This window comes from Pseudomonas sp. B21-023, assembly GCF_024749165.1.
Lineage (GTDB): Bacteria > Pseudomonadota > Gammaproteobacteria > Pseudomonadales > Pseudomonadaceae > Aquipseudomonas.
Window position 1 is genome coordinate 4,525,242 of sequence record NZ_CP087190.1, and the last position, 114,460, is coordinate 4,639,701.

102 protein-coding genes, 3 tRNA genes and 1 pseudogene (1 of these 106 running past the window's edge) are annotated in these 114,460 nt (G+C 64.2%); 52 read left to right on the top strand and 54 right to left on the bottom strand.

Going from position 1 to position 114,460, the window contains the following annotated elements:
* Positions 1-29: 29 nt before the first annotated feature.
* The 5 genes from LOY42_RS20405 to LOY42_RS20425 all read right to left on the bottom strand — a co-directional run bounded on the left by LOY42_RS20405 (position 30) and on the right by LOY42_RS20425 (position 4,751).
* On the bottom strand, positions 30-578 hold the full coding sequence (locus LOY42_RS20405; RefSeq protein WP_408981064.1) for a hypothetical protein: 549 nt from the start codon (positions 576-578) through the stop codon (positions 30-32).
* Between the two features lie 325 nt (positions 579-903).
* Positions 904-3,654 carry a bifunctional DNA primase/polymerase gene (locus tag LOY42_RS20410; RefSeq protein ID WP_258599041.1) on the bottom strand — a complete coding sequence of 917 codons (2,751 nt, stop codon included), beginning with the start codon at positions 3,652-3,654 and terminating at the stop codon, positions 904-906.
* A complete protein-coding gene (locus LOY42_RS20415) occupies positions 3,651-3,854 on the bottom strand; it encodes a TraR/DksA C4-type zinc finger protein (RefSeq protein WP_258599043.1) in 204 nt (67 codons plus the stop codon). Before LOY42_RS20415 ends, LOY42_RS20410 begins: the two co-directional genes overlap by 4 nt.
* Entirely contained in the window at positions 3,847-4,335 is a 489-nt protein-coding gene (locus LOY42_RS20420) for a phage regulatory CII family protein (protein WP_258599045.1), read from the bottom strand. Before LOY42_RS20420 ends, LOY42_RS20415 begins: the two co-directional genes overlap by 8 nt.
* A gap of 221 nt (positions 4,336-4,556) precedes the next feature.
* On the bottom strand, positions 4,557-4,751 hold the full coding sequence (locus LOY42_RS20425) for a helix-turn-helix domain-containing protein (protein ID WP_309475687.1): 195 nt from the start codon (positions 4,749-4,751) through the stop codon (positions 4,557-4,559).
* A gap of 124 nt (positions 4,752-4,875) precedes the next feature.
* On the opposite strand from LOY42_RS20425, the pseudogene LOY42_RS26710 reads away from it, so the two are divergent.
* The 11 genes and pseudogenes from LOY42_RS26710 to LOY42_RS20475 all read left to right on the top strand — a co-directional run.
* Positions 4,876-4,971: pseudogene (locus tag LOY42_RS26710) on the top strand (helix-turn-helix domain-containing protein); the annotation flags it as partial.
* A gap of 180 nt (positions 4,972-5,151) precedes the next feature.
* Positions 5,152-5,508, top strand: coding sequence for a LexA family protein (locus tag LOY42_RS26715; protein ID WP_408981086.1), 357 nt, complete (start codon positions 5,152-5,154; stop codon positions 5,506-5,508).
* Between the two features lie 257 nt (positions 5,509-5,765).
* Positions 5,766-6,275 carry a hypothetical protein gene (locus tag LOY42_RS20435; protein ID WP_258599049.1) on the top strand — a complete coding sequence of 170 codons (510 nt, stop codon included), beginning with the start codon at positions 5,766-5,768 and terminating at the stop codon, positions 6,273-6,275.
* Complete coding sequence (locus LOY42_RS20440; RefSeq protein ID WP_258599051.1) at positions 6,272-6,517, top strand: pyocin activator PrtN family protein; 246 nt, start codon at positions 6,272-6,274, stop codon at positions 6,515-6,517. Before LOY42_RS20435 ends, LOY42_RS20440 begins: the two co-directional genes overlap by 4 nt.
* A gap of 83 nt (positions 6,518-6,600) precedes the next feature.
* On the top strand, positions 6,601-7,092 hold the full coding sequence (locus LOY42_RS20445) for a hypothetical protein (RefSeq protein WP_258599053.1): 492 nt from the start codon (positions 6,601-6,603) through the stop codon (positions 7,090-7,092).
* On the top strand, positions 7,089-7,334 hold the full coding sequence (locus LOY42_RS20450) for an AAA family ATPase (RefSeq protein ID WP_258599055.1): 246 nt from the start codon (positions 7,089-7,091) through the stop codon (positions 7,332-7,334). The genes LOY42_RS20445 and LOY42_RS20450 overlap by 4 nt, the downstream gene beginning before the upstream one ends.
* Positions 7,331-8,374 carry a DHHA1 domain-containing protein gene (locus LOY42_RS20455; RefSeq protein WP_258599057.1) on the top strand — a complete coding sequence of 348 codons (1,044 nt, stop codon included), beginning with the start codon at positions 7,331-7,333 and terminating at the stop codon, positions 8,372-8,374. The genes LOY42_RS20450 and LOY42_RS20455 overlap by 4 nt, the downstream gene beginning before the upstream one ends.
* A gap of 189 nt (positions 8,375-8,563) precedes the next feature.
* A complete protein-coding gene (locus LOY42_RS20460; protein ID WP_258599059.1) occupies positions 8,564-8,749 on the top strand; it encodes a hypothetical protein in 186 nt (61 codons plus the stop codon).
* Positions 8,746-9,333 carry a hypothetical protein gene (locus LOY42_RS20465; protein ID WP_258599061.1) on the top strand — a complete coding sequence of 196 codons (588 nt, stop codon included), beginning with the start codon at positions 8,746-8,748 and terminating at the stop codon, positions 9,331-9,333. The genes LOY42_RS20460 and LOY42_RS20465 overlap by 4 nt, the downstream gene beginning before the upstream one ends.
* Positions 9,330-9,524 (top strand): excisionase, encoded by a 195-nt coding sequence (locus LOY42_RS20470; RefSeq protein ID WP_258599063.1) that lies wholly within the window; start codon positions 9,330-9,332, stop codon positions 9,522-9,524. The genes LOY42_RS20465 and LOY42_RS20470 overlap by 4 nt, the downstream gene beginning before the upstream one ends.
* Positions 9,494-10,747, top strand: a complete 1,254-nt coding sequence (locus tag LOY42_RS20475; RefSeq protein ID WP_258599065.1) for a site-specific integrase — start codon at positions 9,494-9,496, stop codon at positions 10,745-10,747. The genes LOY42_RS20470 and LOY42_RS20475 overlap by 31 nt, the downstream gene beginning before the upstream one ends.
* Here the strand turns inward: LOY42_RS20475 and LOY42_RS20480 are convergent.
* Positions 10,731-11,888 carry a PIN domain-containing protein gene (locus LOY42_RS20480; protein WP_258599067.1) on the bottom strand — a complete coding sequence of 386 codons (1,158 nt, stop codon included), beginning with the start codon at positions 11,886-11,888 and terminating at the stop codon, positions 10,731-10,733. The genes LOY42_RS20475 and LOY42_RS20480 overlap by 17 nt on opposite strands.
* A 179-nt stretch (positions 11,889-12,067) precedes the next feature.
* Here LOY42_RS20480 and mutS point away from each other — a divergent pair, with 179 nt between their 5' ends.
* Together mutS and fdxA are read left to right on the top strand one after the other, a co-directional pair.
* Positions 12,068-14,641, top strand: a complete 2,574-nt coding sequence (mutS, locus tag LOY42_RS20485; RefSeq protein WP_258601312.1) for a DNA mismatch repair protein MutS — start codon at positions 12,068-12,070, stop codon at positions 14,639-14,641.
* Positions 14,642-14,780: 139 nt separating this feature from the next.
* Complete coding sequence (gene fdxA, locus LOY42_RS20490) at positions 14,781-15,104, top strand: ferredoxin FdxA (protein WP_258599068.1); 324 nt, start codon at positions 14,781-14,783, stop codon at positions 15,102-15,104.
* 430 nt (positions 15,105-15,534) lie between these two features.
* Here the strand turns inward: fdxA and LOY42_RS20495 are convergent, their stop codons facing one another.
* Both LOY42_RS20495 and LOY42_RS20500 read right to left on the bottom strand, forming a co-directional pair.
* Complete coding sequence (locus LOY42_RS20495) at positions 15,535-16,161, bottom strand: Pr6Pr family membrane protein (RefSeq protein ID WP_102681625.1); 627 nt, start codon at positions 16,159-16,161, stop codon at positions 15,535-15,537.
* The gene (locus LOY42_RS20500; protein ID WP_102681624.1) at positions 16,161-16,382 is read right to left on the bottom strand and encodes a VF530 family DNA-binding protein; all 222 of its coding nucleotides are present in this window, start codon (positions 16,380-16,382) and stop codon (positions 16,161-16,163) included. The genes LOY42_RS20495 and LOY42_RS20500 overlap by 1 nt, the downstream gene beginning before the upstream one ends.
* Before the next feature lie 193 nt (positions 16,383-16,575).
* Here LOY42_RS20500 and LOY42_RS20505 point away from each other — a divergent pair, with 193 nt between their 5' ends.
* The 7 genes from LOY42_RS20505 (at position 16,576) to cmoB (ending at position 27,578) form a co-directional block, all read left to right on the top strand.
* Positions 16,576-18,618, top strand: coding sequence for a TonB-dependent receptor (locus LOY42_RS20505; RefSeq protein ID WP_258599069.1), 2,043 nt, complete (start codon positions 16,576-16,578; stop codon positions 18,616-18,618).
* Positions 18,619-18,866: 248 nt separating this feature from the next.
* The gene (locus LOY42_RS20510) at positions 18,867-20,213 is read left to right on the top strand and encodes a carbohydrate porin (RefSeq protein WP_258599070.1); all 1,347 of its coding nucleotides are present in this window, start codon (positions 18,867-18,869) and stop codon (positions 20,211-20,213) included.
* Between the two features lie 31 nt (positions 20,214-20,244).
* Complete coding sequence (locus tag LOY42_RS20515) at positions 20,245-22,656, top strand: glucose/quinate/shikimate family membrane-bound PQQ-dependent dehydrogenase (RefSeq protein WP_139669538.1); 2,412 nt, start codon at positions 20,245-20,247, stop codon at positions 22,654-22,656.
* Positions 22,657-22,810: 154 nt separating this feature from the next.
* On the top strand, positions 22,811-25,231 hold the full coding sequence (gene lon / locus LOY42_RS20520) for an endopeptidase La (protein WP_139669537.1): 2,421 nt from the start codon (positions 22,811-22,813) through the stop codon (positions 25,229-25,231).
* Positions 25,232-25,399: 168 nt separating this feature from the next.
* A complete protein-coding gene (locus tag LOY42_RS20525; protein WP_046856831.1) occupies positions 25,400-25,792 on the top strand; it encodes a protease inhibitor I42 family protein in 393 nt (130 codons plus the stop codon).
* Positions 25,793-25,881: 89 nt separating this feature from the next.
* On the top strand, positions 25,882-26,625 hold the full coding sequence (gene cmoA, locus LOY42_RS20530) for a carboxy-S-adenosyl-L-methionine synthase CmoA (protein WP_139669535.1): 744 nt from the start codon (positions 25,882-25,884) through the stop codon (positions 26,623-26,625).
* Positions 26,622-27,578, top strand: a complete 957-nt coding sequence (gene cmoB, locus LOY42_RS20535; protein WP_258599075.1) for a tRNA 5-methoxyuridine(34)/uridine 5-oxyacetic acid(34) synthase CmoB — start codon at positions 26,622-26,624, stop codon at positions 27,576-27,578. Before cmoA ends, cmoB begins: the two co-directional genes overlap by 4 nt.
* A gap of 70 nt (positions 27,579-27,648) precedes the next feature.
* Here cmoB and LOY42_RS20540 read toward each other — a convergent pair whose 3' ends face one another.
* Positions 27,649-27,852 (bottom strand): hypothetical protein, encoded by a 204-nt coding sequence (locus tag LOY42_RS20540; protein ID WP_258599077.1) that lies wholly within the window; start codon positions 27,850-27,852, stop codon positions 27,649-27,651.
* A 276-nt stretch (positions 27,853-28,128) separates the two neighbouring features.
* Between LOY42_RS20540 and LOY42_RS20545 the strand changes: the two genes are divergently transcribed.
* Positions 28,129-28,803 (top strand): heavy metal response regulator transcription factor, encoded by a 675-nt coding sequence (locus tag LOY42_RS20545; RefSeq protein WP_102681616.1) that lies wholly within the window; start codon positions 28,129-28,131, stop codon positions 28,801-28,803.
* On the top strand, positions 28,800-30,185 hold the full coding sequence (locus LOY42_RS20550; RefSeq protein WP_139669533.1) for a heavy metal sensor histidine kinase: 1,386 nt from the start codon (positions 28,800-28,802) through the stop codon (positions 30,183-30,185). Before LOY42_RS20545 ends, LOY42_RS20550 begins: the two co-directional genes overlap by 4 nt.
* 74 nt (positions 30,186-30,259) lie before the next feature.
* On the opposite strand, the gene pdxJ is transcribed toward LOY42_RS20550, so the two are convergent.
* The 11 genes from pdxJ to rpoE form a co-directional block, all read right to left on the bottom strand.
* Positions 30,260-30,982 carry a pyridoxine 5'-phosphate synthase gene (pdxJ, locus tag LOY42_RS20555; RefSeq protein WP_219730207.1) on the bottom strand — a complete coding sequence of 241 codons (723 nt, stop codon included), beginning with the start codon at positions 30,980-30,982 and terminating at the stop codon, positions 30,260-30,262.
* A gap of 61 nt (positions 30,983-31,043) precedes the next feature.
* Entirely contained in the window at positions 31,044-31,727 is a 684-nt protein-coding gene (recO, locus tag LOY42_RS20560; RefSeq protein WP_110697766.1) for a DNA repair protein RecO, read from the bottom strand.
* A 137-nt stretch (positions 31,728-31,864) separates the two neighbouring features.
* Entirely contained in the window at positions 31,865-32,767 is a 903-nt protein-coding gene (gene era / locus LOY42_RS20565; RefSeq protein WP_031315023.1) for a GTPase Era, read from the bottom strand.
* On the bottom strand, positions 32,760-33,449 hold the full coding sequence (rnc, locus tag LOY42_RS20570) for a ribonuclease III (RefSeq protein ID WP_023630413.1): 690 nt from the start codon (positions 33,447-33,449) through the stop codon (positions 32,760-32,762). The genes era and rnc overlap by 8 nt, the downstream gene beginning before the upstream one ends.
* 160 nt (positions 33,450-33,609) lie before the next feature.
* Complete coding sequence (gene lepB / locus LOY42_RS20575) at positions 33,610-34,464, bottom strand: signal peptidase I (RefSeq protein ID WP_110697764.1); 855 nt, start codon at positions 34,462-34,464, stop codon at positions 33,610-33,612.
* A 5-nt stretch (positions 34,465-34,469) separates the two neighbouring features.
* The gene (gene lepA, locus LOY42_RS20580) at positions 34,470-36,269 is read right to left on the bottom strand and encodes a translation elongation factor 4 (RefSeq protein ID WP_038705563.1); all 1,800 of its coding nucleotides are present in this window, start codon (positions 36,267-36,269) and stop codon (positions 34,470-34,472) included.
* A gap of 271 nt (positions 36,270-36,540) precedes the next feature.
* Positions 36,541-37,760 (bottom strand): IS3 family transposase gene (locus tag LOY42_RS20585; protein WP_258599081.1). Its coding sequence is split into 2 segments (ribosomal slippage): positions 36,541-37,412 and positions 37,412-37,760, totalling 1,221 coding nucleotides; the frame shifts between segments, so codons are not numbered across the junction.
* A 105-nt stretch (positions 37,761-37,865) separates the two neighbouring features.
* The gene (locus LOY42_RS20590; protein ID WP_408981087.1) at positions 37,866-39,272 is read right to left on the bottom strand and encodes a DegQ family serine endoprotease; all 1,407 of its coding nucleotides are present in this window, start codon (positions 39,270-39,272) and stop codon (positions 37,866-37,868) included.
* Positions 39,273-39,473: 201 nt separating this feature from the next.
* A complete protein-coding gene (locus LOY42_RS20595) occupies positions 39,474-40,439 on the bottom strand; it encodes a MucB/RseB C-terminal domain-containing protein (protein ID WP_139669527.1) in 966 nt (321 codons plus the stop codon).
* 12 nt (positions 40,440-40,451) lie between these two features.
* Positions 40,452-41,042: a sigma-E factor negative regulatory protein gene (locus LOY42_RS20600; protein ID WP_102681609.1), complete on the bottom strand. Its 591-nt coding sequence runs from the start codon at positions 41,040-41,042 to the stop codon at positions 40,452-40,454.
* Positions 41,043-41,073: 31 nt separating this feature from the next.
* Positions 41,074-41,655 carry an RNA polymerase sigma factor RpoE gene (rpoE, locus tag LOY42_RS20605; RefSeq protein ID WP_010220971.1) on the bottom strand — a complete coding sequence of 194 codons (582 nt, stop codon included), beginning with the start codon at positions 41,653-41,655 and terminating at the stop codon, positions 41,074-41,076.
* Positions 41,656-42,091: 436 nt separating this feature from the next.
* Here rpoE and nadB point away from each other — a divergent pair, with 436 nt between their 5' ends.
* Positions 42,092-43,705, top strand: a complete 1,614-nt coding sequence (gene nadB, locus LOY42_RS20610) for an L-aspartate oxidase (protein WP_046856844.1) — start codon at positions 42,092-42,094, stop codon at positions 43,703-43,705.
* A 93-nt stretch (positions 43,706-43,798) separates the two neighbouring features.
* On the opposite strand, the gene LOY42_RS20615 is transcribed toward nadB, so the two are convergent.
* On the bottom strand, positions 43,799-44,761 hold the full coding sequence (locus LOY42_RS20615) for an NAD(P)H-quinone oxidoreductase (protein WP_198754678.1): 963 nt from the start codon (positions 44,759-44,761) through the stop codon (positions 43,799-43,801).
* A gap of 144 nt (positions 44,762-44,905) precedes the next feature.
* Here LOY42_RS20615 and LOY42_RS20620 point away from each other — a divergent pair, with 144 nt between their 5' ends.
* Positions 44,906-46,987, top strand: coding sequence for a carboxy terminal-processing peptidase (locus tag LOY42_RS20620; protein ID WP_172670906.1), 2,082 nt, complete (start codon positions 44,906-44,908; stop codon positions 46,985-46,987).
* 108 nt (positions 46,988-47,095) lie between these two features.
* Positions 47,096-48,853, top strand: a complete 1,758-nt coding sequence (locus tag LOY42_RS20625; RefSeq protein ID WP_198754680.1) for a bifunctional diguanylate cyclase/phosphodiesterase — start codon at positions 47,096-47,098, stop codon at positions 48,851-48,853.
* A gap of 54 nt (positions 48,854-48,907) precedes the next feature.
* On the opposite strand, the gene LOY42_RS20630 is transcribed toward LOY42_RS20625, so the two are convergent.
* The 12 genes from LOY42_RS20630 to LOY42_RS20685 form a co-directional block, all read right to left on the bottom strand.
* Entirely contained in the window at positions 48,908-49,276 is a 369-nt protein-coding gene (locus LOY42_RS20630; protein ID WP_023629774.1) for a hypothetical protein, read from the bottom strand.
* Positions 49,273-49,617: a helix-turn-helix transcriptional regulator gene (locus LOY42_RS20635; protein WP_110697750.1), complete on the bottom strand. Its 345-nt coding sequence runs from the start codon at positions 49,615-49,617 to the stop codon at positions 49,273-49,275. Before LOY42_RS20635 ends, LOY42_RS20630 begins: the two co-directional genes overlap by 4 nt.
* Positions 49,618-49,707: 90 nt before the next feature.
* On the bottom strand, positions 49,708-50,148 hold the full coding sequence (locus LOY42_RS20640; protein ID WP_102681605.1) for a YkvA family protein: 441 nt from the start codon (positions 50,146-50,148) through the stop codon (positions 49,708-49,710).
* Between the two features lie 281 nt (positions 50,149-50,429).
* On the bottom strand, positions 50,430-51,152 hold the full coding sequence (locus tag LOY42_RS20645; RefSeq protein WP_038705560.1) for an FKBP-type peptidyl-prolyl cis-trans isomerase: 723 nt from the start codon (positions 51,150-51,152) through the stop codon (positions 50,430-50,432).
* A gap of 284 nt (positions 51,153-51,436) precedes the next feature.
* Entirely contained in the window at positions 51,437-52,441 is a 1,005-nt protein-coding gene (locus LOY42_RS20650) for a PleD family two-component system response regulator (RefSeq protein ID WP_102681604.1), read from the bottom strand.
* Between the two features lie 51 nt (positions 52,442-52,492).
* Entirely contained in the window at positions 52,493-53,506 is a 1,014-nt protein-coding gene (locus tag LOY42_RS20655) for a chemotaxis response regulator protein-glutamate methylesterase (protein ID WP_038705558.1), read from the bottom strand.
* On the bottom strand, positions 53,503-55,791 hold the full coding sequence (locus LOY42_RS20660) for a hybrid sensor histidine kinase/response regulator (RefSeq protein ID WP_198754681.1): 2,289 nt from the start codon (positions 55,789-55,791) through the stop codon (positions 53,503-53,505). Before LOY42_RS20660 ends, LOY42_RS20655 begins: the two co-directional genes overlap by 4 nt.
* Positions 55,788-56,453 (bottom strand): chemotaxis protein CheW, encoded by a 666-nt coding sequence (locus LOY42_RS20665; RefSeq protein WP_232968014.1) that lies wholly within the window; start codon positions 56,451-56,453, stop codon positions 55,788-55,790. Before LOY42_RS20665 ends, LOY42_RS20660 begins: the two co-directional genes overlap by 4 nt.
* The gene (locus LOY42_RS20670) at positions 56,450-57,694 is read right to left on the bottom strand and encodes a protein-glutamate O-methyltransferase CheR (protein WP_139669515.1); all 1,245 of its coding nucleotides are present in this window, start codon (positions 57,692-57,694) and stop codon (positions 56,450-56,452) included. Before LOY42_RS20670 ends, LOY42_RS20665 begins: the two co-directional genes overlap by 4 nt.
* Complete coding sequence (locus tag LOY42_RS20675; RefSeq protein ID WP_102681601.1) at positions 57,691-58,212, bottom strand: chemotaxis protein CheW; 522 nt, start codon at positions 58,210-58,212, stop codon at positions 57,691-57,693. The genes LOY42_RS20670 and LOY42_RS20675 overlap by 4 nt, the downstream gene beginning before the upstream one ends.
* A 5-nt stretch (positions 58,213-58,217) precedes the next feature.
* Positions 58,218-59,840 (bottom strand): methyl-accepting chemotaxis protein, encoded by a 1,623-nt coding sequence (locus LOY42_RS20680; protein WP_139669513.1) that lies wholly within the window; start codon positions 59,838-59,840, stop codon positions 58,218-58,220.
* 128 nt (positions 59,841-59,968) lie between these two features.
* Complete coding sequence (locus LOY42_RS20685; RefSeq protein WP_110697738.1) at positions 59,969-60,652, bottom strand: tellurite resistance TerB family protein; 684 nt, start codon at positions 60,650-60,652, stop codon at positions 59,969-59,971.
* 183 nt (positions 60,653-60,835) lie between these two features.
* Between LOY42_RS20685 and LOY42_RS20690 the strand changes: the two genes are divergently transcribed.
* Positions 60,836-62,260, top strand: a complete 1,425-nt coding sequence (locus tag LOY42_RS20690) for a gamma-aminobutyraldehyde dehydrogenase (protein WP_258599091.1) — start codon at positions 60,836-60,838, stop codon at positions 62,258-62,260.
* An 84-nt stretch (positions 62,261-62,344) separates the two neighbouring features.
* Here LOY42_RS20690 and LOY42_RS20695 read toward each other — a convergent pair whose 3' ends face one another.
* The 3 genes from LOY42_RS20695 to LOY42_RS20705 form a co-directional block, all read right to left on the bottom strand.
* Positions 62,345-63,451 (bottom strand): NADH:flavin oxidoreductase/NADH oxidase, encoded by a 1,107-nt coding sequence (locus tag LOY42_RS20695; protein ID WP_139669510.1) that lies wholly within the window; start codon positions 63,449-63,451, stop codon positions 62,345-62,347.
* A 79-nt stretch (positions 63,452-63,530) separates the two neighbouring features.
* Positions 63,531-64,343 carry a type I methionyl aminopeptidase gene (map, locus tag LOY42_RS20700; RefSeq protein WP_258599094.1) on the bottom strand — a complete coding sequence of 271 codons (813 nt, stop codon included), beginning with the start codon at positions 64,341-64,343 and terminating at the stop codon, positions 63,531-63,533.
* Positions 64,340-64,543 carry a ParD-like family protein gene (locus LOY42_RS20705; RefSeq protein ID WP_046856862.1) on the bottom strand — a complete coding sequence of 68 codons (204 nt, stop codon included), beginning with the start codon at positions 64,541-64,543 and terminating at the stop codon, positions 64,340-64,342. The genes map and LOY42_RS20705 overlap by 4 nt, the downstream gene beginning before the upstream one ends.
* A gap of 291 nt (positions 64,544-64,834) precedes the next feature.
* On the opposite strand from LOY42_RS20705, the gene LOY42_RS20710 reads away from it, so the two are divergent.
* From LOY42_RS20710 to nirD, 3 genes are all read left to right on the top strand, one after another.
* On the top strand, positions 64,835-68,812 hold the full coding sequence (locus LOY42_RS20710; protein WP_258599096.1) for a bifunctional nitrate reductase/sulfite reductase flavoprotein subunit alpha: 3,978 nt from the start codon (positions 64,835-64,837) through the stop codon (positions 68,810-68,812).
* A 307-nt stretch (positions 68,813-69,119) separates the two neighbouring features.
* Positions 69,120-71,672, top strand: coding sequence for a nitrite reductase large subunit NirB (nirB, locus tag LOY42_RS20715; protein ID WP_139669503.1), 2,553 nt, complete (start codon positions 69,120-69,122; stop codon positions 71,670-71,672).
* Entirely contained in the window at positions 71,672-72,040 is a 369-nt protein-coding gene (gene nirD, locus LOY42_RS20720; protein ID WP_139669501.1) for a nitrite reductase small subunit NirD, read from the top strand. The genes nirB and nirD overlap by 1 nt, the downstream gene beginning before the upstream one ends.
* A gap of 67 nt (positions 72,041-72,107) precedes the next feature.
* Here the strand turns inward: nirD and LOY42_RS20725 are convergent, their stop codons facing one another.
* A complete protein-coding gene (locus LOY42_RS20725; protein WP_102681592.1) occupies positions 72,108-72,533 on the bottom strand; it encodes a DcrB-related protein in 426 nt (141 codons plus the stop codon).
* Positions 72,534-72,664: 131 nt separating this feature from the next.
* On the opposite strand from LOY42_RS20725, the gene pcaQ reads away from it, so the two are divergent.
* The 3 genes from pcaQ to LOY42_RS20740 all read left to right on the top strand — a co-directional run bounded on the left by pcaQ (position 72,665) and on the right by LOY42_RS20740 (position 76,995).
* Positions 72,665-73,597, top strand: a complete 933-nt coding sequence (gene pcaQ / locus LOY42_RS20730) for a pca operon transcription factor PcaQ (protein WP_139669499.1) — start codon at positions 72,665-72,667, stop codon at positions 73,595-73,597.
* 63 nt (positions 73,598-73,660) lie between these two features.
* A complete protein-coding gene (locus LOY42_RS20735) occupies positions 73,661-74,353 on the top strand; it encodes a DUF1266 domain-containing protein (protein ID WP_102681590.1) in 693 nt (230 codons plus the stop codon).
* Positions 74,350-76,995, top strand: a complete 2,646-nt coding sequence (locus LOY42_RS20740) for a DUF805 domain-containing protein (RefSeq protein WP_139669498.1) — start codon at positions 74,350-74,352, stop codon at positions 76,993-76,995. Before LOY42_RS20735 ends, LOY42_RS20740 begins: the two co-directional genes overlap by 4 nt.
* On the opposite strand, the gene LOY42_RS20745 is transcribed toward LOY42_RS20740, so the two are convergent.
* From LOY42_RS20745 to LOY42_RS20755, 3 genes are all read right to left on the bottom strand, one after another.
* The gene (locus LOY42_RS20745) at positions 76,989-78,695 is read right to left on the bottom strand and encodes a molecular chaperone HscC (RefSeq protein WP_258599101.1); all 1,707 of its coding nucleotides are present in this window, start codon (positions 78,693-78,695) and stop codon (positions 76,989-76,991) included. The two genes, LOY42_RS20740 and LOY42_RS20745, sit on opposite strands and share 7 nt — an antisense overlap.
* Positions 78,696-78,851: 156 nt before the next feature.
* A tRNA-Asp gene (locus LOY42_RS20750) sits at positions 78,852-78,928 on the bottom strand.
* Positions 78,929-78,941: 13 nt separating this feature from the next.
* Positions 78,942-79,017: transfer RNA gene (locus LOY42_RS20755), tRNA-Val, on the bottom strand.
* A gap of 216 nt (positions 79,018-79,233) precedes the next feature.
* Between LOY42_RS20755 and rdgC the strand changes: the two genes are divergently transcribed.
* Entirely contained in the window at positions 79,234-80,154 is a 921-nt protein-coding gene (gene rdgC, locus LOY42_RS20760; protein ID WP_023631647.1) for a recombination-associated protein RdgC, read from the top strand.
* A 4-nt stretch (positions 80,155-80,158) separates the two neighbouring features.
* On the opposite strand, the gene LOY42_RS20765 is transcribed toward rdgC, so the two are convergent.
* Positions 80,159-80,611 (bottom strand): protein YgfX, encoded by a 453-nt coding sequence (locus LOY42_RS20765; RefSeq protein WP_139669494.1) that lies wholly within the window; start codon positions 80,609-80,611, stop codon positions 80,159-80,161.
* Positions 80,595-80,849, bottom strand: coding sequence for a succinate dehydrogenase assembly factor 2 (locus LOY42_RS20770; protein WP_028690159.1), 255 nt, complete (start codon positions 80,847-80,849; stop codon positions 80,595-80,597). Before LOY42_RS20770 ends, LOY42_RS20765 begins: the two co-directional genes overlap by 17 nt.
* Before the next feature lie 133 nt (positions 80,850-80,982).
* Here LOY42_RS20770 and LOY42_RS20775 point away from each other — a divergent pair, with 133 nt between their 5' ends.
* The gene (locus LOY42_RS20775; RefSeq protein WP_139669492.1) at positions 80,983-81,924 is read left to right on the top strand and encodes a folate-binding protein YgfZ; all 942 of its coding nucleotides are present in this window, start codon (positions 80,983-80,985) and stop codon (positions 81,922-81,924) included.
* Positions 81,925-81,979: 55 nt separating this feature from the next.
* A complete protein-coding gene (locus LOY42_RS20780) occupies positions 81,980-82,786 on the top strand; it encodes an HDOD domain-containing protein (RefSeq protein WP_102681585.1) in 807 nt (268 codons plus the stop codon).
* A gap of 43 nt (positions 82,787-82,829) precedes the next feature.
* Here the strand turns inward: LOY42_RS20780 and LOY42_RS20785 are convergent, their stop codons facing one another.
* Both LOY42_RS20785 and LOY42_RS20790 read right to left on the bottom strand, forming a co-directional pair.
* Positions 82,830-84,209: a sensor histidine kinase gene (locus LOY42_RS20785; protein ID WP_102681584.1), complete on the bottom strand. Its 1,380-nt coding sequence runs from the start codon at positions 84,207-84,209 to the stop codon at positions 82,830-82,832.
* Positions 84,202-84,873, bottom strand: a complete 672-nt coding sequence (locus LOY42_RS20790) for a response regulator (protein WP_139669491.1) — start codon at positions 84,871-84,873, stop codon at positions 84,202-84,204. The genes LOY42_RS20785 and LOY42_RS20790 overlap by 8 nt, the downstream gene beginning before the upstream one ends.
* 200 nt (positions 84,874-85,073) lie before the next feature.
* Between LOY42_RS20790 and LOY42_RS20795 the strand changes: the two genes are divergently transcribed.
* The 5 genes from LOY42_RS20795 (at position 85,074) to LOY42_RS20815 (ending at position 90,465) form a co-directional block, all read left to right on the top strand.
* Complete coding sequence (locus LOY42_RS20795; protein ID WP_139669489.1) at positions 85,074-86,363, top strand: OprD family porin; 1,290 nt, start codon at positions 85,074-85,076, stop codon at positions 86,361-86,363.
* 31 nt (positions 86,364-86,394) lie between these two features.
* Positions 86,395-87,375 carry a tripartite tricarboxylate transporter substrate binding protein gene (locus tag LOY42_RS20800; protein ID WP_139669487.1) on the top strand — a complete coding sequence of 327 codons (981 nt, stop codon included), beginning with the start codon at positions 86,395-86,397 and terminating at the stop codon, positions 87,373-87,375.
* Positions 87,376-87,470: 95 nt separating this feature from the next.
* Positions 87,471-87,929 carry a tripartite tricarboxylate transporter TctB family protein gene (locus tag LOY42_RS20805; protein ID WP_102681581.1) on the top strand — a complete coding sequence of 153 codons (459 nt, stop codon included), beginning with the start codon at positions 87,471-87,473 and terminating at the stop codon, positions 87,927-87,929.
* 3 nt (positions 87,930-87,932) lie between these two features.
* Positions 87,933-89,447, top strand: coding sequence for a tripartite tricarboxylate transporter permease (locus LOY42_RS20810; protein WP_110697710.1), 1,515 nt, complete (start codon positions 87,933-87,935; stop codon positions 89,445-89,447).
* Complete coding sequence (locus LOY42_RS20815) at positions 89,440-90,465, top strand: AbrB family transcriptional regulator (RefSeq protein ID WP_110697708.1); 1,026 nt, start codon at positions 89,440-89,442, stop codon at positions 90,463-90,465. The genes LOY42_RS20810 and LOY42_RS20815 overlap by 8 nt, the downstream gene beginning before the upstream one ends.
* 35 nt (positions 90,466-90,500) lie before the next feature.
* On the opposite strand, the gene ung is transcribed toward LOY42_RS20815, so the two are convergent.
* Positions 90,501-91,193 (bottom strand): uracil-DNA glycosylase, encoded by a 693-nt coding sequence (ung, locus tag LOY42_RS20820; protein WP_139669485.1) that lies wholly within the window; start codon positions 91,191-91,193, stop codon positions 90,501-90,503.
* Between the two features lie 128 nt (positions 91,194-91,321).
* Between ung and LOY42_RS20825 the strand changes: the two genes are divergently transcribed.
* Complete coding sequence (locus tag LOY42_RS20825; protein ID WP_139669483.1) at positions 91,322-92,428, top strand: enoyl-CoA hydratase/isomerase family protein; 1,107 nt, start codon at positions 91,322-91,324, stop codon at positions 92,426-92,428.
* Between the two features lie 27 nt (positions 92,429-92,455).
* Here LOY42_RS20825 and LOY42_RS20830 read toward each other — a convergent pair whose 3' ends face one another.
* Entirely contained in the window at positions 92,456-92,893 is a 438-nt protein-coding gene (locus tag LOY42_RS20830; RefSeq protein WP_139669481.1) for a hypothetical protein, read from the bottom strand.
* 212 nt (positions 92,894-93,105) lie between these two features.
* Here LOY42_RS20830 and LOY42_RS20835 point away from each other — a divergent pair, with 212 nt between their 5' ends.
* The 6 genes from LOY42_RS20835 (at position 93,106) to LOY42_RS20860 (ending at position 98,876) form a co-directional block, all read left to right on the top strand.
* Positions 93,106-94,596 carry a sensor domain-containing diguanylate cyclase gene (locus LOY42_RS20835; RefSeq protein WP_102681575.1) on the top strand — a complete coding sequence of 497 codons (1,491 nt, stop codon included), beginning with the start codon at positions 93,106-93,108 and terminating at the stop codon, positions 94,594-94,596.
* Positions 94,589-94,810 carry a cysteine-rich CWC family protein gene (locus LOY42_RS20840; protein ID WP_139669479.1) on the top strand — a complete coding sequence of 74 codons (222 nt, stop codon included), beginning with the start codon at positions 94,589-94,591 and terminating at the stop codon, positions 94,808-94,810. The genes LOY42_RS20835 and LOY42_RS20840 overlap by 8 nt, the downstream gene beginning before the upstream one ends.
* A 32-nt stretch (positions 94,811-94,842) precedes the next feature.
* A complete protein-coding gene (locus LOY42_RS20845) occupies positions 94,843-95,535 on the top strand; it encodes a pseudouridine synthase (protein WP_139669477.1) in 693 nt (230 codons plus the stop codon).
* 378 nt (positions 95,536-95,913) lie between these two features.
* Positions 95,914-96,798 carry an alpha/beta fold hydrolase gene (locus LOY42_RS20850; protein WP_258599105.1) on the top strand — a complete coding sequence of 295 codons (885 nt, stop codon included), beginning with the start codon at positions 95,914-95,916 and terminating at the stop codon, positions 96,796-96,798.
* A gap of 115 nt (positions 96,799-96,913) precedes the next feature.
* Positions 96,914-96,987, top strand: a tRNA-Gly gene (locus tag LOY42_RS20855).
* A gap of 188 nt (positions 96,988-97,175) precedes the next feature.
* Complete coding sequence (locus tag LOY42_RS20860; protein ID WP_139669473.1) at positions 97,176-98,876, top strand: SulP family inorganic anion transporter; 1,701 nt, start codon at positions 97,176-97,178, stop codon at positions 98,874-98,876.
* Positions 98,877-99,011: 135 nt separating this feature from the next.
* Here LOY42_RS20860 and LOY42_RS20865 read toward each other — a convergent pair whose 3' ends face one another.
* The 5 genes from LOY42_RS20865 to LOY42_RS20885 form a co-directional block, all read right to left on the bottom strand.
* Positions 99,012-100,607 (bottom strand): alpha/beta hydrolase-fold protein, encoded by a 1,596-nt coding sequence (locus LOY42_RS20865; RefSeq protein ID WP_139669471.1) that lies wholly within the window; start codon positions 100,605-100,607, stop codon positions 99,012-99,014.
* 7 nt (positions 100,608-100,614) lie between these two features.
* On the bottom strand, positions 100,615-102,978 hold the full coding sequence (locus LOY42_RS20870; RefSeq protein ID WP_258599108.1) for a TonB-dependent receptor: 2,364 nt from the start codon (positions 102,976-102,978) through the stop codon (positions 100,615-100,617).
* 78 nt (positions 102,979-103,056) lie between these two features.
* Positions 103,057-104,019 carry a FecR family protein gene (locus tag LOY42_RS20875; RefSeq protein WP_139669467.1) on the bottom strand — a complete coding sequence of 321 codons (963 nt, stop codon included), beginning with the start codon at positions 104,017-104,019 and terminating at the stop codon, positions 103,057-103,059.
* Positions 104,012-104,545 carry an RNA polymerase sigma factor gene (locus LOY42_RS20880; RefSeq protein WP_102682744.1) on the bottom strand — a complete coding sequence of 178 codons (534 nt, stop codon included), beginning with the start codon at positions 104,543-104,545 and terminating at the stop codon, positions 104,012-104,014. The genes LOY42_RS20875 and LOY42_RS20880 overlap by 8 nt, the downstream gene beginning before the upstream one ends.
* Before the next feature lie 83 nt (positions 104,546-104,628).
* Positions 104,629-105,687, bottom strand: coding sequence for a glycerophosphodiester phosphodiesterase family protein (locus LOY42_RS20885; protein WP_258599110.1), 1,059 nt, complete (start codon positions 105,685-105,687; stop codon positions 104,629-104,631).
* 142 nt (positions 105,688-105,829) lie between these two features.
* On the opposite strand from LOY42_RS20885, the gene LOY42_RS20890 reads away from it, so the two are divergent.
* The 4 genes from LOY42_RS20890 to LOY42_RS20905 all read left to right on the top strand — a co-directional run bounded on the left by LOY42_RS20890 (position 105,830) and on the right by LOY42_RS20905 (position 111,218).
* The gene (locus LOY42_RS20890; RefSeq protein WP_139669461.1) at positions 105,830-106,846 is read left to right on the top strand and encodes a DUF4917 family protein; all 1,017 of its coding nucleotides are present in this window, start codon (positions 105,830-105,832) and stop codon (positions 106,844-106,846) included.
* 77 nt (positions 106,847-106,923) lie between these two features.
* Complete coding sequence (locus LOY42_RS20895) at positions 106,924-107,445, top strand: RNA polymerase sigma factor (RefSeq protein ID WP_102682747.1); 522 nt, start codon at positions 106,924-106,926, stop codon at positions 107,443-107,445.
* Positions 107,442-108,389, top strand: coding sequence for a FecR domain-containing protein (locus tag LOY42_RS20900; protein WP_139669460.1), 948 nt, complete (start codon positions 107,442-107,444; stop codon positions 108,387-108,389). Before LOY42_RS20895 ends, LOY42_RS20900 begins: the two co-directional genes overlap by 4 nt.
* Positions 108,390-108,665: 276 nt before the next feature.
* Complete coding sequence (locus tag LOY42_RS20905) at positions 108,666-111,218, top strand: TonB-dependent receptor (protein ID WP_258599112.1); 2,553 nt, start codon at positions 108,666-108,668, stop codon at positions 111,216-111,218.
* A gap of 33 nt (positions 111,219-111,251) precedes the next feature.
* Here LOY42_RS20905 and LOY42_RS20910 read toward each other — a convergent pair whose 3' ends face one another.
* The 3 genes from LOY42_RS20910 to LOY42_RS20920 form a co-directional block, all read right to left on the bottom strand.
* Positions 111,252-111,746, bottom strand: coding sequence for an AlpA family transcriptional regulator (locus LOY42_RS20910; protein ID WP_139669458.1), 495 nt, complete (start codon positions 111,744-111,746; stop codon positions 111,252-111,254).
* A 528-nt stretch (positions 111,747-112,274) separates the two neighbouring features.
* Complete coding sequence (locus LOY42_RS20915; RefSeq protein WP_258599115.1) at positions 112,275-113,495, bottom strand: SAM-dependent methyltransferase; 1,221 nt, start codon at positions 113,493-113,495, stop codon at positions 112,275-112,277.
* A gap of 98 nt (positions 113,496-113,593) precedes the next feature.
* The gene (locus tag LOY42_RS20920; protein WP_102682753.1) at positions 113,594-114,202 is read right to left on the bottom strand and encodes a TPM domain-containing protein; all 609 of its coding nucleotides are present in this window, start codon (positions 114,200-114,202) and stop codon (positions 113,594-113,596) included.
* A 202-nt stretch (positions 114,203-114,404) separates the two neighbouring features.
* On the opposite strand from LOY42_RS20920, the gene bglX reads away from it, so the two are divergent.
* On the top strand, positions 114,405-114,460 hold the beginning of the coding sequence (bglX, locus tag LOY42_RS20925; RefSeq protein WP_258599117.1) for a beta-glucosidase BglX. Its footprint extends 2,236 nt past the window's final position; the window shows 56 of its 2,292 coding nt (coding positions 1-56); its start codon is at positions 114,405-114,407; its stop codon lies beyond the right edge, outside the window.

Here is a 114,460-nt window from a genome sequence, read left to right on the forward strand (position 1 = left end):
GCAATTATCGGTACGTCACAATGTGGTCGCTATGTAGCATCCATGTTGCACGCAAGTTGCATAGTGACCCGACGAACGGTAGGCAAGCGTACCCGCCCTGCCCTTGCCCCCAGAATGGCCAACACCTGCAAGTGCAGCGCTTTCACCCAGTTGCGATAAGTGCGATCCGCGTCCTCGGTCAGCCCGACTTCGCGCATTTGCTCACGTACCGTCGCGCCGTGCAGGTAGCGCAGCTCGGCCAGCTTGGCCAACGTGGCGCCACGAGCATCACGCCGCGCCAGTTCCGCCACCGCGGCGTCGACCTCGGCAGCGGCATGGTCGAGGCCTGCACCCGACACCAAAATGCGCGCCCCCGACGATCCTGTGCGCGGTGCCGCCCCCTTCCATTCCATGATCGTGCCCATCTGGCTGCCCAAGCTCGCTTCCAACCCTAGCTTCCCGCGCTGCTCTCCCCAGTGCCGCATCAGGTCCCCCACCAGGCGCAGGCGTTCGGCCTGATCAATCAGCTGAGCCATATCGACCTGATGCTGTGCAAGTCTCACCAGGAGCTGAAGGCGTAATCCGTGGTCCACCATCATTGCCCGCCCTCCAGAATCGCAACCCAACACAAAAAATGCCAACCCAACACAAACCCACCACAGATAAAACCCAATAAATTCAATAGATTATGGATAGGTGTGTTGAGTGTGTTGGGTTTGTTGGGTTTTTTAGTCCTCGCATAGGTTTTTTTACGGCACCGTATTAGCTTGAGAAATATTCCGTATGCGCGCGCACGCGCGCGCAAACCCAACACACCCAACACAGGGGCACTCGGGGCCTTGAAATACGGGGGTTCTATGTGTGTTGGGTTGCAGAAGTGGACCCAACACAAACCCAACACACCCAACACAGGGGCTCTTGGTTTCATGCTGCCAGCCCCTTCACGTGGTCCCAACCGTCCACGTTCCACCCTGCAAGTTTCGCCTTGCTGCGCCAGGTGAGAACTGCTTGCCCAAGCTCGGCCGCATTGAATGATGGGGGCAGGGAAGCATCGCCATCGCTCGGGAAGAAAAACGCCGCAAACCGCCGGTTATTGCGCTCCGTCCAAGGGATTGAGCGCGTCTTCTCGACTGTGGCGCTGAGCATGAGCGAAAACTTCGTCTGACTCATGGCGTGCTCTTTGTTCCGAGAGCACCATTCAATGAACAACGCATATAGGTCTGTTGCTAAGCAGCATGCCCACAGACCACGACCTAGCTCCTCGGTTCGCCACAAGTGCAAGAAAGTTTGCCATGCCGTGCGACTGAGCGCGACTAGACGTTGCCGTGCCTCTGTCTCGGGAGGACGAGTGCGCTGGTCGAAATCTCCCAACTCGACAGCCAGTAGCCAGCCGTACAAGGCCGCAACCCCACCGTTGGCCAACTCATGGCTGATCGCCTTTTGTCGCACAACAGGCAACGTCTCCATGGGCCACATCACCAGCATTCGTCGGTCGGCGTCACTGATCGGCCAGGGCATGATCTCGTTGCTCAGGAAGACGGCGTTCATGTGGTTGGCCTCTTCCCAACCGTTGATGAACTTGGACTCCATGCGCACCGTCTTGCCGGTGATCATGTGCTTGATCTTGCCGACCTGGTTGTATCGCTGATCCCTGCTGACAACTTCCTCGAACACCGCCCAGAGCTTACGGCTCTGCCAGGCGTTGAAACTGCCTTCCAGTTGCGTCTGCCCTACCGTCGCGGCGTATTGCCCGTAGAGCTGACCGAAGACGTCGGCAAACAGCAGACTCTTGCCCGAGCCTTCCATGATCGAGTGCATCAAAACAGCTGTGTCCATCTTCGCGCCCATATGCTGGAGCGGGTAAGCGAGCCATTTCACCAGCCATTCCAGCGCCTGTTCATCGTGGTTGCAAAGGAACGAGATCAGCCAGCGAAGGTTCTCGCATGCAGCATCATCCCGCACCGGTTCAAGTGGCAGCCCCTCAAAGGTGTTGATGTAGACATTCGGGTCCTTGGTCATCGTCGGGTCAAACACGATGTGATCGACGTCTACCACCCTACGCTCCCCGCAGTTCAGCCACCACTTGTACTCATCCCCCAGTGCCATCTTCACGGCACCCTCTGGGATCCGACGCTTCTTTTCCCGATCCCAGACATCCTTGGTCCCGTCGATGTAGACGTAGCGCTCGATGGGATCTAGCTTCAGCGCCCCGCCTTTCTTACTTGCCAGGCGCCGCGCCTCATCGAGCTCCTGCGCCTGCTCAGGGGCAATCAGCTTTCTGTCGGGCCGCTCCAGCCATACCTTGGCCAACGGCTTACCCACCAGCGCTTCGAAAGCCGACTTCTTCATCGGCTTCGCCTTGTCCATGTCCCAGACTTGCGTGGTGCCTTCTATCAGCGCGAACCGCCGCAGCGCGCCTTCAATATCCGGCGCGCTTCCCCCTTCCCCCCCGTCGGCCGAGGAGGCGGCCGGGCTGGCCTCGATTGGGTCGGGGGCAGATCCGTCAGTGTCAACGCCCGCAGCGCTTTGATCGGCCTGCTCGGCAACAGATGGGGTGCGGGGAAGCTCACCCAGCGGCGGGGGTACCGGCGGGCGCGATTTGGCATCGATACCCAGGATCTGCGCTGCCGCTCGGGTAGCTGCCCTCTGATCGCCGTCGTGCATCAGAATGCAGAACACGTCGAAGGCATCATTCTTGTGTCCGTTTGCCAGCGGGTCCGACGTGTGATGGGAAAAGAGCTTTCCGTCGGTGATAGTCACCCCAGGCATGCCAGAGCTGCTGTGCGGGCTCAGCCACTTCCCGTCGATGCGCTTGTAGCCATGCGCCTCGATCATCGTGGCGATGTCATGGATGCGGTTGAATTCCGGGATGACCTCGGGGAGCTTGTCACCAGATCGAGCAACAACTGGTGAGGGCCTTGGCGTTGGGCGAGCCGCGGGCATAGCCGGCTTCGGCCTCCACGGGCAAACGGCCTCCCCTTTGGGCTTGAACTCGTCCCAGCCCTGCCAGATCGCCAGCAGCTCGGGCGGGAGCTCCGGCAAGCCGCCGGCGTCTGGTGCAGTGCGCCATGTGTATGGCTTACCCGTGCCAGGGTGGATGGAAGGCGGCAGCACATCCTGCACCAGGCCGCCCCGCAGCTCAAAGACGGTCACTTTCTTGAAGGGCTCAGCAGCCAATCGGAAAGCCGCTTCGCGGTCGGCATCTTCCGCGTCTACAGCTGCTTGGACCTGCGCCATTAGCCCCTTGTAGATGGTGCCATCGGGGTCGTTCTTGTTGGGCCAAACCAGGGCGTGGCGACTCAGCTCCACGCCCTCGGGGACGCGGAACATCACACGGAAACGCTCAGGGTTACCCACGGAGGTCGGGTATGCGTCTGCAAGGGCGTCAACGTCGAGCCCCAGCGTCTGCTGCATGACCTGCCGCGTCAGTTCGACGTCATCAACGTCCAACGAGCAGACGCGACTAGGCCCGAGCACCACCCCAAGATTGTGACTCGGGCGCTTCGTCCAGAACGCCTCGGCATCATCGGCGACAGTGAAATAGCGACCGGGCTGATTCCAACCTTTACCCTTCGGCCCCTTCTCACCTGGCTCGATCGGGACCAGAGCCAGGTTGAAGGTTTCAATGTAACGCCGCGCCCAATCAGCTGTGGTAGGAGTTGGGCGCCCGCTCATCTCCGGCGCTCCCGCAACCCCTGGCAGTCGACGCAGGTTTCGCAACCCGTGACCGACTGCTGACGGGCCAACGGAATCGGCTCGTCGCAATCCTCACAGAACTGCGCGCTCGGTTTTACAGGAAGTCGTGCAAGGCGCTGCAGTGACAGTTGGAGGAAGTACTCAGCATGGTCATTGGCGAAATCGACGGCGTCAGCCATGAGTTTCGTCCTCCATGGCCTCGCGCGCACCCGCCATGATGGCAAGCACCTGCCGGATAACCTCCATGCCGCGCTGCTCCAGATCCAACACCTCGGGCAAGGTCCAGACATTGTCCGAGGCGCCATCATGCAGGCTACCTACAAACTGCCCCGATTCGTCGAGCAGCTTCGCAACCGCCTGCAGCGCATCGTTGGTGGCCGGCACCGGCTCGGGGCGATACCAGACCGCGCCTGCAGGGCGAACCAACGCGTCGAGCAGACGCGGATCAGCAGTCCATTGCACGATCTCTTCAAGCTCATCAGGTGTTGGCCAGCGGCGGTCGTCGGTATGGTGCAGCTTCTTCTGAAGGGCATCGACCTCAAGCCCCATGTCGAAGGCCAACCGGGTGATACCGCCGTGATAGTCGCGACCTGCGCGATAGAGCGCCTGTCGCAGAGTGAGGACCGGGCCAGCGCCCGGCAAAAGATCAATCCTGCTCATAACCGTAAATCCTCGGTTTACGGTGTAGCCATCGGATCAGGTAAGACCTATCCTACGACCACGACCGTCGTGCTGTGCGTAAAACCGCGCTGTGCTGTGCGTGTACTGCATGCGGTAACAGTCATCCGGCTGAACTTGTGAGAGAGGGCACCGGGTGACGGGAGTGATGGTGTTACACCTTCATAGCTGGGCCGGGAGGTGAGAGTCCTGGCTCAGCGTTCTTACTTTTGATCTGTTTCCTCCCGTTGAACCTGCTCGTCGTAAAAAACCTCGATAGCCTTGCCTACCTCATAGCGGACTGCCGCTCCCTTCGTCGCGCGATAAATCGTCGGCTGTGTCACCCCGACCCGATCAGCAATCGCACGTTGTGAAAAACCCTGTGCGATTAGGGCTCGAAGCATCTCTTGTATGGACATGATGCAACCTATTCGTTAGCGAATAACCCGATGTTACCCAAACGAATAGGAGAGAGCAATACACTAGCGATACGCAAACTAATCAGAGCCGTTAGCAGTGATAGGAAACCGCATAGCAAAGCGTATGCACGAGCTTGGTCTGTCAGGAGGAGAGCTGGCCCGGCGATCCGGCGTCCCACAGCCAACAATTCATAGGATCCTCTCAGGGACATCGGTAAGTCCCCGGCAGGAAAACGTCGAGCGCATTGCCAAAGTGCTGGGCGTCACAACTGAGTGGCTCTGGAAGGGTGAAGCTGGCAACCCCGTTGCCGTCGCGCCACATACGAACGTCGAACCAGGCCCACATGTTCGCGGCTTTGTACCGCTGATCTCCTGGGTACAGGCTGGAGCCTGGTGCGAAATGCAAGAACCGCTGGAGATGCATGAAGCGGAAGCTTGGTTACCTTGCGCGGTATCGCATAGCAGTTCGACATTCGCACTTAGGGTTCGAGGCTTGTCGATGTTCAACCCACACGAACGAAGGTCTTTCAGGGAAGGAGACATTATTTTTGTCGACCCTGCAAAAGAGTATGAGAATGGCTCCCTTGTGATCGCCAAGCTCGCCGATAGTAGAGAAGCCACGTTCAAGCAGCTCGTTATCGAAGGAGATCGCCAGTTCCTGAAGCCGCTGAACCCCTCATGGCCAGATCCGATCATTGAACTCCCCCCAGACGCCACGATTTGTGGAGTCGTTGTGTCGAAGGTGGAAATATTCTAATCGTTTTCGAATAGGTCCACCTCGAAAAGGTATTGACCCTAAAAATTCGTTTGAGTATTGTCTGGACCGCACCCTCTCTCTCACTGAGGTTCAGACATGCCAAACGCACAGCACACCCCTTCGTGCAAGGTCTACTTGCACCCAATGACCTGCAACCGCCCCGCCCAACTGGTGGCATTCCAGCTCCGAACAGGTCTCCATATCGTGGCCACCCCACGTGGCAACGCTCAGGCTATTCCCGCTCTTGGGGGTGTTGAATGAGCGAGTTCACTATCCCTTTGAGTCGGATCATGGTGCTGGAGCGCACGCTGGAGCACGGCGGTACCGCGACGTGCAAACTCCAGCGCCCCGAGACATCGGTGGACGCACAGGTTTACGTCGAAAATGACACTACCACTCACCACATCAAGGTGACGATGGGGCCTCTCACCAGCTCTCTATCCCTTCCCCGCAGGCTGGCTACCAAGTGCCAATCCTTGCGCGACTTCCTGCAGGATCTGGCCAATGGCCGAGCTGATTCCGGCGCAATGTCGGAAGAGGCTCTAGCCCTGCTGGAGGCGCAAGACAGCGTGGATGAAGTCCTACTCGTCGGCCAGATCGCGTATGTGATCAACACCGTCAACCATGCGCTGCCCTTCGGCGCAGTTGTGACCAATGACCAGGGCGAGGTCTGCGCAGCGGTTACCGCCTCGAACAAACAGCAACTCGCTGCTGCCCTCCGCGCAAAGCTCAAGCCCGGCCATGAGGGGCTTGGGGAGCGCACATGAGCACCCTGGAACAACTGCGCAGTGAGTGGGCGACGCCCTGCCCTACGTTGACCGCCGTGCGGGAGCGCTACTTCCCGCACATAGGCTCGGACAGACGACTCAGGGAGCTGATCAACAAAGGGGCGATCCCGCTGACGTTGAAAAAGCTGCACAACTCAGCGAAGGCGCCCCACGTGATCTACCTGCACGACCTCGCCCAATACCTCGACCATCAGGCGCAACAAGACTCGCAAATCGCTTGAACCAGGCGGCCCCGGCCATCAGGGGCAACAGCCCGCCACCGGCTCTCAAATCCACGGTGGCGGGTCAATTTGGAGCACACCATATGCAACCACATCAGCAAGTCCTCGCTGTGGGGATTCTTTGGCTTGTCACCTTGATTGTCGCGCCGTACTTGTTCACGAAGGCTCGCAGTCGCGCCTTCAGTCGTGGCGTGGAAATCGGCAAGGAACATCATAGAGCCGATCTGAAGCTGCAGCTCAAGACCCTCCGAGAGGAGCTGGACGAAGCCCGCGTCCAGACCGAGGCAGACCAGCGTAAGCACCATCTGGCTGTGGCGTCCCTCAAGCGAACCATCAAGGAGCTTGAAGAACGGATCATGTCCTACACAGGCATGCCGGTGACCAGAGCAGACTACGACAAGCTACTCGGCACGGCTGAGATGCTACGCCTGGCCCAACGCACGATGAGCGCCTTGATGGCGGCCCCACAAGCCGCCCGCGCCGCCGAACAAGCCACCGCCATAGACAACCTCGCCAAGCGAGTTCATTCCCACCTGGGTGCAACACCGGCAGCCACCACGGAGGCCGCAGCATGAGCACCAAAAGCGTACTCGTGATTGGCCCCCAAGGGTGCGGTAAGACCACTCAAGCCCCCGCGATCGCCAAGGCCCTGGGCCTCAGCAACATCCACGACAACTGGGAGCCCGGAGCAGCAGTTGCACTTCTGGACACCCTGGTACTGACCACCGCACGCGGGACTAATTGGCACTTCAAAGGGCGGACGATGACTTTCGACCAGGCCATGCAGATCGTCCAGCACCGAGGTGACGCAGCATGAAGACCCTATGCATCTATCACGGTAACTGCGCCGACGGGTTCGGCGCTGCCTGGACTGTGCGCCGCTGCTTGGGCGCAGAGAATGTCGAGTTCCTCGCCGGTCACCACGGCATGACCCCACCTGAAGTAACTGGCCGCACCGGGGTCATCGTCGACTTCTCCTTCCCTCTGGAAACGCTTCAGGTGATGGCCCAGCACGCCCAAGCCGTACTGATTATCGACCACCACAAAACCGCTGCCGAGGCCCTGGCCGACGTGGAGGCCGCTCCAATCCACTTTTACGCCTGGGCAGAAACCCTGCCTAAGCTCAGCGCCGTGTTCGACATGAACCGCAGCGGCGCCGGCCTCACCTGGGACTTTTTCTTCCCCTACAACCAGCGACCGGCCCTTATCAACCACATCGAGGACCGTGACCTCTGGCGCTTCAAGCTGGCAGGCACCCGCGAGATCCTGGCCAACCTGTTCAGCTACCCACAGGACTTCGAGGCCTGGGACAAGCTGATACAGCAGCCAATGAACGCTGCCATCGCTGCTGGGACAGCCATCAACCGAAAGCACCACAAGGACGTAGCCGACCTGGTAGCCAGCAGTAAGCGCCGGATGATCATCGCCGGTCATGATGTGCCAGTGGCGAACCTGCCCCATAGCCATGCCAGTGACGCCGGTCACCTGATGGCACAAGGCGAGGAGTTTGCTGCCTGCTACCAGGACAGCACCGACCACCGTTACTTCTCCTTGCGCAGCAGCGATGAAGGAATGGATGTAAGCGAGATCGCCAAGCAGTACGGCGGCGGCGGACACCGCAATGCGGCGGGCTTCAAGGTGCCGTTAGACCATGAACTGGTACAAGGCGGCAAAGCCAATGATGCCCTAGCGCTGGACGCAGATAACAGCGCAGTCGCTTGGCTCGGCCAGGCCGGGCTATATCGCACTCGCCTGGAAGCCTTGCAGAACGGCGAGCAGCACCTAGAACCAGTTTCCAGCGACGAACTGTTCGAACTCGCACGCAGTCACGTTCGCGAGGGCCACATCCATGCCTAACCCAACCCGCACCTGGCAGTTGGTCAGCCTGATCTTGGCCTGCGCCCTGATCGCTGCCTTGACCCAATTGCGCCAGCCAGCCCTTGTTAACGCACAGAAAGGCACGTCACCGACTGTAAACAAAATCACCGGCTACGAGCACTTGGCCCTGAGCCCGAACGCCCGCCGCGCCCATGAGAGGTATTCGCTGTGATCACAACACAGGCCTACACCCCGAACACTCGCGACGCAAAGGGCGTGCAGACCTTCATGCGTCCCGCCATGGGCGTGTTCTGCGACGTCTGCGGCATCCCACGCACGCGGGGCAACCATGAACGCTGCAGCAAGATCCGCCAGGCGGCAGGCTTCGCCACCCCACTGGAGCGCCAGACATGAATCTCAACCTCTCAGAACTGAAGGCCCTGGCCACCGCAGCTCAACGCGCCCCGTATGATCACGTCGCCGCGAACGACTACGGCATGGCGATGCCGCCAGCGATAACCCTGGAGCTGATCGCAGAGATCGAGCGCCAACGCCTGATAAACGCCGAGGGCTGCAAGCCCGACAGCAGCATCCTGCTTGCTGGCCGCCCCTGCGCCGGGGGAGCGCCGTACCGCAGCCTCGACAAAGCGAAGGGCTGCAAGCCCGACCTCATTATCACTCCCCCACAGCCGGTCCATTCGGCCGAGCTCTCAGATGTGCTTCCGACAGTGTCGGTCGAGGGTGACCAGCTGGTTATCCGAATTACCACTGAGTGCCTCCTGCATGCCGTCACGTGCTGCTCTCAGTGGCCGATCGACGCAACTGGTGCGCCGGTCCCTATCGTGAATGGAGCACTGCTGGTAGAGGAAATCATCCACGAACTGCAGCGCGAAGACGAACAAGGCACCAACGCGATGCACCGCATGCTCGACGATGCCGCACTTGCCGCGCTGGACAACGGTAGCGAGGCAGTGGCCTACGACGAGGTGAGCTCATGAGCACGCCACGATGGGTACTGATCAACCGAGCAGCTGAACTCACCGGCTACTCCGAGGACGCCATTCGCCACAAGGTTAAGAACGGAACCTGGCCACAAGGCCGCATCTGGAGAAAGGCACCCGACGGGCGCATTACCATCAACATTCCTGAGTACGACAAGTGGGCAGAGAGCGCAGCACAAGTGGCCTAGAGGCGGAGCTGGCAAAGCACACTGGCATAGAGATTCATGGCGGCAACTTGCGGATCGCCTTCATGTGGCGCCGCATTCGCTGCCGTGAATCACTCGGCTTGCCAGTAACCAAAGCCAACATCAAGCACGCCGCCCAACTCCGGGCGGCGATTCTTCACGAAATCAAGGTGGGCACATTTGAGTACGGTCGGCACTTTCCCAACTCGAAGCATGCCGCGAATTACAGCAGTACCAAGGACGAACGCCTGGAAGCCTTAGCGGAACGCTACAAGCCGCTGAAAGCCATCGACATCACCCCGGAGACCGAGGAGAAGTACGGTTACGCGATCGACATCTGCGTCGGCTTAGTGGGCAAAGACCGCCTAGCCGGCGTGCTGCTGCCCGAGGACATTCACGTACTTCGCGCAAGGCTGATCGAAACCCGGGCCCCATCGACCGTCAACCACTACCTGGCCACCTTCGCTGGCTTCCTCACCTGGTGTGAAAGCAACAAATACTGCATTGCCGGCCTCGCTGCGGCCTGCACGCGATTCGCCATGAGCGAAAAAGAGCCTGATCCACTGACGCATGAGGAGTTCGACCTGATCGTGACGAAGGGTTGCCTGCATTCACAAGATGTTGCCGCAACCACGCTTGCTGTCTACACAGGACTGCGCCCTGGCGAACTTTGCGCGCTGGCCGTGGAAGATGTTGACCTGCAGGCCGGTAAGATCGAAGTAACCAGGGCGATCACCGCCCAAGGAACGTTCAAACTCCCCAAGACAGGCAAGCCCCGCACCGTGCTGCTGATGGAGCCGGCAATTGAGGCCTGCAGAACGCTGATCGATCTGGTGGCGAGGCACCCCAAGCAAGCGATCCGCGTTTATCACAATCGGCATGAGTGGCGAGACGAATCAGTCACCCCACTGCTGTCACCAAGCACACAGGCTCGGAAGAAGGTCATCAACGAGTGGTACGTCTCTACGGCCTGGAACACTAAATGGGCCGGCATCCAACGCCGCGCCGGTATACGAGCCAGGCGACCGTACCAAACTCGACATACCTATGCATGCTGGTGCCTTACAGCTCGAGGGAACTTGGCATTCATTGCTAAGCAGATGGGGCACAAGGACTTCACAATGCTGGTCGAGGTCTATGCAAAGTGGATGGATGACGAGTCCCCTGCAGAAGTGCAGAGAATCTGGGAGGAGCTCAAGAAAACTTCAGTCAAACCAGATCACTAAAGTCAGACACATTCATACGACGAATAGCATTTTGACAGTCTAAAAGCTCCACACGTAGGCGCTCCCTAGTCTTCATTCTTTCACTGAGCTCTCGCTTTAAGTCTTTGGCAGCCGCTGGTGAGGCCTTAGTCAATTCATTCAATAACTTAGAGAACCCTTTAGCACTGCTATCGAACTCGGCCTTCAATTTTCGCTCACGATCCTTCAGAGCATCTAGAGGAACCAGGTCAACCCGCTCCCAAACTTCTTCAACATCGCTATCCTCTGTCTCTAGAGCGGCATCCTCAATTTCCTTGATCACCGACTCGGAGGTGCGTTGATCAAGGTAGCTGTTCGCTAAGCTCAAAAAACTGCTATGACTGTACATTGAAAAATCAGCGCCAACTTTATCTTTGAATTCTGCTATGAGCTCCGGTCGCGGGCCGATTGTCTTCCCTCCAACTTTCAGCCACCAGTCGTCCTTCTGGTCACCTGTGATCAAGATCACTGCAGTCGACTCACTTTTTGCATGCTCGAGAATCTGAAGCCAGAGGATTAGATCGCCATATCTAGCCCGCACATGCTCGAAAACTGTCGAGTTCTTGTGCTTCGCAACATCTTCATAGCCAGGCGGCACCAGGTTGGCATACCGCTCCTCACCTTCTTTAATGGTTTTCTTCAACTTTTCGTCAGCCCAAGCAGGTCCCACCTTACCTTCCAGAAGATCAGCCAGACGCTCTTTTACATCGTCATTTACTATTTTATTCTCATAGTACGAAACTTTATCCTCAAGAGCCTCAATAACCTTGCAGGAGACCCCCACAAACTCATCGTGAAGTTTGGAGTGCACAAACGGATGTTTAGTATGCGACTCTAGATCAGAGAGCAAATCCGTCAAACTCTTGATTGTTGCGCGATACATCGAAGCCTGTTCGTGGGCAACACCCGGACGATTTCTTAAAAATTCGTAGGCAACTTGATGCGGAATCCAAACTCTCGACCCTAACGACTCTATAATTTTAAAAAGTGCCTCCCGCGCCTCTTCCGAGCGCTTATAAAGACTGGTCAGCACATTAGTGTCGAATACGAATATGCAAGCGTCCCAAAGCTGCTTTCTTGCGGCTTCACTGCGAGCAAAGTGATTGGCGAATGCTGATCTCATCGACTGCCTCCCTGTCCAAGGCATCATTATGACATCTTGATGTGTCGACCCGAAAGCGGCAGGAAGCGTGCTACCCTGTGCGCACTCACGCTTGCCATGATCTCTTACGCCCACCAAAATGCCCCATGGCTGCCCCAGCGAAACAGCATTAGCGCTCTAAACATCTGATGAATAAAGCAATTTCTGATTTTTCAGCACACACCCCGATGATGCAGCAGTACTGGAAGCTGAAAAACCAGCACCCGGACCAGCTGATGTTCTACCGCATGGGCGACTTCTACGAGATCTTCTACGAAGATGCGAAAAAAGCCGCGAAACTGCTGGATATCACCCTGACCGCCCGCGGGCAGTCGGCGGGCCAGTCGATTCCCATGTGCGGGATTCCGTTCCACTCGCTCGAAGGCTACCTGGCCAAGCTGGTCAAGCTCGGCGAGTCGGTGGTGATCTGCGAGCAGATCGGCGACCCGGCCACCAGCAAGGGCCCGGTGGAGCGCCAGGTGGTGCGCATCATCACCCCGGGCACGATCAGCGACGAGGCGTTGCTCGACGAGCGTCGCGACAACCTGATTGCCGCCTTGCTCGGCGATGAGCGGCTGTTCGGCCTGGCGGTGCTGGACATCACCAGCGGCAATTTCACCGTGCAGGAGATCAAGGGCTGGGAGAACCTGCTGGCCGAGCTCGAGCGCATCAACCCGGTGGAGCTGCTGATCCCGGATGATTGGCCGCAGGGCCTGCCAGCGGAGAAGCGCCGTGGCGCACGGCGCCGCGCCCCGTGGGACTTCGACCGTGATTCGGCACGCAAGAGCCTTTGCCAGCAGTTCGCCACCCAGGACCTCAAGGGCTTTGGCTGCGACAAGCTGACCCTGGCCATCGGCGCCGCCGGCTGCCTGCTGAGCTATGCCAAGGAAACCCAGCGCACCGCCCTGCCCCACCTGCGCAGCCTGCGCCATGAGCGCCTTGACGACACCGTCATCCTCGATGCCGCCAGCCGCCGCAACCTGGAGCTGGACATCAACCTGGCCGGTGGCCGCGACAACACCCTGCAATCGGTGATCGACCGCTGCCAGACCGCCATGGCCAGCCGCCTGCTGACCCGCTGGCTGAACCGTCCGCTGCGCGATCTGAAGGTGCTCAAGGCACGCCAGGACTCGATCCGCTGCCTGCTCGACGGCTACCGCTTCGAAAAGCTGCAGCCGCAGCTCAAGGAAATCGGCGACATCGAGCGGATCCTCGCGCGCATCGGCCTGCGCAACGCCCGTCCGCGTGACCTGGCACGCCTGCGCGACGCCCTCGGCGCCCTGCCCGAGCTGCAGAACGCCATGGCCGAGCTGGAGGCACCGCACCTGGCGCGCCTGGCCGCGATCACCGGCACCTACCCGGAGCTGGCCGGCCTGCTGGAGCGGGCGATCATCGACAACCCGCCGGCGGTGATCCGCGACGGTGGCGTGCTCAAGACCGGCTACGACAGCGAACTGGACGAATTGCTGTCGATCAGCGAGAACGCCGGCCAGTTCCTCATCGACCTGGAAGCCCGCGAGAAGGCCCGCACGGGCCTGGCCAACCTCAAGGTCGGCTACAACCGCGTGCATGGCTATTTCATCGAGCTGCCGACCAAGCAGGCCGAACAGGCACCCGCCGACTATATCCGCCGGCAGACGCTCAAGGGCGCCGAACGTTTCATCACCCCTGAGCTGAAAACGTTCGAGGACAAGGCGCTGTCGGCCAAGAGCCGTGCCCTGGCCCGCGAGAAGATGCTCTACGATGCCTTGCTCGAAACCCTGATCGGGCACCTGGCGCCACTGCAGGACAGCGCCGCGGCGCTGGCCGAGCTGGATGTGCTGAGCAACCTGGGCGAACGCGCCCTGAACCTGGACCTGAACTGCCCAAGCTTCGTCGATGAGCCGTGCCTGCGCATCGAGCAGGGCCGCCACCCGGTGGTCGAGCAGGTGCTGACCACGCCATTCGTGGCCAACGACCTGGGCCTGGACGACAGCACGCGCATGCTGATCATCACCGGCCCGAACATGGGCGGTAAGTCCACCTACATGCGCCAGACCGCGCTGATCGTGCTGCTGGCGCATATCGGCAGCTTCGTTCCGGCAGCCGCCTGCGAGCTGTCGCCGGTGGACCGTATCTTTACCCGTATCGGCTCCAGCGACGACCTGGCCGGCGGGCGCTCGACCTTCATGGTCGAGATGAGCGAAACCGCCAACATCCTGCACAACGCCACCGACCGCAGCCTGGTGCTGATGGACGAAGTCGGTCGCGGCACCAGCACCTTCGATGGCCTGTCGCTGGCCTGGGCCGCCGCCGAGCGCCTGGCCCAGCTGCGCGCCTACACATTGTTCGCCACGCACTACTTCGAACTGACCGTGCTGCCGGACAGCGAGCCGCTGGTGGCCAACGTGCACCTGAACGCCACCGAACACAATGAACGCATCGTGTTCCTGCACCATGTGCTGCCGGGCCCCGCGAGCCAAAGCTACGGCTTGGCCGTGGCGCAACTGGCGGGCGTGCCGGCGGCGGTGATCCAGCGTGCCCGCGAGCACCTGGGCCGCTTGGAGACCACCAGCCTGCCCCATGAAGCGTCGGTTGCAACGCCGCGCGACAATACGCCTCACGTGCCGCACCAGAGCGACCTGTTCGCCAGCCTGCCACACCCGGCCATCGAGAAGCTGGGCAGGCTGGAGCTGGACGACATGACGCCGCGCCAAGCTATCGAAATGCTATATCAACTGAAAAACCTGTTATAACGGCCCACCGCGCAAGCTGGTAGAATCCGGCGCGGTTTGCGAAGGCTGCAGGTTATTAGCCTGGTCTGCAGCCAGCACCGTGAACCGCGCTGCCCTGGAAGGAAGGGCAAGCTGCCGTCGCCTGAGGAGAGAATTAGAAATGACCTTCGTCGTCACCGACAACTGCATCAAATGCAAGTACACCGACTGCGTGGAAGTCTGTCCGGTGGACTGCTTCTACGAAGGCCCGAACTTCCTGGTGATTCACCCGGACGAATGTATCGACTGTGCGCTGTGCGAGCCTGAGTGCCCGGCCCAGGCGATTTTCTCGGAAGACGAAGTGCCGTCCGGCATGGAGAACTTCATCGAGCTGAACGCCGAGCTGGCCGAAATCTGGCCGAACCTCACCGAGAAGAAAGACGCCCTGGCGGACGCCGAAGAGTGGGATGGCAAGCCTGGCAAGATTGCCGATCTGGAGCGCTGACAGCGCCCAGGTACGAAAAAGGCCCGCGAGGGCCTTTTTTCATTTTCAGCAGACAAAAAAAGGGGCGGTTTGACCCGCCCACATTTTTTCCGTAGTCCCTGTATGTCCCAATCATCGTCCTGATGAATCGCATCCCGCGATGTCCTTGGCCATCATCCGTGAGAGCCTGTGTCAGTCCGTAGACACAGTTCGAATACTAGCGATTCCCCGCCTTGGGACAAGCAACGAATATCTCAGGATGATTCAGGCGTAACATCTTCTGATATTTATAAAAAATATATATTTCAATTACTTGGAAAAATTACGCCACTGGAAACGACATTGATTTACTGATCCCTACAGCAATCACTTACATAACGAGTAAGCGAATGCTTACACGCGATACTACGAGGGTGGCGAAATAAACAGTTTTGCCGAGGGTGCTGCTGCCTCAATGTCGTCCTCGCCAATGGTCCAGCCCCAGCAGCACCAGCCCGATCGCCCAGAACCCAGCCAGCACCCCTGTTGCATTCATCAGTACCTGCCCATAGCCCAGCCGCGCAACGTCGACGAACGGGTAGGGATACACCCCGATCTCATGCCCGCGCAGCAGCACGAAGGCAAAATACAGCATCGGGTACAGTGCCCAGGCTGCCAGATGCCAGAGCCGCAGCCGCCCCTTGGGCACCTCGAACCACCAGTACAGGGTGAACAGCAGCGGCATCACGTCGTGCAGCAGTTCGTCCGCCAGCCATTGCCAGCCCTGGGGTTGCCACAAGTGGCGCAGTAGCAGGCTGTAGGCCAGCGCCACCAGCACGATACTGGCTGCAACGCACGAGCTGACCACAGGTGAAAGGAAGCAGCGCCTGGCCGGCGAGTCGCGGCCGAATGCGGCATGGCTGAGCACCGTGGCCACCAGCGTGTTGCTCAGCACGGTGAAATAGCAGAACAGGTTGACCATCCCGCCGACCAGGCTGGCCTGCTCCTGCCAACGTGCCAGCAGTACAAGGTACAGCTGGATCGCCAGCCCCGCCCAGCCGAGCACAGCCGCCAGGGCAAGCCAAGGCCGGCGCGGCATCAGCCTTTGCGCTGCAGCTTCACGTACAGCTGCTCGACCTTCTCCCGTGCCCACGGGGTCTTGCGTAGGAAGGTCAGGCTAGACTTGATCGTCGGATCGCTCTTGAAGCAGCGGATGTCGACGCGTTCGGCCAGACCCTGCCACTGATAGTGCGCCACCAGCTCGGTGAGGATCTGTTCGAGGGTCTTGCCGTGCAGCGCGTTATGGTTGGCCGTGCTCATGCAGTGCTCCAGGTTCGGGAAGGTGCGCACCTTACACGAGTGTAGCGAGCGGGTGGAATCGAGGTTGCTTGTCCCGCCACAGGCCGGCTGAAGACGATGCAAAAACCACTGGCAAGCACGGGAAGCCTTGTGCTGAAATAGTGATGTTATATTGTAACAACACAAAGAATCTGCCAAGGAACGCCACATCCCCATGCGTCACATGCCGCTGCACCTCTCCCCGCTTGCCATAGCGCTCTGGCTGGCCTCGACTTCCAGCCAGGCCGTGGAACTGCAACCCCAGGTGATTACCGCCAACCCATTGGGCAACGCCCAACTGGCTGCCCCGAGCACCGTCCTTGAAGGCGACAACCTGTTGCAGCAGCAACAGGGCAGCCTCGGCGAGACCCTCAACAAACAGCCTGGTGTCGCCTCCACCTGGTTCGGCCCTGGCGCCAGCCGCCCGGTAATCCGCGGCCTGGACGGTGACCGCATTCGTATCCTGCGCAACGGCGTCGGTGCCCTGGACGCCTCGTCGCTGTCCTACGACCACGCCGTGCCGCTGGACCCGGTGACCGTCGAGCGGGTCGAGATCGTCCGCGGCCCGGCCGCCCTGCTCTACGGCGGCAACGCCATCGGTGGCGTGGTCAACACCTTCGACAACCGCATCCCCGACTCGCCCATTGAAGGCATCCATGGCGCGGGCGAACTGCGCTACGGCGGCGCCGACACCACGCGCAGCAGTGCCGGCAAACTGGAGGCCGGCAACGGCGTCTTCGCCCTGCACCTGGATGCCAACAGCCGCCAGTTCAACGACCTGCGCATCCCCGGCTATGCCCGCAGCTCGAAGGTGCGCGACGCCGACGAGCCCGGCAGCAAGCACCGCCTGAAGAACAGCGACGGACGCCAGGACGGCGGCGCGATCGGTGGTTCCTATCATTGGGATCACGGCTATACCGGTCTGTCCTACAGCCGCTATGACAGCAACTACGGCTCGGTAGCCGAGCCCGGCGTGCGCCTGGATATGCAGCAGGACCACTACGGCTTCGCCTCGGAACTGCGCGATCTCGACGGACCATTGAGCTCGGTGAAGGTCGATGCCGGCTACACCGACTACCAGCACCGTGAAATCGAAAGCGGTGAAGTGCACACCACCTTCAAGAACAAGGGCTATGAGGCACGCATCGAGGCACGCCACCAGCCGCTGGGGCCGGTCGAGGGCGTGATCGGTGCTCAGGTCAGCCGCAACGAGTTCTCCGCACTGGGCGAGGAAGCCTTTGTCCCGCACACCGATACCGACAGCCTGGCGCTGTTCCTGCTCGAGCAATGGCAGGCCACCGAGCGCCTGAACCTGAGCCTGGGCGCGCGCATGGAACACACCCGGGTCGATCCGGATGCCAAGGGCAACGAAACCTTTGCCGGAGCCGACAGCGCCAGCAGCTTCAACGCCTTCAGCCTGTCATCGGGCGCGGTGTACCAGCTCGACCCGATCTGGTCGCTGGCCGCCAACCTCGGCTATACCGAGCGCGCGCCGACCTTCTACGAGCTGTATGCCAACGGCGCCCACGTGGCGACCGGCGCCTACGAGATCGGTGACCCGAACCTGAACAAGGAAAAGGCCATCTCCGGCGACCTGGCCCTGCGCTTCGACAACGGCACCCACAAGGGCAGTGTCGGTGTGTTCTACAGCCATTTTCGCAACTACATCGGCCTGATTGGCACCGGCAACCTGCGTGAAGGCCATGATCACGACCATGGCGACGATCATGACCACGACCATGATCACGGTGATATCCCCGAGTATGCCTACCAGGGTGTGCGCGCACGCTTCTACGGTATCGAGGCCCAGGACCGCTGGAAGTTGCTGGAAAATCGCTACGGCAGCTTCGCCCTGGAACTGTCCGGCGACTACACCCGGGCCAAGAACCTCGACAGCGGCGAGCCGCTGCCGCGTATCGCACCGCTGCGCCTGAACAGCGGCCTGGTCTGGGAACTGGATCGCTGGCAAGCGCGGGTCGATGTGCAGCATGCCGCGTCGCAACGGCGCAAACCGGCCAACGAAACCGGCACCGACGGCTACACCACCCTTGGCGCAAGCCTGGGGTATCGCTTCGAGATCGGCCAGAGTGAATGGCTGGCGTTCGTGCGCGGCGAGAACCTCACCGACCAGACCGTGCGCTATGCCAGCTCGATCCTGCGCGATATCGCGCCGGCGCCGGGGCGTAGTGTGCAGGTTGGATTGCGCACCTCGTTCTGACGGCATCGCGGGGCAAGCCCACTCCCACCCTGGGGGCGGGCTTGCCCCGCGATGGGCCAGGTGACTGTTACGCCATCAGCAACAATCCCCTGCGACATTTTGTCTTTTTTTCTTACAACTTCCCCTATATCCTCCCCGCCGCAAGCTGAATCGCTTCATCGTTCCTCAATCGCAGCCATTTCCCTTCGACGCTTTCAGGCCTCGTTGCGCTTGCCGTTTCCTCAACAATCAAAAGATAGCGCTATCTCATGCTCCAACTGCCCAATACCCGTTACTCCGGCCTCGCCCTCGCCACCCTGCTCGGTGCCCTGTCCCCTACCACCAGTGCCAGCGAAATGTTCGCCAAGGACTCGAAGTGGATGCTCGGCGACTGGGGCGGTACCCGCAGCGAACTGCTGGAGAGGGGCTACGACTTCACCCTTGGCTACACCGGCGAGATGGGCAGCAACCTGCACGGTGGCTACAGCCACGACCGCGCCGTACGCTACAGCGACCAGTTCACCTTCGGCGTGAACATGGACCTGCAGAAGATCCTCGGCTGGCACGACACCGAGGTGCAGCTGACCGTCACCGAACGCCACGGCAACAACATCAGCAACGACCGCATCAATGACCCGCGCGTCGGCGGCTTCACCTCGGCCCAGGAAGTCTGGGGCCGTGGCCAGACCTGGCGACTGACGCAGATGTGGATCAAGCAGAAATACTTCGATGGCGCGCTGGACGTGAAATTCGGCCGCTTCGGCGAAGGCGAGGACTTCAACAGCTTCCCCTGCGATTTCCAGAACCTGGCGTTCTGCGGCTCGCAGGTGGGCAACTGGGTCGGCGGCATCTGGTACAACTGGCCGGTCAGCCAGTGGGCACTGCGCGTGCGTTACAACCTGAACGAGGCGCTCTACGCCCAGGTCGGCGTGTTCGAGCAGAACCCCTCTAACCTCGAGAGCGGCAACGGCTTCAAGCTCAGCGGCAGCGGCACCCAGGGCGCGGTGATGCCGATCGAACTGGTCTGGAGCCCGCGGGTCAATGGCCTGGAAGGGGAATATCGCGCCGGCTACTACTACAGTAATGCCAAGGCACAGGATGTACTCAAGGACAGCAACGGTACGCCGGCCGCCATCAGCGGCGCCGCCTATCGCAGCAGCTCGAGCAAGCACGGTCTGTGGCTCGGCGCCCAGCAGCAGGTGACCGCGCTGGCCTCCGACCAGTCGCGCGGCCTGAGCCTGTTCGCCAACGCCACGGTGCACGACAAGAAGACCAATGCCATCGACAACTATGTGCAGGCAGGTGTGGTTTACAAAGGGCCGTTCGATGCCCGCGCCAAGGACGACATCGGTTTCGCCCTGGCCCGCGTGCACGTCAACCCCGGCTACCGCAAGAACGCCCGCCTCATCAACCAGGCAAACAGCCTGGACAACTACGACAACCCCGGCTTCCTGCCCGTGCAGGACACCGAGTACAGCGCTGAACTCTATTACGGCATCCACCTGGCCGACTGGCTCACCGTACGCCCGAACCTGCAGTACATCCGCCATCCGGGCGGAGTGTCGCGGGTCGACGACGCGTTGATCGGCGGCCTGAAGATCCAGAGCAGTTTCTAACCCGACCCTTTCACACTACGGAGAACAGACGATGAGCACTGACGGTGCCAAGAATGGAACCCGCTGGCTACCGCGCCTGATGGGCGTGCTGCTGCTGATGATGGGCCTGGCCCTGTTGGCCGGCGGCATCAAGCTGAGCCAGCTGGGCGGCTCGCTTTACTACCTGATTGCCGGTATCGGCTTCGCCCTGTCCGGCATCCTGCTGCTGGCCAAGCGTCGCATTGCCCTGGGCCTGTATGGCCTGGTACTGCTGGGCAGCACCGCCTGGGCGCTGCTGGAAGTGGGCCTTGACTGGTGGCAGTTGGTGCCTCGCCTGGCCATCTGGTTCGCCATCGGCGTGGTCCTGCTGCTGCCGTGGGCGCGCCGCCCACTGGTGGGCCCTGCATCGAAGGTCAACACTGCCCTGCTCAGCGTCGCCGTGGTCGCCTCCGGCGCCACCGCCCTGGCCAGCCAGTTCACTCACCCGGGCGAGATCCGTGGCGAGTTCACCCGCGACAACAGCGAAATGGGCAGCGCCGCCCCGGCCATGCCCGACGGTGAATGGCAGGCTTACGGCCGCACCGAGCATGGCGACCGCTACTCGCCGCTGCGCCAGATCACCCCGCAGAACGCCTACCGCCTGGAAGAAGCCTGGCGCATTCGCACCGGCGACCTGCCGACCGAGAACGACCCGGTGGAGCTGACCAACCAGAACACGCCGCTGAAGGTCAACGGCATGCTCTACGCCTGCACCGCCCACAGCCGCCTGCTGGCGCTGGACCCGGACACCGGCGCCGAGATCTGGCGCTACGACCCGCAGGTCAAGAGCCCCACCGGCACGTTCAAGGGCTTCGCCCACATGACCTGCCGCGGCGTCTCGTACTATGACGAGAACAGCTACGTCAGCCGCGATGGCAGCCCCGCGCCGAAGATCACTGACGCAGGCCAGGCCGTGGCCCAGGCCTGCCCGCGCCGCCTCTACCTGCCCACCGCCGACGCCCGCCTGATCGCCATCAACGCCGACACCGGCAAGGTCTGCGAAGGCTTCGCCAACCAGGGCGTGATCGATCTGACCCGTGGCATCGGCCCGTTCACCGCCGGTGGTTACTACTCCACCTCGCCGGCCGCGATCACCCGCAGCCTGGTGATCATTGGCGGCCACGTGACCGACAACGAATCGACCAACGAACCGTCCGGCGTGATCCGCGCCTACGACGTGCACGACGGCCATCTGGTGTGGAACTGGGACAGCAACAACCCGGACGACACCAAGCCCCTGGCCGACGGCAAGTTCTACAGCCGCAACTCGGCCAACATGTGGTCGATCGCCAGCGTCGACGAAGACCTCGGCATGATCTACCTGCCGCTGGGCAACCAGACCCCTGACCAGTGGGGTGCCGACCGCACCCCCGGCGCCGAAAAGTACAGCGCCGGCATCGTCGCCCTGGACCTGGCCACCGGCAAGGCGCGCTGGAACTATCAGTTCACTCACCACGACCTGTGGGACATGGACGTCGGCAGCCAGCCCACCCTGGTGCACCTGAAGACCGACGACGGCGTCAAGCCGGCGGTCATCGTGCCGACCAAGCAAGGCAGCCTGTACGTACTCGACCGCCGCGACGGCACGCCGATCGTGCCGATCCGCGAGATCCCGGTCCCCCAAGGCGCGGTCAAGGGCGACCACACCGCACCGACCCAGGCCCGTTCCGACCTCAACCTGCTCGGCCCTGACCTGACCGAACAGTCCATGTGGGGCGCCACGCCGTTCGACCAGATGCTCTGCCGCATCCAGTTCCGCAGCCTGCGCTACGAAGGCCAGTACACCCCGCCCTCCGAGCAGGGCAGCCTGGTGTACCCGGGCAACGTCGGCGTGTTCAACTGGGGCAGCGTCTCGGTCGACCCGGTGCGCCAGATCCTCTTCACCTCGCCGAACTACATGGCTTTCGTGTCGAAGATGGTCCCACGCGAGCAGGTCGCCGAAGGCAGCAAGCGCGAGAGCGAGACCAGCGGTGTGCAGCCGAACACCGGTGCGCCGTACGCCGTGACCATGCACCCGTTCATGTCGCCGCTGGGTATTCCGTGCCAGGCGCCGGCCTGGGGCTACGTGGCAGCCATCGACCTGTTCACCAATAAAGTGGTGTGGAAGCACAAGAACGGCACCACCCGTGACAGCACCCCGGTGCCGATCGGCATGCCGGTGGGCGTGCCAAGCATGGGGGGCTCGATCGTCACTGCCGGCGGTGTCGGCTTTCTCAGCGGCACCCTGGACCAGTACCTGCGCGCCTACGACGTGAAGAACGGCCAGGAGCTGTGGAAGGCTCGCCTGCCGGCAGGCGGCCAGGCCACGCCGATGAGCTACACCGGCAAGGATGGCAAGCAGTACGTGCTGGTGACCGCGGGCGGCCATGGCTCACTGGGCACGAAAATGGGCGACTACATCATCGCTTACAAATTGGCTGAGTAAGCGTCACGCCTGTCGCGGGGCAAGCCCGCTCCCATCGAGGGAGCGGGCTTGCCCCGCTATTGTTTCCCTCCGCAGTTCTCCCCCCTTCGTCTACCATTGAAACCTGCCAACCACCGCCCCATCTAAGCACCATAGCCATTCACGCAGGTGCCCCATGAGCGACCAGCAGGATTTCCCGGAACACCCAGACGAACACAGCGAAGTCGAACATCTCGATCCCGCGACCGCCCCCGGTCACCATCTCGCCCTGCCCGGCCAGCAACTGCCGGACAAGGTCTACGTGATCCCGATCCACAACCGCCCGTTCTTCCCCGCGCAAGTGCTGCCGGTGATCGTCAATGAAGAACCCTGGGCCGAAACCCTCGATCTGGTCGCCAAGACCCCGCACCACTCCCTGGCGCTGTTCTTCATGGACACCCCGCCGGAAGACCACCGCCACTTCGACACCAAGGCCCTGCCCGAGTACGGCACCCTGGTGAAGGTCCACCACGCCAGCCGCGAAGGCGGCAAGCTGCAGTTCGTCGCCCAGGGCCTGACCCGCGTGCGCATCCGCACCTGGCTCAAGCACCACCGCCCGCCCTACCTGGTGGAGGTCGACTACCCACGCCAGCCGACGGAGCCCACCGACGAAGTGAAGGCCTACGGCATGGCCCTGATCAACGCGATCAAGGAATTGTTGCCGCTCAACCCGCTGTACAGCGAAGAGCTGAAGAACTACCTCAACCGCTTCAGCCCCAACGATCCGTCGCCACTGACCGACTTCGCCGCCGCCCTCACCTCGGCCACCGGCAACCAGCTGCAGGAAGTGCTCGATTGCGTGCCCATGCTCAAGCGCATGGAAAAGGTCCTGCCGATGCTACGCAAGGAGGTCGAGGTCGCCCGCCTGCAGAACGAGATATCCGCCGAGGTGAACCGCCAGATCGGCGAGCACCAACGCGAATTCTTCCTCAAGGAACAGCTCAAGGTCATCCAGCAGGAGCTGGGCCTGACCAAGGACGACCGCAGCGCCGACGTGGAGCAGTTCCAACAGCGCCTGGTGGGCAAGACCCTGCCCGAGCAAGCGAAAAAACGCATCGACGAGGAGATGGGCAAGCTGGCGATCCTCGAGACCGGCTCGCCGGAGTATGCCGTCACCCGCAACTACCTGGAGTGGGCCACCGCGCTGCCCTGGGGTGTGTACGGCAAGGACAAGCTCGACCTCAAGCACGCGCGCAAGGTACTCGACCGCCACCACGCCGGGCTCGACGACATCAAGGAACGCATTCTCGAGTTCCTTGCCGTCGGCGCCTGGAAGGGTGAGATCAGCGGCTCCATCGTGCTGCTGGTGGGTCCGCCCGGGGTAGGCAAGACCAGCATCGGCAAGTCCATCGCCGAATCCCTGGGCCGGCCGTTCTACCGTTTCAGCGTCGGCGGCATGCGTGACGAGGCCGAGATCAAGGGCCACCGCCGCACCTACATCGGCGCCCAGCCGGGCAAGCTTGTGCAGGCGCTGAAGGAGGTCGAGGTGATGAACCCGGTGATCATGCTCGACGAGATCGACAAGATGGGCCAGAGCTACCAGGGCGACCCGGCCTCGGCGCTGCTGGAAACCCTCGACCCGGAACAGAATGTCGACTTCCTCGACCACTACCTGGACCTGCGCCTGGACCTGTCCAAGGTGCTGTTCGTCTGCACCGCCAACACCCTGGACTCGATCCCCGGCCCCTTGCTCGACCGCATGGAAGTGATCCGCCTTTCCGGCTACATCACCGAAGAGAAGCTGGCCATCGCCAAGCGCCACCTATGGCCCAAGCAGCTGGACAAGGCCGGCGTGGCCAAGACCAGCCTGAGCATCAACGACGCCGCGCTGCGCGCGGTAATCGAGGGCTATGCCCGCGAAGCCGGTGTGCGCCAGCTGGAGAAACAGCTGGGCAAGCTGGTGCGCAAGTCGGTGGTCAAACTGCTGGAAGACCCGGACGCCAAGCTCAAGATTGCCGCCAAGGACCTCGAGCCCGCCCTGGGCATGCCGGTGTTCCGCAGCGAGCAGGTGCTGGCCGGCAAGGGCGTTATCACCGGCCTTGCCTGGACCAGCATGGGCGGCGCCACCCTGCCGATCGAGGCCACCCACATCCACAGCCTCAACCGCGGTCTCAAGCTCACCGGGCAGTTGGGTGACGTGATGAAGGAATCGGCGGAGATCGCATACAGCTTCATCAGCTCGAACCTCAAGCAGTTCGGTGGCACGCCCGGCTACTTCAACGAGGCGTTCATTCACCTGCACGTGCCCGAGGGCGCAACCCCCAAGGATGGCCCCAGCGCCGGCGTGACCATGGCCAGTGCCTTGCTGTCGCTGGCTCGCGACCAGCCGCCGAAGAGAGGCGTGGCCATGACCGGCGAGCTGACCCTGACCGGCCAGGTGCTGCCGATCGGCGGGGTCCGCGAGAAAGTGATCGCCGCGCGGCGACAGAAGATCTTCGAACTGATTCTGCCGGAGGCCAACCGTGGCGATTTCGAAGAACTGCCCGAGTATCTGAAGGACGGGCTGAGCGTACATTTCGCCAAGCGCTTCGCCGACGTGGCGAAAGTATTGTTCTAAAGAGGACGGGGCCACGTTGCGGCCCTATCGCCGGCAAGCCGGCTCCCACACAGTGCGGCATGTATCCTACTTGTGGGAGCCGGCTTGCCGGCGATAGAGCCCGCGCAGACCACACAAACTTCCGACAGCTTCGGTTATCCTCAGGCCATTCCAGCTTCAGGAGCCAACATGTCCCTCCCTCGCCTGCTCGTCCCCGCCGCCCTGGCCCTGCTCACCGCCTGCGCCCAGCAACCGCAACGCACCGTCGAACTGGACGGCGAAAGCGAATGTCCCAAGCGCCTGCAGGTCGGCCAGACCCTGACCCTCACCTTGCCCAGCAACCCCACCACCGGCTACCGCTGGCTGGTGCAGAACCCGGCTTCGGAGATCCTGCGCAGCCTCGGCCCTGAGGTGTACAGCTCTCCGGAGCAAGCCGGCATCGTCGGCAGCGGCGGCCTCTCCAGCTGGCGCTTCCAGGCCAAGGCCGCTGGTGAGGGCCACCTGATCCTGGTCTACCAGCAGCCCTGGGCCCCGGAAGTACGTCCCGTACAGACCTTCGATTGCGCCATTCGGGTCAACTGAGCGCACGGCGCCGGTCAGCCAGTCATGCAAGCTTGCCGTGGTTTGGCTAGAATGCCGCCCCTGTAGATTGCCAGCCGCCTGGACCCACCGTGAGCAAACAACCCGACCGCCTATTCGCCCAACCCCTGGAGCAGGTGCCCGACTTCGTCTTCAACGAAGACGTGGTGCAGGTGTTCCCGGACATGATCAAGCGCTCGGTGCCCGGTTACCCGACCATCGTCGAGAACCTCGGCGTGCTTGCCGCGCGCTTCGCCCAACCCAACTCCGCGCTGTACGACCTCGGCGCCTCGCTGGGCGCGGTGACCCAGGCGCTGCGTCGCCATGTGCGCACGGACGGCTGCCGGGTGATCGCGGTGGACAACTCGGCGGCCATGGTCGAGCGCTGCCGACAGTACCTCACAGCCCAGGACTCGATGTTCCAGGAGTTGCTGCCGGCGCAGGTACTGGAGGCCGATATTCTGGCCCTGCCCTTCGAGCCGGCCTCGGTCGTGGCAATGAACTTCACCCTGCAGTTCGTCGCCCCCGAACAGCGCCTGGACCTGCTTGGCCGCATCCGCCAGGCACTTTTGCCGGGTGGCGCGTTGATTCTCTCGGAGAAACTGCGCTTCACCGACGCCCAGGAGCAGGAACTGCTCAACGAACTGCACCTGGACTTCAAGCGTGCCAATGGCTACAGCGAACTGGAAATCGCCCAGAAACGCAGCGCCATCGAGAACGTGATGAAACCCGACACCCTGGAAACCCATGAAGCGCGCCTGCGCGCTGCCGGCTTCTCCAAGGTCGTGCCCTGGTTCCAATGCCTCAACTTCGCCTCGCTGATAGCCCTGCCATGATCGATCTGTCCCCCCTCGTCCGCCGCCTGGCCGGCACGCCCCTTGCCACCTGGTCCCAAGGCCTGCAGGCACAACTCGAAAGCAAGCTGGAAAAGGGCCACGGCGACCTCGATCGCTGGCGCGGCGCCCTCGACGCACTGCCGCAGCTGACCCCGAGCGAAATCGACCTGGTCGACGGCCTGCGCCTGGACTGCGCCTGCGACGACGCCACCCGGGCGCAGATGCGCCAGGCGCTGATGGGCCTGTCGCCCTGGCGCAAGGGCCCGTTCGACCTGTTCGGCGTGCATGTCGATACCGAATGGCGCTCGGACTGGAAATGGTCGCGGGTCGGCCCGCACCTGGATCTCAAGGGCAAACGCGTGCTCGACGTGGGTTGCGGTAACGGCTACTACCAGTGGCGCATGCTCGGTGCCGGCGCCGACATGGTCATCGGCGTCGACCCCAACTGGTTGTTCTTCTGCCAGTTCCAGGCCGTGCAGCAGTACCTGCCGGACCTGCCGGCGTGGCACCTGCCGTTCGCCCTCGAAGAACTGCCGGCCAACCTCGAAGGTTTCGACACCGTATTCTCCATGGGCGTGTTCTACCACCGCCGCTCGCCCATCGAGCATTTGCTGGCGCTCAAGGATTGCCTGGTCAAGGGTGGCGAGCTGGTACTGGAAACCCTGGTGATCGAGGGCGACGAAAACCAGGTGCTGGTGCCCGAGGACCGCTACGCGCAGATGCGCAACGTATGGTTCCTGCCGTCGGTGCCAGCCCTGGAGCGCTGGCTGCGCCGCGCCGGCTTCAGCAATGTGCGCTGCGTCGATGTCAGCGTCACCAGCGTCGAGGAACAACGCAGCACCGAGTGGATGCGCTACCAGTCGCTTGGCGATTTCCTCGCCCCCAATGACCACGGCAAGACCATTGAAGGCCTGCCGGCGCCACGCCGCGCCACATTGCTGGCGCGTAAATAAAAAAAGGCGCCCATTCGGGCGCCCAGGCTCACCTGCGCCGAGGAGCTGTCGCGGCGCAGGCGTGTGGTGCTCAATCCTTGGCCAGCTCGCGGGCCTTCTCTTCGGCCTTGCGCTCACGCTCGGCCACGGCCTGCTGCTTGTCGCCATGCAGACGCGCCTGGTCCTCGCGGAAGGCTTGCCAGAATTGCTTGGAACGCTCCGCGCCACCCTCGGCGAAAACGTTGGTGCTGCCCAGAGCGAGGATCGCCAGCAGAAAGTACTTGGTCAGGTTCATCGTGCTTGCCTCGTGATAACCGTATCGACAGGGCCATCATGGCAAGGCGCAGCTAACAGCAAGGTGAGGCGGACATTACAGTCCTGAAATCCCCACAGAAACTCGTGGCAGTGGGCTTGCCCCGCGATGACGACAAGCCTGTCGCCCATATGACCTGCAGATTACAAATCAGCAATCCTCCTCTTATCGCCATTCGCATCCAGTAACATCCTCGCCGCTTGACCCTGATGTCACTACAGGGTCGAGAATCGCCCCCTTTCCACACAGAGCCCGACCATGCGCCTACTGATCATCGAGGACGAACCCCGTACCGCTGACTACCTGCAGCAAGGCCTGCGCGAAAACGGCTATGTGGTCGACTGCGCCTACACCGGCACCGACGGCCTGCACCTGGCCCGCCAGCAGCCCTACGACCTGGTGATCCTCGACGTCAACCTGCCCGGGCTCGATGGCTGGGGCGTACTACAGCGCCTGCGCGCCGAGTCGTCCACGCGGATCATGATGCTCACCGCCCACGGCCGGCTCGCCGATCGGGTCAAGGGGCTGGACCTGGGCGCGGACGACTACCTGCTAAAGCCGTTCGAATTCCCCGAACTGCTGGCGCGTATCCGCAGCCTGCTCCGGCGCAACGACCAGCGCCTGCAGCCGAGCACATTGAAGGTCGCCGACCTCGAGCTCGACCCCGGCCGACACCGCGCCTGGCGTAACGGCCAGCGTATCGATCTGACGGCGAAGGAGTTCGCCTTGCTGCACCTGTTGATGCGCCAGAGCGGCGAAGTGCTGTCACGCACCCAGATCATCTCGCTGGTGTGGGACATGAACTTCGACTGCGACACCAACGTGGTGGAGGTATCGATCCGCCGCCTGCGGGCGAAGATCGACGACCCCTTCGACGACAAGCTGATCCATACCCTGCGCGGCGTCGGCTACGTGCTCGAGGCGCGGGCGTGAAGCGCCCCAGCCTGTCGTTGCGCCTGGGCCTGGGCGTCACCCTGCTGGGCGCGGCGCTGGTGCTGCTGCTGGCGTGCCTGGCGGTATTCGCCCTCGACCATGAACTGGATAGCCGGGCACGCAAGGACCTGACGCGCAAGATGCAGCAGGTCGAGCACAACCTGCGGGTGGACCTGCGCAGCGACGACCTCAGCGCCCGGGCCCACCCCCTGCTCGACCTGGTCATGGGCCATGACAACCTCAGCCTCAGCGTGCTGGCCGTCAATGGCCGCCATCCAGCGCTGCTCAGCCTTGGCCCGGCCATGCAGTCCCAGCACTTGCTGAACCTCGAAGCGGACGACCGGCTGACCTTCCATGCCTGGCGCGACGACGGCGACAATCAGATCCTCACCGCCAGCCGCTTGATGCGCCTGCGCGACGACACCCCGGTAAAAGTGTTGATGTCACTCAACCGCAGCGATGACAACAGCCTGCTGCAAGCCTACCTGCACTCGACCCTGCTGGCCCTGCCGCTGCTGCTGGTGCTGATCGGCATCGCCGCCTGGAAACTGGTGCAGCGCGGCCTGCGCCCGTTGCGGCACTTCCGCCGGATCGCCGGCCAGGTTTCGGCCCAGGACCTTACTCACCGGCTGCCCGATGAGGGCCTGCCCAGCGAGCTGGCCGACCTCGCGCGCGCCATCAACATCATGCTCGACCGGCTCGACCAAGGCGTGCGCCAGCTATCGCAGTTCTCCGACGACCTGGCCCACGAGCTGCGCACGCCCATCGGCAACCTGATGGGCAAGGCCCAGGTGACCCTGGCCCGCGAGCGTGACGGCGACAAGTACCGCGAAGCCCTCGAAGACAGCGTCGAGGAGCTGACCCGCCTCAACCGCATCATCAACGACATGCTGTTCCTCGCCCAGGTCAGCCAGCCGCAGACCCAGGTTGCCCTGGCGCCACTGACGTTGGCGGACGAAGTGGCCCGGGTGAGTGAACTGTTCGCCTTCAGTGCCGAGCTCAAGGGCATCTCCCTGCACCTGCAAGGCTGGGGCACGGCCCTGGCGGACCGGTTGATGTTCCAGCGGGCGCTGTCGAACCTGTTGAGCAATGCGATTCGCCATGCACCAGAGGGCAAGCCGGTCGCCGTAGGCATCGAGCGGCTGGGCAACGAGATTGCCGTGTGGGTGCAGAACCAGGGCACGGGGATAGACGAGACGCACCTGCCGCACCTGTTCGAACGCTTTTACCGGGCAGGAGCCGGGCGTTCACGGCTGGAGGGCGGAACCGGGCTGGGGTTGGCGATCGTCAAGTCGATCATGCAATTGCATGGGGGGCGGGTCGAGGTCACGAGCCAGGTCGAAGGGCCGACGCGGTTCACCTTGGTATTCAAGGCCGAGTAAAGCTATCGCGGGGCAAGCTCGCTCCCACAGGAGCTCCAGCAAAGCCTGTGGGAGGTGCTTACCTCGCGATTGACTCAGCGCGAAGCAGCGACGATCAGCGCTTTCATCTCGGCCACCGCGGCCTTGAAGCCGACGAACAGCGCATGGGCCACCAGCGCATGGCCGATGTTCAGCTCGTTTATGCCCTTGATCGCGGCCACCGCCTCGACGTTGTGGTAATGCAGGCCATGACCGGCATTGACGATCAGGCCCTGGCCAACACCAAACGCCACGCCATCGACGATGCGCTTGAGTTCCTCTGCCACTTCGGTCGGTGTCTCGGCATCAGCGTAACGGCCGGTGTGCAACTCGATGGCCGGCGCGCCGACACGGCGCGAGGCCTGGATCTGCCGCTCGTCGGCATCGATGAACAGCGACACCTCGGCACCGGTGCGCGACAGGCGTTCGATAGCCGCCTTGATCCGCGCCTCTTGGCCGGCGACATCGAGGCCGCCTTCGGTGGTCAGTTCCTGGCGGGTTTCCGGCACCAGGCAGATATGCGCCGGGCGGATCTTCTCGGCGAAGGCCATCATCTCTTCGGTGACGCCCATCTCGAAGTTCATGCGGGTCTGCAGCACGTCCTTGAGCAGCAGCACGTCGCGCTCCTGAATGTGCCGGCGGTCTTCGCGCAGGTGCACGGTGATGCCGTCGGCACCCGCTTCCTCGGCGTCCAGGGCGGCCTTGACCGGGTCTGGATAGCGGGTGCCCCGGGCCTGGCGCAGGGTCGCCACGTGGTCGATGTTGACGCCGAGAAGCATGCGGTTGCTGTGAGTCACGAAGGGCACTCCTGAAAGTTGAGGGCCACAGCATACGTCGTGCTCAGCGCTTGCGAAACAGTTCCCGGCTGACCAATGGCTTGGGCCCCAGGTGGACTGCCAGTGCCTGGCGCATCAAGCGCTTGGCGGCAAGCAAGGCGCCAGGCGCCTCCCAGTCGGCCTGGGCCAGGGCCAGCAGTTCGCCGCCCTTGAACAAACCAGGCTGGAACAGTTCGACCCGCTCAAGGCCCGCATCCACCTGCAGGCGATAAAGGCCTTCGGCGACCACAGGGCTGTCGTTGACGTCATGGTCCAGGGTGAAGGCATAACCCAGCTCATCCAGCAGACGCCATTCGAAGGAGCGCAACAGCGGCTCCAGCGCACGCCCGGCGGCCAGGGCCTGCAAGGTCAGGGTGTAGTGCTCGAACAGCGCCGGATGCGGCGCCTCGGCGGGCAGCAGGCGCATCAGCAGTTCGTTGAGGTACAACCCGCTGAACAGCGCGTCGCCGTGCAACCAGGCGGCAATACCGACGGCATCCAGACGGCCGACGTTCTTCAACTCGCCGCGCCCGCGCAGCTCCACCTCCAGCGGCACGAACGGCCGCACCAGGCTACCGCCCTTGCCCCGCGCCCGGCGCAGCACGGCGCGTACCTTGCCTTGCGGGGTAAGAAAGTCCACCAGCGCACTGGTTTCCTTGTAGGCGCGGCTGTGCAGCACGTAGGCCGGCTGGGGGGTGGGTTGTTCCATCACAGACCACTCGATATCGGACATGACTGTGGGAGCGGCGTTGAGGGGCCCGACTTGCCCCGCGTTCGCCATCGCGAGGCAAGTCGGGCCGCCGCATCGCCGCTCCCACAGGAGCAGAGGCAGTGCCGCCGAAGGGTTTACAGGTCGCCGTAACCCAGCGAACGCAGGGCGCGCTCGTCGTCGGACCAGCCGCCCTTCACCTTGACCCACAGGTTGAGCATGACCTTGGAGTCGAACAGTACTTCCATGTCCTTGCGCGCCTCGGAGCCGATGCGCTTGATGCGCTCGCCCTTGTCGCCAATGATGATCTTCTTCTGGCCATCGCGTTCAACCAGGATCAGCGCATGGATGTGCAGCACATGGCCCTGTTGCTTGAATTCCTCGATCTCCACGGTGATCTGGTACGGCAGCTCCGCACCGAGCTGACGCATGATCTTCTCGCGCACCAGTTCGGCGGCCAGGAAGCGGCTGCTACGGTCGGTGATCTGGTCTTCCGGGAAGAAGTGATCGTTCTCGGGCAGGTGCTTGGCGATCTGGGCTTCCAGCGCTTCGAGGTTATGCCCCTGCTGCGCGGAAATCGGCATCACTTCGGCGTTCGGCAGTTGTTCCTGCAGCCATTGCAGATGCGGGATCAGCTCGGCCTTCTCTTCCATGCGGTCGGTTTTGTTGACCGCAATGATCAACGGGCCGGTCACGTACTGCACGCGCTCCAGCACCAACTGGTCCTCGTCGGTCCACTTGGTGCGGTCGACCACGAAGATCACCACGTCGACGTCCTTCAAGGCCGCCGAGGCGTTGCGGTTCATGTAGCGGTTCAGGGCCTTGTCGTTGGCCTTGTGCATGCCGGGGGTGTCAACGTAGATCGCCTGCACGTCACCCTCGGTCTTGATGCCGAGCATGTTGTGGCGGGTGGTCTGCGGCTTGCGCGAGGTGATCGCCAGCTTCTGGCCGAGGATGTGGTTGAGCAGCGTGGACTTGCCCACGTTGGGGCGACCGACGATGGCCACATAGCCGCAGCGGGTCGAAGTATTCTCAGTCATTGCCATTCTCCACGCCCAGGGCGATCAATGCGGCGGCGGCGGCGACCTGCTCGGCGATACGCCGGCTCACGCCCTGGCCGCGGCTTTTCTTGTTCAGCAGGACCACTTCGCATTCGACGAAGAAAGTCCGGCAATGCGGTTCGCCCTGGATATCCACCACTTCGTAACGTGGCAACTCGCAGGCACGCGACTGCAGGAACTCCTGCAGGCGCGTCTTGGGGTCCTTGTTGGTGTCGACCAGGGTCAGGCCATCGAACTCGTCGGTCAGCCAGGCGAGGATTCGCTCGCGTGCGGTCTGCATGTCGGCGTCCTGGTAGATCGCACCGATGAGGGCCTCGAGAGCGTCGGCAAGAATCGACTCGCGACGGAAGCCACCGCTTTTCAGCTCACCCGAACCCAGGCGCAGGTATTCGCCCAGGTCGAAGCCGCGGGCCAGCCGCGCCAGGGTCTCGCCCTTGACCAGACGGGCGCGAAGACGCGACAACTGGCCCTCACGCGCCTGCGGGAAGCGCTCAAACAGCGCCTCGCCGACCACGAAGTTGAGGATGGCATCGCCAAGGAACTCCAGGCGCTCGTTATTGCGCCCGGCGTAGCTGCGATGGGTCAGGGCCAGCAGCATCTGGTCCTGGTTCTTGAAGGTGTAGCCGAGCTTGCGCTCCAGGCGTGCAAGGGAACCACTCATGGGGCCACCCCGGCAATGTTCAACGCGTTGTTCAAATCAACATCCTGAAAGACGGTTTGACTGTGGTCAGACGCCGGAAACGGCGAAAGCCTCGCTCCCTGAGAACACAGCCTATGTCAGAAATGCAATCGGCGCCGTCCGTGGACAGCGCCGTCGTTACTCAATGGATCAGCCCGACCCGCGACAGGTTCGGGAAGTGGCTGAGTTTCGGCTCTGGCCAGCTCATCCAGACCGCAAAGGCCTTGCCGACGATATTCCGGTCCGGAACCATGCCATGCAGTTCCTTGGGAATGTTCGGATCATCCCAGAAGCGGCTGTCGTTGGAGTTGTCGCGGTTGTCACCCATCATGAAGTAGTGACCGGACGGCACGGTCCACTGCTGGTCCGGCGGCATGCGATAGCGGGTCATTTCCTTGCGGATCAGGTGCTCGGCTTCACCGAGCTTTTCCTTGTACAGCTCAGCGCTGCCCAGGGTGCCCGGCTCGCTGCCGACCAACTGCTCGGCAATCGCCTGGCCATTGACGAACAGCCGCTTGTCGGCGGTGTAGCGGATCACGTCGCCCGGCAGGCCGACCACACGCTTGATGTAGTTGACGTTGGGGTCGCTCGGGTAGCGGAACACCATCACATCCCCGCGCTGCGGATCACCCACCTCGATGACCTTCTTGTCGATCACCGGCAGGCGAATGCCGTAGGAGAACTTGTTCACCAGGATGAAGTCGCCCACTTCCAGCGTCGGCTTCATCGACCCCGAGGGGATCTGGAACGGCTCGACCAGGAACGAACGCAGCACCAGCACGATGAACAGCACCGGGAAGAACGACTTGCCGTATTCAACCAGCAAGGGTTCCTTGTTCAGGCGTTCGACCACGGCCATTTCAGGCTGGCTGACGCTGCCCTGGTAGTTGGCGATCGCCGCCCGCCGGCGCGGGGCCAGGAACAGCAGGTCGATCAGACCCAACAGACCGCAGACAGCGACGGCGATGACGAGCAACAGCGGGAAATTTAGCGACATAGGACCTAGCTATCCAACCTGAGCACAGCGAGGAAGGCTTCCTGTGGAATCTCCACGTTACCTACCTGCTTCATGCGTTTCTTACCGGCCTTCTGCTTCTCCAGCAGCTTCTTCTTACGGCTGACGTCGCCACCGTAGCACTTGGCCAGTACGTTCTTTCTGAGCGCCTTGACGGTTGTCCGCGCAATGATCTGGCCGCCGATAGCTGCCTGGATCGCCACGTCGAACATCTGCCTAGGGATCAGTTCCTTCATCTTTTCGGTCAACGCACGGCCTTTGTAGGCGGCGTTGTCGCGGTGCACGATCAGGGCCAGGGCATCGACCTTGTCGCCGTTGATCAGCACGTCCAGCTTGACCAGGTTGGCCGACTGGTAGCGGTCGAAATGGTAGTCCAGCGACGCGTAGCCGCGGCTGGTGGACTTGAGCCGGTCGAAGAAGTCCAGGACCACTTCGTTCATCGGCATGTCGTAGCGCACCTGCACCTGGCTGCCGAGGAACTGCATGTCGCGCTGCACGCCACGCTTCTCGATGCACAGGGTGATGACGTTGCCCAGGTGCTCCTGCGGCACGAGGATGGTCGCGGTGACGATCGGCTCGCGGAAGTCGGTGACGGACGAGACGTCCGGCAGCTTCGATGGGTTGTCGACGACGATGGTCTCACCGGTCTTGAGCTCGAGCTCGTAGATCACGCTTGGCGCGGTGGTGATCAGGTCCAGGTCGTATTCGCGCTCCAGGCGCTCCTGGATGATCTCCATGTGCAGCATGCCGAGGAAGCCGCAACGGAAGCCGAAGCCCAGGGCATCGGAGCTTTCCGGCATGTATTGCAGAGACGAGTCGTTCAGGGTCAGCTTCTGCAGGGCGTCGCGGAAGTCCTCGAAGTCGTCGGAACTGACCGGGAACAGGCCCGCGTAAACCTGCGGCTGGATCTTCTTGAAGCCCGCCAGCATTTCGACTTCCGGGGTGCTGGACAGGGTCAGGGTGTCGCCCACCGGCGCACCATGGATGTCCTTGATGCTGGCAATGATGAAGCCCACTTCACCGGCTTTCAGATCAGCGGTCTGGGTGTGTTTCGGGGTGAACACACCAACGCTGTCGACCAGATGCACCTTGCCGGTGGACTTGACCAGGATCTTGTCGCCTTTCTTGACGCGGCCCTGGCGCACACGCACCAGCGAGACCACGCCCAGGTAGTTGTCGAACCAGGAGTCGATGATCAGCGCCTGCAGCGGGGCGTCGATCTCACCGGTCGGAGCGGGGATGGTATGTACCAGGCGCTCGAGCACCTCGTCGACGCCCATGCCGCTCTTGGCACTGCAAGCCACGGCGTCGGTGGCGTCGATGCCGATGATCTTCTCGATCTCGTCCTTGACGCGGTCCGGGTCAGCCTGGGGCAGGTCCATCTTGTTCAGCACGGGCATGACTTCCAGGCCCTGCTCGATGGCGGTATAGCAGTTGGCCACCGATTGCGCCTCGACGCCCTGGCCGGCATCGACCACCAGCAGCGCGCCCTCGCACGCCGCCAGCGAGCGCGAGACTTCATAGGTGAAGTCAACGTGGCCGGGGGTGTCGATGAAGTTCAGCTGGTAGGTTTTACCATCCTGCGCCTTGTAGTGCAGCGTGACGCTGTGGGCCTTGATGGTGATACCGCGTTCGCGCTCCAAGTCCATGGAATCGAGGACCTGGGCTTCCATTTCGCGCGCCGAAAGGCCACCGCACATCTGGATGAAACGGTCGGCCAGCGTCGACTTGCCATGGTCGATGTGGGCGATGATGGAGAAATTGCGGATATGACTCAAATCACTCACAGGTCAACACTCGAAAAGGCTGCGAGCCGGACGCCCGCCGAAAAATAGCCGGGAATTGTACCTCAAGCCGCAGGGATATGGGAGAACCCTTGTCACCTGCCTATCGGTTAGCGTGGGAGCGGGCTTGCCCCGCGATGGCGTCCGATCAGTTGAAATTGTTGCCTGATCTGACAATATCGCGGGGCAAACCCGCTCCCACGTAGGACCTTTACTCCTGCTTGCTGTCTAGTCCTGAAATAGGTTTACACCTGTTCAGGTAGGCCGACAGACCTCAAAACGCCCGATGCACCGCATCGGGCGTTTTGTTTTTCAGGGCCATATGAGGCCGTTCTGTGTTGTAGATCTGCACTGCCTCATCAACCATCTTCCTCGCCTGCTCAAGATCTTCAGGGATCCTCAACAACAGCTCCGTCTTGAGGATTCCGTTGATGCGCTCCGCCAGCGCGTTCTGATAACAGTCATACCCATCAGTCATGGAGCACTGAACGTCGTGCCGTTGGTGCAGTGACTGGTACAGCGTCGAGCAGTATTGGATGCCTCGATCCGAATGATGGACTAATGGCTGGCGACGACGTCGCTTTCGTAAGGCCTGCTTGAAGGCTTGCGCCACTGACTCGGCATGCAGGCTTTCATGGACGTGGTGGCCAACAATTTTCCTGGAGTACGCATCCGTTACCAGGCTCAGATACAGCGGGCCGTTACGTGCGGGCAGATAAGTAATGTCGGCAACCCAGACGTGCTCTGGCCTTGTCGGTACGACTTGGCTTGGGCCGGGCTTAAGTAAGTTGGGATGACGGTAGAAGCGATGAAAGCTCTGCGTTGTCTTGTGATACGCCCGCTTAGGCAGCACTAGCAAGCGGCGCTCACCCAAGACCTGGAAAAGCCTGTCTCGGCCGAGCTGGACTCGTCTGTCAGGTTGGCAATGCAGCAGATAGTGCAGCTTGCGTGTACCCAGACGAGGCTGGCGCATCCGGATTTGCTGTACGAACTCAACCACTCGATCCGTCTGGCGCTCTTTGTCATCAGCGGCTTGGTTGCGCTTGTAGTATGCCTGTCGACTGATGCCTAGAAACTGACAAGCCCTGGCAATGCTCAGTCCTGCGACTTGACCTTGCGTGAGGACTTGCCGGATCGCTTTTTTACGACCGATACACCGTAGTCATTTTTCAGAACATCAACGACCGTCTCAAAGAACTGAGCCTTCTGACTCATCAGCTCAAGCTGCTGCTCAAGCTCTTTGATTCGCTGCTCTGGAGTGAGCGTTTTGGGGTCAGACATCGCGCAGCTCCTCTCGTCGCGGATCGAGGCCCCCTGGCTCCAATCCTGCCGACCGTGCTTACGCAACCATACCAGAACCGTAGATTTTCCTTGGATGCCGTACCGCTCCCGGGCCTGGGTGCAGGTCAGCTCGCCTTTTTCGATCTGATCGACCACTGCCAATTTAAAAGACAGCGAGTAATCACGCTGTGTGCGCTTTACACCTTGATCCATCTGACTCTCCGGAAATTCGGGATGGGAGGTGTAAACCTTATTCAGGACGGGACATGCTCAAGAAAAAGGGCAGCCGAGGCTGCCCTTTCCTACCTTGCAATCCGCTTATTCAGCCAGCTTGAAGGTGATGAAGCTGGCACGCCCCTGGCGCAGCACGCGCATGGACACCGAACGGTTCTTCGGCAATTCCTTGGCGATCTCGGTGAACTGCTTGGCCGAGGCAATGGCCTGGTTGTTCAGGTGGCTGATCACATCGCCCGGACGCAGGCCGATCATGGCCGCCGGGCCATCCTGGACTTCCTTGATGACCACCCCACCCTTGAGTTCGAGCGACTTTTTCTGCTCGGCACTGAGGTCGGCGACAGATACGCCCAGACGGTTGCTGCTGCGCTCGGCGCTGCCATCGGCACCCGCACCCATGCCGATGTCGGCGTCATCCTCGGGCAATGCGCCGATGGTCACATCCAGGTTCTGGCGCTTGCCATTGCGGATGATCTCAAGCTTGGCTTTCTCGCCATCTTTCAGGCTGCCCACCAGGTGCGGCAGGTCGGCGGACATGACGATCGGCTGGCCATTCATGCTCAGGATCACGTCGCCCACCTGCAGGCCGCCCTTGGCTGCCGGGCCGTTTTCCAGGACCTGGGCCACCAGGGCACCGGCCGGCTTGTCCAGGCCGAACGACTCGGCCAGGTCCTTGTTGACCTCCTGGATCACCACGCCCAGCCAGCCGCGGCTGACCTTGCCGTCTTTCTTCAACTGGTTCGATACATCGATCGCCACGTCGATCGGGATGGCGAACGACAGGCCCATGAAGCCGCCGGAACGGGTGAAGATCTGCGAGTTGATGCCCACCACCTCGCCTTTCATGTTGAACAGCGGCCCACCGGAGTTGCCCGGGTTGATCGCCACGTCGGTCTGGATGAACGGCACATAGGTGTCGTTGGGCAGCGTGCGGCCCTTGGCGCTGACGATACCCTTGGTCACCGAGTGGTCGAAGCCGAACGGCGAACCGATGGCCAGCACCCATTCACCGACCTTGAGCTTTTCCGAATCGCCCAGTTTGACGGTCGGCAGCTTCTTGCCGTCGACCTTGAGCAACGCCACGTCGGTGCGTGGGTCGGTACCCACCAGCTTGGCCTGCAGCTCGCTGCGGTCGGACAGGCGGACGATGATCTCGTCAGCGTCGGCCACCACATGGTTGTTGGTCAGCACGTAGCCGTCACTGGAAATGATGAAGCCCGACCCCAGCGACTGCGCCTCACGCTGGCGATCACCGCGCGGCGAACGCGGCTGCTGCGGCATGTTGCGCTCGAAGAACTCGCGGAACATCGGCGGCAGGCCTTCCAGGTCGGGCATCTGCCCGGCGGCGACACGGCGGTCCGGCAGCTTCTGCTTGGTACTGATGTTGACCACCGCCGGCGAGGCCTGCTCGACCAGGGTGGTGAAGTCCGGCAGGGACTCCTCGGCCTGGGCACTGAGCACCTGGCCGAGCATCAGCACGGCAGCGAACATCGATAGGTAGGTTTTCAAGCGTGGTATTGACATACGGCTCCCGTCACAACGAGCGTAGTTAGCAGTAAGGTTCCCGCAGACGCAGGAAAGGCCAGACTCCGAGAAGCCTGACCTATAGAAAATTTGCGGCAGGATTGCAAATGACAATGCCTTAATTTCATGTCAGCTCTGTGTAACAAGAGCTGTCAGGGCACTGCTCAGTCATTGACGCGCCTGGGCATCCTGGGCCCGCATCGACAAGGCGACACGCTCGGCAGTGCCCAGCGGAATCTCGCCGACCACCGTGACCATCACCTTGCCCTTGGGCGTGGTCAGGCGCCGCGACACTGCGACAGTAGGGCCGAGCTGGGCACGGGTATCGATACCGGGCTCGTTGCCGATCGGCTCGAGGAACACCGAAAAACGGGCCAGGCCATCGTCATACATCAGGCTGCTGACGGTACTCTTGCGCTCGGGGTCGCGCCGCACCGAGCTGTTGACCAGCTCAAAACCCGGCGGCAACCAGTCGGAACGCCACCCGGCAGCGCTTTCGGAGGTGCCGGAGGCGACCTGTTCGACCGGCCTGCAGGCAGCACCGGCGCTGAGGTCGGCCTCGGTCGGCACGTCGTCGGTGTCCAGGCGGGTCATCTGGAAGCGCTCGAGCAACTGGCCCTTGTCGTTGAGCATCAACGAGCGTAGAGGCAGGCCGGTACGCCGATCCAGGTGCAATTCGAAGGCATAGCGATGCTGGTCACGCGGGGTGAGCGAGACAATCACCGCGTCGCGCCCGGCGACGCGTGACTTGCCTGCCACGCTCAGATCATACCAGCTCATCAGTTTCAGGGGATCGAGCACCCGCGCGGCAGTGTCCGGCGCGGCGCTCACGCTACTGACCAAGTTGCCACTGACGCACTGCACCTTGCCGTCGACCCGCACGATTTCCTGGGCCGAGCCGTCGAGCTGCAGCAGCCGCTCGCTGACCTTGCCGTCCTGGACGCGATGCCAGATATCGTGGGATGAGAAACTGCCGTTACGTTCGTAGACGAAGGAACCCTGGTAACTCTGCTGCTGCTCGGCCCTTGCCAGCTTGTTGAGCCACTCGCTCGCCTCGGGCGAAGAGTTGGCGGCCAGGGCCTGTACCGTCAGGCTGCTGCCAAGCAGCAGCGACAGGAGAGGTAGCGCGCGCATGATCCTCCTTACTTAGCGGTTTTCCAGGCTGGCGGCGCGGGCGTAAGGCAGTGCGGTTTCGTTGCCCTTCAGCGCGGACTCCTGGGCGTGCTGGCGCAGGTAGCCTGGCAGGCGTTGATCCCAGCCGGCCTGGTTCTGCAGCACACCGTTGGCCATCGGCCCGGTCGGTTGCTCGTTGCCTTCACTATAGCCTGCCAATACGGCCGGGCCTTGCACCTGCGGCATGCTCAGGCCCTGCTGGGCTGGCTGCTGGGCGGCCAGCTGGGCGCCAGTGATCTCGTCCTGGTTGTAGAAACGCACGCCCGCCAGTACGGCAACGGTCACCGAAGCGGCCACGGCGAGACGGCCAATGCTGCGCCACGGGCCCTGCTTGACCTTGGCCGGCACGGCCTCGTCGGCCAGCGCCGCGGAAACCGCCGAGGCGATGTCCAGCTTGGGCAACAGCAGCTCCTTGTGCATGGCTGCACGGGCAACCTGGTAACGCGACCAGGTGGCACGGGTTTCGGCATCGTCGACGGCGTTCAGCACGCGACGCAGTTCCAGTTCGTCCGCTTCGTTATCCATCACCGCGGACAGCGATTCCTGCAAAGCTTCACGACTCATGGCGGTTCCTCTCTTGGCTATCGCCGCTGTCTCAGGTTTCCTGCAACAAAGGTTGCAGGGCTTTGTCTATGGCCTCCCGAGCGCGGAAGATTCGAGAGCGCACGGTACCCACCGGACATTGCATGACACTGGCAATGTCTTCGTAACTCAGTCCGTCGAACTCGCGCAGGGTCAGTGCCGTGCGCAAGTCTTCGGGCAGTTGCTGGATGGTTCGATGGACAGTGCCTTCGATTTCATCCCGCAACAACGCGCGCTCTGGGGACTCGAGATCCTTGAGACCATGATCGCCGTCGTAAAACTCCGCATCCTCGGAGCTCACATCGCTGTCTGGTGGCCGTCTTCCACGGGATACCAGGTAGTTCTTCGCCGTATTGATGGCAATGCGGTACAGCCAGGTGTAGAACGCACTGTCACCGCGAAAATTCCCAAGCGCACGGTATGCCTTGATGAAGGCTTCCTGCGCCACGTCCTGCGCTTCATGGGTGTCGTGTACGAAACGCACGATCAACCCGAGAATCTTGTGCTGATACTTCAGCACCAACAGATCGAACGCTCGCCTGTCGCCACGCTGCACGCGCTCGACAAGCTGCTGATCCTCTTCCTGGGTTAGCATGAACACTCCTCAGTGATCTCGAAGGAGCGTTGCAACAGCCATCGTTCAGGCTTGCAACCATAGACTCGGGCTTTTCGCAAAAGTTCTCCCCTCCAAGCAAGTTTCCTGCGGCCCTTGGTCGGCTCGCACGGAAGACGCAACGCGGTCACGGCCGGCTGCGCCGATAATCAGTTTTCGTTACGCAGGTGCCAGCCCAGAATAGAGCCGGCGCCTTGCGTCGCCGCAGCAACCTGTGGCGTACGGGCAGCCTGTATAGGATTTCCAGGGGTATCGGAAAGTTCCCACAAAGATCGCCACCCACCCGCAAGTGCCATTGGAAATCAGGCGCCCGGGGCTGCTATAAAGGCATCCCGACCCGGTTTCACGATAGTTTCACAATGCCATCGGCGCCCGACTATTGTGCCGTGCCCCCTCCAAAGATTACTAGTGTCCCGACATGAGCCAACAATTCCAACATGATGTCCTGGTGATCGGTAGCGGTGCCGCCGGTCTCAGCCTGGCACTGAACCTTCCCGGCCACCTGCGCATTGCCGTGCTGAGCAAGGGCGACCTGGCCAACGGTTCTACCTTCTGGGCCCAGGGCGGTGTCGCCGCGGTGCTCGATGACACAGATACCGTGCAGTCGCATGTCGAGGACACGCTCAACGCCGGTGGCGGCCTGTGCCATGAAGATGCCGTGCGCTTCACCGTCGAGCACAGCCGCGAGGCCATCCAGTGGCTGATCGAGCAAGGCGTGCCGTTTACCCGCGACGAACACTACAGCGTCGACGACGGTGGTTTCGAGTTCCACCTGACCCGCGAAGGGGGCCATAGCCACCGGCGCATCATCCATGCCGCCGACGCCACCGGTGCCGCTATCTTCACCACGTTGCTGGAGCAGGCGCGCAAGCGGCCGAACATCCAATTGCTGGAACAGCGCGTGGCCGTCGACCTGATCACCGAGCGGCGCCTGGGCCTGGACGGAGATCGCTGCCTTGGCGCCTACGTCCTGGACCGCAACACCGGCGAGGTGGACACCTTCGGTGCCCGTTTCACCGTGCTGGCCACCGGCGGCGCGGCCAAGGTCTACCTCTATACCAGTAATCCCGACGGTGCTTGCGGCGACGGCATCGCCATGGCTTGGCGCGCCGGCTGCCGGGTGGCCAACCTGGAGTTCAACCAGTTCCACCCAACCTGCCTGTACCATCCGCAGGCCAAGAGCTTCCTGATCACCGAGGCCCTGCGCGGTGAGGGCGCCCTGCTGCGCCTGCCCAACGGCGAGCGTTTCATGCCGCGCTTCGACCCACGTGAAGAGCTGGCGCCACGGGATATCGTCGCCCGCGCCATCGACCACGAGATGAAGCGCCTGGGGGTGGACTGCGTCTATCTGGATATCAGCCACAAGCCGGCCGACTTCATCAAGAGCCATTTCCCAACGGTCTACGAACGCTGCCTGACCTTCGGTATCGACATCACCCGCCAGCCTATCCCGGTGGTGCCTGCGGCCCATTACACCTGTGGCGGGGTAATGATCGACGAGCACGGCCACAGCGACGTGCCTGGCCTGTACGCCATCGGCGAAACCAGTTTCACCGGCCTGCATGGCGCCAACAGGATGGCCAGCAACTCGCTGCTCGAATGCTTCGTCTATGGCCGCGCCGCCGCCGCCGACATCGAGGCGCGCTTGGACCAGGTCGCCATGCCCCGCGCCCTGCCCTGCTGGGACGCAAGCCAGGTCACCGATTCGGACGAGGACGTGATCATCGCGCACAACTGGGACGAACTGCGGCGCTTCATGTGGGACTATGTGGGCATCGTGCGCACCAGCAAGCGCCTGCAACGGGCCGAGCACAGGGTGCGCATGCTGTTGGACGAAATCGACGAGTTCTACAGCAACTACAAGGTCAGCCGTGACCTGATCGAGCTGCGCAACCTGGCGCAGGTGGCCGAGTTGATGATCCGTTCGGCCATGCAGCGCAAGGAAAGCCGGGGCCTGCATTACACCTTGGATTATCCAGGGATGCTGCCTGAGGCCAGGGACACGATCCTGGTGCCACCGAACCACGAGTAAGGCCTGGACAGGCGCAGGAGCGCGCTTGCACCGCGAAGGGATGACAGCCTCTGTATCGTCATCGCGGCGCAAGCCCGCTCCCACGAACCGCCATCAAACGAGGGCTGGATCGATCACCAGCACCAGCTTCCCGGAAACCTGGTTGCTTGCCAGTTCCGCATAGGCCGCTTCGGCGAATTCGACCGGATAGGTATCGACCAACTGTGGCGACAGTCGCCCCTCGGCGAACAACGGCCACACCTGCTGGCGCAATTCGCGCAACAATTCGGCCTTGAACCCGTCATCACGGTTGCGCAGCGTGGAGCCGGTGATTTCCAGGCGCTTGCCCAACACCAGCGCCAGGTCCAGCTCGACCTTGCGTCCGCCCATCAGGCCAATGATCACCCAACGCCCGTCACGAGCCAGCAGCTGCAGGTTGAGCGGCGCATAACTGGCGCCCACAGGGTCCAGAATCACATCGAATGGACCAAGCTGCTTGAGGTCATCGAGGTTGCCATTGCGCACCACGCCACCTGCGGCCCCCAGCGACTCACAGTAGGCCAGCCGCGCCGGCGAGCCGACGCTGACCCACACCGGGTTGCCGAAGGCCTTGCACAGCTGGATCGCCGCCGAGCCCACACCACTGGCCCCGGCATGCACCAATACCTTCTCGCCAGCCTTCAATGCCCCCAGCTGGAAGATGTTCAGCCAGGCCGTGGCATACACCTCGGGAATCGCAGCGGCTTCCTGCAGGCTCAACCCTTCGGGCACCGGCAGCACATGACGGGCGTCGACCACCACCTCCTCGGCCATGCCACCACCGGCGAGCAATGCACAGACCCGGTCGCCCACACGCCAATCGGCACCCGCTCCGACTTCCTCGACGACGCCGGCGCATTCCAGCCCCATATAAGGGCTGGCACCAGGAGGCGGCGGGTACAGCCCCGCCCGCTGCAGCAGGTCGGCGCGGTTCAGGCCCGCGGCGGCCACACGGATACGTACCTGCCCGGCATCGCAGGCCGGGCGCTCGGCCTCGACCCACGCCACATGTCCGTCAACGCCTTGCAATGCCTTCACAGTGCCTCCATAGTTGAATCATATGACCGAGCCTGGGCACGCCAAGTCCCAGGCTTTTTGCAGTATGCGTCCGGCTCCGATGGAACCGGCGAACGGATAAGACGGCCTACTATGCGTGATCAATTGCCTCCACGTCGAATCAGCATGAAGCATTTCCTCCCCAGCACCGCCCTCGCCCTCATGATCGGCCTGGGCAGCCTCACGCTCGGTGGCAATGCGGCCGCCGCCAACAAGTGGGACAGCCTGCAGCCGGACCGCGACGAAGTGGTCGCCAGCCTCAACATCGTCGAGCTGCTCAAGCGCCACCACTACAGCAAGCCGCCGCTGGACGACGCCCGTTCGGTCATCATCTATGACAGCTACATCAAGCTGCTCGACCCTTCGCGCAGCTACTTCACCGCAGCCGACATCGCCGAATTCGACAAATGGAAGACCCAGTTCGACGACTTCCTGAAAAGTGGCAACCTCGAGCCGGGCTTCACCATCTACAAGCGCTACCTGGACCGCGTGAAGTCGCGCCTGGACTTCGCCCTGGCGGAGCTGGCCAAGGGTGCCGACAAGATCGACTTCACGGTGAAGGAAGACCTGCTGGTCGACCGCAAGGACGCCCCGTGGATGAAGAACCAGGCCGAGCTCGACGACCTGTGGCGCAAGCGCGTCAAGGACGAAGTGCTGCGCCAGAAGATTGCCGGCAAGGATCCCAAGCAGATCCAGGAAACCCTGACCAAGCGCTACAAGAACCAGCTGGCGCGCCTGGACCAGACCCGCGCGGAAGACATCTTCCAGGCCTACATCAACACCTTCGCCCAGTCCTACGACCCGCATACCAATTACTTGTCGCCGGACAACGCCGAGAACTTCGACATCAACATGAGCCTGTCGCTCGAAGGCATCGGCGCGGTGCTGCAGAGCGACAACGACCAGGTCAAGATCGTACGCCTGGTACCGGCCGGCCCGGCCGCCAAGACCAAACAGGTGGCGCCGGCCGACAAGATCATCGGCGTCGCCCAGGGCAACAAGGAAATGGTCGACGTGGTCGGCTGGCGCCTTGACGAAGTGGTCAAGCTGATCCGCGGCCCGAAAGGCTCGGTGGTGCGCCTGGAGGTCATCCCGGCCAGCAACGCGCCGAACGACCAGACCAGCAAGATCGTCTCGATCACCCGCGAAGCGGTCAAGCTCGAGGAGCAGGCGGCGAAGAAGTCGGTGCTCAAGCTCAAGCAGGATGGCCGTGACTACAAGCTCGGCATCATCGAGATCCCGGCTTTCTACCTGGACTTCAAGGCATACCGCGCTGGCGATCCGGATTACAAGAGCACCACCCGCGACGTGAAGAAGCTGCTCACCGAGCTGCAGAAAGAGAAAGTCGACGGCGTGGTCATCGACCTGCGCAACAACGGTGGCGGCTCGCTGCAGGAAGCCACCGAGCTGACCAGCCTGTTCATCGAGAAGGGCCCGACCGTGCTGGTGCGCAACAGCGACGGGCGCGTCGACGTGCTCGAGGACGAGAACCCCGGCGCCTTCTACAAAGGCCCGCTGGCACTGCTGGTCAACCGCCTGTCGGCGTCCGCCTCGGAAATTTTCGCCGGCGCCATGCAGGACTACCACCGTGCGCTGATCATCGGTGGCCAGACCTTCGGCAAAGGCACCGTGCAGACCATCCAGCCGCTCAACCATGGCGAACTCAAGCTGACGCTGGCCAAGTTCTACCGTGTCTCCGGGCAGAGCACCCAGCACCAGGGCGTGCTGCCGGACATCGCCTACCCGTCGATCATCGACACCAAGGAAATCGGTGAAAGCGCGCTGCCTGAAGCCATGCCGTGGGACACCATCCGTCCAGTGGTCAAGCCTGCCTCCGATCCGTTCAAGCCGTTCCTCGCCCAGCTCAAAGCGCAGCATGAGGCGCGCAGTGACAAGGATGCCGAGTTCGTTTACATCCGCGACCGCCTGGCACTGACCCAGAAGCTGATGAACGAGAAGACCGTCAGCCTCAACGAGCAGCAGCGTCGCGCCCGCCACGACGAGATCGAAGCCAAGCAGCTGGCGCTGGAGAACATCCGGCGCAAGGCCAAGGGCGAAGAGCCGCTCAAGGAACTGAAGAAAGAGGACGAGGACGCCCTGCCCGCCGAGCCGGACGACACCAAGCCCGAGGACGATGCCTACCTGTCCGAGACCGGTCGCATCCTGCTCGACTACCTGAGCCTCAGCACCTCGGTGGCCAAGCACTGAAGTGATGGCAAAATAATGTGACCTGTCATCAAACAGTCATCGGACTGTCGTGAAATGGAAGGGCCGAACGTGCAAGCGTTTGGCCCTTTTCAATTCAGGAAGCAGTCCATGACCGTCACCGAACAGCTCAGCGCATTGAGTGCCATCCTGGCTCAACGCAGCATCCACTGTCTGTTCCAACCCATCGTCTGCCTCTCCGAACGGCGCATCCTCGGCTATGAGGCCCTGAGCCGCGGCCCCTCCAACAGCCCTTTGCACTCCCCCCTGAACCTGTTCGCCATCGCCCGCCAGGCCGGTCGCCTGGGTGAACTGGAAGTGCTGTGCAGGGAAACCGCCTGCCGACGCTTCAGCGAGCTGAACCTGGCGGGCCAGCTGTTTCTCAACGTCTCGCCCGAGTCCCTGGTAGAACCCAACTACCCTTCCGGGCGCACCCTGCAAATGCTCGAACAGGTCGGCCTGGCCCCCAGCCGGGTGGTCATCGAACTGACCGAGCAGACGCCCACCGAAGACTTCCAGCTGCTGTACAACGCCCTGCACCATTACCGCGACATGGGTTTTTCCATCGCCCTGGATGACCTGGGTGCTGGTTACTCCAGCCTGCGACTGTGGTCGGAGTTGCGCCCGGACTACGTGAAAATCGACCGCCATTTCATCGATGGCATCCACCAGGACCCGCTCAAGCGTGAGTTCGTCGGCTCGATCCTGCAGATCGCACGCGCTTCCCGCGCCCAGGTGATCGCCGAAGGCATCGAACTGGCCGAGGAACTGGCCATACTGGGCGACATGGGCGTGGACCTGGTCCAGGGCTACCTGCTGGGGCGCCCCCAGGAGTTTCCCCCAGGTGACAGCCTCGGCCTGCTGCCCCCGGCGCCGGATACCGCTGTGGCGCTGGATGAGGACAGCAGCGATCTCAGCGCCCTGCTCATCCTGCAACCCTCGGTCACGCGCGAGACACCCATTCAGCAAGTGCTCGAGGCGTTCCACCGCCAGGCCAACCTCAATTCGCTCGCGGTACTGGACGAACGTGGCAAACCATGCGGTATCGTCCACCGCCATTCACTTGCCGATGCCCTGCTGAAGCCCTTTGGCACCGACCTGTACGCCCGCAAACCGATCAGCCGGTTGATGAGCCAGGACTTTCTCGCCGTTGAGCGCAGCCAGTCGCTGCAGCAGGTCAGCCGGCTGCTTACCAGCCGAGCCCGCCAGCGTATCGAGGAAGACTTCATCATCACCCAGAGTGGGCGTTATCTGGGGTTGGGGCGGGTGATCGACGTACTCAAGCTGATCACCGAACAGAAGATCCAGCAGGCCAGGCACGCCAACCCACTCACCCTGCTGCCCGGCAACGTGCCGATCCAACAATGCCTGGCGCGCCTGCTGCTACAACGGCGCGAGGCCGCCGTATGCTACGTGGACATCGACAACTTCAAACCCTTCAACGATATCTATGGCTATGCCCGTGGCGACGAAGTGCTGCTGTGCCTGGCGCAGTGCCTGAGCGACTGCGTCGACCCCAGCAGGGATTTCGTCGGCCATATCGGTGGGGATGATTTCATGCTGGTATTGGGATCGGCAGACTGGCGAGCGCGGCTTGAACTGCTGCTGGAGGCCTTCGTCCGGCAATGTCGACGCTTCTATCGCGGTGAACACCTGGAGGCCGGCTGTTTTATTGCCCATAACCGTCAGGGTCAACGGGAAACCTTCGAATTGCTGTCGCTGTCGATCGGGGTAGTCTGGCTCGCGCCGGGAAGCTGCGCAGGGCTGGATGCCGGCCAGTTGGCCGAGCTCGCCTCACAGGCGAAAAGAAAGGCCAAGGAAACCGGCGGGGCGAGCCTGAGCCTGATCGACACAACGGTACTGGAGTAAACCCTGGCAGGCTCCGGCAACCGCTACCGCGCCAGGTAGCCCTCTCCCCCGGTTTCAGGCCTCTTCCGGGTAGCGATACTCGAACACCCGCACCACTTCCGAGGCATGCCAGGACGCCGCCTCCATGCCGTCCACCGGCCCGGAAAACCGTCCCAGGCGCTCGACACACTCGAAAAACCCGGTGCGTGGCAGGCGGCTGGCGCCTTGGCTGATCACCAGCGAACTGCGCAGCGGCTGCTCGGCGCGGGCGTCGAGCACCGCCAGGTACTCAAGGGCCGCGGTCAAGGTCTGCATGGCCGGGCTGGGCAATTGCAAACGCTCAAGCAGTGCCCGGTAGGTCAGCAGATGGCGTTGCCGGCGGGCCAGGTCAAGCTCGCTCAGCAGGCCCTGCCATTGCTGACGGCTGATCCTGACCTGGCTCATGACGGCTCGCTCCAGCCGGCCACGCCCAAGTGCCACGCCAGGCTGCGTAGAATGGCCGCGTCGGGGCGGCGCTCCCCGGACTCGATCATGGCCAGGTATGCCGGGCTGATGCCGACACTGCGTGCCAGCTGCTCCGGCGCCAGCCCCTTGGCCTGACGCAAGGACGCCAGCTCAGCCAGTGAGGACAGGCTGGCGCTTGGTTGAGTGCTGGCAACATTGCTTTCGGTGACGGGTGCGCTAGCCGGTGCCTGGCCTGCGGCCGCGAGCAACGCCTGATACTGCTCCCAGGGAACCACTGCGTACTCGGGCTGACCGTCCCGGCTGATGACCTGAATACCCATACAACCCCCTTGACGTTGGATTACGGCATGTAATCCGTAGGCATAACCCTTATGCCAATTATATTACCAACCTCGGGGGTCTGTGCGGAATCAGCTACCGGGCCGTTCCAGGCGCAGCGCTTCGGGGGTTTCCGGCAACCGTTCGACCACGCGCAGCCGCTCCGGCGCCTGGCTGTCGCGCCAGGCCTTGAAGCGGCCCAGCTCATCAGCCACGGTCTTGAGCACCCAGCCCAGCACGGCGATGTCATCGAGCAGGCCGACACCCAGCAGCCAGTCGGGGATGGCATCCAGTGGGCTGACGAAGTAGAGCAGCCCGGCGACGATGGTCACCAGTGCCTTGGGGCTGACAGCGCGGTACTCGCCACGCCACCAGGCCAGGCAAAGCGCCTGCATCAGGCGCAGGTCCTCGCGCAGCTGGCCCAGCCTCGGCCCTTTGCGGGCCACTGCGAACAGCAATGCCGGCAGCCGGCCGCGGCTGAGCAAGCGTTCGGCAAGGGGCAGGAAGCGGGTGAAATTCCAAGGTGCGCTCATGGGGCCTCCAGGGGAGCCGGAGGTTATCCACATTTATTGTGGATAACCTTGTGAACAGGGCGGCATTGATGCCGCGTGGTGCCCACCGGGCAAGGGCCGGGTACGAATCGGGCGTTTTTTACACAACCGTTTCAAGCGCGCAAACGTTTTGCGACAAAGGCACCTGTATTCAGGCCGGGCACTGCTTGCGACAGTGAATGACGCCAACGGTTCGCGTCAAGCACTGCTGAAAACGACGACGCCCCGTCGAAACGGGGCGTCTTCATGCAACACGACGGCTGTTACTTGGCCGGTGCTTCGCCAGCCTTGGCCGGGTCTTTGATGGCCAGCAGTTCCAGGTCGAACACCAGGACCGAGTTGGCCGGAATCAGCGGGCTCGGGCTCTGGGCGCCGTAGGCCAATTCAGCCGGGATGTACAGCTTGTACTTCTCGCCGACATGCATCAGTTGCAGGCCTTCGACCCAACCCGGGATCACGCCGCTGACCGGCAGGTCAATCGGGCTGCCGCGCTCGACGGAGCTGTCGAATACCTTGCCGTCGGTCAGCTTGCCCTCGTAGTGGACGGTGACGACGTCGGTCGGCTTGGGTTGCGGGCCATCGGCCTTCTTCACCACTTCATACTGCAGGCCCGAGGCGGTGGTGATCACGCCAGGTTTCTTGCCGTTTTCCTCGAGGAACTTCTTGCCGGCGGCGGCTGCTTCCTCGCTGGCCTTGGTCAGGCGCTCTTCGGCGCGCTTCTGCAAGGCAGTGAAGGCTTCGACCAGTTCTTCGTCCTTGATGCGCTGTTCCTTCTTGCCAACAGCGTCCTCGATGCCTTGGGCGACGGCTTTCGAGTCGAGGTCGTCCATGCCTTCCTGGGCCAGGCTCTTGCCCATGTTCAGGCCGATACCGTAGGAGGCCTTCTGTGCTGGGGTCTTCAGCTCGACGCTGCTGGTCTGGGCGTCGCAACCGGCGAGGACCAGGCCTACCAGGGCAACCGCGGCCGCCAAACGATGCTGTTTCATGTAATTTCCTTGTTCATGCGCCATGAGGGCAATCAGGGTAAAGCCGCGAGCTTAGCAGGCGGCCGCGACCAATGGCTACCGGCATAAGAGCGGGTTGGGGGCAGGAAGTTCCTGGGTGAAAGCTTGTTCATGGTCGCACAGGCAGCCTTTGGCCAGTATTCACGCTGTTTCACGAGTCGTAGCACGCTTTTGCAGGTGAGGCTCCAGTCTTGCGATTGCTGTCGCGGCCTCTCGCCGGCAAGCCGGCTCCCACAGAAAACACCGTTGCCCTTTCAGGAACTGACTCAGGCGATCCCGACCTGGTTGCGCCCACTGTTCTTGGCCAGGTACAGCCCCTTGTCCGCCGCCGAGATCAGCTGCCGGCAATGGCTGCCGACACTCGGGGTCAGGGTCGCCAGGCCGATGCTCACGGTCAGGTGCGACGCCGCCTCGGGCACGGTATGGGCGATCTTCAGGCCCATGATGGTCTGGCGCAGTTTTTCGGCCACCAGGCGCGCGCCACCGGGCGAGGTGTTGGGCAGCACCAGGGCGAATTCCTCGCCGCCATAACGCGCCGGCAGGTCGGTAGGACGCGAGCAGCAGCCACGAATGGCCTCGGCCACCTTGCGCAAGGCCTCGTCGCCGGCCAGGTGGCCGAAACTGTCGTTGAACGCCTTGAAATAGTCGACGTCGATCATCAGCAGCGACAACTGCTGCTGCTCGCGAATCGCCCGGCGCCATTCCAGCTCCAGGTACTCGTCGAAGTGACGGCGGTTGGACAACCCGGTCAGGCCGTCCGAGTTCATCAGCCGCTGCAGCATCAGGTTGGTGTCGAGCAACTGCTGCTGGCTCACGCGCAGCGCACGGTAGGCCTCGTCGCGCTGCAACAGGGTGAGGTAGGAGCGCGAGTGGTAGCGGATACGCGCCACCAGCTCGATGGTGTCCGGCAACTTGACCAGGTAGTCGTTGGCCCCGGCGGCGAAGGCCGCGCTTTTGACCAGCGGGTCCTCCTTGGTCGACAGGACGATGATCGGAATGTCCTGGGTGGTCGGATTGTTGCGGTACTCGCGCACCAGGGTCAGGCCATCAAGGCCCGGCATGATCAGGTCCTGGAGGATCACCGTGGGCTTGATGCGCATGGCCTGGGCCACCGCCTGGTGCGGGTCGGCGCAGAAGTGGAAGTCGATGTTCTCTTCGTGGGCGAGGCCACGGCGCACCGCTTCGCCGATCATGGCCTGATCGTCGACCAGCAGGACCATCGCCGCACTTTCGTTGATGGTCGTGAAACCTTCGATCGGTAGATCATTCATGCGTAATCACCCGTCCACTGCCGGCCACGCGGCGCGACTCAATACATATCGTCATTTCGGAAAGATTTCCATCAGTCGTCCGGCGATTCGCTCCAGCGGACGTATTTCCACCGCCGCGTCGATCGCCGCGGCGGCCTTGGGCATGCCGTACACCGCGCTGCTCTGCTGGTCCTGGGCGATGGTCAGGAAACCCTGCTGGCGCATCAGTTTCAGGCCTTGGGCGCCGTCGCGCCCCATGCCGGTGAGCAGCACGCCCACCGCATCGCCGGACCAGCAACGCGCCACGCTCTCGAAGAACACATCGATCGAGGGCCGGTAGATTTCGTTGACGGGCTCGGCAGTGTAGGCCAGCTCGCCATTCTTAAGGAGGCGGATATGGTGGTTGGTGCCGGCCAGCAGCACCTGCCCCGGCTGCGGCGGCTCACCCTCGCGGGCCAGGCGCACCGGCAGGCCGGAGGCGCTGCTGAGCCACTCGGCCATGCCCGCGGCGAATACCTGGTCAACATGCTGGACCAGCACGATGGCCGCCGGAAAACTGCGCGGCAGCCCCTTGAGCAGTACTTCCAGGGCGGCCGGCCCACCCGCGGACGAGCCGATGGCCACCAGTGCGCGGCGCTGCGAGGCCTCGCGCAGCGGCACGCTAACCGCCCGAGGCGCGCTGGGCCGCTGCTGGCCGATCAGCCAGCCGATATTGAGGATCTTGCGCAGCAGTGGCGCGGCTGCCTCGCGTGCATCGCCAGCGCCCAATGCCGGGGTGTCGACCACATCCAGGGCGCCATGGCCCATGGCCTCGAACACCCGGTGCACATTCTGTTTGCGATCCACGGTGACGATGACGATGGCGCAGGGGGTTTCGGCCATGATGCGCCGGGTCGCTTCCACGCCGTCCATGACCGGCATGATCAGGTCCATGAGGATCAGGTCCGGCGTCTGCTCGGCGCACAGGCGCACCGCCTCGGCGCCGTTGCCGGCGACCCAGATCACCTGGTGCGCGGGCTCGAATGCCAACGCCCGGCGCAGGGCCTCGACGGCCATGGGCATGTCGTTGACAATGGCGATTCTCATCCCTGGGCACCTCCGATCAGCTCCACGACCGCATCCAGCAACGCATCGTCATGGAAGCTGGCCTTGGCCAAATAATAGTCGGCACCGGCATCCAGTCCACGACGCCGGTCTTCTTCGCGATCCTTGTAGGACACCACCATCACCGGCAGCGATTGCAGGCGGTTGTCGCGCCGCACCAGGGTGACCAGCTCGATCCCGTCCATGCGCGGCATGTCGATGTCGGTGATCAACAGGTCGAAATCATCGCTGCGCAGCGCGTTCCAGCCGTCCATGCCATCCACGGCCACCGCCACTTCGTAGCCGCGGTGGCCCAGCAGCTTACGTTGCAGCTCGCGCACGGTGAGCGAGTCGTCGACCACCAGGATGCGCTTGCGCACCGCACCCTTGGCGCCCCGCCCACCGCGCTCGATACGCTCCAGGCGGCCGGTGCTGAGCAGCTTGTCCACCGAGCGCAGCAAGTCCTCGACATCGACGATGAGCACCACCGAACCGTCGTCGAGCAAGGCCCCGGCGGAGATATCCTGGACTTTGCCCAGGCGGGGATCCAACGGCATCACCACCAGTACCCGCTCGCCGATCAGCCGCTCGACGGCCACCCCATAGAGCTGCTCGCGCTCGCGGATCACCACCACCCGCAGGCTCTGTTCGTCGCCCTGTGCCGCCGGCCGGTTGAGAAGCTGGCTGGCGGCCACCAGGCCGATGTGTCGCCCTTCGTGCCAGAAGTGCTGCCGCCCTTCGATCTGCACGATGGCCTCGGCCGCCACGTCGACGGTGCGCTCGATATGCGCCAGCGGGAAGGCGTAGGCCTCGCCGCCCACCTCGACGACCAGGCTGCGAACCACCGACAAGGTCAACGGCACTTCCACATGGAAGCAACATCCCTGGCCGGCCACCTGAGTCAACTCGATGGAGCCGCGCAGCTCACGGACCATGTGCTGCACCGCATCCAGGCCGACACCGCGCCCGGACACTTCGGTGACCGTGTCGCGCAGGCTGAAACCCGGCAGGAACAGGAATGTCAGCAGCTCGGCCTCGCTCATCTGCGCCACCGTCTCGGCCGGTGACAATGCGCGCTCGACGATACTCTCGCGCAAGCGCTGCAGATCGATGCCGGCACCGTCGTCAGACAGTTCGAGGATCAGCAGCCCGGCCTGGTGCGAGGCGCGCAGGCGCACGGTGCCCTCGCTCGGTTTGCCGGCCAGCAAGCGCTGCTCGGGCAGTTCGATGCCATGATCGACCGCGTTGCGCAGCAGGTGCGTCAGCGGTGCCTCGAGCTTTTCCAGCACGTCACGGTCGACCTGGGTCTTCTCGCCCTCGATCAACAGGCGCACCGGCTTGTCCAGCGAGCGCCCGAGGTCGCGGACCATCCGGCTCTGGCCGGTGAGCACATCGGCGAACGGACGCATGCGACAGGCCAGCGCCGTGTCGTACAGCAGTTGCGCGCGCTGGCTGGCCTGCCAACCGAATTCGTCGAGATCGGCCGCCTGCTGCAAGAGGATCTGCTGGGTTTCAGCCAGCAACTGCTGGGTCTGGGCCAGCGCTTCCAGCACCTCCGGCCCCTGCCCGCTCTCTTCCAGCTGGACCTTCAGGCCATCGAGGCCGCGCATGCCCTGGCCATGCATGCGCTTCAGGCGCTGCAAGGTGGCCAGGTAGGGTTTCAGCCGCTGGGTCTCGACCAGCGACTTGCTCGACAGGTCCAGCAGGCTGTTCAGACGGTCGGCAGTCACCCGCAATACCCGCTCTCCCCCCTCGCCACCACGCTTGCCGGCCTTGCGGGCAGGCACGGGCTCAGCTTCCGGTTCAGGCTCCGTGGGGGCCTGGAGCGTTGGCTCGGGTTCCGGCCGCGCTGGCATGGCAGCGGGCGGCACGCTTGGAACGCCAGCCTGCGCGGGCGCAGAAGGGTCGAGCAACGCGGTCATCTGTGCCAGGAACACCGCCACGGCGGCTTCGCCGCCCTGATCTCCAGGGGTCGCGATACGCATCAACAGGTCGGTACCTTGCAACAAGGCGTCGATATGCTCCGGGCGCAGCAGCAGGCGGCCCTCCTGAGCGGCCACCAGACAGTCTTCCATGACGTGGGCGACGCTGACCCCGGCATCGATGCCGACAATGCGCGCCGCCCCCTTGAGCGAGTGCGCCGCACGCATGCAGGCCTCGAGTTGATCGGGTTGCGCAGGGTTGCGCTCCAGCGCCATCAAGCCGGCGCTGAGCACCTGGGTCTGGGCCTCGGCCTCCAGGCTGAACAGCTCGAGCAGCGACGCATCGCGCATTTGCTCCGGGGTCATGACAGGCTCCGCTTCACGGCTGACATCAGGTGTTGTTCATCCAGCACTCGCACGCTGCGCCCTCGCCACTGCAACACGGCAGCGGTGAAATGCGCCGCATCGCGGCCGTTGTCCTGGCCCGCAAGGTCAAGACGATGGATGCCGTCGATCTCGTCCACCGGCACCACCACCGGCCCGCCCTCGGCCGCCAGGATCAGCATGCGCGGCATGCTCCGCCCGGTGCGCTCCGCGCCCGCTTGCGTCGGCACGCCCAGCAGGTCGGCGAGCGACAGGCAAGGCACCAGCGCACCGCGCACATTGGCGACGCCCTGCAGCACACGCGAGCGCTGGTGCGGCAACGAGTGCACCGGCTGCGCCGGGGCGATCTCGGCCAGGCAGGCGGTGGCCAGGGCCAGCCACTCCTCGCCCAGGCGGAACAGCAGCATCGAGCGGCCGACCGCGCATTCCTCCACGATGGCCGTTTCGACCTGCTCGTCCTGGACCAGCGCATAGCGGTCCAGCAGGCGCGTGGCCGCGTCGGCATACACCTCGCAATTGCGGCAGTGCACATGCTGCTCCAGCAACGGGCACTGCTTGTCGCCATGCACGCCGATGCGGTTCCAGCAATCATCGATGGGCTGGTCGTCATTGGCGATCAGTTGCATATGGTATCCGCCGCTCATCGTTCAGACTCCCTGCCAGCTCGGGCGGCACGCTCCTGCAGGCGCCGGGCACCGGCATCGTCCCCCTGCGCGGCCAGCAGCATGGCCAGGTGCATCAGTGCCTCAGGGTGCTGCGGCTCGAGGTAGAGCGCCTTGCGATAATGGGTGATGGCCTGCGCGGCATCGCCTTCGGTGTCACTGAGCAACCCCAGCCAGTAATAGACCTGCGCCTTGGGGGCGAACTGGCGCAGATAGCGTTCGCAGTCCGCCCTTGCCTGCTGGTTTTCACCGGCATTGGCCTGCCGGGCAATGAGGGCCAGCAACTGCGCTTCGCCCTGCGCCGGGACCGGCGCCGCTGGCACGGCGCTCGACCTGGCGGCTCGGGGCGGCAGTGCCACGAGACGCGGCGGCGGCGGCGCGACCGGCTGGCGCGCAACCGGCAACGGCTTGGCAACAGGCGGTGGGGCATCATCCTGGCGCACATAGGCGAATGACTGGGCAATCCCCAGCGGGCGCATGCCCAGGCGCGCCAGCAGGCTGCCCTCGGCGGGGCCTATGAACAGCACGCCCTGAGCGTGGATCAGGCGCTTGAGTACCTCGAACACTCGCTGCTGGGTCGGAACATCGAAGTAGATCAGCAAGTTGCGGCAGAACACAAAATCGTACAACCCTTCACGCGCCTTGAGCGCCGGGTCGAGCACGTTGCCCGCCTGCAGGCTGACTTGCTGGCGCACCCGCTCATCCAGGCGATGGGTATCGCCGCTTGGGCTGAAGTGCCGCTCGCGAAAGGCAAGCTCACTGCCGCGGAAGGAGTTGCGCCCGTATAGCGCCTGCTCGCCCTTGGCCACCGAACTGGGGCTGATATCAATGCCATCGACGCGGAAAGCGCCCGGGCTCAGGCCACCGTCGAGCAAGGCCATGGCGATCGAGTAGGGCTCCTCGCCCGTCGAGCACGGCAGGCTGAGGATGCGCAAGGGCCGTGCGCCGGCAAGTTCTGCCGCACGCTTGTGCGCCAACCCCGCCAGCGCGGTGAAGGATTCGGGGTAACGGAAGAACCAGGTCTCCGGAACGATGACCGCCTCGATCAAGGCCTGCTGCTCATCGCTGGACTGCTGCAAACGCAGCCAATAGTCGTCGAGATCCGCAGCCTGCACGAGCGTGCAGCGCTGGCGCAGTGCGCGCTCGACCATCGCTGTGCCGACCGACTCCACGTCCAGCCCGATACGTTCCTGCAGGAAACGGAAGAAACGTTGCTCGCTCATGCTGGCTCCTGCCCGGGCTCGACGGGGTACAGCAGCTCACGCACCGCGTCCGACAACAGGTCGTTCACCTGGATGCGCTGCAACAAACCGCGGGCGTCCTGGCGCACCGGCCCGAGATAGCGCGCGTCGGCATTGTCCAGGCCGTATGGCTGGAATTCCTCGGGGGCACAGCGCAGCGTATCGGTGGCCTGCTCCAGGACAAGCCCCAGTTGCAGGTCAGGACGGCGCGGGTCAGCGCGATAGTGCACCAGGACCATCCGCGTACTGCTGCGCGACTGTGCCGGCATGCCGAAGCTCAGCGCCGACAGGTCGATCACCGGTACCAACGCACCACGGTGGGCGAGCACGCCGGCCACCCAGCCCGGCGCCTGGGCGATGGGTTTGAGGGTACGACACGGCAGCACTTCGATCACCTCACGCACGTCCAGGGCGAAGCGCTGGTCGGCGATACGAAATTGCAGGTACAGCACGCCCTTGCCGGCTGATTCGCGATCCTCGCGAGGGGACGGTTCGTTCATCGTCGTCAGACTTTGAACCGCGAAACACCGCCACGCAGCCCGGCGGCTACCTGGCTCAGTTCGTCGATGGCGAAGCTGGCCTGGCGCAGCGATTCCACGGTCTGGGTACTGGCATCGCTGAGCTGGGCCAGTGCCTGGTTGATCTGCTCGGCGCCGGTGGCCTGGGCCTGCATGCCCTCGTTGACCATCAGCACCCGCGGCGCCAGCGCCTGTACCTGATGGATGATCTGGCTGAGCTGCTCGCCCACTTGCTGCACCTCGAACATGCCGCGGCGCACTTCCTCGGAGAACTTGTCCATGCCCATCACCCCGGCCGACACCGCCGACTGGATCTCGCGCACCATCTGCTCAATGTCATAGGTGGCCACGGCGGTCTGGTCGGCCAGCCGGCGTACTTCGGTGGCGACCACGGCGAAACCGCGACCGTACTCACCGGCCTTCTCTGCCTCGATGGCCGCGTTGAGCGACAGCAGGTTGGTCTGGTCGGCGACCTTGACGATGGTCACCACCATCTGCGTGATATTGCTGGCCTTCTCGTTGAGGATCGCCAGCTTGGCGTTGACCAGGTCGGCGGCGCCCATCACCTGGTGCATGGTCTCCTCCATGCGCGCCAGGCCCTGCTGGCCGGCACCGGCAAGGCTCGAGGCCTGGTCGGCCGACGAAGTGACTTCGGTCATGGTGCGCACCAGGTCCCGCGAGGTCGCGGCGATTTCCCGCGAGGTGGCGCCGATCTCGGTGGTGGTGGCGGCTGTCTCGGTGGCGGTGGCCTGCTGCTGCTTGGAGGTGGCGGCGATCTCGGTGACCGAGGTGGTCACCTGCACCGACGAGCGCTGGGCTTGCGACACCAGGTTGGCCAGGGATTCGGCCATTTCGTTGAAGCCACCCTCGATCGCGCCGAACTCATCCTTGCGGTCCAGGCTCAGGCGCATGCTCAGGTCGCCCGAACGCAGGCCGTCGAGGGCGTGCACGATGCGTTGCATGGGGGCGGTGATCGCGCGCATCAGCAGCAGGCCGCAAATGCCGGCGGCGACGATTGCCAGCAGCAGCGAGACGATCATGCTGCCTTTGGCGGTGGCCACGGCGCTGACGATTTCATTGGTGGCGTTGTCGGCCGACTCCCGGTTGCGCTCGATCACTTCGTTCAGATGCAGGCGCCCTTCTCTCCAGGCTGGCGTCAGCACCTCGGCGATCAAGCGCTGGGCTTCGGCGTAGTTCTTCTGGCGATAGGTTTCCAGGACCTGATCGACGATCTTGACGTAAGCCTCTTCCTGGCGCGTGAAATCGTCGAACGCGGCCTGGTCGGCCGGGTCGCGGATAGTGCCCTGGTAGCTGGCCATATGCTGCTTCAGACGGTCGTCGAAACTCTTGAACAACTCGGCATCGGTCGTGGTGAACTCGCGGTGGTTCGACAGGCCGACCAGTTGCTGGCTGGTCACGTAGCTGTCGACCCAGGCGCTGCGGATCATCGAGCTGTAGTAGAGCCCGGGAATGCTGTCGGACCCTACCGCCTCCTCGCTGGACTCGATCGCCACCAGCCGCGAGTAGGCGGCCACGATCATCAGCAGCATGATGGCGATAATCACGGCGAAACTTGCCAGGATCCGTTGGCGCAAGGTCCAGTTCTTCACATTCAGCCCTCAGGAATTCGATACGAGCGGGAAAAATCGCCGAAGTATAGCCCAGGCTTCCTACGTATTTGCGGCTGAATGCTGCTGTATTCAGGCCTCCGTGCCCATTGATATGGCCAATTGCAGGCTCATTGATCCGCGGCAAGCCTGACCTGGTTCTCCAGCTCCAGGCGCAAGGCAGGGTCCAGACGCAGCTGGCGCGCCAGTTCGTCGAGGTAGGCGCGCTCCATGAAATTCTCCTGGTCGACCATCATCACGCTGGCCAGGTACATCTCGGCGGCCATTTCCGGCGTCTGCGCGGCGCGGGCCACTTCGGCCGGATCCAGCGGCTTGTTCAGTTCGGCGTGCAGCCAGTGCTGCAACTCGCGGTCGCTGTCCAGGCGAGTGAACTCGCCTTCGATCAGGGCCCGCTCACGGTCATCGATATGGCCGTCGGACTTGGCTGCCGCCACCAGCGCCCGCAGCACTGCCTGGCTGTGTTGCTCGACCTGGGCCGGCGGCAGGCGATCCAGCGTCTGCGGCTGCTGATCGCCGGCGCCCTGGCGTGCCTGCCAGTTGCCATAGGCCTTGTAGGCCAGCACCCCGAGCGCGGCCAGGCCGCCGTAGGTCAGGGCCTTGCCGCCGTACTTGCGGGCCTTCTTGTTGCCCAGCAGCAAGCCCATGGCCCCCGCTGCCAACGCGCCACCGCCCGCACCGGACAACAGGCTGCCAAGGTTCCCCGAACCTTTGTCGCTGACGCCCTTGCCCTGCTGGTTCTGCAGCAGGGATTGACCGGTTTTCAAAAGCTGATCGAGCAGACCACGCGTGTTCATCTGACAGGCCTCGCAAACATTCACGGTTGAGAAGGCCCCAGAGTAGGCCGACAAGCTGAAGCCTCGCTTAACGCATTTGCATCCGAATGTTGCCCTCCTCGGTTTGTTGCCACGGCCAGTCGCTTCTAATCTGTAGCGTCACTGCGGCACAGTGCGCTCGAGTACCACAAGGAGAACCGCTCCATGCAAACCCGAATGCTGATCAACGGTCACCTGGTGAACGGCGAAGGCCCGGCCTGGACCGTGCTCGACCCGGCCAAGGGCAGTGCCCTGGCACAGATCAACGAAGCCACCGAGGCCCAGGTCGACATCGCCGTGCGCGCCGCCGACCAAGCCTTCGAGCACTGGTCGCAGAGCACGCCGAAGGAGCGCGCCAGCGCATTGCTGGCCATTGCCGAGGTCATCGAACGACACGGCGAGGAACTGGCCCGGCTGGAATCGGACAACTGCGGCAAGCCCTATGCCGCGGCGCTCGGCGACGAGATCCCGGCCATCGCCGATGTGTTCCGCTACTTCGCCGGTGCCGCACGCTGCCTGGGTGGCCTGGCGGCGGGCGAGTACCTGCCCGGGCACACGTCGATGATCCGCCGCGACCCGCTGGGCGTGGTCGCCTCCATCGCGCCTTGGAACTACCCGCTGATGATGCTGGCCTGGAAGATTGCCCCCGCGTTGGCCGCCGGCAACACCGTGGTCATCAAGCCATCGGAGCTCACCCCGCTGACCGCCCTGCGTCTTGGTGAGCTGGTCGGTGAGCTGCTACCGGCCGGCGTGCTCAATATCCTTTTCGGCCGTGGCCAGACCGTCGGCAACCCATTGGTCACCCATGCCAAGGTGCGCATGGTGTCGCTGACCGGCTCCATCCCCACCGGCGCGCACATCATTGGCGCCACCGCCGACAGCGTGAAGCGCATGCACATGGAATTGGGCGGCAAGGCACCGGTGCTGGTGTTCGACGACGCTGACCTCGACGCTGCCATCGATGGCATCCGCACCTTCGGCTTCTACAACGCCGGGCAGGACTGCACCGCCGCCTGCCGGCTGTACGTGCAGGACGGCATCTACGAACGCTTCGTCGAACGCCTGGGCGCGGCGGTGGCGAGCATCAAGCCAGGCCCGCAGCGGGCGGCCGACACCGAACTCGGCCCGTTGATCAGCGCCCAGCATCGCGACAAGGTCGCCGGCCTGGTGAACCGTGCCATCGCCCAGCCGCACATCCGCCTGGTCACCGGTGGCAAGGCACTGCCCGGTGATGGCTTCTTCTTCGCCCCGACCGTGCTGGCCGATGCGCTGCAGGACGATGAAATCGTCCGCCACGAGGTGTTCGGCCCGGTGGTGTCGGTCACCCGCTTCAGCGACGAAGCCCAGGCGCTGGAGTGGGCCAACGACTCGGAGTATGGCCTGGCCTCGTCGGTGTGGACCCGTGACAGCGGACGCGCCCACCGCCTCGCCGCACGGCTGCAATATGGCTGCACTTGGGTCAACACGCATTTCATGCTGGTCAGCGAGATGCCGCACGGCGGGCAGAAGCATTCCGGCTATGGTAAGGACATGTCGATGTACGGGCTGGAGGACTACACCTGTGTGCGCCATGTGATGTTCAAGCACTGATGCACCAATAGCCGGTGGGGGCAAAACACCCACCGGCTGTTGTTGCAACGCACCGCGATATCCGCCAAACCGCCTGCGGCTGAGTCAGTCGCGCAGGTCCGATTCGTGGATCGGGTTGGCCCGGCTTGTCGCGCGTTGGTATTGCGCCGGCCAGGTCGCCTTGTTGCCGCCCAGGTCGTCGTCGGCGTGCAATGGCCAGTAAGGGTCGCGCAACAGTTCGCGGGCCAGGAAGATCATATCGGCCTGGCCGGTACGCAGGATATGCTCGGCCTGGGCCGGCTCGGTGATCATGCCGACGGTGCCGGTGGCGATCTCCGACTCCTTGCGCACCCGCTCGGCGAAACGGGTCTGGTAGCCGGGGCCAGTGGGGATTTCTGCATTGACCGAGGTCCCTCCCGACGACACGTCGATCAAGTCGACGCCCAGGGCGCGTAGCCGGCGGGCCAGCTCCACGGTCTCGTCCGGGTTCCAGCCATCCTCGACCCAGTCGGTGGCCGACACCCGCACCAACAGCGGCAGCTCCTGTGGCCAGGCCTGGCGCACCGCCTCGGCGACTTGCAGGGTCAGGCGGATACGGTTTTCAAAGCAGCTGCCGTACTCGTCGCGGCGCTGGTTGCTCAGCGGCGAGAGGAACTGGTGCAGCAGGTAGCCGTGGGCAGCGTGGATCTCGACGACCTTGAAGCCGGCCTTCAAGGCCCGCTCGGTGGCGGCGACGAACGCGCTGACGACCTGCTGGATCTCGTCCTTGCTCAGTTCATGGGGGACGGTGTGCTCGGGGTCGAAGGCAATCCTGGAGGGTCCTACCGGCTGCCAGCCGCCGTCTTCAAGCTTGACGCTGCCGTGCTTGCCCAGCCACGGCCTGTGGGTGCTGGCCTTGCGCCCGGCATGGGCCAGCTGGATGCCGGGGACGGCGCCCTGGGCGGTGATGAAGCGGGTGATGCGCTGCAGCGCGGGGATCTGCGCGTCGTTCCACAGGCCGAGGTCTTCTGCAGTGATGCGCCCATCGGCGGTGACCGCGACCGCTTCACTGATCACCAGGCCGGCGCCACCGACAGCGCGACTGCCCAGGTGCACCAGGTGCCAGTCATTGGCCAGGCCGTCGACGGCGGAGTACTGACACATGGGGGAAACGGCGATACGGTTGGGCAGGGTCAGCTGACGCAGGGTGTAGGGTTCGAGCAGCAGGCTCATGGCGCACCTCCCAGGGACTCCAATGGTTGCCGGGCCGGCATTTGTAGTGGGGCGTGGGCCGGTACCGGTAGGTTTCAGCCTAGACCATGGCTCCGAGGGGCGTTCGCCCATCGCCCTGCGCCGCTCGTTCCTCCTCGCGCAAGGTCAGCACCTCGACGCCACTCTGCGTCACCGCCACGGTGTGCTCCCATTGCGCCGACAGGCTCCGGTCACGGGTAATTACCGTCCAGCCATCGCGCAAACCGCGGGTCCCGCGCCCACCCTGGTTGATCATCGGCTCGATGGTGAACACCATCCCTGGTTGCAGCTTCATGCCCGTGCCACGCTGGCCGTAGTGCAGCACCTCCGGCGCCTCGTGCATCTGCGTGCCGATGCCGTGCCCGCAATACTCGCGCACCACGCTGTAGCCGGCGGCCTCGGCGTGGGCCTGGATGGCGTGGCCGATATCACCGAGGGTCGCGCCGGGGCGCACCTGCTCGATGCCCTTCCACAGCGCGGCATAGGTGGTGTCCACCAGCCGCCGGGCCTCTTCGCCGATCTGGCCGATGCTGTACATCTTCGACGAATCGGCGATATAGCCGCCCTGCTCCAGGGTGATGTCGACGTTGACGATCGAACCCTCCTTCAGCACCTCGTCGGCCTTGGGCATGCCATGGCAGACCACATGGTCCACCGAGGTGTTCAGGGCAAAGGGAAAACCATACTGGCCCTTGCTCGCCGGCCGCGCCTTGAGGGTCTGGACGATGAAGGCCTCGGCGCGGTCGTTGATCTGCAAGGTAGTCACGCCGGGGCGGATGAAACCGTCGAGGTCGGCGAACACCCGGGCCAGCAACTGGCCGGCACGGCGCATCAATTCGAGCTGGGCGGCGTCCTTGAGGATGACCTTGCTCATTGCAGCAGCTCCTTGAGATTGGCCTGCTCCTGGCGCAGCAACTGGCGCAGCAGTTCCTGGTAGGTGGCCTGCGGGTGCAACTCGGCCAGCATGCCGATGCGGATCCAGTGCTCGGCCTGGGCGTTGATCGAGCGCGACAGCGCGGCGCTGGCCACGCGCAGGTCTTCGTGGAGGTCGTCGGCGATCTTGACGATGCCCATGTGCGATTACCTATATATGAAACGTATGCGAATCATATATCCATAAGCCAGCTGGCGCCATTCGCTGGTGCACCGTTCCCCATATCGGTGCGCGCGCCCCTCCCGGGCGAGCCCACTCACACCGCAGAGACGCGCCCCGCCGTGATATGGCCCGGGATTTGCTGCCGGCAAGGCATCGAGGCCATCAACGCCGATGGTCCTCCCTCCACGACGAAGGCGCCGTGTTGCCCCGCTTGCCAGTTGCAGGCCGGGCAGCCGGCGCCTTTGTCGTTTCGTCAGCAGGAGATCGTGATGAGCGGCAGTGAAGTGCGCAGTGTTTGCCCGTATTGCGGAGTCGGGTGCGGCATCGTCATGCACGTGAGTGAAGGCAAGATCGTCAAAGTCAGCGGCGACAAGCAGCACCCCAGCAACTTCGGGCGCCTGTGCACCAAGGGGCTGACCGCCCATGTGCCGCTGGAGGCCGGGCGCATGGCTCACGCGTTCGTCCGTGACCAGCGCAGCCAGCAGCCAGCCCGTCGCCCGCTGCAGACCGCCATCGCCGAGACGGCCGGGCGCCTGCGCACGATCATCGATACCCACGGCGCCGATGCCGTGGCTTTCTATGTCTCCGGGCAAATGTCGCTGGAGGCCCAGTACCTGGCCAACAAACTGGCCAAGGGCTTCATCCGCACCCGCCATATCGAGTCCAACTCACGCCTGTGCATGGCCAGTGCCGGCAGCGGCTACAAGCAATCGCTGGGCGCCGACGGCCCACCCGGCAGCTATCAGGATTTCGAGCGCGCCGAGGTGTTCCTGGTGATCGGCGCGAACATGGCCGACTGCCACCCGATCCTGTTCCTGCGCCTGCTCGACCGCCTCAAGGCCGGTGCCAGGCTGATCGTCGTCGACCCCCGGCGCAGTGCCACCGCCGACAAGGCCGACCTGTTCCTGCAACTGCGCCCGGGTACCGACCTGGCCCTGCTCAATGGCCTGCTGCACCTGCTGCACGCCAATGGCCATACCGACGCGGATTTCATCGCCCGTCACACCGAAGGCTGGGAGGCACTGCCGGCGTTTCTCGCGGACTACCCCCCCGAACGCGTCGCGGCCATCACCGGACTGGCCGAGGCCGACATCCGCGAAGCCGCCCGCCTGATCGGCGAGGCGGGCGAATGGATGAGCTGCTGGACCATGGGCCTGAACCAGAGCATCCACGGCACCTGGCACAGCAACGCCCTGTGCAACCTGCACCTGGCCACCGGCGCCATCTGCCGCCCCGGCAGCGGGCCGTTCTCGCTGACCGGCCAACCCAATGCCATGGGCGGCCGCGAGATGGGTTACATGGGGCCGGGCCTGCCGGGCCAGCGTTCGGCGCAGGTGGCAGCCGACCGCGCCTTCGTCGAAGCGCAATGGCAACTGCTCCCCGGCACCCTGCGCAGTGAAGGGGGCGAAGGCACCGTGGCACTGTTCGAGCAGCTCAAGCATGGCGAGGTGAAAGCCTGCTGGATCATCTGCAGCAACCCGGTGGCCAGCGTCGCCAACCGCCAGCAGGTGATCGACGGCCTGCGCCAGGCACAGCTGGTGATCAGCCAGGACGCCTTCCTCGACACCGAGACCAACCGCTACGCCGACATCCTGCTGCCGGCGTCATTGTGGGCCGAGGGCGAAGGGGTGATGATCAACAGCGAGCGCAACCTGACCTTGATGCCCCGCGCCGTCGAGGCGCCCGGCGAAAGCCTCGAGGACTGGCGCCTGATCGCGCGCATCGCCTGTGCCCTGGGTTATGCGCACGCCTTCGACTACCCCGACGCCGAAGCGGTGTTCGATGAGATCCGCCGCTTCCACAACCCGGACACCGGCTACGACCTGCGCGGCATCGACTATGCCGACCTGCGCCAGGGCCCGCGGCAGTGGCCAAGCGCGCCGGGGCGCAAGGACGCTCGCAGCCCCCAGCGCTATGTCGCGCCAGACGCCCCACAGACGCCGGTGTTTCCGACGCCCACCGGCAAGGCCCGGTTCTTCGCCCGCCCCTGGCTGCCGCCGGCGGAGCTGCCCGACGCTGCCTTCCCCTTCGTGCTCAACACCGGCCGCTTGCAGCACCAGTGGCACACGCTGACCAAGACCGGCCAGGTACCCAGCCTCAACAAGCTGGAGCCCGGTCCCTTTGTCGAGATCCACCCCGACGACGCCCGGCGCCTGGGTATCGCGGACAAGGACCAGGTGGCGATCCGTTCGCGCCGCGGCCAGGCCGTGCTGCCGGCGCGACTCAGCGAGCGGGTGCTGCCGGGCAACTGTTTCGCCCCGTTTCACTGGAACGATCTGTACGGCGAGCAACTGGCAATCAACGCGGTGACCTGCGACGCGGTGGACCCGACTTCGCTGCAGCCGGCCCTCAAGCACTGTGCCGTGGCCCTGGAACGGGTTGCCGGCGAGCGCATCGCCACCCTTGAACTGACGCTTCCCCCGGAACCCATCGCCATGCCCACCGCCACCCTGTCCCGCCTGCTCGGCCTAGAGACGTTGCCGGCTCCGGTCCTGGCCGAGCAAGAACGCCATTACCTGCAAGGTTTCCTGCTCGGCCTGAGCCAGGCCCGCACCGAAAACGTGCCTTGCCTGCCGCCCGATGCGCCCCTGGCGCCGGAGCGACGCCTGTTCGTCAACGGCCTGCTGGGCGGCCTGTTCGCCCGGCCCGCGCCGGCGCCGCAAGCAGCGCTCGAAAGCCCTCGTCACCACGTGCTGTGGGCCTCGCAGACCGGCAATGGCGAGCACCTCGCCGAACGCTGCGCCCAGCACCTGCGCGACGCGGGGCTGGTGGTCGCACTCAGTTGCATGGAGGTGGTGCGCCCATCCCAACTGCGAGACGCCGCCAGCCTGCTGCTGATCGCCAGCACCTTCGGCGACGGCGATGCGCCGGACAGCGGCGCCACGTTCTGGCGAGCCCTGCAGGACGAAGAAGGCGCCAACTGTGCCACGCTGCCCTACGCCGTGCTGGCCCTGGGGGATTCGAGCTACGACCAGTTCTGCGGCTTCGGTCGCAAGCTCGACCAACGCCTGGCCGAGCTGGGGGCCCGGCGTCTGCTGGCCAGGGTCGACTGCGAGCCGGATTGCGAAGCGGCCTTCGGCGCCTGGCTCGATGCCCTGCTGCCCAAGCTTGGCAGTATCCCGACGGCTACCACCACCGCATCGGCCACCGCCCGCGGCAAACACCAGCCCTGGCCTGCCACCTTACGGGAGAACCGCCTCCTCAGCGGCCCGGATTCAACCAAGGAGACTCGCCAACTGGTCTTCGACCTGTCCGGCAGCGACCTGCGCTATCAACCCGGCGATGCCCTGGGCGTATGGCCGCGCAATTGCCCGGGCCTGGTCGACGAGCTGCTGATGCTGATGCAGCTGGACGGCCAGGCCGAGATCGAACTCGAGGGCCATGCCCCAATGCCCCTGCGAACCGCGCTTGAGCGGCACCTGGACATCACCCAGGTCAGCCGCCAGCAACTCGAAGTCTTCAGCCAGCACGCCAGCGGCCTGCAACGCCTGCTGCTGCCAGCATGCAAGGACGAACTCAAGGAATGGCTGTGGGGCCGCCAGTTGGCCGACGTGCTGCGCGAGTACCCCCAGGCCATGCCGCTGGGCAACTGGTTGTCGCTGCTGAAACCCTTGCAGCCGCGCCTGTACTCGATCAGCTCCAGCCCCCGGGCTCATCCCGACCAGGTACACCTGACCGTCTCCATCGTGCGCCATGGCCAGCGCAAGGGCGTCTGTTCGAGCTTCCTCGCGGACCGGGCAGCGGCGCTGGAGGTGGGGGTATTTGCGCAGCCATCGAAACATTTCCACCTGCCCGAGGACGACGGGGTGCCTATCGTCATGATCGGCCCCGGTACCGGTATCGCCCCCTTCCGCGCCTTCCTCGAAGAGCGCGAACTACGTGGGGCCCCAGGGCGCAACTGGCTGTTCTTCGGCGAACAGCATGCCGCCTGCGATTTCTACTACCGCGAACAATTGCAGGCCTGGGAGGCTTGCGGACATGTGCGCCTGAGCACGGCGTTCTCCCGTGACCAGGTGGAAAAAGTCTATGTGCAGCATCGCCTGCTGGAACACGGCGCCGAGCTGTGGCAATGGCTGCAAGCGGGTGCCCATGTGTATGTGTGTGGCGATGCCCGGCATATGGCCCGGGATGTGGACACGGCCTTGCGCCAGCTCGTGGCGGAGCACGGCGGCCTGGACGAGACCACAGCTGCGGCGTATGTCGAGGGGTTGGGGCGGGACAAGCGCTACCTGCGAGATGTGTATTGATGCACCACGGTGGTGAGGCTTGCACCTTTGTTGTGCCCCGAACGGCCTCATCGCCGGCAAGCCGGCTCCCACAAGGATACGCCGCAAACGGGCCCGCAGCCCTGTGGGAGCCGGCTTGCCGGCGGTGAGTCCCGTGAAGGCTACCGATGGGTGGCCGCTTGGCACACTCCCTGCTTTTCAACGAAGTACAACAGCCCCTCGATCAACGGCGATCGCCCAGGGGCCTCACACTGATGAGTACAGGCAAAGGCGCCTGGAGCTTCGGCTCCAGGCGCCTTTTTCGTTTTTCCGTGATCGAGGATCGGCTATGCAGGCAACAGCGAACGAAGCACAACGAGCGCGACTGGTCATCGTCGGCAACGGCATGGTCGGCCATCACTGCGTCGAGCAGCTGATCGAACGCGGCGCCAGCGCGCGCTTCGAGCTGCACGTGTTCGCCGAGGAGCGCCAGCGCGCCTACGACCGGGTGCACCTCTCGGAATACTTCACCGGCAGTTGCGCCGAAACCCTGGCCCTGTGCGACCGCGACTACTATGCGAGCAACGGCGTGCACCTGCACCTGGGCGAGGCGGTGCTGGACATCGATCGTGAACGCCAGGAAGTGATCACCGCCGAAGGCCACCTCGGCTATGACCAGTTGATCCTGGCCACCGGCTCCTATCCGTTCGTGCCGCCCATCGAAGGGTCCAGCGGCAATGCGCGCCTGGTCTATCGCACCCTCGAAGACCTCGATGCGATCCGCGCCGCCGCCGGCAGCGCCCGCCGCGGCGTGGTGGTCGGCGGCGGCCTGCTCGGCCTCGAAGCCGCCAACGCCCTCAAGTCGCTAGGCCTGCAAGCGCATGTGGTGGAGTTCGCGCCGCGGCTGATGCCAGTCCAGTTGGATAGCGAGGGCGGCGCGGCGCTCAAGGCGCGCATCGAGGCGCTGGGCGTAGGCGTGCACCTGGCCCGCGCCACCCAGTCGATCAGCACAGGCGAACACTACCGCTACCGCATGAATTTCGAAGGCGGCGAACACCTGGAAACCGACCTGATCGTGTTCTCCGCCGGCATCCGCCCGCAGGATGCCCTGGGCCGAACCTGCGGCCTTACAATCGCCCCCCGCGGCGGCGTGGTGATCGACGGTCAGTGCCGCTCCAGCGACCCGCGCATCTTCGCCATCGGCGAATGCGCTTCGTGGAACGGCAGCGCGTTCGGCCTGGTCGCCCCGGGATACGCCATGGCACGTAACCTGGCAGCCCTGTTGATGGGCGAGTCGGCAAGCGAGTTCAGCGGCGCCGACATGTCGACCAAGCTCAAGCTGCTGGGTGTGGATGTTGGCTCCATCGGCGATGCCCAGGGCGTCACGCCGGGGGCGCGCAGCTATCGCTTCATCGACGAAGCCACGGCCTCCTACCGGCGCCTGGTGGTCGATGCCAGCGGCAAGCGTGTGCTTGGCGCGGTGCTGGTCGGCGACAACAGCTACTACGACACCCTGCTGCAATACGCCCAGAACGGCATCAAGCTACCGGCCGACCCGGCCGCGCTGATTCTGCCCCAGGGCTGCGGCGCGCCGGCGCTGGGCGCCGATGCCTTGCCCGACAGCGCGACCATCTGCTCGTGCCACAACGTCAGCAAGGGCGCGGTGTGCGCCGCCATCGACAGTGGCTGCGGCGACCTCGCCGCCGTCAAGGCATGCACCAAGGCCGCCAGCGGTTGCGGCGGTTGCGCGGCGCTGCTCAAGCACGTGTTCGAGCACGAACTGAGCGCCCGCGGCGTGACCGTCGACAAGAGCCTGTGCGAACACTTCGCCTACACCCGCCAGGAGCTCTACGGGCTGGTGCGGGTTGAAGGCATCCGCACCTTCAACGAGCTGCTCGAACGCCATGGCAAAGGCCAGGTGGGTTGCGCCATCTGCAAGCCGGCGGTGGGCAACATCCTCGCCTCGTGCTGGAACCAGCCGATCATGGACCCGGCGCTGGTACCGCTGCAGGACACCAACGACACCTTCATGGCCAACATGCAGAAGAACGGCACCTACTCGGTGGTGCCGCGCATCCCCGGCGGCGAGATCACCCCGGAAAAACTGATCGTGATCGGCCAGGTGGCAAAGAAGTACGACCTCTATACCAAGATCACCGGCGGCCAGCGCATCGACCTGTTCGGTGCCCAGTTGCACGAACTGCCGCTGATCTGGGGCGAGCTGATCGCCGCCGGCTTCGAGACCGGGCACGCCTACGGCAAGTCGACGCGCACGGTGAAATCCTGCGTCGGCAGCACCTGGTGCCGCTATGGCGTGCAGGACAGCGTGGCCATGGCGCTGCGCCTGGAGGACCGCTACAAGGGCCTGCGCGCGCCGCACAAGCTCAAGTTCGCGGTGTCTGGCTGCACCCGCGAATGCGCCGAGGCGCAAAGCAAGGACATTGGCGTGATCGCCACCGACAAGGGCTGGAACCTCTACGTGTGCGGCAATGGCGGCATGCGCCCACGCCACGCCGAACTGTTCGCCACCGACCTGGACGACGAGACCTTGGTGCGCCTGATCGACCGCGTGCTGATGTTCTACATCCGCACCGCCGACAAACTGCAGCGCACCTCGGTGTGGCGCGAGGGCCTCGAGGGCGGGCTCGACTACCTCAAACAGGTGGTAATCGACGACAGCCTGGGCCTGGCCCGCGAACTCGAGACGCAGATGCAGCAGGTGGTCGACCGTTACGAATGCGAATGGGCCAACGCCTTGGGCGATCCGGAAAAGCTCAAGCGCTTCCGCACCTTCGTCAATGACCAACGCGCCGATCCCGATGTGCACTTCGTGCGCGAGCGTGGCCAACGCCGGCCGGCGGCGCCCCTGCAGTTGATTCCCACCCATGAGGAGGCAATGTGATGAACCTGTCCAACACGGCTGTAGCAAGTGAAACCCGCTGGCAGGCGGTGTGCCAGGCCAGCGACCTGGTCGCCGACTCCGGGGTGGTGGTGTGGCACGAGGGCGAGCAGGTGGCGTTGTTCTACGTGCCGGGACAAGGGCGGGAGCTGTATGCCGTCGGCAACCGCGATCCACGCTCAGGCGCGAACACCATCGGCCGTGGACTGCTGGCCAGCCTGGGAGCAACGGTGGTGGTGGTGGCACCGCTCTACAAGCAGCATTTCTGCCTGCAGGACGGTGCGTGCCTGGAGGATCCGAAACAGCACTTGCCAGTGTGGCCGGTGCGTATCCGTGGGGCGACGGTCGAATTGGGGCTGAGGCTCATATGACACGGCCAGGTACAGCTCGATCACCCGACGTCAGTGAGATCAAGGTACAGCCTCGAATCCGCCCGGGTCAGTTCAGCCGCAAGCCTGCCTTGATGGCTTCCCAATGGGCAAGATCGACCGCTTCCAGCGGTGTTTCCTTGCTATAGCTGACCGCCACGAAACGGGCCTGCCCGCTTGGCGTGTAGGCCAACTGACGCTGATACGAGACCACTTCGCCGCGCTTGAACTGCAGGCTGACTTCCAAGCCGTGAATGGCACGATCGACGCCGGCGCTGACCGGCAGTGGGTCGCTGATGACCGCCCCAAGGCGCTCACGCAACTGCGCCAGTTGCTGCTGGTAAAGCGCCTCCAGCGTCTGCCCGGCAGCCAGCGGACTGCGGGCGATCACCAGGGTGGTGCCACGCTGACGGAAGGTCAGCATGTTCATGGTGGTGTCTTCGGGCGTTTCATCGCCCAGTTCAAGGACCAAGTCCTGGGTCAGGTAGGCGGCCATTGCGCAGCTCCATGCATCGAAGCGGCACACGCTAAAGGTTCGGGGCTTTGCCTGCAAGGGAGGAACCGCCGTCCGCCGACGAAGATCACCCGGACGTTGCAGGTCTGGCCCGCACGGATACACTGCCCGGCATGAACCTCGATACCCGCATCAAGTTCCGCCATCTGCTGTGCTTCCTGGAGATTGCCCGACAGGGCAGCCTGGCCAGGGCCGCCGACGTGCTGGCGATCAGCCAGCCTGCGATCTCCAAGACCCTCAAGGAGCTGGAGGATCTGCTGGAAGCTCGCCTGTTCGAGCGCAGCCACCAGGGCGTCGCCCTGACCCCGGCCGGTACCCGCTTCATGCGCTATGCCGGCCCCAGCGTGCAAGCGCTGCGTGACGGGGTCGGCAGCGTGCGAGGGGAAGCGCGGGCGCCGTCGCAGGTGCGTATTGGCGTGCTGTCGACTGTCGAAGGGTTACTGATGCCCGAGGTGCTGTGCCGCTTGCACCAGCAGCACGAGGCTTTGGTAATCAGCGTGGTGACCGGGGCCAGCGCCCAGCTGCTCGGGCAGTTGCACCTTGGCGAGCTGGAACTGGTGATAGGCCGTATGACCGACAGCCCGCAGATCCAAGGGCTGTCGTTCGAGCACCTGTACAGCGAGTCGATGACCCTGGTGGTGCGACCCGGACATCCGCTGCTGGCGGCTCAGCCTATTGATCGCACGCAGGTCGGTGCCTATCCACTGGTGCTGCCACCGCCAGGCACGACCATTCGCCGGCATGCCGACAGCCTGTTCGTGCAATGCGCGATCCAGCTGCCGGCACAGCGCCTGGAGACTCTGTCGCTGGCCTTGAGCAGGCGCTACGTGCTGGGCAGCGAGGCGGTCTGGGTGGCGCCGCGCGATGCCGTGCTGATCGACCTCGGGCGGGGAGAACTGGTCGAACTCGACCTGGGTGTGCGTGAACCGGGCGGCTCGGTGGGCATCTGCCGCAATGCGGCCTTGGCGCAGAGCCTGCCAGCGCAGTGGTTGTGCGAGGTGCTCCGGGAGGTCGCCGAAGCTTACCGGATTGGGACATACCCCTGACAACCCGACGCGCGGATTCCTATACAATCCACGCCAGTTACCAGCGCCTCCAGGACCTCTTTCATGGACGAAACCGCGCAGCACTGGCTGCATGCCCTCTCCGCCCCCATGGCCGCCCTCAACGGCGCCAGCTACACCGCCCCCGACTACTTCGAAGGGGAAGACCAGACCGATCTGGAGCGCTGGTGGGGGATCAGCGACCGCGCCCAGTTGCTGGACATGCTGAACATGGCCGACAACGGCCACGCCACCGAAATGAGCGAAGCCTACTGGCAGTACCAGCGCTGCCTGCCCAGCCAGTGGCAGGCCCTGCTCGACACCTTGCCCCCACGCGAACGCATCCGCCACGAATACGCCGCCCGCACCTTCCCCGACTGTGGCCCGGGCGGCACCCGGGCCTGGGACCTGGGGCGCATGAGCTTCCTGCTGCGCGCCGGGGTCAAGAAAGGCCTGATCGACCGCGACGAAAGCCTCTACCTGCACTACCGCCTGGCTCTGCGCGCACGCCACTACTACAACCGCTGGGACTGTTACCTGGCCGGCTACCTGTTCGGCAAGGCGCTATGGAATGTCAGCGACAGCAGCGACGAGACCTTGGCCGCCGATCTCGAGCGCCAGGGCAGCGAGCACTGGAACCGCTGCATCCTGCTTAACCTGCGCCTCGGCGCCCATGAGTTGCTGGCCGGGTTGCCCTGGGACATGGACCTGCCCGAGCCGCCGCGCCCCGCCACCCTGGAAGAGGACTGCTGGTCATGAGTTGCTGGATTCGCCTGGGGATCGAACCGACCCAGGACCTCGACGCCATCCGCCTGGCCTATCGCGGCCGCCTGCCCATGCACCACCCGGAAACCGACCCGGAAGGTTTCCAGGCCCTGCGCGCGGCCTACGAGGAAGCGCTGCGCCTGGCCCGCGAGCAGGAAACCCACGAGGCCGAGCCAACGGTCGCCGAGGACACGCCACATCCGACACTGCAGCACTTCCATCGCCTGCTCGAGGAGCCGTCGCTGCGCTTCGACCCGCAAGCCTGGCAGGGCTTCATCGCCGAGCTGGACGAACTGCCACTGGACGAACTGGACGACCTCGGCTGGCAGCTGTTGCACACCCTGCGAGACTGCGGGCCGCTGTCCCATCACTGCGCGGGCCTGCTAGCCCGGCGCCTGGGCTGGGCCGACCAGTTGCTGCGCCTGGACAACCCCCACGAAGTGGAAGCCTTCCTCGACCGTCTCGCGCAGCCGGACCCCTTCGATACCGCATGCATGCGCGACTGGCCAGCCCCGGCGCAGATGGAGAGCCTGTGGTATTTCCGCAGCCTCGAGTACTGTTACCAGCACCGCCCATTGTTCGAGTACGAGCAGTTCGCCAGCGTGCATACCTGCCTGGCGATCCCGGACGACTCGGCGCTGGTACAGCGCCTGCTGGTGCAGTTCAGCCAGGCCGGCATCGCCAGCCGGACCTTCCACGGACTGCTCCAGGCACAACAAGCGCAAACCCCGGACGATGCCGACCTGCTCTACCTGCTGGCCCGCCAGGCCGATGCCCTGGGGGCCGAGCAACAAGCGCTGGACTGCTGGTTGCGGCTGTACCGCCAACACCAGCATCCACAGGCCGAGCGCTGGCTGATCGACCTCTGCGCCCGCCATCAACCCCAGCGTCTGCCCTTGCTGATCCAGGCCTTCGACTGCTTGCATACGCCAGCCGGCTGGCCCGAGAACCTCGGCGACCCGGCCCAGGCCTTGGGCAGCCCGGGGCAGTCACCGCAGACCCTGGCGCGTTGGTCCGAAGCCTCGCGCCTGAAGCTGGACGGCATCGCCAACACCTTCGTCGACTGGCATCTGGACGGTGACGACGAACTGCCGCTGCTGGCCTGGCTGCTGCAGGAGCAGCCGGAGCAGAATCTGCACCGCTTGTATTGGCATGCCTGGGCCCTGCAGCGCGGCGAGGCCGGTTTGCTGCGCCTGGTCCTCGCCCAGCCACCGGCCGAGGACGCCCTCGACGCGCTGATCCTCGAGGGCTTCCAGCGCCAGGCGAGCCAGCAGTTACATTGGCTCGATCAGGCTCCCGTGGTCCAGGCGCTGACGCAACTCAGCGCCAGCGATGATCCGGCGGCTACCTTGCCCGAGGCCCTGACCGAGGATGCCATTCGCCCGGTCTGCCGTGAATGGCTGCGGCGCATGCGGGTCTATCCGGCCCATGCCCTGCACACGCTCAACCGTCAGTTCGACATGCGCCGCCTGTTCACCACCCCGTTCGGCCTGCAACTGCAAGACCGCCTGGCCGAAGCCGGAGTTCTTTTACCTTCGATGCCCGAGGGCGAGGCACTGTGGCAGTGGCACCGCCAGCAGCTGTTCATGCTGGCCCAGCTGGAGCAACCTTCACGTTGGCTGGCACTGATCGATCCGGCCTTGCCCGGGCAGTTGCACTACCCGGCCGAGCATCCGTTCGCTCCGACACACGCCCTGCTCTGTCAACTGCTGACCAGCCCCGAAGGCGCCAGTGGACTGCTCGGCAGCCTGGATATCCGCGATCCGGTACAAGCCCTGATCTCGGCACGCCTGCTGACCTTGCAGCAGGCGCTCAACAGCATGCGCCTGCCCAACGCCGTGCAACTGCTCGCTTGCCTGGACAACGACGACGGCGGACTGCGTACCGATTATCCGCTGGGCTACCTGCTGTTCTGCGCAGTGCTGCACCATGATCCGTCGCTGGACGAACCACAGCGCTGCGCGTTGCGCGACCGCATGCAGGCGCTGGACCTGCAAGACGACTGGTTCGAAGCGCTGCGCCGGGGGCTGCTGAACGGCCAGGCCAAGCATCCGCCGGCTGCCGCGGTACGCGCGCAAGGCCTCGACAGCCGCACGGTCGACGACGTACTGGATGCGCTGCACCGCCTGCTGAACACTTGCACCCCACCCAAGACCCGGCTGCTGCGCGCCCTGCAAAAGGTCAAGGACGACCCGGAACAGGACCCCGGCCTGCGCTGCGCGATCATGGCCGTGCTGTCATGGAGCGAACGCCTGCTGTTGGACATGATCAAGGAACCGCCGGCGCCGATGTGGGCGTTCTGGAAGCTCAAGAGTCGACTGAACCGTACGGGCCTGGCCGTGCACGTGGCAATCATCGCCTTGGGCGCCAGCCTGATGCTCCATATCCCGGCGATGTTGGTGGCGATCAGCATCCTGTCGATCAGCGGCTTCCTGCGTCGCCTGCGCGACCTCGGCCACGGCGTGCCGGCACTGCTGCTGGTGATGGTGCTGACCCGCGTGCTGCCGTTCTCGTCACTGGTGCTGCTGGGCCTGCCCGGCGACAAGCTGCCAAACCGTTACGGCCCGGTACCGGGCAAAGGGCAGCCGCTGGAAGGCGGCCTGCAGGCCACCCTGCGCCGGCTCAACGCTCAGTAACGCAGCTCGTCGAGCGCCTGGCTCAATGCCTGGCGCTCACGGCTGATCTCGCCGGCCTGCTGCCCGGCCAGCACGGCATTGAAGGCGTCCAGCCAGCTGCCGATCAGCTCGCGCTCGTCGCCCAGGCTCTGCATCCAGGCTCGCTCCAGGCGGGCCAGCAAAGTGCGGTTGGGCAGCGTGTCACGTGGGTGGATCTTCAATTTTGCCAGGCGTTCCTCACTGGCCTGGCGTGCCTGCGCATCCAGCCCGGTGGGGCTGCGGTCGATACTGTGGCTGTGCTTCTGGCCGCTCTCGAGGAAGGTCACGTCCACTTCCAGCAGGCCGTTGATGTCGTAGCTGAAGCGCACGTCCAGCGACTGGATCTCGCCGGTCGGCTGCAACGGAATCTCGAAACTGTCCACCAGGATGTTGTCCCGCACCCATGGCCGCTCGCCCTGGTACACGGCGATGCGCACGAACTTCTGTTCCGGGTGGCTGCTGTAGAAACGCTGCACCTTGGACGTGGGGATGATCGTATTGCGCTCGATGATCGGCGAGAAGGCACCAGTGACATCCTCGCCCCGGGACGAGGCCACGCCAAGGGTGTAGGGGCAGACATCGGTCAGGATCAGTTCGTCGATGGCCGCGTCGCGGGCCTTGCACGCCGCCTGGCTGGCGGCGCCGAGGGCAACGATGGTATCCGGGTCCAGGTGCCGGTACGGCAGGCGCCCAAACAGCTTGGCCACCAGTTGCTGCACCTGCGGCATGCGCGTGGCGCCGCCGACCAGCACCAGGCTGTCCAGCTCGCGCGGGCTCAAGCGGGCATCACGCAGGGCCTGTTCGATGGGAGTGCGTACCCGTGCCAGCAAGGGCGCCCAGATCGCCTGCAACTTCTGGTCGTCCAGCTGCCACTCGCGGGGCTGGCCATCCATGCTCCAGGCAAAGGTGCGACTGCCCTCGCCCACTTCGCACTTGAGCTGCTCGATGGCGTCGTGCAGGCTGGCCAGGGCCTGGGGCTCCAGGTCTTCGGCCTTGAGACTCCAGTCACGCAGGCAGGCCTGCAGCAGCGCCTCGGTGAAATCCTCGCCGCCCAGGTAGTTGTCTCCGGTAGAGGCATGCACCTCGATCAACGGCAGGGCGTACTCCAGTACCGTGACGTCGAAGGTGCCGCCGCCCAGGTCGAACACCAGGGTGCGCTCGAACTTCTGCTCATGCAGGCCGTAGGCCATCGCGGCGGCGGTGGGTTCGTTGATCAGCCGCTGGACCTTGAGCCCGGCCAGTTCGGCCGCGAACACCGTGCGTTTGCGCTGCTCGTCGCTGAAATAGGCCGGCACCGAGATCACCGCCTCGCTCACCGGGCAGCCCAGATAGGCCTCGGCGTCCTGCTTGAGCGAACCCAGCACCAGCGCCGACAGCTCTTCAGGGGTGAAACGGTGTTCACCCAGGGCGTAACGCTTGTCGCTGCCCATGAAGCGCTTGAACGCCGAGGCGGTACGTTGAGGGTGCGTGGTCAGGCGCGCCCGGGCGGCCTGGCCGACGAGGATGCTGCCATCGTCATCGACGCTGACCACCGACGGCGTCAGCACCTCGCCCAGGGCATTGGCGATCAGCCGCGCTTCGCCATCCTGCCAGACGGCGATCAGGCTGTTGGTGGTACCCAGGTCGATTCCCAGCAAGGGAGTGGTGTGTGTCGGAGCGGGAGAGAGGCTGGCATCCTGCATGGTCGGTCTCTTGCTTGCGGTAGGAACCGGCGCAAGGCCTGCTGGCCAGTTGCGGCGGACAGGGGATTCTGACGCAACGCCAGAAACAAAAAAAGCGACCCTAAGGTCGCTTTCTCTGTTGCTTCCGGGTGTTCAGTGGGCCCTGGAAGCTTAATATGGCGCGGCGGACGGGACTCGAACCCGCGACCCCCGGCGTGACAGGCCGGTATTCTAACCGACTGAACTACCGCCGCGCTATACATCGAGTGGTGGGTGATGACGGGATCGAACCGCCGACCCTCTGCTTGTAAGGCAGATGCTCTCCCGGCTGAGCTAATCACCCTTCGTCTCGGTGTGGCGCGCATTCTACGGAGGACCTCCTACCCTGGCAAGCACTTTTTTCAAAATATTTGAAAAAAATTTCCAGGCCTTTCAAAGACCTAGCCGCGCCGCGATTTTCTTCCTCTATATAGGACTGCTGGCCCTCTGACAGGGTTGGCCTGGAACCGTCGCTCGGAGAATAATGCCCGCCTTATGTATTAAGGAGAGATTCCCCCTCATGTGGTTCAAGAACCTGCTGTCCTATCGCCTGACCCAGGAAGTACCGTTCGAGGCCGAGGCCCTGGAGGCCGCCCTGGCCAGCAAGCCGGCCCGCCCCTGCGCAAGCCAGGAACTGACCACCTACGGTTTCGTCGCACCGTTCGGCAAGGGCGAGGATGCCCCCCTGGTTCACGTCAGTGGCGAATTCATGCTGATCGCCGCACGTAAAGAAGAGCGCATCCTGCCCAGCAGCGTGGTCAACGACGCGGTCAAGGAGAAGGTCGAGGAGATCGAGGCCGAGCAGATGCGCAAGGTCTACAAGAAGGAACGCGACCAGATCAAGGACGAGATCATCCAGGCCTTCCTGCCGCGCGCTTTCATTCGTCGTTCGATGATCTTCGCCGCCATCGCCCCGCGCCTGGGCATGATCCTGGTCAACTCGGCCAGCGCCAAGCGCGCCGAGGACCTGCTGTCGACCCTGCGTGAAGTGATCGGTTCGCTGCCGGTGCGCCCGGCCACCGTGAAGATCGCGCCAAGCGCGACCATGACCGACTGGGTCAAGTCGCAACAGGCCGCCGAAGGCTTCTACGTCCTCGACGAATGCGAACTGCGCGACACCGCCGAAGACGGTGGCATCGTGCGCTGCAAGCGTCAGGACCTGACCGGCGAGGAAATCCAGCTGCACCTGAGCACCGGCAAGGTGGTCACCCAACTGGCCCTGGCCTGGCAGGACAAACTGTCGTTCGTGCTCGACGACAAGATGGTGATCAAGCGCCTGAAGTTCGAGGAACTGCTGCAAGAGCAGGCCGAGCAGGACGGTGGTGACGAGGCCCAGCAACAGTTCGACGCCAGCTTCCTGCTGATGATGATGACCTTCACCGAGTTCCTGCCGGTGCTGTTCGAAGCACTCGGCGGCGAAGAGATCCCGCAGGGGGTCTGACCCTTCAGGCCGGCGCGGCCCAGCGGCGCCGGCTGAACTTCAGCCGCACCCGCAGCCTTCGATGCTGTTCCTGCGCCAGGGCGTCCTTGGGGATGCACTGGCTCTGGCTGAACCATTGCCCCTTGCGCACGAAGCGCAGCACTACCACTGCGGGCAAGGCAACGCTGTCACGGCACAGGCGCGCCGGCTGCCACCCCCGGGCATGACTGTATATATGCCAGCCACGCGGTTCCCGACGCAGGCCGGTGACGGCGTCAGGGTGGGACAGCAAGATGCGGCGGGGGATGGCCCAACAGGCGTGGGCAAGACAGGCAATGACCAGCAGGCCCTTTGGCCAACCGGGCAACGTGACCACAACGCTGGCGATGAGCGCCAGCGCCTGGCAGGCGAGATAGGCCGTCAGCAGCAGGCGCGAGCCCTGCCAACGGCACTCGAATGCTTCACTTGGGCTGGACACGGTCCAGGATGATGCGGACCATGCGCTGCAGCTCCGGATCTTCGGACTCGCTGCGCTCCATGAACCAGCCGAACATGTCCTGGTCCTCGCAGGTCAGCAGGCGACGGTACAGCTCGCGGTCCGCTTCGCTCAGGCTCGGGTAGACCTCCTGGGTGAACGGTACCAGCAGCACGTCCAGTTCCAGCATGCCGCGACGGCTGTGCCAGAAAAGCCGATTGAGTTCAGTTTGTTCGACCATGGGGCCCTCCTCGAATGGTCGCGCAGTATACCGCGCAGCGAATGAAGCGGCACAAGGCGTTGGTCTACTCACCTACCTATTTTGTTACCGGCGTTCTATGATGGCCGCCAGTCTTTAGCTACCGCGATGACCCATGGCCGATTCCGCTTTCTTCTGTTCCCTCTCCCATGAGGGCATCCTCGCCGTCCGCGGCTCCGACGCCGGCAAGTTCCTGCAGGGTCAACTGACCTGCAATATCAGCTACCTCAGCGAAGCCCATGCGAGCCTCGGTGCCCGCTGCATGGTCAAGGGCCGCATGCAGTCTAGTTTCCGTATCCTGCCCGAGGGCAATGGCTACCTGCTGGCCATGGCCAGCGAGCTGCTCGAGGCGCAACTGGCCGACCTGAAGAAGTACGCGGTGTTCTCCAAGGCCACGCTGAGCGACGACAGCGCCGCCTGGGTGCGCTTCGGCCTGCAGCACGGCGACGCGGCCCTGCAGGCGCTGAGCCTGAGCGTGGCGGACGAGGCCGGCGCGACCGCACGTCATGATGGCCTGATCGCCATCCGCGCCTCGGCCGGGCGGGTCGAACTGTGGGCGCCTGCCGACCGGGCCAGCGCCGTGCGCGGGACGCTCGCCGCCGCGCTGCCAGAGGGCACGCTCAACGACTGGCTGCTTGGCCAGGTGCGCGCCGGCATCGGCCAGGTCATGGGCCCGACCCGCGAGCTGTTCATCCCGCAGATGATCAACCTGCAGGCCGTCGATGGCGTGAGCTTCAAGAAGGGTTGCTACACCGGCCAGGAGATCGTCGCCCGCATGCAGTACCTGGGCAAGCTCAAACGCCGCCAGTATCGCCTGGCGCTGGCCGAGACAGCGGTACCCGAGCCGGGCGCCGAGATCTTCTCGCCGACACACGGCTCGTCGGTCGGCGAGGTGGTGATCGCTGCCAGCACCGGCAGCGCCGTCGAACTGTTGGCCGTGCTCAGCGCCGATGCCGTGGCGGACGACAACCTGCACTTGGACAGCCTGGAAGGCCCGCGCCTGACGCTGCTCGACCTGCCTTACGAACTGGACCGCGACCGGGAAATCCAGCGCTGACCAGCCCGCCCCGGCGTTACGCCGGGGCTGCACCACCTTTGCCGTAGAGAAGTCCATGAACAAGCTGGCCGAGAAGGTCCAAGCGCAATTGCTCGCCGCCATCGACCGGGACGACCTGGTCCTGCCGACGCTTCCGGAAGTCGCCCTGAGCATTCGCGAAGCCGCCGAAGACAGCGAGATCAGCGTGTCCGCCTTGAGCAAGGTGATCGGCCGCGACGCCGCCCTGTCGGCACGCCTGATCAAGGTGGTCAACAGCCCGTTGCTGCGCGCCGCCGTCGAAGTCACCGACCTGCACACCGCGATCACGCGCCTGGGCATCAACTACAGCTGCAACCTGGCCATCGGCCTGGTGATCGAGCAGATCTTCCATGCCCGCGCCCCGGCGGTTGAACACAAGCTGCGTGATATCTGGGCCAACAGCCTGGATGTGGCAGGCATCAGCTATGAACTGTGCCGACGCTACACCCAGCTCAAGCCCGACCAGGCCACCCTCGGCGGCCTGGTGCACCAGATCGGCGCGTTGCCGGTGCTGATCTATGCCGAGGAGCACAACGAGTTGCTCTCCGACCCGATCTGCCTGCATTTCGTGATCGAACAGATCCAGCCGGTGCTGGGCGACAAGATTCTTAGCGCCTGGGAGTTTCCCGAGCAACTGGTCAGCCTGCCCAGCCAGGTGCAGGACCTGGACCGGCGCACCGACCAGATCGACTACATCGATATCGTCCAGATCGCCCGCTGCATCTGCCAGCGCGAGCGCATCCGGCCACTGGCCGCCCTGCCCGCCTACCGGCATCTGGGGCTGCCCTATGGCACCGAGCTGGATATCGCCGAACTGCTGGATGCGCGGAGCATGTTGCGCTGAATCGACAGGGCTGATCGCGGGACAAACCCCGCGATAGCCGACATCAATCCGCGATAAAACTCACCCGCACCTTCAACCCGCCGCGCTCGCCGTCATGCAGGCTGATCTGCGCCAGGTGCGCCCGGCAGATCTCGCCGACGATGGCCAGCCCCAGCCCGCTGCCCTGGGCGCTGCGCCGGTAGAAGCGCTCGAACACCCGCTCACGCTCATCCTGCGGAATCCCTGGCCCATCGTCCTCGACTTCAAGTACCGCCGGCGCCAGCACCCGCAGCACGACGTCACCGCCTGGCGGGGTGTGGGCCAGAGCATTGTCCACCAGGTTGCTGAGCAGCTCGTTGAGCAAGGTCGGCTCGCCCTTGAGCCATACCGGCGCCTCGGCCTCCAGCGCCAGCGCAACGCCGCGGGCATGGGCCAGCGGCGCCATGGCCATGCCCAGCTCGCGGGCCAGCTGGCTCAGGTCCAGGCGTTGCGCACCGCCCTCGGCGATGGCCCGGGCGCCATTCTCCACCCGCGCCAATGACAGCAACTGGTTGGCCAGATGGGTGAGCCGGTCCGTGCCCAGGGCCGCCGCCTCCAGGGTCTTGCGCCATTCTTCTGGCTCCCGTGAGCGCAGGCCCAGCTCGACCCGTGCCTTGAGCGCCGCCAGCGGCGTGCGCAGCTCATGGGCGGCGTCGGCGATGAACTGTGCCTGGCGCTCGAACTGGCCACGCAGCCGCTCGGTGAAATGGTTGAGGGCACGCACCAGCGGCCCCAGCTCGCGTTGCACCTGCACTACGGGCAAGGCGCGCAGATCGTCGGGCTGGCGCTCCTCCACCGCGGTGCGCAAGCGCTCCAGGGGACGCAGGGCGGCGCTCACCGCGAACCACACCATCATCAGCGCGCCGAAGGCCAGCATCCCCAGGCGCAGCAGGGTGTCGGCCATCAGCCCGCGGGCCATGCGCACCCGCGCCTCCTCGGTCTCGGCCACGCGAATCTCGGCCATGCCGTTCATGTTTGGTTCGCTCACCGCCTTGAGCAGGCTGACCACACGCACGTCCTGACCCAGGTAGGTGGCGTTGTAGAAACGCGCCAGTGCCGGATAGTCGTCGGTGCGCGGCGTGCCCGGCGGTGGCGGGGGCAGGTGCTCGTAGCCGGAGATGAGCTTCTGGTGGATGTCCAGCACCTGATAGTAGATGCGCCCGGCGCTGTCATAGGCGAAGGTGTCCAGGGCCACGTAGGGCACATCGGCGCTGAGGGTGCCGTCGCGCTGCGACAGGCCGGCAGCGATGGTCCGCGCCGACGCCAGCAGGGTCCGGTCATAGGCGGTGTCGGCGGCTTCGCGGCCATTCCAGTAAGCGCTCAGGCCGCTGGCCAGCATCAGCACCACCAGCAGCAACGCCAGGTTGCCCAGCAGGCGCCCGCGCAGGCTGCCGTTGTCACGCATCGCGGTGCTCGAGCAGGTAGCCCAGGCCACGGAAGGTGACGATGGCCACCGGGTGACCGTCGAGCTTCTTGCGCAGGCGGTGAATGTAGATCTCGATGGCGTCGGGGCTGGCCTCCTCGTCGAGGCCGAACACCTGGGCCGCCAGCTGCTCCTTGCTCATCACCCGGCCAGGGCGGGCAATCAGCGCCTCGAGCACGCTCTGTTCGCGCTGGGTCAAGGTCAGCGGCTCGCCATCCAGGCCGAAGCGCCGGGTATCCAGGTCATAGACCAGCGGGCCGCAGCGTTGCTGGCGCTCGCCACCGAGCACGCTGCGGCGCAGCAAGGCCTTGACCCTTGCTTCCAGCTCGGTCAGCTCGAAGGGTTTGGCCAGGTAGTCGTCGGCACCGAGGTTCAGCCCATGCACCCGGTCCTTCACATCGCTGCGGGCGGTGAGCATCAGCACCGGCAAGGTCTTGCCGCGACCGCGCAGGCGCGCCAGCACTTCGAAGCCGTCCATGCGCGGCAGGCCGACATCCAGCACCGCCACGGCATAGTCTTCGCTGGCCAGGGCCAGGTCGGCGGCCACGCCGTCATGCAGCACGTCCACGGTCAGGCCCTGGCTCTTGAGGGCCTGGCCCACGCTTTCGGCCAGTTGCAGATGGTCTTCGACCAGCAGCACACGCATCGGATTCTCCCTGTTCGGCTGGGCTTTTTGCGCGGAGTGTACCGCCGTGGCGAGTGCTGTGAAGCCCTCGCAACAAACCTTTCACACTGAAAGGTTAGCGAAAGGTTGGTTACCTAGCATCGCACCACGGCTGCCCCGCGCGCCGCAAAAAGCACCAGCAAGGTGCAAACACATAAGAACAATAAATGGAGTCACCGACGATGCTGTCCACGCAGCCGCAGGCGTACGCGCCTATCCGTTCCCTCGCCGCCCGACCTTCCGCCCTCGCCAGCGCCTTCGCCCTTGCCGGTGTCGCGCCCATGAGCCAGGCCGCCTTCTTCGAAGACAGCACGGCCACCTTCGAAACCCGCAACATGTACTTCAACCGCGACTTCCGCGACGGCACCAGCGCGCAGCAATCCAAGCGCGACGAATGGGCCCAGGGTTTCATGCTCAACTTCGAGTCCGGCTATACCGAAGGCACCGTGGGCTTCGGCCTGGACGCGCTGGGCATGCTCGGGGTCAAGCTCGACTCCAGCAAGGACCGCACCGACACCGGCCTGCTGCCGACCCACGACAACGGCAAGGCTGCCGACGAATACTCCAAGCTCGGCCTGACCGGCAAGGTCAAGGTCTCGCAGACTGAACTGAAGGTCGGCACGCTGATCCCCGAGCTGCCCACGCTGCAGCCCAACGACGGGCGCATCCTGCCGCAGACCTTCGAAGGCGGCCTGGTCACCTCGAAGGAGATCAAAGGCCTGACCTTCACCGGCGCCCGCCTGGAAAAAGCCAAGGACCGCAACGACACCAACTGGGAAGACCTGGCCCTCAACAACAAGAACAGTCGCTTCGGCGGCACTTTCAGCGCCGACCATTTCGACACCGGCGGCCTGGACTACCAGTTTACCGACCGCATCACCGGCAGCTACCACTTCGCCCAGCTCGACGACATCTACCGCCAGCACTTCATCGGCATGCTCGCCACCCAGCCGTGGGGCCCGGGCACCCTGGGCGCCGACCTGCGCCTGGCGATCAGCGACGATGCCGGCGCGGCCAAGGCCGGCAAGATCGACAACACCACCTTCAACGGCATGCTCAGCTACACCCTGGGCGGGCACAAGGTCAGCGGCGCCTGGCAGCAGCTCACAGGCGACAGCGCCTTCCCCTACGTCGACGGCGCCGACCCCTACCTGGTCAACTTCGTCCAGATCAATGACTTCGCAGGCGCCGACGAGCGCTCCTGGCAGGCACGCTACGACTACAACTTCGCCGCCCTCGGCATCCCCGGCCTGACCTTCATGACCCGCTACATCAGCGGCGACAACGTCAGCCGCGCCGCTGGCGGCGAGGGCAAGGAGTGGGAACGCAACACCGAACTGAAGTACGTGGTACAAAGCGGCCCGTTGAAAAACGTCGCCGTGCGCCTGCGCAACGCCACCTTCCGCTCCAACTTCGCCCGCGACGCGGACGAGGTGCGGCTGCTGGTGAGCTACAGCGTGGCTCTGTGGTAACCCATAACAACAACGCTCACGGAGATAGACGATGACATTTTCACTGCGCCGCCTCGTCCTGGCCACCGGCTGCCTGCTGCTGGCCGGCAACGCCCTGGCCGCCGAACCCAAACGCCCCGAATGCATCGCGCCGGCCTCGCCCGGCGGCGGTTTCGACCTGACCTGCAAGCTGGTGCAGAGCGCCCTGGTCAACGAGAAGATCCTCAGCAAGCCCATGCGCGTGACCTACATGCCCGGCGGTGTCGGCGCGGTAGCCTACAACGCCGTGGTTGCCCAGCGGCCAGGCGATGCCGGCACCCTGGTGGCCTGGTCCAGCGGTTCGCTGCTGAACCTGGCCCAGGGCAAGTTCGGCCGCTTCGACGAGAACGCAGTGAAATGGCTGGCGGCGGTCGGCACCAGCTATGGCGCCATCGCGGTGAAGAGCGACTCGCCCTACAAGACCCTCGATGATCTGGTCGCGGCCCTGAAGAAAGACCCGAGCAAGGTGGTGATCGGCTCCGGCGGCACCGTCGGCAGCCAGGACTGGATGCAGACCGCGCTGATCGCCAAGGCCGCCGGCATCAACCCGCGCGACCTGCGCTACGTGGCCCTGGAAGGCGGCGGCGAGATCGCCACCGCGCTGCTCGGCGGGCATATCCAGGTGGGTTCCACCGATATTTCCGACTCCATGCCGCACATCCAGAGCGGCAACATGCGCATCCTCGCGGTGTTCTCCGAGAACCGCCTGGACGAGCCGGAGATGAAAGACATCCCCACCGCCAAGGAGCAGGGCTACAACATCGTCTGGCCGGTGGTGCGCGGTTTCTACCTCGGGCCGAAGGTCAGCGACGAGGACTATGCCTGGTGGAAGGCCTCGTTCGACAAGCTGCTGGCCTCGGAGGAGTTCGCCAAGCTGCGTGACCAGCGCGAACTGTTCCCGTTCGCCATGACCGGCGAAGAGCTGGACGGCTATGTGAAGAAGCAGGTGGCTGACTACAAGGCATTGGCCCGTGAGTTCGGGTTGATCCAGTAAGCATCGACCCCGTGGGAGCGGGCTTGCCCCGCGATGCCCCATCGCGGGGCAAGCCCGCTCCCACGCCCCGCTCTTCGACCATGAGGATTTATTCCATGATCCTGCAACGCCTCTTCGCCCTCGTCCTGCTGGCGCTGTGCGCCGTGCTGGCCGTGATGGCCTGGCCCTACCAGGCCGCCTTCTCCTACGAACCGGTGGGCCCACGCGCCTACCCGCTGCTGATGCTCGGCCTGATGAGCCTGGGCCTGCTGTACCTGGCCATTCGCCCCACGCCCATCGTGCGCAAGGACGACGAACCGGAGCTGGACCGCGAGACCCTGATCAAGATCACCGCCTGCGTCGGGCTGCTGATCGTCTTCGCCGCCACCTTCGAGGCGCTGGGCTTCATCCTCAGCGCCATCCTGGTCGGCCTGCCCATGGCCCGCCTGTACGGTGGCCGCTGGCTGCACAGCGCCATCGTGGTGGTGGGCATGAGCATCTTCCTCTATTGGTTGTTCGACCGGGTGATGGACGTCCCCCTGCCCCTCGGCCTGCTCGACGTACTGGAGAACTGACACATGGATACCTTGAGCTACCTGGGCCAGGGCTTCGGCGTCGCCCTGAGCCCGTACAACCTGGTCACCGCCCTGACCGGCACCCTGATCGGCACCGTGGTCGGCCTGCTGCCGGGCCTGGGCCCGATCAACGGCGTGGCCCTGCTGATCCCCATCGCCTTCGCCCTCGGCCTGCCGCCGGAGTCGGCGCTGATCCTGCTGGCCGCGGTGTACCTGGGCTGCGAGTACGGCGGACGGATCAGCTCGATCCTGCTGAACATCCCGGGCGAAGCCTCCACCGTGATGACCACCCTCGACGGCTACCCCATGGCCCGCCAGGGCCTGGCCGGCGTGGCCCTGTCGCTGTCGGCCTGGAGCTCGTTCATCGGTGCCCTCATCGCCACCTGCGGCATGGTGCTGTTCGCCCCGCTGCTGGCGAAATGGGCGATCGCCTTCGGCCCGGCGGAGTACTTCGTGCTGATGGTGTTCGCCATCGTCGCCCTCGGCGGCATGGCCGGCGACAAACCGCTGAAGACGTTCATCGCCGCGCTGATCGGCCTGTTCCTCTCGGCGGTGGGCATCGACGCCAACAGCGGCGTGTACCGCTTCACCGGTGACAGCGTGCACCTGGCCGACGGCATCCAGTTCGTGGTGCTGGTGCTGGGGCTGTTCTCGATCAGCGAGATCCTCCTGCTGCTGGAGAAGACCCACCATGGCCATGTGGCGGTCAAGGCCACCGGGCGCATGCTGTTCAACTTCAAGGAAGCGGCCTCGGTATTCTTCGTCAACGTTCGTTGCGGCCTGCTCGGCTTCTTCATGGGCGTGTTGCCGGGCGCTGGCGCGACGCTGGCCAGTGCCGTGGCGTACATGACCGAGAAACGCATCGCCGGCGACAAAGGCAAGTTCGGCAAGGGCGACGCACGTGGCCTGGCAGCCCCGGAAACCGCCATCGGCGCCTCCTGCTGCGGCGCCCTGGTACCGATGCTGACCCTGGGCGTGCCAGGCTCGGGCACCACCGCGGTGATGATCGGCGCCCTGACGCTGTACAACATCACCCCCGGCCCGCTGTTGTTCGAACAGCAACCGGACATCGTCTGGGGCCTGATCGCCTCGCTGTTCATCGCCAACATCATGCTGGTGGTCCTGAACATCCCGATGATCCGCATCTTCACCCGCATCCTCGCCGTGCCGAACTGGGCACTGGTGCCGGTGATCGCGATCATCACCGCGATCGGCGTGTACGCGGTGCATGCCACCACCTTCGACCTGTTCCTGATGGTCGGCATCGGCATCATGGGCTACATCCTGCGCAAGCTGGACTTCCCGCTGTCGCCGATCCTGCTGGGCTTCATCCTCGGCGGCTTGATGGAACAGAACCTGCGCCGCGCGCTGTCGATCTCCAACGGCGAACTGGGCATCCTCTGGTCGAGCCCGATCAGCATGGGCGTGTGGGTGCTGGTGGTGTGCATGCTGAGCCTGCCGCTGCTGCGCAGCTGGCGCAAACGTGCCCTGCAGCGCCGGGCCATGGCCGATGCCTGACCGGTCGTTGCCGCTGTTCTGGGCCACCGGGCTGGTCGGCCTTGCGGGCGGTTTTGCCGCCAGCAAGGTCGGCTGGCCCTTGCCCTGGATGGTCGGCTCCTTGCTGGCGATCATCCTGGTGCGCTGCCTGACCCCCTGGCAGCTCAGTGAAATCCCCAATGGCCGCAAATGCGGGCAATGGATCATCGGTATCGGCATCGGCCTGCACTTCACACCGGCGGTGATCGAACAGGTGGCCGGCCACTTCGCGCTGATCTTCTTCGGCGCGCTGTTCACCACGCTGTCCAGCGTAATCAGTGTCTGGCTGCTGCGGCGCACCGGTGAAGACCGGGCGACGGCGTTCTTCGCCAGCATGCCGGGCGGCTCGGGCGAGATGGTCAACCTTGGCGCGCGCAATGGCGCGGTGCTCAGCCAGGTGGCCGCGGCGCAGAGCCTGCGGGTGCTGGCGGTGGTGCTGTGCGTGCCGGCGCTGTTCAAACTGCTGCTGGGCGACGGCGTGCCGCTGAACCATGCGGGCAGCGTAAGCTGGGGCTGGCTGGCGTTGATTGCGCCGCTTGGGGTGCTCATGGCACTGCTGTGGCAACGCCTGCGCCAACCCAACCCCTGGCTGTTCGGGCCGTTGCTGGTGGCTGCCGGCGCAAGCCTGGCGGGTAACCTGCAGATCGGCTTGCCCAACGGCGCCAGCCAGATCGGCCAGTGGTTGATCGGCAGTGGCCTGGCCTGCCACTTCAACCGAGCGTTCTTCCGCCGGGCGCCGTCGTTCCTGGGGCGCACCCTGCTGGCCACGGCGTTGTGCATGTTGATCGCCGCCGGCGCGGCCTGGGCGCTGAGCCTGCTGACGCACCTGGACCTGCGCTCGCTGACGCTGGGCATGATGCCCGGGGGCATCGCCGAGATGAGCCTGACGGCCGAGACCTTGCAACTGTCGGTGCCGCTGGTAACGGCGCTGCAGGTGATGCGCTTGCTGTTCGTGCTGTTCCTGGCCGAGCCGTTGTTCCGGCAGTGGGCCAGGCTCTGAGCAGGAAGGGCCGCTTCGCGGCCCTCTTTTTCAGCTCACAACGGCGGCAACGCCCAATTGATCGGCGCCATCCCGCGCTGCTCGAGGAAGCTGTTGGTGCGGCTGAAATGCCCGCAACCAAAGAACCCACGGTAGGCCGACAACGGCGACGGGTGCACCGACTTGAGCACCAGGTGCTTGCTGGCATCGATCAGCTTCTGCTTGCTCTGCGCATGCGCGCCCCACAGCAGGAACACCACATTCGGGCACTGCTCGCTGACCACCTGAATGATCCGGTCGGTGAAGAACTCCCAGCCCTTCTTCGCATGCGAAGCCGCATTGGCCCGCTCCACGGTCATGGTGGTATTGAGCAGCAACACGCCCTGCTCCGCCCAGCTTTGCAGGTAGCCGTGGCTGGGGATCGGCAGGTTGAGGTCGCGCTGCAGCTCCTTGTAGATATTGACCAGCGACGGCGGCGTGGCGATGCCCGGCTGCACCGAGAAGCACAGGCCATGGGCCTGGCCCGGACCGTGGTACGGGTCCTGGCCGAGGATGACCACCTTGACCTGCTCCAGCGGCGTGGAGTTGAGGGCGTTGAAGATCAATGGCCCGGGCGGGTAGATCTCCTTGCCGGCGGCGTATTCGCCGCGCAGGAACTCGCGTAGCTGATGCATGTAGGGCTGGTCGAACTCGGCACGCAGCGCGGATTTCCAGCTGGGCTCGAGTTTGATGCGATCATCGTCGGTCATGGGGGCATCCAAAAGCAAAGTGCCGCGACACTAGGAAAGCCTGGCCGGCTTGTCAATCGATCCGACCGACGACCGGCAGCTTCGGCGCGGCAGGCCATACTGAGGGGATGATTTGCGCGAGGTAGCCCATGTCCATTCAATGCGAGGTACTGACCGGCGCCGACGGCGCCCGTATCGGCATCGCCACCCTGGACGCGCCCAAGGCGCTCAATGCCCTGACGTTGCCCATGATCGAAGTGCTCGACGAACGGCTGCGCGGCTGGGCCAGCGACCCCGGGATCGTCTGCGTGCTGCTGCGCGGCAACGGGCCAAAGGCCTTCTGTGCCGGCGGCGACGTGCGGGCCCTGGTCCAGGCCTGCCGCGAACACCCCGGTAGCGTGCCACCGCTGGCTGCGACCTTCTTCGCCCGTGAATACCGTCTCGACTATCACCTGCACACCTATCCCAAGCCTCTGCTGTGCTGGGGCCATGGTCATGTGCTGGGCGGCGGCATGGGCCTGCTGCAAGGCGCCGCGGTGCGCATCGTCACTCCCAGCAGCCGCCTGGCCATGCCCGAAATCAGTATCGGCCTGTATCCCGACGTTGGCGCCAGCTGGTTCCTGGCCCGCCTGCCCGGCAAGCTTGGCCTGTTCCTGGGGCTCACCGGCGCGCCCCTCAATGCCCGCGACGCGCTGGACATGGGCCTCGCCGACCGCTTCCTGGGCGAGCATCAGCAGGAGGCGCTGATCGAAGAGCTGTTGCAGTTGAACTGGCAGGAGCAGACCGCCCTGCAGCTCAACAGCCTGCTCAAGGCCGAACAGCACCGTGCCTGCGTGGAGCTGCCCGAAGGGCAATGGCTGGCACGTCGGGCCGTGATCGACGAAGTGCTCGACGTGGCCGACCCCGTCGCGGCCTGGCGCGCTCTGACCGGCCTGGCCCGGCATGCCGATCCGTTGCTGGCGGCGGCGGGTCAACGCCTGCATGAGGGCTGCCCGTTGACGGCGCACCTGGTGTGGGAACAGATCCGTCGGGCTCGGTACCTTTCGCTGACCCAGGTGTTCCAGATGGAGTACACGATGAGCCTGAACTGTTGCCGTCACCCGGAGTTCAGCGAAGGGGTGCGCGCGCGCCTGCTGGACAAGGACAACACCCCGCACTGGCACTGGCCGGATGTGGCGCAGGTGCCAGCGGCGGTGGTGGAGGCGCATTTCAGCAAGGTCTGGGAGGGGCGGCATCCGTTGGCGGAACTGGGATGACGCATCGCGGGGCGTGTCCGCACTCGGTCAACGCGACCAGCCCCGCTCGCCACCTCGCCCGCCGTCTGGTCGACGGTCGCGATTACCCTGCCCGTTCGAATGCCAGCGATCACCTCGGCGATCATCATTGCGATAGTCGTGGCGGTCGCGATCGCGCCCATAGTCGTAGCGCTGGCGGTTGCCATAGTCGTAGCGCGGGTTGCCTTGCCAGCGCGGCTGCACGCCGGGTGCCGGATACGGGCGGTACTGTGGCACTGGTGCGGGCCGGTAGTAACGCGGCGCGGGCTGGTAGTAATAGCGTGGCTGCGGCGCCACATCGTAGCGATCCTGACGGTAGTAGCCAGGGTAAACATAGCGATCGCTGGTGTAGTAGTCACGGCGGTAGTAGCCGTCGCCCGCATAGTAAGGGGCGCAGGCGGATGTCAGCAGTCCAAGCAGGACGATGAGCAGGATTCGTGGGTACATGGCGGCCTCCTGGACCGCAGGGGTGCCCGACACAGCGGCGCTGGCGGGCGTCGACGGCAATGCGTTCATCGACACTGGATAAGACAGTCGCGCCAGGGTTCGGTGCCATTTCTGCAACAAATTGAAACAGGTCGTATAACCCTGAAAAACATGCAGTCATTTTTCGGTCATCTCACTAGAATGTGGCCACCGGCACACTTCACGGGAAGATCATGCCTTCGCCCTCCGCCCTGTTCTCGCAACGCTCGCTGATCCTTGCCCTGCTGCTGTTGCTGGCCTGCGGCTTCCTGGCCACCTCGCTGCTGAGCTACTACGCCTCGCGCGGGGCGATCCGCGACGTGATCGTCAACACCGAACTGCCGCTGACCTCCGACACGGTCTATTCGGAAATCCAGAAAGACCTGATTCGCCCGGTGTTGATCTCATCGATGATGGCCCAGGACACCTTCCTGCGGGACTGGGTACTGGGCGGCGAACAGGACACCACGCGCGTCACCCGCTACCTGGGCGAAGTGATGGGCAGCCAAGTCACCTGCACCAGCTTCTTCGTTTCCGACCGCAGCCTCACCTACTACCAGGCCAAGGGCGTGCTCAAGCAGGTACGCCCCGATGCCTGGCGCGACGCCTGGTACTTCCGCCTGCGCCAGTCGAACAAACCCTACGAGATCAATGTCGACCTGGACATGGCCAACCAGGACAAGCTCACCGTGTTCATCAACCACCGCGTGCTCGACTACCAGCAACGCTTCATCGGGGCCGCCGGGGTGGGCTTGAGCGTGGAGTCGGTGGTACGCCTGATCGACGACTATCAACGCAGGTACCAGCGTTCGGTGCTGTTCACCGATGCCCAGGGCAAGGTCCTGCTGACCGGCTCCGACGGTGGCCCCCACGGCTTGCGCGCCGGCCAGCAATTGGCCGACAGCAACCAGTGGCAGGCGTTGCTGGCGCGCATGCCGACACCCGCCACCGGCAGCCATGAGTACACCGACAACGACGGCCACAGCCACTTCCTCAACGTGCGCCTGCTGCCGGAGCTGGGCTGGTACCTGCTGGTGGACAAGCGCGAGACCGGCGCCCTGGAGCGCATCCGCCAGTCGCTGTACCTGAACCTGGCGATCTGCGCGATGATCACCCTGGTCGTGCTGTCGCTGCTCAACGCCATGGTCAAGCGCCACCAGGACAACGCCGAGGCGCTGGCCACCCTCGACAGCCTCACCGGCCTGCCCAACCGCCGCAGCTTCGACCTGCTGGCCGGCCAGGCGCTGGTCGAGGCCCAGCGCGACAGCGCGCCGCTGGTCGCCCTGCTGATCGACCTCGATCATTTCAAGGCCCTCAACGACACCCACGGCCATCTGGCCGGCGACGAAGTGCTGCGCCAGTTCGCCAATGTGCTGCAGGGCAGCCTGCGCCAGTCCGATATACTCTGCCGCTGGGGCGGCGAGGAGTTCATCGTGCTGCTGCGTGAAGCCGAAGGCCGCCAGGCCATCGAAGTGGCGGAGAAGATCCGTCGGCGCACCGAGCAGCTGACCTTCAGCTATGCCGACCAGCCACTGCGCCTGACCGCGAGCATCGGCCTGTCCGCCCTGCAGCGCGGCGACAGCCTGCACAGTCTGCTGACCCGCGCCGACCACGCCCTTTATCGTGCCAAACAAGGCGGACGCAACCGCGTCTGCAGCGAGATGCCCGGAACCGACCATGCCTGACCCGCAACGCTGCCCCGCCTGCGGCGCCCTCAACCAATGCGGCCTGGCCGACCCGCGCAACGCCATGCAAGGCTGCTGGTGCTTCGAGGTGGACATCGACTCGGCAGTCATCGAAGCCCTGCCCGCCGAACTGCGCGATAAGGCCTGCCTGTGCCCGCGCTGCGCACAGGTGGACGCACAGCTCAAGGCAGCGCAAGCGCGCACGATCCGTTAGACTGCGCGCCGGTTTCCTGCAAGCGGCCCACCATGCGCCTCGACCGATTCCTCGGCAACCTGCCCTGCTACAACCGCCAGCAAGTGCGTCTGCTGCTGGCGCAACGGCGTGTGCGCGTGGACGGCATGGCGACCGCCGACCCGCTGTTGGAGGTGCGTGAATTCAGCCGCGTCGAAGTGGACGAGCAGGTACACCAGGCCGGGCGCCCGGCACGCTACCTGATGCTGCACAAGCCCAGCGGTTACGTCAGCGCCACCCAGGACCCGCAGCACCGCACCGTGCTCGACCTGCTGCCGGCGGCGCTGCGCGATGAGCTGCACATCGCCGGGCGCCTGGACTACAACACCACCGGACTGATGATCCTGACCAACGATGGCCAGTGGTCGCGGCGCCTGACCCAGCCACGGACCAAGCAGCCCAAGACCTACTTGGTGCACACCGAGGTCGAGATTGGTGCGCACTACATCGACAAGTTCCGTGAAGGGTTCTACTTCGCCTTCGAAGACCTCACCACCCTGCCCGCGCAGCTGGATATCCTCGGCCCGCGCAGCGCGCGCCTGACCATCGTCGAGGGCCGCTATCACCAGGTGAAGCGGATGTTCGGACACTTCCAGAACAAGGTGGTGGGGCTGCATCGGGAAAGCATGGGGTCGATCACACTGGACCCGATATTGCATCCTGGAGAGTTCAGGACGCTGACCGACGAGGAAATCGCCTCGGTCTGAGCCGATCACCATTCGGCGGTATCCCACGAAAGATTGTCCCAACGGCACTTGCGCGATCCTGACCGCGCTGCTTGACTGCTAACTCGTCGGTCTGCATGTGACCAACCAGTCACAGCCGTAGTCCAAGACGCCCTTTACCGGCCACCCGGGGTCTCGATGCCCTGGGGCACGGTAATCGCCCGCCACAACAATACCGTCGACACCAGCGTCAAGGATCGACACAAGGGCCCACCGGTTTTCAGTTCCAGGCGAATGCCTACCTGTCATAAAGCACGTGCACCCTGATGGCCAGTCCGGTCGGTTCGGCGCCAGCCCGCCAAGCGACCACGCAGGCCACCAGGTGACGCGGATACCCTTTTTGCGCCAGGAGTCGATGACATGAGGCCAGAAATCGCTGTACTTGATATCCAAGGGCAGTACCGGGTTTACACGGAGTTCCATCGCGCGCAGGGCGCCGAGAAGACGATCATCCTGATCAATGGCTCTTTGGCCACCACGGCGTCCTTTGCACAGACAGTGCGCAGCCTGCATCCGCAGTTCAACGTGGTGCTGTACGACCAGCCGTATGCCGGCAAGTCCAAACCCCACAACCGTCATGAACGGTTGCTGACCAAGGAGGCCGAGGCGCATATCCTGCTCGAGTTGATCGAGCACTTCCGTGCCGATCATGTCCTGTCGTTCTCCTGGGGCGGCGCCTGCACCCTGCTGGCCCTGGCGCACCAGCCGCGATTGGTGAAAAAGGCCATCGTCAGCTCGTTCTCGCCGGTGATCAACGAACCGATGCGCGACTACCTGGACCGTGGTTGCCAGTACCTGGCCGCCTGCGACCGCTACCAGGTGGGCAACCTGGTCAACGACACCATCGGCAAGTACCTGCCGTCGTTGTTCAAGCGCTTCAACTACCGGCACGTCAGCAGCCTGGACAGCCATGAGTACGCGCAGATGCTCTTCCACATCAACCAGGTGCTCGATCACGACCTGGAGCGGGCACTGAAGGCAGCGCGCAACATCGATATCCCGGTGTTGTTCATCAATGGCGACCGCGACGAGTACACCACCGTCGAGGATGCCCGCCAGTTCAGCCGCCATGTCGGACGCAGCCAGTTCAGCGTGATCCAGGGCGCCGGCCACTTCCTGGACATGGAGCACAAGACCGCCTACGAGGACACCCGCGATGCCATGCTCGGCTTCCTCAAGCCGGCCCAGCGAGAATCGCGCCAACGCTACGCACAGGAACCGAGCCAGCATGCACTGGCGATCTGAGCGCATCGGCGTCCTGTAGCCCTCGCTACCCGCAGGCTACGGGCCGCCGACAGGCTTTTTTACAACCTTGGGCTTCTCATTCGAGGAGGGTTCTGGTAAAAAGTCTGGCTTCGAAGCGGGTATAGTTTATTGGTAAAACTATAGCTTCCCAAGCTATTGAGGAGGGTTCGATTCCCTCTACCCGCTCCATCTCGCATTCCCCGTACGACGTTCCAGTAACGTCGTCGCAGTCAAAAGGAGCCTCGGCTCCTTTTTTCGTTTCCAACGTGCCTTTGTTGATCTGGCCCATGGCCATAGCCGCGCCGATTGGCTTGAATGCCCAATTGTTCGTGGCGACTGACCGCTACGCTTTGTGAAGCACCTCCAAAGGACTGCGCATGTTTCTCTCCCGCTGGCTACCGGGTCTGGCCAACCTGCTGCACTACCGCCGCGAGTGGTTCCACGCTGACCTGCAGGCCGGCCTGTCGGTGGCCGCGATCCAGATCCCCATCGCCATCGCCTATGCGCAGATCGTCGGCCTGCCGCCACAGTACGGCTTGTATGCCTGCGTGCTGCCGATGATGGTCTATGCCCTGGTCGGCAGCTCACGGCAGTTGATGGTCGGCCCGGACGCCGCCACCTGCGCCATGATCGGCGGCGCCGTGGCACCGCTGGCCATGGGCGACCCGCAACGCATCGCCGAGCTGTCGGTAATCATCACCGTGCTGGTGGGCGTGATGCTGATCGCCGCCGGGGTGGCGCGGGCCGGCTTTATCGCCAGCTTCTTCTCGCGGCCGATCCTCATCGGCTACCTCAACGGCATCGGCCTGAGCCTGCTCGCCGGGCAGTTGTCGAAAGTGGTGGGTTTCAAGATCGAAGGCGACGGTTTCATCCTCAGCCTGATCAACTTCTTCCAGCGCCTTGGCGAGATCCACTGGCTGACGCTAGCCATTGGCCTGGCCGGCCTGAGCCTGCTGATCTGGCTGCCACGGCGCTATCCGCGGCTGCCGGCGGCGCTGGTGACCGTGGTGGTATTCACCGCCCTGGCCGGACTGTTCGGCCTGGACCGTTTCGGCGTGGCGATCCTCGGCCCGGTGCCGGCGGGCATTCCCGAGCTGGCCTGGCCACAGAGCTCCCTGGCGGAAACCAAGAGCCTGCTGCGCGACGCCCTGGGTATCGCCACCATCAGTTTCTGCAGCGCCATGCTCACCGCCCGCAGCTTCGCCGCCCGCCACGGCTACGCGATCAACGCCAACCACGAGTTCCTCGCCCTGGGTGTGAGCAACCTGGCCGCCGGTATCTCCCAGGGCTTCGCCATCAGCGGCGCCGACTCGCGCACCGCGGTCAACGACATGGTCGGCGGCAAGAGCCAGCTGGTGGGCATCATCGCAGCCCTGGTGATCGCCTTGATCCTGCTGTTCTTCACCGCGCCCATGGCCTGGATTCCCCAGGCCGCGCTGGGCGCCGTGCTGCTGATGGCCGGTTGGGGGTTGATCGACGTGAAGTCACTCAAGACCATCCGCAAGCTCAGCCGCTTCGAGTTCTGGCTGTGCCTGCTGACCACGGTCGGCGTACTCGGCCTGGGCGTGTTGCCGGGCATCGTGTTCGCCGTGACCCTGGCCATCCTGCGCCTGCTGTACAGCATCTATCAGCCCACCGACGCCGTGCTTGGCTGGGTGCCGGGCATCGAAGGCCAAGTGGACGTGCGCCAGCACAAGGATGCCCGTACCGTGCCAGGCCTGGTGGTGTACCGCTTCGACGATGCGATCCTGTTCTTCAACGCCGACTACTTCAAGATGCGCCTGCTCGAAGCCGTGCAGAACGTGGAGAAAACCCAGGTGGTGCTGTTCGATGCCGAAGCGGTGACCAGCATCGACGTCAGCGGCATCGCCGCCCTGCGCGAGGTACGCGACACCCTCGCCGCCCAGGGCATCCATTTCGCCATCGCCCGCGCCCGTGGCACTTTCCTGCGCATGCTGGTGCGTTCCGGGATGGCGCGGGAGATGGAGGAGAAACTGCTGTTCGGCTCGGTCCGGGCGGGGATTCGGGCGTATCGGGTATGGCGCAACAGGGCTCGGCGGGAGGGTGCTGCGGATTGAGGGAGGGGGGTGGCTTGCGATCCCATTTGGGCGGGCGGGTGCCAGGCGATGGTCTTGCAGCGCTCTCAAGATCGAGCGCCGCCCGCGCGGCGCTCGATCTCATAGACGCAGACGATCCATCGTTGAACACTTGCGTTACGGCACACAAGCCCCCGCAACAGCCTGTGTCCCCTGCCCAAGCAAGCTGATCAACCCACAGGGCAGGCTCCCCCGCCACTGCAAATAGTCATGTCCAGCCGGAAACTCCACCTGTTCCACCCGGTACCCTTTGGCCAGCAACACATCGCGCAAGTGGCGGTTGGTGTCGAGAATTTTCGGCCCTTCGAACAGACCCGACTGCAAGTAGAACCGCAACGGCTGGCGCGGTGCCTTGACGTACTCGCGGGTTAGCCAACCAGATTCGTCACCGGCCATCGGCCACCAGTAGGAACCGGACATGCTCAGCACATTGCCGAACAATTCCGGGTGCCTGAGGCCAAGGTAGGCCGACGCCAGGCCGCCGTAACTGGACCCGGCCACGACGGTGCGCGAAGCCAGCGCCGCCAGCCCCTGACGGCGGGCCCAGGGCATCAGTTCTTCGGCCATGAACCGGGCGAACATAGGATTGGGCGGCAACTCCCGTTCGCGGCTTTCACTGCTGGGGTTGGCGATGATCAGCGCTGCGGTGGGCGGGATCAGGCCGTCGGCAATCAGGTTGTCGAGTATCGTCGGCGTCGGCACCTGACGGGTGTAGGCATGGGCATCGAACAGCACCAGCAAGGCCTGGTCGGCCTTGCCCCGGCGCCAACCTGCCGGGCGGTAGAGGTAGATGTCGCGCTCGTTGCCCAGCACCTCGCTGGCCAGGCGCCTGCGCTCCAGGCTGCCACGGGCCACCCCGGCACGCTCGGCCACCCACGGCTGGGGCGGCGCATCCGCAAGTTCCAGCCGTGAACGCGACAACCAGGCGTCGCCACTGCCGTCGGCGAAGGTATTCGGGTTCAACGGATCGCGCCGGGTACTGGCCAGGATCACCCGGCGGTCGTCGGACACCGGCACATCCGGCGCCATCTGATAACTCAGGCGGGTCGTCGCAGGTACCTCGAAACTGTGGAACCAGACATCGCTCGCGCCCAGCCGGGACAGCGGTTCGTGATTGCCTGTGGGGGCACCGAACATCCTCACGTTGTCCCGTGCCCCGCGCCAGAGGAAGGTGACCAAGCGCTTGCCGGGTTGCCCAGCAATGGCCTCGACCAATGGCGTTCCCTCAACGGCCCGGGCCTGCCAGAAGGCTTCGCTGGTGCCACCCGTTGCCAGGTGCTGCTGCAGGGCGCGCAGGGTCGGGCTGAGCAGCGCCGCCGGTGTACGACGTTGCTCGCCGGCAGGCAGGATCTGCTCCAGGCTCAGGCTGAAACGCGCCGCCGGGCGGATCGCCAGGGGTTCGGCGCGCACCGCGTAACGACCATCCTGCGCCGCGACGAACAGGAACTCGCGGGGCTGGTCCAGGCCGTCGATCAGCAGGCGCAACGAACGCCCTTCGGCATCAAGCAGGCGCAGGCTGACGTCACCGTCGAGCCGACCACGCACCAGGTCTCCGGCCTTGAGCGCCAATTGCCAGGCTGGCGGATACGCTGCGCCGACCTGGCCGGCAACCGGTTTTCCAACCTCGAGATCGGCATACGTGCTCGCCAGGGCCAGATTCGAATAGAGCGTGGCCAGCAGGCATGCTCCGCCCAAGCGCTTCAATCGCTGCATGCTCACCTCAGAAGTCGACGCTGGCGGAGAGTTTGAGCGTGCGTGGTTCGCTGACAGTCGCATAACCATCATTGAACACACCGGCCCAGTAGGCGCGGTTCTCGACGTTTTCCAGGCTGGCGCGCAGGGTCACGTCCTTGCTCAGCACCTTGGTCGCATAGCGTGCGCCCAGGTCATAGCGGGTCCACTGCGGGATCTTCAACTGGTTGGCGGAATCGAGGTACTGGGAACTACTGTGAATACCCAGGGCGGTCAGGGTCAGGCCCTCGACCCCAGGCAGGTCCCACTCGGCGCCGAGGTTGGCCGACCAGGCCGGCACGCCGCGGGCGGTGTTGCCGTCCATGGCGCCATTGGCGGTCTTGCTCAGCACCGCGCGGGTATAGGTCACGCCACCGAGCAGGCGCACGCTGGGGATGACTTCGCCGAACATTGTCCACTCCACGCCACGGTTGCGCTGCTCGCCGTCATCGGTGTAGCGATTGCTGGGCTTGTCGTAGATCATGCTGGGCTTGTCGATCTGGAACACCGCCAGCGTGTGGGTAAAGTCGCCCAGGTCCCACTTCACCCCGGCCTCCATCTGCTTGGCGACATAGGGCGCGAACTGCTCGCCATAGTTGGCGGCCTTCTGGTCGGTGACCATGCCACCCTGGGTCAGGCCTTCGATGTAGTTGGCATACAGCGATACCGGCGCCTCCCAGGGCTTGAGCACGATACCCACGGCGGGGGTCAGCTTGCGCTCGTCGTACGAAGGGTTGCTCATCTTTTGCCGCACCCGCTGGGAACGCACCCCGAGGGTGAGCAGCACACGCTCGTCCATGAAGCCCAGGGTATCGGCCACGGCAAAGCTCGACAGGGTGTTGTCGCCGGTCTTGCTGCTGCTGCCGTGGTCACCCGCGATGATCGCCTTGCCCGGGTGGTAGATGTTGGTGGGGTACTTGGCACTGGTGACCGTCGGCGCACGGCCGATGTCCTGGTGCAGCAAGGTGGTGCTGAGCACCAGTTGGTGGCTGACCGGACCGGTCATGAAGTTACCGCGCAGGCCGGCCTCGGTCGACAGGCTATGGGTATAACCGGCCTGGTTGTAGGTTTCGCCCGTCGCCGTGCCGTCGGCCTTGTTCACCACCACCCGGGTGCCGTTGAGGAAGCCATCGTAGCGGGTGCGGGCGCCCCCAACGCTGGCGTAGGCGGTCCAGCTGTCATCGAGCTGGTACTCGCCACGCACCACCACGGCCTTGCTGATCTGCCGGGCGTGGATGCCTTCGAGGATGTTGGTGTCTGGCTTGGGTGCGCGGGTTACCTGATTGAGGCCGCTGAAGCCGGCCATCATCGGGCTGCCGTTCTCCAGTTTCTCGTGGCTTTCGTAGGCATCCAGCTCGAGCTTGAAGTCGTCCCCTCGGTAATCCAGTGCCAACGCCGCCAAGGTGCGGTCCTTGGACTGCTCGTCGACGCCGGTGTCGCCACTGCCGTAGACACCATTGAACCGAATGCCGAAGCGCCCCTCGGCAAAGCGCCGCCCGACATCGATATGCTCGGCGACATAGCCATCGGACACGTAGCTGCTGGTCAGCCGCGTAAGCGGCGTGTCGCCGGCACGCTTGGGCACCAGGTTGACCACCCCACCCACGCCACCGTTGGGCGCCATGCCATTGAGCAGCGCACCCGGCCCTTTGAGCACTTCGACGCGCTCGAGGAATTCGGTCGGCACATGGCCATCGGGCGCCAGACCGTAGAGACCACCCAGCGCCAGCTCGGTGGAGTCCAGCGCATAGCCACGGATCATGAAGTTCTCGTAGGCATGCCCTTCGCCGGTGCTGAAGCGGATCGACGGGTCGTTGCGCAGTACTGCGCCGACCGTGCCGCTTTGCTGGTTCTCAATGGTCTTGGCGGTGTAGGCGATGACGCTGAAGGGGGTGTCCATCAAGTCGCGGTTGCCCAGCATGCCGATGCGCGCGCCGCGGGCGACCTGGCCTCCACTGTAGCTTTCCGGCAGGTCGCTGTTGAAGCCAGAGGCATTGACCGTGGTCGTCCCCAATGTCAGGGCGCCCTGGTCGGTCGGGCCGCGCAAGATGATCACGCCGTTTTCCTCCAGCGCCACCAGGTCGCTACCAGCAAGCAATTGGCTCAGCGCCTGCAGCACTGTGTAGCGCCCCTGCAAGGCAGGTGTGCTACGCCCGGCCAATACACGGCTGTCGGCGGCGATCGCTACTCCCGAGGCATGGGCCAGGGCATGCACCGTGGCCTCCAGCGACTGGCCCGGCAAGTCGAGGTTCAGCGGCTGGCTATCAGCCAGGGCCAGGCCGCTGCCACCCAGGGCGCAGGCCAGGGCAAGGCGCCGCAGGGGACCGGGAAAGCGGGAGGTGAAAAGCGACATGATCAGTCCTTGCAGGAGGTGGATTCACAGCTGATGACGCGGCAGCGGCGGTTTACCCCTCAAACGATTTTCAGAGGATCAGCGCGGCACGATCAGACGGTGCCCATCCAACGCCTGCACGCTGACCGGCAGGATGCCCGGCAAGGCATCGAGCAATACCTCAGGCCGGTCACTGGGGAAACTCCCGGTCAATCGCAGGTTGATCAGCCCGGGATCGACCTTCACGGCCTGCGCGACATAGGCGTTCAGCTCGTCGATCACTTCGACCAGCGGCTGGTCGGTGAACGACCACCAACCGCGCTGCCAATGCGCCTGGTCGGGCCCATACTGGCCACCGGCGCGCAGGCTGCCCAGCCGCCCTTCGCCCTCCAGGCAGATGCGCTCGCCAGCCAGCAGCACCTGTTCACCGCCCTGCAGGTCGCGTACCTGCACCCGCCCCCTGGCTACGGCCACCTGGACTTGGCCACCACGGTCGCTGACCGTGAACGCGGTGCCCAGTACCTCCACCAAGCCGAGGCGAGTACTGATCAGGAATGGCCGCCACAGCTCATGGGCCACATCGAAGAAGACGTTGCCGTGCAGTAGCAGGACCTGGCGCTGGCCATGATCGAAACGCACGCGCAGACTGCTTTCGGCCGCCACCAGCAACTGGCTGCCATCGGGCAATGCCAAGGCCTGCGGCGCTTGCGCGTGGGCTGTCTGCAGGTCCTGCCGGAACGGCGCGGTGCGCTTGTACATCCAGCCCAGCCAGCCACCTGCGGCCAGCAGCAAGGCCAGCGTGCCGCCCTGGCGCAGCACCCGCCGACGTCCCGCATCACAAGCTTGTGGTTGCAAGACGCCACGCAGTTGCGGAGCGAGGCGATGAACCAGTTGCCAGCGCTGCTCCGCCTCCAGCCAGGCGCGCTCATGCTCGGCGCTGCGTCCGCGCCAGCGCTGCGCCAGGCCATGGGTCTTGCGCACGCGTTCGGGATCATCCCCTTGCAGCGCAGCCAGGTAGACCAGCGCCTGCTGCACCTTGCGTGGCGCGGCCGGCTCAGTCATGACGGCTCGCCAGGCGCAGTTCGGACAGGTCAAAGACCGCCCGGGCGATATGCAGCTCGACCGACTTGGCCGACAGCCCCAGGGCCTCGCACACTTCACGGTGGCTGTGGCCGTGCAGGCGCACGCGAACGAACACTTCGCGGCGAAGTTTGGGCATGCGTTCGATGCGGGCAATCAGGTGCTGCAGCTGTTCGCGCGCGATCATGATCTCTTCCACGCTGGGGCTGAGCCAGTCGGCCCGTGCCAGCCAGTCTTCCAGCGCCGCCAGTTCGGTGCTACGCCGACGGTGCTGGTCGATGCACAAGTTGCGCGCCGCCTGGAACAGCAAGGCCCGAGCATTGATTACCGGTGCGTTGAGCGCATGGGCGTACGCCTGGACGAAGCTGGACTGGGCAATATCAGCGGCGTCATCAGGGTTGCGCAGCCGCCCGCAGAGGTAGCGGCGCAGATCACTGTAATGGGCAAGCAGGTCGTCGACGGCTGCCTGGAGGGCTGGCCGGGCCTGCCAACTGGAAAGGGAGGTCATTGCGGATGTGGCGAAGGCCGTTAATAGGAATCCCTATCATTCTCACACATGTCAATCGGCCATCGCCAGCATCATGTTGCCGATCAGTAACCCAGCTTGCGCAGCAACTGCCCTTCGTTCTGTGGCATCGGTCGTTTATAGAAACGCATCAGCTCACCGGCACGGTTGGTGAAGATGCCGTCGACACCGGCTTTCATCGCCTTGTCGAAATCCACCGCCTCGTCGAGGGTGTATACGTGCACCAGCAGCCCCTTGTCGTGGCTGGCCTGGTTCATCCACGGCTGGATCAGGTCGGAGTAGCTCTGCTCGCCAAGGTGGGTACGGATTGCCGAAGGGCCGGTACCAATGGCGCCGCCGGCCTTGGCATAGTCGAGCCAGCGCTGGAACTCGGCACGGTCCTTGGGTTGCTGACGGGCGTAGAAGGCCGACTTGTCCTGCTCGCCGGATTCGTCGAAGTCTTGCCCCGAGGCGGGTTCGATGCTGCCCTTGGCCACCCACAGCAAGAGGATCTTCGGCACCTGCGGCATGGCCTCGTGCAGCAGCTTGAGGCTGTTGCGATCGAAGGTCTGCAAGATCACCTTGCCCGGCTTGTCGAGCCAGCCACGGGCCTCGAGGCGTTTTTTCAGGTCCTGCTCGATACCGGGAAACTGCGCCGGCTCCTTGGTCTCGATGTACAGGCCCGGGTGACGCTCGGGGTTGCCTTCGGCGATATCGATCACTTCGTCCAAAGTCAGGATACGCTGGCCCTTGAACGCTTCGCGGGCACGCTCTGGATAGGCCTTGTTGAACCAGCTGCCGGCGTCCAGCGCCTTGAGTTCGGCCAGGGTGAAGGCGCTGACCGGGCTCGCCTTGCGCTCGGGGTAACGTTCGGCGACGTCGCTGGTGCGTGCCAGCACATCGTCGTGGACCACCACCAGCACGCCATCGCGGGTGCGCTGCAAGTCCATTTCCAGGTAGTCGGCGCCCAGTTCGCGGGCCAGCAGGTAGGCGGGAGTGGTGGACTCGGGAGCATCGAACGAGGCGCCACGGTGAGCGATCACGGCCGGATGCGGGATGTCCTGGGCCTTGGCGAGGGCCTTGCCGTCGGAGGCATGGGCCGCGGTACTCGCCAGCAAGGTGGCCAGGAGAAGGGTCTTGTACATGGGTAGTCCTTTGCAGATCGGGGCCGGCCCCTGGAAGACGCCGGCAAGGTCAACGGTGCAGTCCTTGAGGGCGCAAGCCTCGCACACTCTGCATGACATGCTAAAGTCCCCGGCGTTTTCCGCCCCACCCAATGGACCGCCCATGCCCGCACTCGACGCCCACTTGCCCACCTGGGCCGACCTCAACCAGCGCCACCCCAGCACCGCCCTGCTGCTGGGCAATGGTGCCAGCCGCGCGCTGTGGAAACCGTTCGGCTACTTCTCGCTGTTCGAGGAAGCCCAGCGGGTGCGGCACAAGGCTTTGGGGGTGAGCGACCAGGCACTGTTCAAGGCCCTGGGCAGTGAGCTGTTCGAGCCGCTGCTCAGCACCCTGAACACCACCGTGCGGGCCAACGCCGCGCTGGCGATCAACTCCACCGCGCCGCTGAACCGCTACTACTCGATCAAGGAAGCGCTGATCCACGCGGTGCGCGCCGTGCACCTGCCCTGGCCGCGCTTCCCCAGTGCGACGCGTACGGCCATCAACCAGGCGCTGCGCCAGTACCGCAGCGTCTACACCAGCAACTACGACCTGATCCTGCCCTGGACCGTGGCCGAGGATACGCAAGGTTTCGCCAACCTGTTCGACGAACAGGGTTTCTTCGACGTGCGCCGCAGCCAGGCCGACGGTATCCGCATCCTGCACCTGCACGGCGGCATGCACCTGCTCAAGTTGCCTGACGGCAGTACCCGCCGACGCAGCGCAGAACAGGCCGAACTGCTCGAAGGTTTCGCCGTGAACATTCCCGGCGAAGTACCGCTGTTCGTCAACGAAAGCCGCAGCGAAGACAAGCTGCGCGCCATCCGCAACTCCGACTACCTGTCCTGGAGCCTGGGACAGCTGGCCCGCGAACACGACGGACTATGCTTGTTCGGCCAGCATCTGGACACCAGCGACCAGCACCTGCTCGACGCCATCCGCCTGGCTCGGCCCAAGCACCTGGCCATCGCGATCCGGCCGCTAAGCGAGGCCTCGGTCATCAACCAGAAGCAGCACTTCATTGATCGCTTTGGCGATCTTTCGCAGGTTCCGCTGCACTTTTTCGATGCCTCCAGCCACCCCCTAGGCTTGGCTGAACTGACCATCCCCGTTCCGGCCACACAGGATCGACGGCGCTGAGCCGCACACTTTGCAAATGTAAATAATTCTCGATAAGATCCGCACCCTTTCCTCCCCGCCAGCCCCGGAAAGCGTGCATGCAGCGCCCCAAACCCGACCCCGTCGCCCACGGTTTCTATGCCGACATCCTGCATTTCCTGCGCAAGCGCATGGACAATGCCAGTGACGCGGCGGACATGACCCAGGATGTGTTCGCCCAATGGCTGGGTTACCGGGATCGGGCCAAGGTGGAGCAGCCGCGCGCGTTCCTGTTCCAGGTGGCGCGCAACCTGCTGAGCGACCATTGGCGCAGGCAGAAGGTGCGCCATGCGGCGCTGGCCGACGACACCCTGCCCGAGCAGCAGAGCGCGCCGGCCAATGACCCCCTGGACCATGCCCAACAGCAACAACGGCTGGATCAATTGCGTCAGGTGCTCGCAGAACTCTCGCCGCGACGCCGCGAAGCCCTTATGCTGCACCGTTTCGAAGGCCTGACCCAGGCCCAGATCGCCGAACGCATGAACATTTCCGTCAGCATGGTCGAAAAGCACATCGCCGCCGCCCTGCTGCAATGCAAGCAACGCCTGGACAGTGACAACGGCACGGAGCAGTTCCCATGACCCCCACCGACGAGCTCGACCCGCGCCCGATCGACGCCCAGGCGGCGAGTTGGTTCAGCCGCAACCGCAACCAGCCGTCACGGCAAGACCGCAAGGCATTCGCCCGGTGGATGCAGACGCCCGAGCACACCCGCGCCTATCGCCAGTTCGAACAGCTGTGGGATGACCTGGCCGCACTCAAGCAAGCCAATCGCCCCGTACCCTTGCCGGTACGCCGGGCGCCGCGCTGGCGCCCGGCCCTGGCAACGGCGGCGGCCCTGCTCTGCGCCATACTGGCCGGCAATCTGGGCGCGGGTAGCGAAGCCTTCAGCAAGCGCATCAGCGCCAGCCAGGCCCTGCAGGTGCTGCAACTGCCCGATGGCAGCCAGCTGCATGTCAACGCCCAGACCCGCCTGCACCTGGACTTCAGCGCCGAACAGCGGCTGATCCAGCTCGAACATGGCCAGCTGTATATCGAGGTGGCACCCGACAAGGAGCGGCCGCTGTTCGTCGATGCGGGCAGCGGCCGCGTGCGCGTGGTCGGCACTGGCTTCGATGTGCGCCGGGGCGACCGCGAACTGGTGGTCGCGGTCGCCCACGGGCAGGTGGCGTTCGACACCCCCGGCGAGCGACAACCGCCATTGTTGCTCGGTGCCCGCCAGGGCGCCACCTACGACCTGGCACGCGGCACCCTGACCCGCCGTGAACTGGGCGAACAACAGGTGGCCGACTGGCGCGAGGGCCATGTGAGCTTTCGCAACCGCGAACTGGCCAGCCTGATTGACGAGCTCGGCCTGTATCGCCAGCAGCCGGTGGTGCTGGCCGACCCGACGCTTGGCCGCTACAAGGTGTCCGGCAATCTCGACGTCCACGACCCGGACGCCCTGCTCAATGCCCTGCCCGCCCTGTTGCCGGTCAAGACCACCTTGCTGGCGGACGGGCGCCTGCGCATCGAGCGGCGCTAGGCTCTGTACGAAATATATCTGCACTCGCCCATACTGCGTTGAAACGGGGCTCGGAATGCTCATGTACTCCAGTACAGTCGGGCGCGACCCCGGCCGTTCCTCCCCCCGTTTCGCCTTGTCTGGCCTTCGCGCAGACACATTTCGTACAGACCCTAAAAAAATAATTTGAGAACTTTTATCATTCGCAGGTGAGGTTTTGTCGCAACATCGCGTCTTCCTCCCCGCCTGCCGCGTGATGGCGGGCTTTTTCCGGCCTTTTGCCGTTTGGGGGAAACCATGTTGTCCGCGTTGCGTCCATTGCACTGCCTGCCTGTCCGACCCACATTGCTGGCCCTGTGCCTGGCCATGAGCCTGGCCGCCGAAGCCGCACCGGTACCGTTCGACCTGCCGGCGCAACCGCTGGCGCGCTCGCTGAGCCAACTGGCCCAGCAGGCCAAGGTCCAGCTGCTGTTCGACGAGGCCCTGCTCGGCGGTGCCCAGGCACCGGCGCTCAAGGGCGACTTCGAAGCCGAAGTGGCTATCAGCCGCCTGCTGGTCGGCAGCCGCTTCAACGTGGTGCGCATGGGCAACACCTACGTGGTACGCCTGCGCGAAGACGGCCCGACTGCCGACAACAGCCTGCAACTCGGTGCCGTGAGCATCGTGGGTGACGGGCAGCAGGTCGACGCTGGCAACGTCGGGCGCTCGACGCTCGACCAGGAGCAGATCGACCGCTACCAGCCCAGCAACATTCCCAGCGTGCTGGCGACCCTGCCGGGGGTGAACATGGGCGGCTCGTCCAAGCCCGGCGGCCAGACCATCAACATCTGGGGCTTTGGCGACGCCGAGGACGTGCCGATGACCCTCGACGGTGCGCCCAAGAGCGGCTTTGAGCGCTATCAGCAAGGTACCATCTTCATCGAGCCCGAGCTGATCAAGCACATCGAGGTCGAAAAAGGCCCGCACTCGGTCAAGACCGGCAACGGCGGCTTTGGCGGCAGCGTCAATATGGAAACCAAGGACGCCGGCGACTTGCTGCAAGAGGGCCGCAACAGCGGTGCGATGCTCAAGTACGGCTATGGCAGCAACGACCACCAGCAGATCTACAGCTCGGCATTGTTCGGCCGTACCGACGACGGTCGCATCGACGGCCTGGTGTATTACACCAAGCGCGACGGCGGCAACCTGAAGATGGCCGACAGCCTGCCCGACCCCACCGGCAAATGGCCGATCAACCCCCAGCGCATCCCCTACAGCGCCCTGGACCTGGACGGCGCTCTGCTAAAAACCAACATACATTTCACCGACGAGCACAGCCTGGGGCTGTCCTGGGCACAATCGGAAAGCCAGCGCTGGACCACCTTCTCATCGACCGCCTTCAGCACGCCCCCCACTGCGGCGGATATCAAGAAGTACGGCTACGAAGCTGCCCTCAAGCGTTTCCTCGCCAACCGCCGCACCATCGACACCACCTGGTCGGCCACCTACAAGTACCAACCGATCGAGAACCCGTGGGTGGACCTGCAGGTGAAGTACTCCGAATCGGACACCAAGCAGACCGATGAGCGCGACGCCACGGCGTTCTTCCAGCCCGCCACCGGTGGGCGCAAGATGGACACCGAGTACAAGGACCGCATGCTTGATGTGAAGAACACCAGCACCTTCCTCACCGGTCCCCTGGAACATGCGCTCACCGCAGGCGTGCAGGTGCGTCGCCATGACCGCGACACGCAGATGTGGATGCCCGGCAAGACCTACGAAGTACCCAAGTACAACTATGGTCACTACCAACCGTACTTCATGCCCAGCGGCCAGGTCGACAGCCAGGGCTACTACCTGCAGGACGCCATCACCCTGGGCGACCTGACCATCACGCCATCGTTGCGCTACGACCACGTGACCAACGAGGGCAAGCCCAACCAGGCGCCGTACTACAACAACCCGGAGGCTGGCCACGACTACAGCGACAAGACCTACAGCGGCTGGTCGCCACGTCTGTCGCTGTTCTGGAAGATGAACGAACAGACCGCGCTGTTCGCCGACTACAGCAAGACCTGGCGCGCCCCGGTGCTGGATGAACAGTATGAAGTGCAGGGTGTCGGCAGCCGCACCGCCACCAGTCGCAACCTCGACCCCGAGCGCATCACCGGTGTGCGGGTCGGCAGCATCAGTACCTTCACCAATGTGTTCAGCCAAGGCGACAGCGCGCAGATTCGCACCATGGCATTCCACAACAGGGTCACTGACGAGATCTTCAAGGCCACCGGCATCGGCTGCCAGGAGCAACTGGTCAGCGGCGGCACCATTGCCAACACCTGCGGCGACGGGCTGATGGGCAACTACCGCAATATCGGCGATGTGACCTACAAGGGTTTCGAAGTCGAGACCTTCTACGACGCCACCTATTGGTTCGGTGCGCTGTCGTACTCTTGGATGGAGGGTCGCCACGAGGGCGCGTACACCAACCCCTGGGGGCCGGATGTCTGGGCCAAGGATGTACCGGCACCGAAATGGATCACCACCCTTGGCGTGAAGATCCCGGCCTGGGACGCCCGGGTCGGCTGGACCGCGCAGTTCGTCGGCGCCACCCACCACCTGCCCAGCGACAAGTACTTCGAGGGCCCGGCCAGCGCGCTCGGTGACCGCTACTACGACAACTTCGGCAACGAGAAGTACCAGATACATGGCCTGTTCGCCAACTGGAAGCCGCAACAACCCTACCTCAAGGGCACCGAGGTCAACCTGACCGTGGATAACCTGTTCAACAAGGCCATCCGGCCGGAGCTGTCGGGTGAGAACGCCTATACCCAGGGGCGCAATGCCAAGATCAGCGTGACCCGGTTCTTCTGAGCCCGCTGGCAGGCAATGATGCAACGGAGTGCATCACCTGCCGTTCGACACTCGCTCCTGGGCCCTGGCGACATTCACCTGCATCGCCACGATGGCCAGCTCATGGACTGCCTGGGCAACCGTATGCGTACCGCGTGCCTGCATCCACGACAGGATGTCGGCGAGGTGCCAGAGCGAGAGCGTGCCGTCATGCACCGGGGCCGGAAAGCTGCGGTGATGGGTGAGCATGAGCTTGCGCATGTTCTGCCGGGAAACCCCCACCAGCTCCGCCACATCGGTCAGGCCAACCAGGTCGGGGCTGACCTCGATCAGCCGGGCATCCGGCAACACTTGCCGCACATCCGCCAGGGCGCTGTGCAGTGCCTCCCGCGCCGTGCCGCCCTCGCGGGCGAAGGCCAGGGCCAGACGGCCCGGCTGGCCGCTACCGACCACTGCATCATCGCAACCGGCCTCCCCCAGGCGCTCGATCAGCGCATCGACGTCCATGTCCTCGGTCAATTGGTATTTGAGGGTGAACTCGTACTCCATCACTTTCGCTCCACTGACTGATTGGCTATCGCGCGTGTATTGGCTTCGGGGATCGACTGCGCGCTAGTATGGGCGAGAGGACATGATTGTCAAATGACAACCAAAGAATAACGACCGGCGGCCCTCGGAACAGACCGACTCCATTACATCCCGGAGCCATGAGAGCCATCGTATGAGGGCTGCCAGGTGCTTGGCGACAGCCTTTCAGCGCCTATCAGATCGAGCGCCGCCCGCGCGGCGCATCGCGGATGAATCCGCTCCTACATTTGTTGCAACGTGACCATGCCTGATAGGCCATGGTTGTTAGCCTTGTGCGCTCGACACGATTTTTCGGCGGGCATTGCTGCCGCCCCACCTGTCTCAAGCCCTGCGCCAAGGCTGGCAACCATGGCCTGACAGGTTCGGTACGTTGCAGCAAATGTAGGAGCGGATTCATCCGCGATGCGCCGCGCGGGCGGCGCTCGGTATCCCAGGCGCTGCATCTTTCCAGTCAACCGACCGGTAGCCCACGCAAAGCATGAATGGACCTTAACCAGCGATCAGCCCATCCGCCTTCAACAACGTCTCCAGACAATGCTCGCGCACCCCATAGAACGCCTTGAGCTCGGCGATTTTCTCCAGCAGACCCGCATTGTCCTGGGGCTGCCGACGCTTGACCGCAAGGATCATCTTGTTCTTGTTGGTATGCTCGAGCGAGATGAACTCGAACACCTTGGTCTCGTAGCCGCAAGCCTCCAGGTAAAGGGCGCGCAGGCTGTCAGTGAGCATCTCGGCCTGCTGGCCCAGGTGCAGCCCGTACTGCAGCATCGGTTGCAACAGCCCTGGGCTGTGCAACTGCGGGCGGATCTGCTTGTGGCAGCACGGCGAGCACATGATGATCGCGGCGTTGCAGCGAATACCGGTGTGGATGGCATAGTCGGTGGCGATGTCGCAGGCATGCAAGGCGATCATCACATCGATGGCCTCAGGCACCACGCTGCGCACATCGCCGCATTCGAACACCAGGCCCGGGTGCTCCAGGCGCGCGGCGGCGGCGTTGCACAACTCGACCATGTCCGGGCGCAGCTCGACACCCGTGACCTGCGCCTCACGGGCGAGGGTGTTGCGCAGGTAGTCGTGCATGGCAAAGGTCAGATAGCCCTTGCCCGAACCGAAGTCGGCGACCTTCAGGCTCTGCTGGGGGTTCACGGGCGCGTCGCTCAAGGCATGGTCGAAGACCTCGATGAACTTGTTGATCTGCTTCCATTTGCGCGACATGGACGGGATCAGCACGCCCTGCGCGTCAGTCACCCCCAGGTCGCGCAGGAACGGCCGCGACAGCTCCAGGTAACGCTTCTTCTGCCGGTCATGCCCACCCGCGCCCGTCTCGCGGGGCGCCTGCTGGGCCAGGTGCCGGCGCAGCATCGGCTTGCCCTTCTTGCTGAACTCCAGTTGCACCTCACCGGCCGGGGTGAACAGGTGCGCGTTGCGAAAGCTCTCGGGGAGCAGTTCGGCCACCAGCGCCTGCGCCTCGTCCAACCCCAGGTTGCGAGTAATGTCGCGGGTCTGGTGACGGTAGACCAACGACAGGCAGGCCTGGCCCTTGATCTGCACCGCCTTGGCGATGATCCGCTGCAGGGTCTGGTCGGTACCGACATGGCGGGCCAGCACCAGCTTGCTCAGGCTGCCGTCGCCCAGCGCATCGGCGAGCAGGCTCAGGAACTGGGCGCGCGCGTCCGGCGCGCCAGGGGCGGAGGAAGGGGAAGACATGGAAACGGGTGCCTCGAAATGCGGGGAGCGCGATGCGCAATGCCGGGCATTCTACGTCGATGATGCCCCTGGCGAAACATGCCCTTGCTCACCAACGGTCAGTCGAGAATCACCAGGCGGTTGGGCAGTTCGTTGCGCGCATGGGTCGGGGGTACATGTTCGCTGAGCAGCTCGCCGCAGGCCTCGATACATTCGACGAAACCCTGCAAGGTATGGCCTTGGCGCACCTGGTCGGTGAAACGGGCGACGATCGCCTCGCGCGCCTGCTCGGGCAGGTGCCGGGCGATGCCCTCGTCGACCAGGATCTCGACATGGCGCTCGGCTTCGCTGACGAAGATCAGCACGCCCGTGGCCCCGGCGGTACGCTGCAGGTTGAGCTCGAGAAACTGCTGGCGGGCCAGGCCCGAAGCGCGCCGGCGGCGCAACATCGACGGCACCACCCAGGCAGCCAGGCGCGGATGGCGCAACACCAGGCACAAGCTGATGAAGGTCAGCATCTGCGCCAACAACAGGCCATTGACGCCGATACCACCCAGCCACACATGCAACGCGCCGGGTATCAACAAGGCCAGCAAGGCGGCCCAGATCAACGGCAGGTAGGGGAAATCATCGGCGCGGCGGGCCAGCACGGTCACAAGCTCCGCATCGGTGCGCCGTTCGGCGCGTGCAATCGCCTCGGCGATCTGGCGCTGTTCGTATTCGGTCATGCCATCGTCTCTCGAGCGTTCTTATCGTTGTTATCCCGGCAATCGGGTGGGCGAGAGTGTATCTCAACAAATGCCTCATATAAGGCATAATCCGCGACTGCGTCGGATCATGGATGAATGATCCACAACACGGCCAGCGGACACGACAACAACAGGCATACGAAACGTCTCGGCCCACCGCTATCACTCGACAACGGAATTGATGATGAAACTGTCTTTGCTGGGCCTGGCCATGGGCCTTGCCAGTCAGGCGGCCCT

Bases quoted from the DNA above. Each gene is read 5' to 3' on its own strand.
- LOY42_RS20785 (WP_102681584.1), bottom strand. From the start codon at position 84,209: ATGCGTGACAACGGCAGCCTGCGCGGGCGCCTGCTGGGCAACCTGGCG.
- LOY42_RS20735 (WP_102681590.1), top strand. From the start codon at position 73,661: ATGGACGAAACCGCGCAGCACTGGCTGCATGCCCTCTCCGCCCCCATG.
- fdxA (WP_258599068.1), top strand. From the start codon at position 14,781: ATGACCTTCGTCGTCACCGACAACTGCATCAAATGCAAGTACACCGAC.
- LOY42_RS20595 (WP_139669527.1), bottom strand. From the start codon at position 40,439: ATGCGCGCGCTACCTCTCCTGTCGCTGCTGCTTGGCAGCAGCCTGACG.
- LOY42_RS20870 (WP_258599108.1), bottom strand. From the start codon at position 102,978: ATGTCGCTTTTCACCTCCCGCTTTCCCGGTCCCCTGCGGCGCCTTGCC.
- LOY42_RS20915 (WP_258599115.1), bottom strand. From the start codon at position 113,495: ATGTCTTCCCCTTCCTCCGCCCCTGGCGCGCCGGACGCGCGCGCCCAG.
- LOY42_RS20705 (WP_046856862.1), bottom strand. From the start codon at position 64,543: ATGGGCATCGTCAAGATCGCCGACGACCTCCACGAAGACCTGCGCGTG.
- LOY42_RS20725 (WP_102681592.1), bottom strand. From the start codon at position 72,533: ATGGCCGCCTACCTGACCCAGGACTTGGTCCTTGAACTGGGCGATGAA.
- pdxJ (WP_219730207.1), bottom strand. From the start codon at position 30,982: ATGCTTCTCGGCGTCAACATCGACCACGTGGCGACCCTGCGCCAGGCC.
- LOY42_RS20685 (WP_110697738.1), bottom strand. From the start codon at position 60,652: ATGAACACGCGTGGTCTGCTCGATCAGCTTTTGAAAACCGGTCAATCC.
- LOY42_RS20600 (WP_102681609.1), bottom strand. From the start codon at position 41,042: ATGAGTCGTGAAGCTTTGCAGGAATCGCTGTCCGCGGTGATGGATAAC.
- LOY42_RS20455 (WP_258599057.1), top strand. From the start codon at position 7,331: ATGAAGACCCTATGCATCTATCACGGTAACTGCGCCGACGGGTTCGGC.
- LOY42_RS20800 (WP_139669487.1), top strand. From the start codon at position 86,395: ATGACATTTTCACTGCGCCGCCTCGTCCTGGCCACCGGCTGCCTGCTG.
- LOY42_RS20910 (WP_139669458.1), bottom strand. From the start codon at position 111,746: ATGGAGTACGAGTTCACCCTCAAATACCAATTGACCGAGGACATGGAC.
- LOY42_RS20880 (WP_102682744.1), bottom strand. From the start codon at position 104,545: ATGACCTCCCTTTCCAGTTGGCAGGCCCGGCCAGCCCTCCAGGCAGCC.
- LOY42_RS20545 (WP_102681616.1), top strand. From the start codon at position 28,129: ATGCGCCTACTGATCATCGAGGACGAACCCCGTACCGCTGACTACCTG.
- LOY42_RS20420 (WP_258599045.1), bottom strand. From the start codon at position 4,335: ATGAGCAGGATTGATCTTTTGCCGGGCGCTGGCCCGGTCCTCACTCTG.
- LOY42_RS20850 (WP_258599105.1), top strand. From the start codon at position 95,914: ATGAGGCCAGAAATCGCTGTACTTGATATCCAAGGGCAGTACCGGGTT.
- LOY42_RS20660 (WP_198754681.1), bottom strand. From the start codon at position 55,791: ATGACCCCGGAGCAAATGCGCGATGCGTCGCTGCTCGAGCTGTTCAGC.
- LOY42_RS20495 (WP_102681625.1), bottom strand. From the start codon at position 16,161: ATGCCGCGCCGGCCTTGGCTTGCCCTGGCGGCTGTGCTCGGCTGGGCG.
- era (WP_031315023.1), bottom strand. From the start codon at position 32,767: ATGACTGAGAATACTTCGACCCGCTGCGGCTATGTGGCCATCGTCGGT.
- LOY42_RS20425 (WP_309475687.1), bottom strand. From the start codon at position 4,751: ATGTCCATACAAGAGATGCTTCGAGCCCTAATCGCACAGGGTTTTTCA.
- LOY42_RS20620 (WP_172670906.1), top strand. From the start codon at position 44,906: ATGAAGCATTTCCTCCCCAGCACCGCCCTCGCCCTCATGATCGGCCTG.
- nirD (WP_139669501.1), top strand. From the start codon at position 71,672: ATGAACCTGTCCAACACGGCTGTAGCAAGTGAAACCCGCTGGCAGGCG.
- LOY42_RS20825 (WP_139669483.1), top strand. From the start codon at position 91,322: ATGTCCATTCAATGCGAGGTACTGACCGGCGCCGACGGCGCCCGTATC.
- LOY42_RS20655 (WP_038705558.1), bottom strand. From the start codon at position 53,506: ATGAGAATCGCCATTGTCAACGACATGCCCATGGCCGTCGAGGCCCTG.
- LOY42_RS20815 (WP_110697708.1), top strand. From the start codon at position 89,440: ATGCCTGACCGGTCGTTGCCGCTGTTCTGGGCCACCGGGCTGGTCGGC.
- LOY42_RS20410 (WP_258599041.1), bottom strand. From the start codon at position 3,654: ATGAGCGGGCGCCCAACTCCTACCACAGCTGATTGGGCGCGGCGTTAC.
- LOY42_RS20890 (WP_139669461.1), top strand. From the start codon at position 105,830: ATGCCCGCACTCGACGCCCACTTGCCCACCTGGGCCGACCTCAACCAG.
- cmoB (WP_258599075.1), top strand. From the start codon at position 26,622: ATGATCGATCTGTCCCCCCTCGTCCGCCGCCTGGCCGGCACGCCCCTT.
- nadB (WP_046856844.1), top strand. From the start codon at position 42,092: ATGAGCCAACAATTCCAACATGATGTCCTGGTGATCGGTAGCGGTGCC.
- LOY42_RS20645 (WP_038705560.1), bottom strand. From the start codon at position 51,152: ATGAAACAGCATCGTTTGGCGGCCGCGGTTGCCCTGGTAGGCCTGGTC.
- LOY42_RS20650 (WP_102681604.1), bottom strand. From the start codon at position 52,441: ATGAATGATCTACCGATCGAAGGTTTCACGACCATCAACGAAAGTGCG.
- LOY42_RS20630 (WP_023629774.1), bottom strand. From the start codon at position 49,276: ATGAGCCAGGTCAGGATCAGCCGTCAGCAATGGCAGGGCCTGCTGAGC.
- LOY42_RS20860 (WP_139669473.1), top strand. From the start codon at position 97,176: ATGTTTCTCTCCCGCTGGCTACCGGGTCTGGCCAACCTGCTGCACTAC.
- LOY42_RS20470 (WP_258599063.1), top strand. From the start codon at position 9,330: ATGAGCACGCCACGATGGGTACTGATCAACCGAGCAGCTGAACTCACC.
- LOY42_RS20845 (WP_139669477.1), top strand. From the start codon at position 94,843: ATGCGCCTCGACCGATTCCTCGGCAACCTGCCCTGCTACAACCGCCAG.
- LOY42_RS20840 (WP_139669479.1), top strand. From the start codon at position 94,589: ATGCCTGACCCGCAACGCTGCCCCGCCTGCGGCGCCCTCAACCAATGC.
- LOY42_RS20710 (WP_258599096.1), top strand. From the start codon at position 64,835: ATGAGCGGCAGTGAAGTGCGCAGTGTTTGCCCGTATTGCGGAGTCGGG.
- LOY42_RS20900 (WP_139669460.1), top strand. From the start codon at position 107,442: ATGACCCCCACCGACGAGCTCGACCCGCGCCCGATCGACGCCCAGGCG.
- LOY42_RS20810 (WP_110697710.1), top strand. From the start codon at position 87,933: ATGGATACCTTGAGCTACCTGGGCCAGGGCTTCGGCGTCGCCCTGAGC.
- lon (WP_139669537.1), top strand. From the start codon at position 22,811: ATGAGCGACCAGCAGGATTTCCCGGAACACCCAGACGAACACAGCGAA.
- LOY42_RS20505 (WP_258599069.1), top strand. From the start codon at position 16,576: ATGCGTCACATGCCGCTGCACCTCTCCCCGCTTGCCATAGCGCTCTGG.
- LOY42_RS20790 (WP_139669491.1), bottom strand. From the start codon at position 84,873: ATGCGTGTGCTGCTGGTCGAAGACCATCTGCAACTGGCCGAAAGCGTG.
- LOY42_RS20435 (WP_258599049.1), top strand. From the start codon at position 5,766: ATGAGCGAGTTCACTATCCCTTTGAGTCGGATCATGGTGCTGGAGCGC.
- LOY42_RS20795 (WP_139669489.1), top strand. From the start codon at position 85,074: ATGCTGTCCACGCAGCCGCAGGCGTACGCGCCTATCCGTTCCCTCGCC.
- LOY42_RS20540 (WP_258599077.1), bottom strand. From the start codon at position 27,852: ATGAACCTGACCAAGTACTTTCTGCTGGCGATCCTCGCTCTGGGCAGC.
- rpoE (WP_010220971.1), bottom strand. From the start codon at position 41,655: ATGCTAACCCAGGAAGAGGATCAGCAGCTTGTCGAGCGCGTGCAGCGT.
- LOY42_RS20675 (WP_102681601.1), bottom strand. From the start codon at position 58,212: ATGAACGAACCGTCCCCTCGCGAGGATCGCGAATCAGCCGGCAAGGGC.
- LOY42_RS20745 (WP_258599101.1), bottom strand. From the start codon at position 78,695: ATGCAGGATGCCAGCCTCTCTCCCGCTCCGACACACACCACTCCCTTG.
- LOY42_RS20635 (WP_110697750.1), bottom strand. From the start codon at position 49,617: ATGGGTATTCAGGTCATCAGCCGGGACGGTCAGCCCGAGTACGCAGTG.
- LOY42_RS20640 (WP_102681605.1), bottom strand. From the start codon at position 50,148: ATGAGCGCACCTTGGAATTTCACCCGCTTCCTGCCCCTTGCCGAACGC.
- LOY42_RS20885 (WP_258599110.1), bottom strand. From the start codon at position 105,687: ATGTACAAGACCCTTCTCCTGGCCACCTTGCTGGCGAGTACCGCGGCC.
- LOY42_RS20510 (WP_258599070.1), top strand. From the start codon at position 18,867: ATGCTCCAACTGCCCAATACCCGTTACTCCGGCCTCGCCCTCGCCACC.
- LOY42_RS20875 (WP_139669467.1), bottom strand. From the start codon at position 104,019: ATGACTGAGCCGGCCGCGCCACGCAAGGTGCAGCAGGCGCTGGTCTAC.
- LOY42_RS20445 (WP_258599053.1), top strand. From the start codon at position 6,601: ATGCAACCACATCAGCAAGTCCTCGCTGTGGGGATTCTTTGGCTTGTC.
- LOY42_RS20780 (WP_102681585.1), top strand. From the start codon at position 81,980: ATGAACAAGCTGGCCGAGAAGGTCCAAGCGCAATTGCTCGCCGCCATC.
- LOY42_RS20690 (WP_258599091.1), top strand. From the start codon at position 60,836: ATGCAAACCCGAATGCTGATCAACGGTCACCTGGTGAACGGCGAAGGC.
- LOY42_RS20450 (WP_258599055.1), top strand. From the start codon at position 7,089: ATGAGCACCAAAAGCGTACTCGTGATTGGCCCCCAAGGGTGCGGTAAG.
- LOY42_RS20770 (WP_028690159.1), bottom strand. From the start codon at position 80,849: ATGGTCGAACAAACTGAACTCAATCGGCTTTTCTGGCACAGCCGTCGC.
- LOY42_RS20805 (WP_102681581.1), top strand. From the start codon at position 87,471: ATGATCCTGCAACGCCTCTTCGCCCTCGTCCTGCTGGCGCTGTGCGCC.
- LOY42_RS20465 (WP_258599061.1), top strand. From the start codon at position 8,746: ATGAATCTCAACCTCTCAGAACTGAAGGCCCTGGCCACCGCAGCTCAA.
- rnc (WP_023630413.1), bottom strand. From the start codon at position 33,449: ATGAGTGGTTCCCTTGCACGCCTGGAGCGCAAGCTCGGCTACACCTTC.
- LOY42_RS20500 (WP_102681624.1), bottom strand. From the start codon at position 16,382: ATGAGCACGGCCAACCATAACGCGCTGCACGGCAAGACCCTCGAACAG.
- nirB (WP_139669503.1), top strand. From the start codon at position 69,120: ATGCAGGCAACAGCGAACGAAGCACAACGAGCGCGACTGGTCATCGTC.
- LOY42_RS20895 (WP_102682747.1), top strand. From the start codon at position 106,924: ATGCAGCGCCCCAAACCCGACCCCGTCGCCCACGGTTTCTATGCCGAC.
- map (WP_258599094.1), bottom strand. From the start codon at position 64,343: ATGAGCAAGGTCATCCTCAAGGACGCCGCCCAGCTCGAATTGATGCGC.
- rdgC (WP_023631647.1), top strand. From the start codon at position 79,234: ATGTGGTTCAAGAACCTGCTGTCCTATCGCCTGACCCAGGAAGTACCG.
- LOY42_RS20920 (WP_102682753.1), bottom strand. From the start codon at position 114,202: ATGACCGAATACGAACAGCGCCAGATCGCCGAGGCGATTGCACGCGCC.
- LOY42_RS20525 (WP_046856831.1), top strand. From the start codon at position 25,400: ATGTCCCTCCCTCGCCTGCTCGTCCCCGCCGCCCTGGCCCTGCTCACC.
- LOY42_RS20835 (WP_102681575.1), top strand. From the start codon at position 93,106: ATGCCTTCGCCCTCCGCCCTGTTCTCGCAACGCTCGCTGATCCTTGCC.
- LOY42_RS20625 (WP_198754680.1), top strand. From the start codon at position 47,096: ATGACCGTCACCGAACAGCTCAGCGCATTGAGTGCCATCCTGGCTCAA.
- lepB (WP_110697764.1), bottom strand. From the start codon at position 34,464: ATGTCGCTAAATTTCCCGCTGTTGCTCGTCATCGCCGTCGCTGTCTGC.
- LOY42_RS20480 (WP_258599067.1), bottom strand. From the start codon at position 11,888: ATGAGATCAGCATTCGCCAATCACTTTGCTCGCAGTGAAGCCGCAAGA.
- LOY42_RS20775 (WP_139669492.1), top strand. From the start codon at position 80,983: ATGGCCGATTCCGCTTTCTTCTGTTCCCTCTCCCATGAGGGCATCCTC.
- LOY42_RS26715 (WP_408981086.1), top strand. From the start codon at position 5,152: ATGCAAGAACCGCTGGAGATGCATGAAGCGGAAGCTTGGTTACCTTGC.
- LOY42_RS20665 (WP_232968014.1), bottom strand. From the start codon at position 56,453: ATGAGCGGCGGATACCATATGCAACTGATCGCCAATGACGACCAGCCC.
- LOY42_RS20740 (WP_139669498.1), top strand. From the start codon at position 74,350: ATGAGTTGCTGGATTCGCCTGGGGATCGAACCGACCCAGGACCTCGAC.
- LOY42_RS20865 (WP_139669471.1), bottom strand. From the start codon at position 100,607: ATGCAGCGATTGAAGCGCTTGGGCGGAGCATGCCTGCTGGCCACGCTC.
- pcaQ (WP_139669499.1), top strand. From the start codon at position 72,665: ATGAACCTCGATACCCGCATCAAGTTCCGCCATCTGCTGTGCTTCCTG.
- LOY42_RS20515 (WP_139669538.1), top strand. From the start codon at position 20,245: ATGAGCACTGACGGTGCCAAGAATGGAACCCGCTGGCTACCGCGCCTG.
- LOY42_RS20405 (WP_408981064.1), bottom strand. From the start codon at position 578: ATGATGGTGGACCACGGATTACGCCTTCAGCTCCTGGTGAGACTTGCA.
- LOY42_RS20830 (WP_139669481.1), bottom strand. From the start codon at position 92,893: ATGTACCCACGAATCCTGCTCATCGTCCTGCTTGGACTGCTGACATCC.
- LOY42_RS20590 (WP_408981087.1), bottom strand. From the start codon at position 39,272: ATGTTCGCTGCCGTGCTGATGCTCGGCCAGGTGCTCAGTGCCCAGGCC.
- ung (WP_139669485.1), bottom strand. From the start codon at position 91,193: ATGACCGACGATGATCGCATCAAACTCGAGCCCAGCTGGAAATCCGCG.
- LOY42_RS20415 (WP_258599043.1), bottom strand. From the start codon at position 3,854: ATGGCTGACGCCGTCGATTTCGCCAATGACCATGCTGAGTACTTCCTC.
- LOY42_RS20670 (WP_139669515.1), bottom strand. From the start codon at position 57,694: ATGAGCGAGCAACGTTTCTTCCGTTTCCTGCAGGAACGTATCGGGCTG.
- LOY42_RS20440 (WP_258599051.1), top strand. From the start codon at position 6,272: ATGAGCACCCTGGAACAACTGCGCAGTGAGTGGGCGACGCCCTGCCCT.
- LOY42_RS20905 (WP_258599112.1), top strand. From the start codon at position 108,666: ATGTTGTCCGCGTTGCGTCCATTGCACTGCCTGCCTGTCCGACCCACA.
- recO (WP_110697766.1), bottom strand. From the start codon at position 31,727: ATGGAACAACCCACCCCCCAGCCGGCCTACGTGCTGCACAGCCGCGCC.
- LOY42_RS20695 (WP_139669510.1), bottom strand. From the start codon at position 63,451: ATGAGCCTGCTGCTCGAACCCTACACCCTGCGTCAGCTGACCCTGCCC.